The organism is Sphaerisporangium sp. NBC_01403 (assembly GCF_045040145.1).
GTDB lineage: Bacteria > Actinomycetota > Actinomycetes > Streptosporangiales > Streptosporangiaceae > Sphaerisporangium > Sphaerisporangium viridialbum.
In genome coordinates this window covers 9,947,589-10,037,836 of sequence record NZ_CP109534.1, presented here as the reverse complement: position 1 = coordinate 10,037,836, position 90,248 = coordinate 9,947,589, and the positions used below count along the sequence as shown (strand labels likewise).

Sequence of the window (90,248 nt, the reverse complement as noted above, 5' to 3'; positions counted from 1 at the left end):
GTAGATGTAGGCGCGTTCGTTATAGCGGGTGGCCACGGCTCGAAGTGCTTGGGCCGGTTGATGCTCGCGCGGACTCGATCCGTCGGCAGTCTCGACCTTGTCGTGATCGTCTTCCCATGGTTAAGTGTTTCGGGTGAGTCGCGAATCGGCTATGGGCAGGCGTCTCGAACCTGTTCCGGTGAAGACAAACCCGACCGGTGGCAGGGCGAATTACACCGTGCTGGCCGTTCTCCTGGGCGCGCTCCCGCTTTTGCTCGCCGACTGGTTCATCGTTTCGGCGATCTGGGCCCCCCAATGCGTGTCATATGAGGGAGGCAACATAACGGACTGTGGCGGCGGGCTTTCGGAGGAACAGGCCAGCGGGGTAGCGGGACTGATCGCACTGGTGATGCTCGCCATCCAGGTATGGGTGATCGTGCTGGTGAGTCGGCGCGTCCGCTCCGGCCCGCTGGGACGGCGCCGCTACGGCGGATAGTCGATGTTGGACTGTTCCGCGGCTGAATGCTAAAGATCTTGGGTGTTCTGGGATGCGCTTCGTGTGCCGGGGCCGTCGTGCGAGGACGGCGCGCCCCCGGGACCGGCCGAAGAGCCGCATGCCCGGGGAGCGCTGGCCGCCCGCAGGGCGGCGGCCCCGGGCGGCGCGCAGCGTCGCCCCTTGAACCAGTAAAGAAACTTTGAGCCGTTAGATGACTAGTGCTATGCCTTCCTCGGCCAGTTCTTCGGGGGTGAACAGGGCGTTGGGGTCGTCGGCTATTTCTGCGCCGTGGGCGATCTCGTATCGGTTGGCGGCTGCTTTGACTTCGGTGACCTCTAGCGGGTGGCCTTGGTCGTCGGTCATGGTGCGGCGGATGATCAGGATGGCTTCGGCGTAGTCCATGCCGAGTGCGGTTCGTTCGTCTTCGTAGGCGATGCGGGCGGTGGTGAGGGTGACCCATCGGAGCGGGCCTTTGTCGCGTTGAAGCTGCTCGTAGAAGAACTTGGTCCGCTTGCGGTACTGGTGGTAGCGCTTTTGGTCGTCCCAGTCGGGTACGAGGTCGGCGTTGGTGTAGCTGTTGATCTCGAAGCGGGGTGAGTAGCCCTGGCTCCATGTGGCGTGTCGGTGGATGACGGGGTGCCCGTTGCGGACGCCTAGCATGATCGCGATGTCGCGGTTGGCTGCGATCTTGTGGTCGTCGTAGGGCAGGGGGCCGCCGTCGCGTTGGGCGTCGCGGTGGAAGGTCTCCCAGCCGACTTTGCCGAATGGTCTGATCTCGGGGTGGTAGGCGGGGCATGCGAGGTCGGGCCGGTCCTGGTTGGTGATCAGGATCACTTCACGTTCGGGGGCGGGCCGGACGAATGATCCTCGGCCGCGCATGACGTAGATCAGTCCTTCGGTGACCAGGGTGTCGATGGCCTTGCGGACGGTGGGGCGGGACACCCCGTGCTTGCGGGTGAGTTCGGGTTCGCTTGGCAACGGTCCGCCGGGTGGGTATCGGCCGTCCAGGATGGCGGCGCGTAGCTCGGCGGCGATCACGCGCCACCGGACGTCCTTGTCCTCGGCCCGGTCTTCGGTCCTGTCGTCAGTCTCCATGGGAACCTCTCCCTCGCACTATCCGTCTTACTACTTGTACTACAGGTTGCATAGACTGTCGATGTTGGTCAACATGTACTACAGGTAGTGGTAACGAGTGGCGGGAGGTGGTTGGTCATGAGCAAGGGAGAACAGATCAGCGACAACGCGGAGCGACAGGGACGGCAGGGGGTACCGGAGTGGATGGCCGAACTCGTGTCGGTGGTCAACGATCCGGGGTTTGAGCGGTGGCGGTCGATGGTGGCCGCGACGGGCGGGTGCGCGAATCCGATCCATCTGGCCGGGGAGTCGATGGTGCTGGATTCGGCAACCGGTGAGGTGCTGCACACCTACGACACTGCCGATGAACCTTCGGGGTATCTGCTGGTCGCCTGCGGCAACCGGCGCTCGTCGGTCTGCCCGTCGTGTTCGGAGATCTACCGGGCCGACACCTTCCAGCTCATCCGGGCGGGCCTGTCGGGGGGTAAGGGCGTGCCCGGCAGTGTGAGCGCTCATCCTCGGGTGTTCGCCACGCTGACCGCTCCGTCGTTCGGGCCGGTGCATACCCGGCGGGAGAAGAACGGGCGGGTGCGGGCCTGCCGTCCTCGTGCCCGCGACAAGGTGTGTGAGCACGGCCGCCCGGTCGGCTGCCACGAGGCGCACGATCCGCGTGACGAGCGGCTGGGGCAACCGCTGTGCGTGGAGTGTTACGACTATGCCGGGGCGGTGCTGTGGCAATCGCATGCGGGGGTGCTGTGGCACCGGTTCACCCTGGCCATGCGGCAGGAGCTGGCGGCGCTCACGGGCATGAGCCGACGCGCGTTCAACAGTCAGGTCCGGGTGTCGTTCGCGAAGGTTGCCGAATACCAGCGGCGGGGCCTGGTGCACTTTCACGCGGTGATCCGGCTGGATGGTCCGGACGGGGCTAGCGAGCCTCCGCCGGACTGGGCTGATGTGCGGCTGCTGGTCGCGGCGATCCCGGCGGCGGCGTCTGGGGTGGAGGTGGACACCCCGGAAAGCGCCCTGGGGGTGCGGCGGCTGGGGTGGGGTGATCAGCTCGATATCCGGCCGATCATCTTGGGCACGACGTTGGAGGGGGTGAACGAGACGGCGGTGGCGGGTTACATCGCCAAGTATGCGACCAAGGGCGCGGAGGCGTCGGGGACGGTGGATTACCGGTTGTCGTGCGGGCCGTGTAAGGGGTCGGGGCGTACCGGGAGGTTGCGCGGGGTGTGCGGGCGGTGCGCTGGTACGGGGTTGAAGCCGGGGCTTCACCTGGATCTGTTACCGGTGACCGAGCATGCCCGGCGGATGATCCGAGTGTGCTGGGAGTTGGGGGCGCGGCGGGAGTTCGCCGATCTGCGGCTGCGGCCGTGGGCGCACATGCTCGGGTTCCGGGGGCATTTTTCGACCAAGAGTCGCCGTTACTCGACCACGCTGGGGGATCTTCGCGGGGCGCGGGGCGATCATCGGGCGCAAGAGGCGCGGGCTCGGCTGGGGCTGCCTGCTCCGGGGGATGACACGACGCTGGTGATGGGGCACTGGCGGTTCGCCGGGTCGGGGTACACGCCGGGTGAGGCGATCATGGCCGAGCAGATCCGGCAACGAGTGTCCACGGCGCGGGCCATCTCGGCCGAACGCGAGGCGCGGCAACAGGCGCAGATGCCCGATGGGACAGAGCAGTGAGCGCGTGTCGGCGCGTAGGCCGTGCGGTGAGGGTCGCACCAGGCAAGGCAGCGCCGAAGGCTCCGAAAAGCGGTGAGCTTTTGACTGTTGGCGCACGTCGGAGACGGACTCACCAGACCCCGGCCGGCGCGGGCCTGGGCGGGTGGGCGGGCCGAGGACAGGCCGCCCAGAGTAGCAAGATCATCACGGCGAGTGGGCAGGGGGGCGGGTGGCTGTGACAAAGATCAACTGTGCTGGGAAACCGGCTACGGCGAGTGAGCGTCCACAGTGGATGATCAACGGGGGGCCGGATGATCGAACCTGACGACGACGTACCTTTACCACTGCCCCATGTCGCGGACGTGCCGGAGCAACGGCCGTCTCCTGAGATGACCCGTGACGAGTGGATCGCCTATCACGTGGCACGTGCCCCGAAGATCACCGACAAGCAATGGGCCGACACGCTCACGATCTTGAATCCGCCTGATGGGCAGTACGGCATCTAGCCCAGACCCGCGTGTGCCCCGGTCATCAGCGCGTGACCGGGGCACACGTTTTTCCTGCTGCTAACCGAAGCTCTTCCAGACCGGCCGGACCGTGGAGTAATCGAAAACCGGTCCGCGCGTGGTCGAGGGACCAACGATGATGGCTTGCAGGTACTGGCCCAGAATGGCGCGCTTGCCTGATGTGCTGGCCTGCTCCCACTCGCGCCGGATCTGCTCTGGGGAACGCCGTAGCAAGGCGTCTCCGCTGCGGGCCTGCTGCTGCTTCTTCACGGCGGCTTTGAGTTTCTTCTCTCGGGCCTCCAGCGTGGGCACCGTTGAGAAGAACGTCTCATCGCTGACCGCGCCTGTGGCGTACTGCTGGCGCATCGTGGCCAGACGGCGGCGCACATCGGCGAGCGCCTCGGCCTCGGGGTCCTGCTCGGGCTGGCTGCCGCTGTCCTGCTGCGTGATGGCCGGCGCGTTGGCGGCGATGTGAGCGAACAACAGATCTTCGGCGAGTGCGTCCATCTTGCTGCCGTTGCGTTGTACTCGTCCACATCCGCCCAGCACCTTGGCGGGGCATCGGTAGGCCACTGCGGTCTTTTCAGAGCTGTACTTGCGAACCGTCCCGATCAGGGTCCGGTTGCACACCGATCCGTCTTCGCGGATCAAACCGCACCGCAACAGTCCCGACAGAAGATGCTTCCTGGTCCCCTTGCCGGTGAACGTCTGTCCCTCCAGGCGGCGGTTCTGCTCGGCGATGGCCTGTTCCCACTGTGCAACCGAGATGATCGGCTCCCACGGGCCGATGACGTACTCTCCGGCGGCGTTCTTCAACACCGTACCCTCGATGTCGGCGAACCGGCTCGGTCGCTGTCCTTCCTGGTTCTCCTTACGCAATGATCCGTTGTAGACCGATAGTCCGGCGTTGGATGGGGACAGGAGATGCTGTTTCACGCTGGTGATGGACCAAGTGCGGGACACAACCGGTGAGATTCCGGAAGCCTGGAAGAAATTGACCAACTGGGTCCAGGACTCACCTGCCAGGAAACGGCTTGCGGCGGCGCGGATCAACTCCGCCTCGGCCTCGATCAGGTTGCCGTCCCTGTCGTAGCCGAACGGGCGTCGATATCCCCCGAACTTACGTCCCTGGCCGTCCTGGGCCTGTTGCAACCGGGCACGCGCTACCCGGCGTGCGGTGTCCTCGCTGGACTTGTTCGCCATGGCCACCAACACCCGCGCCATGGTCCGGCCACCGGAAGTCCGTAGGTCAAGCTGACCGGTGACCGACTCCACCGGCCTTTTGAAGAACTCGACCAGATCGATCAAGTCCTCAAGGTCGCGGTTCTGCCGGGTCAACCGGTCCAGGTCGTAGAAGATGATCCCGTCGATCTTGCCGTCTTCGTAGTCGGCGAGCATCCGCCGAAACTCCGGCCGGATCACCCGCCACACGCTGCGGCCATCGGGGAGCCGAATGCGCTTCTTCTTGAACGCGCTGGTGTCGTTCTCCTCATACCACACGCTGATCTCTCCGCCCAGACGTTCCGCGAGCGCTGCAACGTCTTCTTTCTGACGGGTGATCCCTCGCTCTAAGCGGCGTATCTGCCCGGTCTTCTCGTCCAACACCTCCGGGTCTTCGGAGATACGCACATTGCCGCCGTACCGGAGTCGCTTACCGCTGGTCGCCTTCGGGGTGATGTCCATATAAATAGTGTATTTTCAGGACTCACGAGATCCCCGACCACCAGGACGACGTCATCGGCGAGGTCCTTAAGAGCCCATGAGCTGAGGGTCTCGTTCACCATGCTCCGGGTCGTGCCGACGATGGCCAGGTCGTGGGGCAGATCCCAGCAGACGGTGCGCAGACCGCCCGGCGTCTCGGGCATCGGGCCTCCTCGGGATGGACGTGGGGTACGCGGCGATGGGTGGGACACAGGGGTGGGCTGTTCGGCTTCGCGCATGAGGCCGCGCAACTCCTCGACGGTGCGGCCCTGCACGAGCAGGGGTTCAGTGGTGGTCCAGGTGGCTGCGGCGTAGAACCGTCGCGCGCCGATGCCGTACCAGATGGACCAGCCGGGTTCGATCTGATCGAGGTGCTGGGCAGTGACTCGTTTGGCCAGATCCCACCGCCGCGGCTGAACCTCGCTGACCGCAACGCCACGCCGATGCCGGCCCCTGCGCCGCGTCTCGGCCCCGCGCCCGTTCATGCCGCCTCCCGTTTCCGATACGGCTGGCGCCCGAGCGGCATCGGCGGCTGATCGGCATGCCAGCGCACTCGGATCGGCCTGAGGCTTCTACTAGGGTTGTGCATCAGATCGGACCTCTTCTGTCCGGTTTAAGGGGCTTGTCCTGGCGTCGCATGCCGTGGGCAAGCCCTGCTTTTTGGGGGGATTGCTCAAATTGGGGTAGTTCGCAGCATTTACTACGAACGTAATCAACTCAACACTCTGTGTAGTGCGATTCGGCTAGCCTCATACTGGCCTCGAAGACCGGTGTTTGCAATACCAATAAAAGCAATACCGTAAAGTCCTTTTGTGCCCCGCTCGTGAGAATCTGGAGCCACCACATGGCGTACAGCCCCACGGTCAGACGTCGTCGCCTGTCCAACGCTCTGCTCCAGTACCGGCGGGAAACCGGACTGGACTCCAAAGAAGTCGCGAAACGCCTCGGCTGGCCGGCGAGCAAGCTCACCAGGATCGAGAGAAACGAATGGAAGTTGCCGAGCGTCGGTGACGTCATGGACCTGCTCGACTGCTACGAGGTCCACGACGAGGCGCAACGACAAGCCCTCATCACGCTGGCGCGAGAGAGCCGCAAACGCGGCTGGTGGGAGGAGCAGTACAAGGACATCCTCGGCGGCGCGCTGGTAGGGCTTGAGTGGGAGGCGTCCGAGATCCAGACCTTCGAGGCACTCGTCGTCCCCGGGCTACTCCAGAGCGCCGACTACGCCGCAGCCGTCTTGAGAGGCGGCCAAGTCCTCGGAGAGGAAGACATCCAGCGCCAAGTGGCAGCACGCCTTGCGCGCCAGCGGAGCTTCGACAGGGAGGACGCGCCCAATTTCTGGGCGGTGATCGATGAGGCTGCACTGCGCAAGCAGGTAGGTGGAGTTGCCGTGATGCGCCATCAGCTACACCACTTGCGCCAGATGGCTGAGCGCCCGAATGTGGGCATACAGGTACTTCCTGACGCAGTAGGAGCGCACACGTCGATGACTGGACCGTTCACGATCCTCGACTACCAGGCCGCCGAGGATCCCAGCATCGTCTACGTGGAGGTTGGCGCGGCCGGCGACCTATTCCTGGAGAAACCGGCGGATTTGGCTCACTATCGACGCAAGTATGGCTATCTGCAAGCATCAGCGCTGAGCGCCGATGCATCACGGGCGTACCTTGAAGATCTGGTCAAACAACTTGAATAGAGGGCGAGAAACATGGACTCCAGCGATCTCACCTGGCGCAAATCCTCCCGTAGCACTGCGGAAGGCGCATGTGTTGAGGTAGCCGAGTTGTCCGGTGGAGGCAGGGCCGTACGCGACAGCAAGAACCCCACCGGCCCCATGCTGCGATGCACCGCCAGCGAATGGGATGTGTTCCTGGACGGCGCGAAGAACGGTGAGTTCGTGTAGCAGCACGCCAACGAGACGTTCCTCCGGAAGTGATCTCGTGGGTTATCTGGTTCACAGCCGGTATCGAGCTGCTCCGGGCGTAGGGAGTCACAGGCATAGGCCGGGACCGGTGACCACCGCCGCGGAGTAATCCGGCGCTAAGTCCAGCCATCGGACCGGCCACGCGGCGCATGCACCTGGCCATCTCCAGGCAGTCGAGGTCCTGGCGGATCCGCTCGACGTCAACGCTCACCCGCGACCCCGGCGGCGTCGCCGCACCAGCGCCCACTCCTCCGAGTGCGACAGGTTGGATCTCGGCGTACATCGCTCCAGCCACATCCACTGCGCAGGGGACTCTGAGCACTCCGTCGTGCAGCGCGGTCAGTTGGCCTGCTGAATCTCAGCCATACCCTCCCTGAACCGCTCGACCACAGCCGCCCTCGGGTAGGCACGCTCCAATGCGCGCTGCATCGTCTGAGCGCGGGCGACGATCGCTGCGGCGTACCGTTTCGCCGCCACGGCCGCAAGCCATGATTGACCGCCTGTTCGGGGTCTCCGAGACGGGCGTACGCGGTGGCCAGGTCCAGCAACGTGATGGCCTGCCTGGTCGGCGATTCCCCTGGGTAAACACGCTCATACACGGTCGCCGCTTGCTCGGCGTCGACCCGGGCCTGCTCGTTATTGGCCAGCCACAGATGCGACGTGCCCGACACCGCTGCGATGCGTACTGCGTCTGAGGTGAACAGGCCGCTGGCGTGCTCTGGTTGCCGATCGTCGGCGCCTTGATCGTGGGCGGCCCACGCCAGCACCACCGACAACCAGCTAGCGGTGACGTACACCTCGCGTCGCTGTCGCGGCGTCATGCGGCGCTGCGCCAGGTCGGCGACCATGCGGCGGTCCGCCGCCGCATGGTCGCCACAACTCATCAGCGGGGTAGCGGCTGTAGTCGCTGATAGCGCGCGGCCGGCCAACTCGACTCCGCCGGGCCGGTCCAGCGAACGGTGATGCACCGTGAGGCGCTGACATTCCAGTGGAGTGAGGGATCGTGTACCACGAGGCGCACCTGACCCTGCGAGAATCGCCGCGTGATCGATAAGCCGGATGCCAGGCGGCGGTGGCGCTGGGTGACCGTCCTGTTATGGCTGCTTCTCGTGCCGTTCGCGGCGTGGGCTGTGCTTCGCCTCACGGAGTGGAACCTCGGCCTGTACTGGATCCAGCTCGTGGCCTTCACCCCGTTCGTCGCTGCCGCCTCGGCCGTCGTGCCACTGGCCGCCCTGCTCCTGCGCCGGTGGCCGGTCGTGGCGGCGAGCGTGCTGGTGACGGTAGTGCTGGGCGCGTGCGTGCTGCCGAGGGCACTGGCCGAGAACAACCCGGCGGCCGCCGGGCGGGAGCTGCGGATCATGTCCACCAACATGGCCGTGGGCGCTGCCCCAGCGGAGAAGATCGTCAGCCTTGCGCGGCGGCTGAAGCCGGATGTACTCACGATTCAGGAGCTCACGCCTGATGCGGTGGAGAGCCTGAAGAAGGCCGGGCTGGACGATCTCCTCCCCCACCAGGCAGGAAAGCCCGCGAAGGGGCCATGGGGGTCGGGCATCTACGCCCGGTTCCCGCTCCGCGCCGGGTCCGTCATCGAATACGGGAACTTCCGCCAGGCCGAGGCCATCGTCAAGATGCCTGGCGGTCCGGAGGTGTACGTCGCGTCGGTGCATCCGTGCGCGCCACGCTTCGACTACAAGGTCTGGTGCTGGGCACAGGGCCTGCGCGCACTTCCCGCCGCCGAACGCCGAGGATTGGTGCGCGTCCTCGCCGGCGACTTCAACGCCACGCTGGACCACGGGCCGCTGAGGCGCCTGCTCGGTACGGGTTACCGGGACGCTGCCGACGTCACCGGCCAGGGCCTGTCACCGACCTGGCCCGCCAAGGGGTGGAAGCCCATCCCCGGGGTGACGCTCGACCACATACTGGCCGACCCGCGCATCGCGATCCGCGCGTACAGCACCCACCTGATCCCCGTGACCGACCACCGCACCATTTTCGCCCACCTGGTGCTCCCCTGAGGCGAAGCCGACCGCGCGGAACTGACGAACGCTGGCACAAGACCGTGCTCCGACCCGTGACAGCCGAACCGGACATGCCGCAGGAACGCGTCGGCCTCACCGGCGACCGCTAACGGCGGCGCCTGCCGCCTGCCGGGACTGGTGACGAGCGCCGCGGAGTATCCCAGGACGACGTCCGGCCAGCGGACTTACGTCCGAGACGACGTGATCGGCTCCTTGTTCCTCATCGGTCCATGTGCCACGGTCGATCCGGATCGTGCGCGGACCTGCCCCACGATGCCATGGCCGAGACAGCGGGCGTTGGGGGCGGGATGGGAAGAGGCCGGCCGTGGCGCCGTCAGGCCGGGCTTTACACCCTGCCGATTGTCTGCAAACTTACTTCTGCACTCAAAATTCGCGCAGTTAGCATGCAAATTTTTGCAGATGGAGTGACGTATGCTTCGCGCAGTCCGTGGATACGGTGCCCGGCGCCTGGTTGCCGCATCGGCGGCGGTGTTGTTCGCTCTGACCGCTTGTAGCGGTGGTCCGTCCTCGCCCCCCCGGGCGTCGACGCCACCGCCGGGTTTCTCGATGCGGGTAGTGGCAACCGAGCCGGCCAACCCATGGGAGGTCACCTGGGGCCCGGACGGCATGCTGTGGATCACCGAGAAGGAGGCCGGACGAGTTACCCGGATGTCGCCCAGCGACGGGACGTCGTCTACCGCGTTGCGGCTTCCAGATCTGTACGCCGACCCCGGCGCCCAGGACGGGCTGCTCGGCATGGCGCTGCATCCGAGCCTGCTCAAGCAGGACATGGATCAGTATGTGTACCTGGCCTACTCGTACAATGCCGCCGACCCGGCCGCACCGGTCGACAGGCGGATGAAGATCGTGAGGTACGAGTACGACCGCGGCACACAGAAGCTGGTCCGTCCCAACGATCTCCTCACCGGTCTGCCCGCCGGAATCGACCACGACTCCGGGCGACTCGCGTACGGCCCGGACGACAAGCTCTACTTCTCCATCGGCGACATGGGGCACAACCAGTTCGACAGCACATGCCGCAAAATCCAGTCGCAGACCCTGCCGACCGCCGCCCAGGTGCGGGCCCGAGCCTGGTCGGCTTACCAGGGCAAGGTGCTGCGGCTGAACCTGGACGGGTCGATCCCCACCGACAATCCCGTGCTGGCCGGCGTGCGTAGCCATGTCTACTCGTACGGGCACCGCAACGCTCAGGGCCTCGTCTTCGGTTCGGATGGAACGCTGTACTCCTCCGAGCAGGGACCAAAGACCGACGATGAGCTCAACGTGATCGTGGCCGGGGGCAATTACGGGTGGCCCCGAGTGGCGGGGCACAAGGATGACCGGTCCTATGTGTACGGCAACTGGTCCGCCTCGCGGCCCGTACCCTGCGGCGATCTTACGTACAGCGACTTCTCCATCCCCGAGTCCGTCCCGCTGCAGCGTGAGTCCACATTCGACGACCCGGCCCTCGTCCCTCCACGGCGGACGTTCTCGACGGTGCCGGAAGGGTACGACTTCCGCCCGCCAGCCTGCTCCGACAGCTACTTCGTCTGCTGGCCGACCGTAGCGCCGTCCAGTTTGGACTATTACCCGGCTACGGGAACCATTCCGGCTTGGGGGCCGAGCCTGCTGATGCCGTCCCTGAAGAACGGGACGGTCTACCGGCTACCGTTGAACCCCGACGGAGTCACCATCGGCGAACCGGTGGAGCTGTGGCGCACCGTCAACCGTTACAGGGACATCGCCATCGCCCCGGACAGCCGGACGTTCTACGTGGCCACGGACGCACGCGGATTCGCACGCGACGCCAACGGGTCGCCGACGGACGTACTGGCGAACCCGGCCGCCATCCTCGAGTTCCGCTACACCGGCAGCTGAGGCATCGGCGCCGGCGGCAAGGCACGCGCGCCCGGCAGTGGTGTCGTGGCGCCACGGTAACCGGGCACGCGGTGCCCGGTTACGCGCGCACGCTGCCCATCTGACAGGGCGGCAGCTGCCACTACCGAAGCGCTCCGCCACAAACGCCCATCGGCCCGTTTGTTCGAAGCGGGCGGCTATTCGAGGGCACCTCACGGCGTGGGGGGTGTTCGAGGGTCAGGGACCGATGGACGGGTGGAAGCTTCCGCTGCTTGAGGAGACAGATGCCAGCGGGCCCAGACGGTTTTGCCGGGGGTGTCGGGGAGTTGGGTGATGCCCGTTTCGTGGGCGAGGGCGTCGACGATGGTCAGGCCGCGGCCGTGGTCGGCGTCGATCCCGAGGTCCAGGTGGCGTGGCTGTTCGGGGCCGTGGTCGGTGACCCGGACGCACAGCTCCCCGGTCTCCGCCCACAGAGAGAGCCTGACCGGGGGCTTGCCGTAGCCGATGGCGTTGGCGAGCAGCTCCCCGACCACCAGGACGACGTCATCGGCGAGGTCCTGAAGAGCCCATGAGCTGAGGGTCGCGTTCACCATGCTCCGGGTCGTGCCGACGATGGCCAGGTCGTGGGGCAGATCCCAGCAGACGGTGCGCAGACCGCCCGGCGTCTCGGGCATCGGGACTCCTCGGGATGGACGTGGGGTACGCGGCGATGGGTGGGACACAGGGGTGGGCTGTTCGGCTTCGCGCATGAGGCCGCGCAACTCCTCGACGGTGCGGCCCTGCACGAGCAGGGGTTCGGGGGTGGTCCAGGTGGCTGCGGCGTAGAACCGTCGCGCGCCGATGCCGTACCAGATGGACCAGCCGGGTTCGATCTGATCGAGGTGCTGGGCAGTGACTCGTTTGGCCAGATCCCACCGCCGCGGCCGGGCCTCGGTGACAGCGACGCCATGCCGGTGCCGCCCCCTGCGCCGCGTCTCCTTATTCATGCGGTGACCGTAGAGGCCGATGAGGGCGGCGAACCCAACCAGCGGTTGGGTGCCGTGATTACGCGATGATTCGCGCCCTGACCGCCAGGTCGAGAAGTGATGCTGAAGGACGCTTCCGCTCGCTGAGCATCTCGGTGATTATCTGTCGTGCGGCCGGATCGAAGATGATCGTTTCGGCGGAGTGCGTTCCGCACTCCCGGAGCGCGGCCACCGCTGCCTCGTCGTCGCGATGGCGCAGATGCCCGCGGGCCAGGTCGAGGAGATGCTGGGCGCGTCGGTTCGAGGAGGGGATGGCGGAAATCTTGATGGCGTTCGCACGGTCGATCGCCGCGCCGGACCGTCCCGTCTCGATGTCGATGGCCACGGCGTAAATGCCTACGTTCGACTCGCCGAACATGGTCAGCGGATGGTGATGTGTAGGGCCGAGTCGGGTCGCGGCGCCGCATGCCAGATCCCAATGCCGCCACGCGTCCGCGACTCGTCTGTTCTTCGCGTGCGCGATCGAGACGAAAAGCTGGAGCGATCCCCAGGCCGACAGCGCCGCTGCGGACGTCTCATGCTTCGGCTCCAGATAGCGGATCGCGTTCACGGCGATGTCGCAGGCTTCGTCGGTCTGGCCGCGCCCGAGGGCGGCCATGGTGGATGTCCAGGAGGAGATGGCGATCAGGACTGGATTGGCGGTCTCTTCCGCAGCCACCATCGCGCGATCCGCAGCTCGTGCCGCGATCTCGGGTTCGCACACGCAGTAGAGGAAGCGCTGGGCGAGCTGGAAGACCTCAGCCAGGACTGCCCACGTCCGGGGGCGTTTCGATGGTCGCGCCGCCCTGTGCAGGAACAGCGCGTCTCGGACCAGATCGGAGGCCACGACACCCAAGGCGGTGTACGGATGAGTGGACCCGTGCCAGGTCGACCAGGCCGATGTCAGCTGGCGCCGGAGTCCGTCGATCTCATGAGAGAGGTCGTGCACTTGCCGTTCTGGGTACGTAGGAGTGGACAGCACCCGTCGGATCGCCATTACCGCCTCGTGCTGGGTACGGCCATCACTGGTCACCGCACAGGTCAGCCCATGGAGACGGTCTTCCACGATGAGCCCGAGGTCACAAACACCGAGGACTTTGGCCAGGGTGACGAGCGTGGAGAGCTTGTCCATGCGTTGCTGACCGCGTTCGACCTGGCGAAGCCACTCCTCGGTACGGCCGCAGAGCTCAGCGCAGGCGCGCAGGCCAAGACCGCGGCGCAGTCGGAGCGTGCGAACGCGCTGACCCGTACGCCGGTCGATCTCACCATCTTCCGAGTGCGCGGTTCCCATGGCACGACCTCTGACTACAGACGTAATGTTCGCTGCAGACTGCGGAGCCGCCCGCCGGTCATCGAGCTTAACCCAATGTAATCAGTCGAGTCCGGAGGGTGTAAGGAATGACAGAGCGCAAGCCGGTCCTGTACGTGATCGCCTGCGGAGGCCGGCCGGCGGGAGAGCTTCCGGCCCTGGTGGAGCATGCGCAGGGGGAAGGCTGGACGGTCTGCGTGGTCACGACTCCCTCGGGGACCAAATTTCTGGATGCTCAGAGATTGAGCACGCTTACCGGCTATCCGGTCAGAAGCGAATACAAGAGACCCGAAGATCCGGACGTCCTCCCCGCGCCCGACGCTCTCGCTGTCGTTCCCGCGACCTTCAACACGATCAACAAGTGGGCGCAGGGAATCAGCGACACTCTGGCACTCGGCCTCTTGAACGAAGCCCTCGGCCTCGGCCTGCCGATCATCGCGGTCCCGTGGCCCAACGTCGCACTCGCCCGCCATCCGGCCTTCCCAGCCAGCATCAAGCTGCTCCGGGCGTCGGGAGTCACGGTCATCCTCGATTTCGACAATCTTCCCGAACCCAACTCAGGAGCCCCTGGCGCCGCATCATTTCCCTGGGAGGATCTCCGAAAGGAGCTCCACACCGTACGATCGAGCCTTAGCGATTGATCCAACGCGCAGGGCATTCGCCGTCCGTGTTAGGAGCGTGCCCTCCGCGAAGCGATGGCCGTTACCCGCTGATCTTCTTTCCTGGGGAAACGACAGCACCCGCCCGGCCCTTCACCGGGCTGGGCGGGTGCTCTCGGATTTCATGTCAACGACGGCTGAATCTTGGCTCTGACCCACTTTCCGCAGAAAGTGGGTCAGAGCCACTTTTGCATGGCCACGGACACCAAGCGTGCCTACCCCCCGGCAGGCTTAGAGATTTCTCCGGACTTCTTCCAGCCGTGATAGGTCGTGGTGAACTCAGACTCGTAGGTGCCACGGTCACCTGCGGGTACCTTCCAGATCAGGCTGAATTTCGTCGGACGGTTGTTCGCGTCGATTGTGAGCATGTAGGTGACGTACGAGCCGCCAGGTCCCTCGTCTAAGTCTCCGCCAAGCCAAGAGCTCAGCAACATCCGCAGTCGGCCACTTGTCTCGCTCGCAGGGAGGGCACCGGAATAAGTTCGGCCTTCTCTGTGCATTTGGGTAGTGTTCACGACCACCTCGTGGATGATGGACGGCCCAGCCGTACCGGCGACCATGAGGGCATACCAACTCACGTTCGCAGGGGTCTGTTCCTCCAAGGCCATGGCGCCCGCTCGCGGTTTGTCCAGGTACAAGTCTCCGTTGCCTGCAATAACGTAGCGACCGGCGGACTCGTCGGCGGGATCGACGATCATCTCGAAGTCGTCGTAGTACCGAGAACCGCGGCTCAGGAGGCGACCACTCGCCTTTGCGGCGGCGTTGCTCTGGGTGAAGCCGCCCTCGAATGAAAATGTGGCGGCGGGCGTCACGCTGAGCGCCAGATCGAGAGCGGCGGCAAGGTCAACCGCGGTACCTGGTGCGGGGAGCCGTGCGGCGGAGCGGCTTGCGATGGCAGACGCAGTTGGTGTCGCCGGCGGAGTTGTCAAGGCATTGGACGAGGTCTGGTTGGCAGGGGTGACGATCACGGCGAGACCTGATGATTTCGGATGCTGCTGACTGCTCGAGTCCGGCAGGACATTGAGCAGAACTGCACCCGCGGCCGCGACAGCCGCTACCGCGGCGACGGCAGGAAGAAACCGCTGTAAACGTCGTCCTCGCGCCTGGGGTAGCTCCGACGGCCAGGCGGCAGCATCTTCCACGTGGAACGTCCAGGTGCGGTCCAACCGGGCTGTGACGTCAGCCGCAGGGTCCCACATCTTGGTCGCAGTCTCTCCGTGCTGGTCACGCCATGCGTTGGCGACCACCGCGAGGACCTCGTCAAGCGTGGGACGCGCATCAGGCGACTTAGCCAGGGCCCTGTCGACGGTCGGCCGGAGCTCTTCGGGCAGCCTGCCCGTGTCTACCACCTCGTTCATGACCTTGAGGGCAAGAACCTCCGGGCGACCCGTCCCGTATGGTTGTACCCCCGTCGCGGCGTACACGACGACCAGCGCCCAGCCGTACACGTCGGCGGCTGGTCCGGTCGGGCCGCCGACATACTCTTCCGGGCTCACCCATCCTGGGGACCCGATCACCAGGCCGGTCCCAGTGAGCGATGTCGCGTCGAGCGACCGGGCGATCCCGAAGTCGACCAGCCGTGGGCCTGCCGGTGACAGCATCACGTTGGAGGGCTTGAGATCCCTGTGCACCACCCCCGCAGCGTGGACGGCGACCAATGCCTCCGCAAGCCCGGCGGCCAGCCCGAACAATTCATCACCGCTCAGCGGCCCGTGAACTCGCACATGCTCGTCCAGAGTCCGCCCGGAGATGTACTCCGTCGAGAGCCACGGCTGGTCGGCTTCGGGGTCCGCCGTGAGAATCCGCACGCAGCAGGTGCCCTGGACCCGGCGCAGCATCGCGATCTCGCGCCGGAAGCGGGTCCTGAACTCCTGGTCCGCGGCGTGCATGTTGTGAATCAGCTTGACCGCGGCTCGCTGTCCAGCGGCGTCGACGCCGACGTAGACGATTCCCATGCCGCCGGCGCCAAGACGTCCAGCTAACCGGTACGGCCCTACCTTTGCTGGATCGTGCCGCTGTAGCGGGAAGACATCTCGGGAGTCGAGCACCGGTCGCGCAGAAGAAGGCTCAGTCCACCACAGCCAGTACGCTGGAGCGGCTGGCCAGTGCGGGTCGGGGCCAGCCCAGTCGGCTGGGGGCTCCCACCCCTCCGGAACGATCCACCCCGGCGGGGGGTTAAAGGACCAATGGGCGTCGGGGGGCGGGGGGATGATCAAATCTCGTCCTCATTGCGAGTAGTCGGGCCCTCCTGGACAGACAGGGTTCCAGCCTGCCGCAGGCAGGGACCAAGCGGTATCACCGTTTCGGGGAGGCAAGGTTTCGATTTTGGTTGGCGAGATGGACGCCACGACCCGAGCACCCGTGCGCGATCGAGACTCCGGAGTCGATCGGGAGCGGGATGCGTCGCGGTCTTGGGTTCAAATCTCGTCCTCCGTGCGATCGGGCAGGCCCTCCTGCTGTGCAATAGAATTCCACATGGCGACGAAGTTGGCCTTGGCTGCAGTGGCATCTTTCGAGGCGACGTTTCCGGCGTCGTAGGCAGAGTCGCCTACGGTCGGCCCGGAGCAGCGGTGGGACTTGTATCTCTTGGCCCACTTGAGGTAGGCCTCGTCGGCCCGATATGAGGCCGAGAGAGCATCGACGAGAGCCAGTTTCAATTCTTCGCCGCTGTTGAGCGCATCGACTTTGAGCTCTTTCGCATGCTTGAGTTGTTCAGCCCGTTGATCGGTGACTTGGTGCATCGAACTGATGGCCTGGCTGACCTTTGAGCATCGGAGAACTTGGCCGAGAGCGTGCCGGAGCTTCCCCCGGCTGGGTTCACTCTGGTTGAGCAGGTTATTGATATCCACGGCCTGGCCATGAGCAGCGGGGGAGCCTTGCGGTCCAGCCGAAGAAGTTTGAGAAGGAACAGGCGCACCGACTGTGGCGGCCGAAGTTGCGGCGGAAACTGGCTCTAGTTCGGCGCTACTTGCCTGATTAGCTTCACCATGCAAGCTTACGAAGACGATCGAGCCGACGAGTACCACGACAGCGACAGTCAGTGCGATAACAGGCCGTCCGAGCTTTCGGACCCAGCTGGTGCCGACCTCCGCAGCTTTCATTGCAGTCGAATTGGGCGCGCCGGAAACCGCGACAGATACTGGGGACGTCGTCTGGTCGCGTACCCACCACCGCCAGTATGGAGGGGCCTCAGGCCATTCGGGTTCCGGCCCAGCCCACGCTGCAGTCGGGATCCAGTCTTCTGGAGGTGTAGGCCAGCCGGGCGGGGCGTTGAATCGCCAATCGGTACCAGGCCGGGGAGGGATGCTCAAAGACGCTCACTTCAGGGGCACGGTGATGATCGATGGAACACTATCCACCTACGTAGGTAGCAGAGTGATTGCGGCAAGGGCCGTTACCTGCCTCTTCGAGTCGCATAGACAACCTTGGCACCTATGGGGATAATCGCACCGTATTGATCGCTTTGTTCGGATCGGCAGGGTTCATGCGCATACCCCCTCGTCCTAGTGCTGAGTGGCAGTTCAATCCTCCTCCAGGCTGGCCAGCCTCTCCGGCCGGCTGGGAGCCCACCGAAGGGTGGGGAGGTCCCGAGGAGGGTTGGCCTACCGCGCCGCCTTACTGGGACTGGTGGATCGTTCCAGAAGGTGCGGCCGAGGTCAATGCCCCCTTGCAACATGCAACTCCTCCACCAGAGGCACAGCGAAGGACGCCCTTGCTGTGGATGGCACACGTGGGTAGCCGGAAGCTGCTGCTGGCCGGATGCTTGGCTCTGATGGTGGCCTTTGCGGGGGGAGGCTTGGCCGTCCACTCCCTCACGAACTCGGGCGTAGATACTTCCGCAATAACGGACGATTCGTCCAGCAGTAGTGACAGCGGCGGCGCGAATGGCGCTGACCTCGCCTATGAGACCGAATGGTCCCAAACACAGTCACGCCAAGTCCACATCAATAGCCCGGCCTGCGCGGCAACCAGTTTCAGCGAAGCTGATTGCCTCGCCAACCCGGGCCGGTGGGTGTCCGAGCCTTACGTCACGGTGCGTCATGGTTATGTGTGCGCTCAGGACTTCGATGAAGCCACTCGATTGGCAGGTGCGAACGACGCCCGGGTCACAGGCAGGATCCTTGACCAAGTTTGTTAAGCGTCCGACCCAGTGAGCGAATCTTGAAGATGTCGCCGGGCGCAATGAACAGCCTGGTGTAGCCCAGCTCGCCGAACGACCATACGCGAGGAACGCACCCTGCAGCGGCACGCTGCCGTCCACGCTCTGCTTGATCGGGGCCTCGGGCTGCTGGAATGCGCCCGCCATCTGGGCTGCTCGCTCAACACCGTCAAACGCTACGCCCGGGTTCGCTCAGCCGAGGAACTGCAGCGTCCCCCTCAATACCGCAATACCCTGGTCGACCCCTACCGCGACCACCTACGCCGCCGCCTCACCCACAACCCCGACGTCCCCGTGACACACCTGCTGGCCGAAATCCGCCAACTGGACTACCCCGGCAGCGCCAACCTTCTGGTCCGCTACCTCATCCAGGGTCGCGCCGACCCAATGCGCACCCCGCCCTCCCCACGTCGGCTCACCTCCTGGATCATGACCCGACCCCAGAACCTGCCCGCTCACCATCGCCGTCACCTGAACGATCTGACCGGCAGTTGCCCGCAGATGACCGCCCTGGCCGGCCGCGTCCGGGAGTTTGCGACCACCCTCACCCAGCGTCGTAGTCACGATCTCGAGGCTTGGATCACCGCGGTGGGAGGCAACGACCTGCCCGCTCTGCACTCCTTCATCCACGGATCACCAAAGACCTCCCGGCCGGCGTCGCCGTGCTCACCTTGCCCTACAGCAACGGCCCTATGGAAGGGGCCAACACCATGTCGAGTAGCCGGGCGCGGCCGGCGACCTATTCTTGGAGAAACCGGCGGATTTGGCCAACTATCGACGCAAGTATGGCTATCTGCAAGCATCAGTACTGAGCGCCGACGCATCACGGGGGTATCTTGAAGATCTGATCAAACAACTTGAATAGAGGGCGAGAAACATGGACTCCAGTGATCTCACCTGGAGCAAATCCTCCCGTAGCACTGCGGAAGGCGCGTGTGTTGAGGTAGCCGAGTTGTCCGGTGGAGGCAGGGCCGTACGCGACAGCAAGAACCCCACCGGCCCCATGCTGCGATTCACCGCCCGCGAATGGGATGTGTTCCTGGACGGCGCGAAGAACGGTGCGTTCGTGTAGCAGCACGCATACGAGACCTGCCTCCGGGAATGATCACCGGGCTATCTCGTCACAGCTGGTATCGAGCTGCTCCGGGCGTCGGGAGTCACAGGCATGGGCCCGGACCGGTGACGAGCGCCGCGGAGTAGCCCGGGGCTACGTCGAGCCAGCGGACCGGCCACACAGAGCCGGGGAGGGAACGCGACAGTACGGTGCCGTGGGGTGCGTTGGCTTCTCGGTGTACCAGGACGTCTCTGAGGCCGGCGAGGCCCACGCCGACCGCCTTGACGTAGGCCTCCTTGGCGCTCCAGAGCCCGAAGTACTCGGCGCGGCGCGCCGCCGGGTCGGCGTGGCCCAGGCGGTCGACCTCCGCCGGCTGGTACATGCGCCTGGCCATCTCCAGGCAGTCGAGGTCCTGGCGGATCAACTCGACGTCGACGCCCACCCGCGACCCCGGCGGCGTCACCGCCACCAGCGCCCACTCCCCCGAGTGCGACAGGTTGAAGTCGAGCGGGGGACGGCCGTCCGGCAGCGCCAGGTACGGCCGTCCCCCGGCTTCGGTGTGAAAGGCGAGCTGTGAGGCGCGCACGCCGCACAGCCGGCCGAGGATGGCGCGGAGCGCGGCGTGCGCGATCGTGTAACGGTGCTTCTCGATGGGGCTCGCGAGCCGGGACGCCCGCTCGCGTTCGGCGTCGGAGAGCATCCTCCACCACCTGGGGTCGTCCGGCTGGTCGAGGTGGATCCGCCAGACGCGGGGCCCGGTCACGCTCACCTTCTCAGCGCCTCGGTCGAGGTTGACCCTCCGGACCCGGGGCCCGGTCACGCTCACCTTCTCAGCGCCTCGGTCGAGGTTGACCCTCCTGACCCGGGGCCCAGTCACGCTCACCTTCTCAGCGCCTCGGTCGAGGTTGGCCCTCCGGACCCGGGTCCCGGTGACGCTCACCTGCGCAGCGCCTCGGTGATGTACTTGTGGGTGAGGGCCGCCTGTTCGAACACCGCGAAGTGCCCGCCGGCGAACGGGTGCAGCGCGAACCGCCGCGAGGTGTGCTCCTCCCAGCCGTCCACGAGGCTCCGGTCGACCCTCGGGTCCTGGGCGGCCGGCATCGCCGTGATCGGGACGTCCAGCGGCGGTTCCTCCTGGTACTCGTAGGTCTCCTTGACCGTGAAGTCGGCCTGCACGGCGGGGAGGATCATGTCGAGGACCCCGGGGTCCGCCAGCAGCCATTCTGGCGTCCCGCCGAGCTTGCGCAGCATGTCCACCACCTCGGGCCGGGTCATGTCGCGCACGAACGGCCCGGCCTCCAGCGAGAGGTGCGGGGCGACCGACCCCGAGACGAACAGGTGCGCCGCCTCGGGACCGCCGCGGCGGCGGATCTCCCGCAGCAGCTCGAACCCCACCAGGGCGCCGAGGCTGTGCCCGTAGATGGCGTACCGGCGCCCCTCGGGGCCGAGCGCCAGATCCGCGAGCACGACGTCGGCGAGGTCGGCGACCAGCGGCTCCATGTGCTCGTACGGCGCCTCCCTGAGCCGGTTGTCCCTGCCGGGCGGCTGCACCGGCAGCACGGCCACCCCCGGCAGCTTGCGCTGCCACACCCGGAACGCCGAGGCCGCGCCGCCGGCGTGCGGCAGGCAGTACAGCGCGAGCGCACTGGGATCGGCCCCGGTCTGGCCCCGGAACGGCAGCCACTTGGCCATGACGTCACTGCTCGTCAGGTCGTTGACGGTCATCTCTGCCTCATCAAAGGATCTCTAGCTGGACATACGGCGGCGGTGGCTGCACGCCTGTGAGGTCGGCCTCCAGCACCACGTGGGCGCCGTCCCTGCTCGCCTCGCGGAACCCCGCGAAGGCGTAGGTGATCTGCATCATGCGGTTCCTGCCGGTCTCCACGAAGTCGGCGCGCAGGGCCACGCCCGCCTCGTCCGCGAGCCGCATGATGTGGTTGAGCAGCACCATCCCGACTCCACGCGACATCACGCGGCACGACATCAGCATCATGCACAGCCGCCAGACCTTCTCGTCCTTCTCCACCAGCGCGAGCCCGATCTTGCCGTAGCTGCCGAACCTGTCGGTGAGCGAGGCGACCAGGAGCAGGTGGTCGGGCGAGTCGCGCAGCGCGTCCAGCTCCTCGTAGGAGTAGGTGCGCCCGGTCGAGTTGAGCTGGTTGGTACGTACCGTCAGCTCCTCGGCCCGCTGGAGGTCCTCGCGACGGGCGGGCGCGATGGTGAACGCCATCCCGAGGCCCGCGAGGAACTCCTCGTTGGTGCCGACGAACTCGCCCTCCAGCTCGTCCCTGGCGATCTGCCCCTGGTACATCACGCGGCGCTGCGCGGACTCGTCGGTGACGAAGCGGGGGATGAACAGCGGCTGTGCCAGCGCCTCGTCCAGCTCTGCGACGTCGACGCGGGTCACCTCCGGCACCTCGTGCGCCACCTCGGCGAGCTCGAACTCCTGGTCGTCGACGAACGCGAACGCGTCGAGCCCGAGGTTGAGCGCCTTGGCGATGCGGCGGATGGAGTCGGACTTGGCGTTCCAGTTGATCTGCGGGAAGAGGAACAGCTCCGCGAGGCCGAGCGCCCGCAGCTTCTCGACCGCCGTGTCGTGGTCGTTCTTGCTGGCTATGGAGTGCAGCACGCCCATGGCGTCCAGCCGGCGGATGTGGGCCACGACCGAGGGCCGCACGGTGACGTCGGCGTCCTCCAGCAGCACCCCGTCCCACAGGGTGTTGTCGAGATCCCACACGATGCACTTGACGCGCCCCTGCACGGGCTTCTCAGGGAGTACGGCGACGCTCTCCTGGGCCACGCTCATCACATCATCTCCCTGTCCACCTGCCCAGCGATGGTGATCCGCTGGATCTCGTTGCTGCCTTCGATGATCTCCATGACCTTCGCGTCCCGGTAGAAGCGCGCCACGGGGTAGTCCGGGCTGCAGCCGTTGGCGCCGTGGATCTGGACCGCCTCCGAGGCGTGCCTGGCGGCGGCGGTGGACGCGAAGTACTTCGCCACCCAGGTGGCCATGAGCGTGGACGCCTCGCCGGCGTCCTTCAGCCGTCCCGCCTCGGCGCACAGCAGCCGGGCCGCCCGCGCGTCGGTGATCATGTCGGACAGCTTCGCCTGGATGAGGGGCCGGTCCCGCAGGACCGACCCGCCGACCTCGCGGCGCGCGGTGTAGGTGGCGCAGGCTTCCAGGCACGCCTGGATGATGCCGACCGAACCCGAGGCCACGCTGTAACGCCCGAGGTCCAGGGTGCCGGTCAGCACCATGCCCGCCGTGAACCCGCTCGGGCCGAGCAGCGCGTCCCCGTCGAGCCGTACGTCCTGGAACGACACCTCGGCGAGCATCGAGGCGCGGGTTCCGAGCATGTCGTCGATCGGGCGCACCTGAACGCCCGGGGCGTCCCTCGGGACCAGGAAGGCCCCGATGCTCGACGCGGTGCGGGCGAACACCAGGTACACGTCCGCCCGCTGGCCGCCAGTGATCCACTTCTTGACCCCGTTGAGCACCCAGCCGCCGCCCGCCTGTTCGGCGGTCGAGGTGATGCCCGAGGCGTCGCTGCCGGCGCCGGGCTCCGACAGGCAGAACGCCCCGAGGACGTCCCCCCGGCACAGCGCCGGCGCCCACCGCTCGCGCTGGGCCGGGGTGCCCCACCGCTGCACCGCCCACGACACCATGGTGTGCACCGTGAGCAGGCTGCGCACCGAGGAGCAGCCGCGTCCCACCTCCTCGTGGACCTCGCCGAGGGTCACCATGTCCATCCCGGCGCCGCCCGCCTCTGGGGGCAGGAACGGGGCCCACAGGCCCGCGGCGGCGATCTGGCCGAGCAGCTCCTCGGGTACGCGGCCCTTCTGGTCGTAGGCGTCCGCGTACGGAGTGATGTGGGCGTCGACGAACGCGCGTGCGGAACGACGGTCCACGACCTGGACCGTGTCCGGCGCGACCTGTGCCGGGATCGCCACCGTCACACCTGGACGGCGAGGTCCGACGACAGCCGGGCGACCAGCTCGGCCATCGAGTCCGCCGTGCGGAAGTTGTCGATGCGCAGCTCCTCGTTCGGGATGGTGACCCCGAAGGTCTTCTCGACGAACATCACCAGCTCCATCGCGAACAGCGAGTTGACGAACCCGAGCGCGAAGATGTCCTGGGACTCGGTGATCTCCGCCTGGGGGTACCGGCTACGGACGAAATCGAGGATCTGGTCCTTCGCGTTGTCAGACATTTACTGGCTCCTTTTTCGGGTGTCGGGGTGCTGCTAGAAGGTCGAGCCGACGGGCCGGCTGGCGCCGTCGTAGGTGTAGAAGCCCCGGCCGGTCTTGCGGCCGTGGAGTCCGGCGTCGGTCATCTGCTTCAGCAGCGGGCACGGCCGGTACTTGCTGTCGGAGTAGTGCTCGTACAGCACCTCCACGCTGTAGAGGATCGTGTCGACGCCGATCAGGTCGGCGGTCTCCAGCGGCCCCATGGGGTGCCCGAAGCAGCTGCGGAACACCTCGTCCACCGACGCCGCGTCGGCCACGCCCTCGTGCACGAGGAAGGCCGCCTCGTTGACGGTGAGCATCAGCACCCGGTTGGAGACGAACCCGCACGAGTCCTTGACGTCGATGGCCTTCTTGCCCATCGCGGTCAGCAGGTCCCTGGTGCGCTGGATGGTCTCCTGCGAGGTGTGGAAGCCGGGGATCAGCTCGACCGCCGGCTTGGCAGGCACGGGGTTCATGAAGTGGACGCCGATCACCTTGTCCGGCCGCCCGGTCACGGCCCCGACCTTGGTGATCGGGATCGCGGAGGTGTTGACGACGAACACGGTGTCCGGCCCGCAGACCGCGTCGAGGGTCTCGTAGACCTCCCGCTTGACGTCCCAGTTCTCCGTGACGTTCTCGATGACGACGTCGGCCTTGGCCGCCCCCTCGGCGCCGACCGCGGTGGTGATCCGGGCCAGCACCTCGTCGGGGTCGAGGGCGGGGCCGCCCATCAGCCGGCTCATGCGGCTGTTGTGGCGGATGGTCGCCAGCGCCTCCTTGAGGATCGTCTCGTCCTTGTCGACCAGGACCACCTCGTGCCCGGTCTGCGCCAGGTTCTGGGCGACCCCGACGCCCATGACACCCGCGCCCACTACGCCGATAACCGTCATGACCACTCCGTTTCTCGTCGTTACCGCCATGCCGGCATGCCATCTGCCGGCGCCCTTGCTGGTGGTGCTATCGGCCGCGCCTGCGGGCCGCCGAGGCTTCGAGGCCCGACCGGCGGAGCTGCGCGCGTACCTGGCTGCCGCCGTCGGCGTTCGCGAACGCCGGCGTCGCGCCCGAGGTCAGCGCCTCGATGGTCGCGCCGAGCGCGGCCACCGTCGGCGCCTCGTAGAGGATGTGCGGCGGGAGCTCGTCCAGCTCGAACTCGCGGCGCAGGGCGGCCACGATGGAGACGCCGAGCAGCGAGTTCCCGCCGAGCTCGAAGAAGTTGTCCAGCACCCCGACCCGGTCGAGCCTGAGCGACTCGCACCAGATCGCCGCGATCGTCTCCTCCGCCGGACCCGAGGGCTCCTGGTAGGAGGTGACCAGCTCCGGACGGGGGTGCCGCTCGCCGGCCGCGCCGCCCATGGCGGGCGAGGTCACCGCCTCCAGGTTGAAGCGCGAGCTGCCGAGCACCACCGTCGGGAAGTCCTGGGTGGACACCACGACCCTCGGCTCCCGGGAGGCCAGCGCGCGCAGCAGCGACCGCCAGCCGTCCTCGAACCCGATGCCGACGCGGGCGCGGTTCTCCCTGAAGAACTTCTGCAGCTCGTCGTCGTACCCGGCCAGGCCCGCCTCCCAGGCGTTCCAGGTCCACTCCCCCCAGTCGACCGACAGCACCCGCCTGCCCGAGTCGGCGAGCCGGTACGCGTAGCTGTCCAGGAAGGCGTTCGCGGAGCAGTAGTCCACCTGGCCCGGCCCGCCGCCGGTCGCCGAGGTGATCGAGGAGAACAGCACCAGGAAGTCCAGCTCGATCTCGTCGGGCTCCCCGATGCGCAGCGCCTCGGCGATGGCCAACGTGCCGGCGATCTTCGGTGCGAGCACCGCGTCCAGTTCCTCGGGGCGCTTGAACTGCATCAGCCCCATGGCGGGCACCCCGGCGGCGTGGAGCACGCCGTGCAGGGCGCCGAAGCGCTCCCTTGCCACCTCGACCGCGCGCCGCACGTCCTCGGGGCTGCTCACGTCGCCGGTGACGATCTCGACCTCCGCGCCGAGCGCGATGATCTCGCTGACCCTGGCCACCCGCCGCCGGGTGTCCTCGTCGAAGGCCTCCGCGCCGGGTCCCCCGGCCAGGATGCCCGCCCACGCCTCGCGCGGCGGCAGCCCGTGGCGGGCGAGCAGCACCAGCCTGGCCCGGCAGTCGCGGGCGAGGTGCTCGGCCATGCCGAGCGCGATGCCGCCGAGCCCGCCGGTGACCAGGTAGACGCCGCCTTCCCGCAGCACCCCGGTGTCGGCGGCGGGCGGCGCCATGGTCTCGTACCCGGGCACCCAGCGGCGGCCGTGCCGCAGCGCGACCGTACGGTCGGTCATCGGCCGCCGCAGCTCGGCCACCAGGCCGGCGAGCACGGGCGCGGCCGGGGCGGTCTCCAGGTCGACGAGCCGGGTGGCCACCTTCGGGTACTCCAGGGGGATCACCAGGCACGGCCCCATCAGCGTGGCGCCGTCGGGGTCGGACACGTCGTCCGGCAGCACCTGCTGGGTGCCGGAGACCGCGACGTCCAGCGACCAGTCGTCCGTGCCGGACTCGGCCGCCGCCCTGGCGAGGGCGACCAGGGTGTGCAGGCCGTACCGGACGGCGGAGTCGCCGGGCGCCTCGCCGAGCGTCCACAGGTGCACCACCCGCGAAAGGGGACGGCCGGCCGCGCGCAGGTCGCGCAGCAGGGCGAGGGTGTCCTGCACGCTGCCCGGCCTGATCGTGTGGCCGTCGCCGGTCGCGGCGTACGCCTCGCCGGGCCGTACCAGGCTGATGGACGCCCCGGTCTCCGCGACCGCCCGCCGCAGCTCGGCCACCACGTCGTCGGCCACGCCTTCTCGGGTGTAGACCAGCCACGAGGCGGGCTGCCGCCCGGCCGGTGCGGGCGCCGCGGTCTGCCGCCAGACCGGCAGGTAGAGCCACTGGTCCTCGGGCAGCTTGGGCAGGCTCGTGATCGCCTCGAACAGGTCGGCGGGGTCGGGGGCCTCGCCCGGCAGCGCGAGAGCGCCCGGCGTCCGGCTCCGGTGGCCGGCGCGGGCCGGCGGGTCGATCCAGTAGCGGTGGCGCTGGAACGGGTAGGTCGGCAGCGGCACCCGGCCGGGCAGCAGAGCCAGGTCGGCGGCCTCGGCGTCGGGGTGGCGGCCGTGGTAGGCGGTCCAGTCGAGGTCGGCGCCGACCAGCCACAGCCGGGCGAGGCAGCCGGCGAGCACCGCGTCGTCGGGGCGGCCGTCGCTCCCGCCGGGCAGCGCGTTGAGGATCAGCGGCCACCGCTGCGGCGGGCAGCCCGCGCCCCGCATCAGGGCGCCGAGCGACTGGCCCGGGCCGATCTCCACGACGGCCAGCTCCTGGTCGGCGAGCAGGGTGCCGATGCCGGCCGCGAACCGCACCGTCCCGCACATGTGGCGGGCCCAGTACGCCGGGTCGCACACCAGGTCCGCCTCCGCGAGCTCGCCGGTGAGGTTGGAGATGTACGGCAGCTCCGGGGGGTTGAGCCTTACGTTGGCCTTCACCCAGTCGGTGAGCTCACTGCTCAGGTGCTCCAGCATCCGCGAGTGGAACGCGTGCGTGGTCGTAAGGGGGCGGCACGCGATCTCGGCGCGCCGCAAGTCGGCGACCAGCAGCTCCATCGGCTCCACCGGGCCGGCGACGACCACGACCTGCGGGCCGTTGACCGCGGCGACGTCCAGGCCGCGCTCCTCCAGCCGGAACCGGCGGCGCAGCTCCTCGGCGGGCAGCGACACCGCGGCCATCGAGCCCGCCGGCACCTGGGCGATCAGTCTCGCCCTGTGCGCCACCAGCGCCATGGCGTCCGGCAGCGACAGCACTCCGGCCAGGCACGCCGCGACGTACTCCCCGAGGCTGTAGCCCAGCATGATCCGCGGGGTCACGCCCCAGGTCATCAGCGTGCGCGCCAGCGCGTACTCAAGGGCGAACAGCGCGGGCTGGACCACCTCCGTGCGCTCCAGGGCGGCGACCCGCCCGTCGGCGCCGCCGGAGCCCCCACGCCCCAGCAGGGCGGCGAGGCCGAGGCCGCCGCCGCGCTCGCCGGCGAGCAGGTCGGTCAGGTCCACATCCGGCAGCGCCTCGCGCAGCGGCGCGAGGCACTCGTCGAGGGTGGCGCGGAACACCGGCTCGCGCCGGTACAACTCGGCCACCATCCCGGGGTACTGCTCGCCGACCCCGGCGAGCAGGAACGCCACCGGGCGCCCCTGGACGGTGTCGACGCGGCTCAGCACGCCGGGCTCCGCCGACTCCCCGCTCAGCGTGGCCGCGGCCTCCTCGACGGTGGCGGTCACGGTGGCCCGCCGGTGCTCGAAGGTCTTGCGCCCGACCTGGAGCGTGTACGCCACGTCGGCCAGCCGCGTGCCGGGCTCGGCGCGCAGGTGCGCACCGAGGCGCTCGCACGCCTGGTCGGCGGCGGTGGCGTTGCGCGCGGAGATCGGCAGCACCTGGTAGCGGCGGGCGGACTCGGAGTCCGCACGCGCGGCGACGGGCCGGGCGGGCGCCTCCTCGACCACCATGTGGACGTTGGTGCCGCCCATGCCGAGCGAGTTGATCCCCGCGATCCTCGGCCGGCCCTCGCGGGTGCGCCAGGGGGAAAGCTCGGCGTTCACGTAGAAGGGGCTGTCCTCGAAGTCGATCTCGGGGTTGGGGCTGGTGTAGTGCAGGCTGGGCGGGATCACCTTGTTCGACAGCGCGAACGAGGTCTTGATGAGCCCGCTCGCCCCCGCGGCGCGGTCCAGGTGCCCGACGTTGGTCTTCACCGAGCCGATCGGGCAGTACTGCTTGTCCCGGGTCGGGCCGAACGCGCGGGTCAGCGCCGCGACCTCGATCGGGTCGCCCAGCTCGGTCGCGGTGCCATGCGCCTCGATGTAGCTGATGTCCTCGGCGGTGACCCCGGCGTCCGCCATCGCGTCGGCGATCACCCGGGCCTGGCCGACGACGCTCGGCGCGGTGTAGCCCACCTTGAGCGCGCCGTCGTTGTTCATCGCCGAGCCCCGGATCACCGCCCAGACGTGGTCGCCGTCGCGCAGCGCGTCGGAGAGCCGCTTGAGCACGACCACGGCGGCGCCGTCACCGAACATGCTGCCGCGCGCCTGCGCGTCGAAGGTGCGCACGTGGCCGTCGGGCGACTCCATGCCGCCCGGCCCGAACCGGTGCCCCACCCGGTCGGGCACCCGGATCGAGACCCCACCGGCCAGCGCCAGCTCGCACTCGCCGTTGCGCAGGCTCTGCACCGCGAGGTGCGCGGCCACCAGGGAGGTCGAGCAGAACGTCTGCACCGCCACGCTCGGCCCGTAAAGGTCGAACAGGTAGGAGACCTGGGTGGTGAGGGCGTCCTTGTCGTTGCCCATGATGATCTCGTAGTGGCTGACGCCCTCGTCCTCGTCCAGCAGGCGCTCGCCCATCTGCAGCAGGTAGGTGCTGATGTTGGTGCCGCCGAACACGCCGACCCTGCCCCGGTGCTCAGGCGCCGCGTACCCGGCCTGCTCAAGCCCCTGCCAGCACACCTCCAGGAACGCCCGCTGCTGCGGGTCGGTGAGCGCGGCCGTGCGCGGGCTCATGCCGAAGAACGCCGCGTCGAAGCCGCTGATGTCGTCGAGCACCGGCCGGGCCGGCACGTACGACGGGTCCTTGATCAGCTCCGGCTCGACCCCGGAGGCCAGCAGCTCGTCCTCGGAGAAGAAGCTGATCGACTCGACGCCCTCCCGCAGGTTGTGCCAGAACGCGCCGACGTCGTCCGCCCCGGGGAAGCGCCCCGCCATGCCGACGATCGCGATGCGCCGGTCGTCCACCGGCACCGCTCCAGGCCCTTCGGGCCGCACGGTCGCGATGGCGCGCGCCGCCGCCGTGGCCTTGGCGCGGGCCGGCGCGGGCCGGGGGGCCGCGGCGCCCTTCTCGTCGAGGATGCCCGCGAGCGTGTACACCGTCGGGGCCTCGAAGAGCATCACGGTCGGGACCGCGATGCCGAAGCGCTTCTTCACCAGGGCGAGCATCTGCAGCGCGACCAGGGAGTTGCCGCCGAGGTCGAAGAAGTTGTCCCTGGTGCCGACCGGCTCGATGCCGAGCACGTCCGACCACAGCCCGGCGAGCTCCCGCTCGGTCGCGCTCAGCGGCGGGCTGTACGGCTGGGGAAGCTCGGGCCGGGGGAACCGGGTGCCGTCGCCCGGTCCGGGTTCCGGCGCGGCCATCGCGCGGGGCAGCCGGTCGTCCAGGCCGCCCGCCGCCACCACGAGGCTCGGCCCGTACCCGGCGAGCACCTGGTCGAGGGCGTCGAGGCCCTCCTCGGTGCTCATGGCGTGGGCGGCCATCGCGGCGCCGATCCCGCCCTCGATGCGCTCCAGGGTGCAGGACCAGGTGTCCCAGCTCACGGTCACCCACCGGGTGGGCGATCGCCCGTCCTGGTACTTGATGTGGCGGCGGCGACCGATCGCGGTCAGCGCGGCGTTGGCCGCCGCGTAGCTGCCGAAGGTGATGCCGCCCAGCAGCGACGAGGTCGAGGAGAACAGCACGCAGAAGTCGGGCACCCGCTCCGGTCCGAGTTCGTGGACCACCTCGTCCAGCACCAGGGCGCCGCCCACCTTCGCGCCGAAGTGCCGCGAGACGGCCCTCGCGTCCAGCTCGTGCAGGGAGCGGAAGGTGTCGCGTCCCGTCTCTGCGGCGGCATGGATGACGCCGTCGAGCCGGACGTCGCCGGGCAGCGTCTCCGCGAGCGCCGCGCGCATCGCGTCCGCGTCGGTCACGTCGACCCTCGGGGTCAGCACCTCGGCGCCGAGCGCGCGCAGCCGCCGCACCCCCTCGTAACGCGGGTCGCCCGCCGTGTCCGGGACGCCACCGCGGCTGGTGAGGATGACCCTGGCCGCGCCCGACCGCACCAGGTGCTCGGCGACGAGCAGGCCGACGTCGCCGAGCCCGCCGGTCACCAGGTACGTCCCGCCGGACCGGATCCCCGGCCGGTCCTCCTCCTCTCGCGCCGCCGGGACGTACCCGCGCACGTGGCGCCGGCCGTCCCGGTAGGCCACCAGCACGTCGCCGGCCGGCCGCCGGAGCTCGGCGGCCAGCGCCTCCGCGGCCTCGGCGGGCGCCACCTGGGCGTCGAGGTCGACGGCGTGGCAGTCGAGGTTGAGGTACTCCTGGTTGGCGACCAGCGGCAGCGTGGCGGCGGCGGCGTGGCCGGGCGAGGGGCTCTCGCCGTCGGCCACCGCCTGGCCGCCCTGGGTGACCAGGATGACCCTCGCGCTGCCCGCGGCGTCGCTGCCCCAGGCGTCCAGCATCCGGGAGAACGGGAGCACGGCCTGGCCGGGGTCGCGGCCGGAGCCGCCCCCGTCGAGCATGCGCAGGTCCACCATCGTGACCGGCCCGCCGGCGGCGAGCCGGCTCACCAGTGCGGTGTGGTCGTCCGCGGACCCGAAGTCGAGGACATAGCCGCCCGCCACCTCGGCGAAGGCGTCGCCCGCCCGCACCGTCACCACCTCGGTGCCCGCGGAGCGCAGCGTCCGCTCCAGCGCGTCGGCGACTCCGGTGCCGTCGGCGACCAGGACGCACCGGGCGAGGGCCTGCGCCTCGGCGGGCAGCTCGGCCGGGGTCCAGTGCGGGACCATCACCTGGACATGGGCGGTGGCCCGCTCGGGCCCGGCCGCGCCGGCCGGGCCGGCGGCGAGCCCGGCCGCCTGGGCGGTGTGCCCGGCGGGCGGGTCGACCCAGTAGCGCTCCCGCTGGAACGGGTAGGCGGGCAGCCCCACCTTGGCGACGGGGCGGTCCTTCTGGTACCCCGCCCAGTCGACCGGCACGCCGGCCAGCCACAGCCGTCCGACCGCCTCGGCGAGCACGCCACCGGCGGGCCGCGGATCGGCGGCGGCGGGCAGCGCGGGCACCACGAGCGGCCAGCGGTCGCGCGGGCAGTTGCGGTGTCCGCGCACCATCGCGCCGAGCGACTGGCCCGGGCCGATCTCCAGCAGGGCCATCTCGCCCTGCTCCAGCAGCGTGCCCAGCACCGCGTCGAACCGCACGGGGGCGCACATGTGCTCCGCCCAGTACCCGGGGTCGGTCACCTGGCCGGCGGACGCCAGGGTGCCGGTGACGTTGGAGATGTACGGGATGCGCGGCGCCTCCAGCGTGATGTTCGCGGCGATCCAGCCGGTCAGCTCGGCGCGGATCGGCTCCAGCATCCGCGAGTGGAACGCGTGGCCGGTGGCCAGCGGCCGGCACGGCACCCCCTCGGTCGCAAGGAACGCCCTGGCCGCCTCCATGGCCTTCGGCTCCCCGGCGATGACCGTCAGCTCGGGACCGTTCAGCGCGGCCACGTCCAGCCCGGCCACGCCCGCTCGTACGAGGCGGTCGCGCAGGTCGTCCGCGCTCAGCGGCACCGCGCTCATCGCGCCCTCGGGCAGCCCGCCGATCAGGCGCGCGCGGTGGGCGACCAGCGCCAGCGCCGACTCGAGCGACAGCACGCCCGCGAGGCACGCCGCGACGTACTCTCCCAGGCTGTACCCGGCCACCACCGAGGGCTCGACGCCCCACGACCGTACGAGCTGCGCCAGCGCGTACTCCACGGCGAACAGCGCCGGGTGGAGCAGCTCGGTGGGCGTCGTGTCGTCGCCCGCGGGCGTGGCCTCGCGGCCGAGCAGCCGGCCGAGCCCGCCATCGGCGCCCGGGGCCTGCCTGGGCCACAGCATCTCGGCGAGCGGGTCCACCCCGCCCATCCGCCGCCGCAGCACCGAACGGCACTCGTCCAGCACCGCCTTGAACACCGGCTCGGTGCCATAGAGGTCGGCGGCCATCCCGGGGTACTGCTCTCCGGTGCCCGCGACCAGGAACCCGACCTGCCGGTCCGTACGGCTCTCCGCGCGCGACAGCACCCCGGCGTCACGCATCCCCGCGGCGGCCTCGTCCACACTTCCGGCCACCAGCATCCGGCGGTGCCCGAAGAGCCGCCGCCCGGTCTGCAGGGTGTACGCCACGTCGGACAGCCGGTGCGGGCTGGACTCGTCGGCGAGGTGACCGGCGAGCCGCTCGGTCATCGCGTCGGCCGCGGCGGCGGTCCTGGCGGACCACACCAGCAGCTCGGGACGCGGCGTCGCCTCCGGCCGGGGGACGATCGGCGCCTCCTCCAGCACCACGTGGGCGTTGGTGCCGCCGATGCCGAACGCGCTCACCCCGGCCCTGCGGGTACGTCCCGGCTCCCTGGGCCAGGTCCTGAGCTCGGTTACCACCTCCAGGCGGGCCTCCCCCGCGTGCAGCTGGGGGTTCGGCTCCGCGAGGTTGCGGGTGGGCGGGATCTCGTCGTGGCGCAGGGCGAGCGCCGCCTTGATCAGGCTGGTCACCCCCGCCGCCCGGTCGAGGTGGCCGACGTTGGTCTTGACCGAGCCGATCAGGCACGACTCGTCGCGGAACACCTGCTGCAGCGCTGCCAGCTCGGCGGCGTCGCCGAGCGCGGTGCCGGTGCCGTGCGCCTCGACGTAATCGATGTCGGCGGGCGTGAGGTCCGCGCTCGCGAGCGCCTCGGCCATCACGGCGGCCTGGCCCTGGACGCCGGGCGCGGTGAAGCCGACCTTCTTCCCCGCGTCGTTGTTCACCGCCCAGCCCCTGATGACGGCGTAGATCTGGTCGCCGTCGGCGAGCGCGTCCTCCAGCCGGCGCAGCGCGACCACGCCGACGCCGCTGCCGAGCGGGCTGCCGAGGCCGCCCGCGTCGAACGCCCGGCACTCGCCGTCCGGCGGCGCGATGCCGCCCTGCTGGTACAGGTAGCCGACCCTCTGCGGCACGCCGACCGCCACGCCGCCGGCCAGCGCGAGGTCGCACTCGAAGCCGGCCAGGCTGGTGGCGGCGGCGCACACCGCGACGAGCGAGGTCGAGCAGTAGCTCTGCACCCCGTAGCTGGGTCCCGACAGGCCGAGGGTGTGCGCTACCCGGGTGGTGAGCGAGTCCTTGTCGTTGGCGAGCCCGACCGCCAGCTCGCCCATGACGGAGCTGATCCCGCTCGGCACCAGGTTGTTCTGCAGGTAGGAGCTCCACGCGCCGCCGCCGAAGACGCCGATGGCGCCGTCGAAGCGGGTGGGGTCGCAGCCGGCGTCCTCCAGCGCCTCGTGGCTGTGCTCCAGGAAGAGCCGCTGCTGCGGGTCGAGGATCTGGGCCTCCTTGGGGCTGAACCCGAAGAAGCCCGCGTCGAACAGCTCGACGCCGTCGATGACCGCGCCGGCCTTCACGTAGCTCGGGTCCTGGAGCAGGTCCTCGGGCACCCCGGCGGCCCGCAGCTCCTCGTCGGTGAACCGGGTGATCCCCGACAGGCCGGCCCGGATGTTGGTCCACAGCTCGGCGACGCCGGATGCCCCGGGGAACCGCCCCGACATCCCGACGATCGCGATGTCGGTGCCGGAGGTCTCTCCGGCGATATCGTCAGTCACGTCTACCGTCCTCATTCCGGGTGCTGGAACGGGCACGGCGCCGCCGCTGCCCCCGAGCCGAACTGCTGGTGAGTGCTTGCCGTGCGGCGGTGTCGTCGCCCCCCGCACCGTCCACCGCCGCGGCGAACGCGGCGACGGTCGGATGCTCGAAGAGCACCGCGGGCGCGATCGGCACGCCGAGCTCCTTCTCGATGGCGAGCACCATGGCCATGCCGACCAGGGAGTTGCCCCCGAGGTCGAAGAACGGGTCGTGGATGCCTACCTGGTCGATGCCCAGGTAGGCCCCCCACACCTCGGCGATCTTGGTCTCCGGCTCGGTGCGCGGGGCCGCGTAGTCCGTGCGCAGCTGCGGCCTGGGGAACCTCTCGCCTCTGGGCACGGCCGAGGCCGCGCCGACGAGCGCGTCGATGTCGACCATGGCCGACCAGTCGCGCAGCACCTCGCGCAGCGGCTGGCGCACGGCGAGCACGCTGCCGTGCCCGCCGGCCACGATGCGGTCGAGGAGCGCGCAGCCCGCGTCGTCGGCGAAGCCGTACCGCTCGCGGTAGGAGCGCACCCGCTCGGCGAGCCCGCCCGCTCCCTTCAGCGCCTCGGCCTGCCAGTCGTCGTGCCGCCACGGTCCCCAGGCGACCGACACGACCCTGGTCGACGGCGCCGCCGCCGACAGCGCGTCGCCGTACGCGTCGAGCACGGTGTTGGCCGCGCAGTAGTCGGCCTCGCCGATGCCGCCGAAGGCCGTGACCGCCGAGGAGTACAGGACCAGCACCTCGGGCCGCTGCTCGGCGGGCGTCCGCGGCCCCACCAGCTCGGCCAGCGGTCCCATCGCGAGGACCTTCGGGGCGAGCACCGCGCCGGCCTCGGCGGGCGTCCTGCGCTGTGCCATCCCTCCTGCGGGCACGCCCGCGGCGTGGATGACCCCGTGCAGCGCGCCGAAGTGTTCGCGGCAGCGGCGCAGCGCGTCCCTGAGCTGGTCCGGCACTCCGGCGTCCGCGGTGAGCAGGAGCACCTCGGCGCCCGCCGCCTCCAGCTCGGCGACGTCGCGCAGGCTGCGTTCCGCGCGGCCGCCGGGCTCCGGCTCGGCGTCTCGCGTCAGCGGGGTACGGCCGACGAGCGCGAACCGCCGCACGCCCTCGCTCAGCAGGTGTTTGGCCAGGGCCATTCCGAGCCCCCGGGCACCGCCGGTGATCAGGTAGACGCCGTCGGCGCGCCAGGGGATCTCCGCCTGCCCTTCGGGGGCGTCTCCCCAGGTTCGCTGCCAGCGACGGCCACGGCGCCAGCCCGTCAGCGTGTCGTGCGCGGCGATCGCCTCGCCCTGCTCGGGCTCGCGGAGCAGCTCGTACGCGAGCTGGCCGGACGCGCGCTCCCTCAGCCCCTCGCCGGAGTCCTCGGGGTCGAGGTCGACGCCGCTCCAGGTCAGGCCGGTGTACTCGTGCCGCACCGCCCGGCCGAGCCCGTGCGCCACGGCCTGGTACGGGGCGAGCGCGTCGCCGCCGAGGATCTCCGAGGCGCCCTGGCTCACCGTCAGCAGCCGGACGCCCTGTCGCGCGGGCAGCTCGTCGAACGCCTGGACCGCGAGCAGCAGGCTGTCGAAGCCGTGCCGGATCGCGTCACGCAGCTCCTCGTCGCCTGCGTACCCCGGGTTCCGCGCGGTGGTGAGCAGGCTCCACAGGTGCACGACGTGCACGGGGCCGCTCGCCTGCGCGACCGTACCGAACACCTCGCCGTAGTGCGCGGGCACCGCGGGGTCGATCACGATCCGCCGGCCCTCGCGCCGCAGCCCGGTGCCGGCGACCACCTCCACCACCTCAGTGCCGCCCGCGGCGGCCAGGTCGGCGAGCGCCCCGCCGATGCCGCCGGGGTCGGTGAACACGACCAGCGGGCCGGGGAGGCGGAGCGGGGTGCCGATCGGCGGCACGCCGCGCGTGGCGTCCTGCTGCCAGACCGGGGCGAAGCAGAAGTCCGCGGGCTCCGAGTGCCCCGTCGGCCGCATCGAGGGGGCGACGTGGCCCGGGTCCAGCGGCTCAGGCCAGAACCGCGTCCGCTGGAAGGGGTAGGACGGCAGGCTGATGATCTTGCCTCCGCCGGGGCCGGTGAGCTCCCAGTCCACCCCGACGCCGAGCTCCCACAGCCGCGCGCAGGTCTCCAGCAGCTCGGTGCGGGCGTCCCCGCGCTCGCCCGCCGTCCAGCGCGCGGGCAGGGTGCCGAGCACGGCCGCGCCAGAACCGCTCGCCATGTTCTGCCGCACCAGGCCGCCGAGGGTCTGCCCCGCGCCCAGCTCGACGAACACGTCCACCTCCCTGGTCACGCAGTGCCGCACGCTGTCGGCGAAGCGCACCGGGCTGACCAGCTGGTCGGCCCAGTACGAGGCGCTCGTCGCCTGCTCGGGGGTCAGCGGCTCGCCGGTGAGGTTCGACACGATGGTGGTCTTCGGCGCGTGGCGCGGCACCGAGTCCAGCAGGGCGGCGAGCTTCTCGCGCGCCGGGCGGAGCAGGGACGAGTGGAAGGCGTGCGCGGAGCGCAGCGGGCGGCAGGCGACGCCGTCACCGGTCAGCAGGGCGCTCACCGCGTCGACCTCCGAGGGGACGCCGCTGAGCACCGTCATCGACGGGCCGTTGAGCGCCGCGATGTCGACCTCGGTGCCACTGGCCGCGAGCACGGCGCGGACCCGGTCCTCGCCGGCGGCGACCGCGACCATCTTGCCCGCGGGGGCGGCGCCGATCAGGTGGGCCCGCTCCACCACCACGTGCAGCGCGTCCTCCAGCGAGAAGACCCCGGCCAGGCAGGCGGCGACGTACTCGCCCAGGCTGTAGCCGACCAGCATGTCCGGCGCGACTCCCCAGTGCGCGAGGAGCTTCGCCAGCGCGTACTCGACCGTGAACATCAGCGGATGCGCGATCACGGCGTGGCTCAGAGGGTCGTCGGCCCGCTCCTGCCCGGCGCCGTCCCGGCCGAGCAGCGCCGCGAGGTCGCCCGTCGCCGGGCGCTGGGCCGGGACGTCCAGGTCAGGGAAGAACACCGGCCGCAGGTCCACGCCCGCCCGCTCCCCGGCCAGCTCGATGCACCGGTCGACCGCCTCGGCGTAGACCGGCTCCCTGTCGTACAGCTCCCTGCCGAGGCCCAGGTACTGGTCGCCGACGCCGGGCAGCAGGAACGCGACCCGGGGGTGTCCCTTCGTGCGGTACCCGCCGCCCTCGGCGGCCGTGCGCCGGAGCAGCCGGACGGCGTCCCCGAGGTCCGCGCAGACCAGGGCGCGCCGGTGGTCGTGCTCGGCGCGGCCGGCCCGCAGCGTGTGCGCGACGTCGGCCAGGGAGGGCTCGGGCAGCTCGGTCAGCCGGGCCGCGAGGCGTTCCGCCTGCTCGCGCAGGGCTGAGCCGCTCGACGCGGACACCGTGAGCACCCGCGCCGAGGCGATGCCCGGGCCGCCGGGAACGGCGGCCGGCTCCTCGGGGGACGGCGCGGCCTCCAGCACCAGGTGCGCGTTCGTCCCCGACCACCCGAACGAGCTGACGCCCGCCAGGCGGGGGGCGCCCTCGCCGGGCAGCCGCACCGCGCTGGTGACGGGCTGGACGCTGCCGTCCTCCGGTATCGCCGCCGCCGGCTCCGAGAGGTTCAGGTTGGGCGGGATCAGCTTGTTCTCGAGGATGAGGACCGTCTTGATCAGCCCGGCGACGCCCGCCGCGGCCTGGGTGTGACCGATGTTGGTCTTGACGGCGCCGACGCGCAGCGGGCGCTCGGGCGACCGCCTGCCGAAGACGTCGTGCAGCGCGGACAGCTCGATCGCGTCGCCCAGGTGGGTGCCGGAGCCGTGCGCCTCCACGTAGTCGATGTCGTCGGCGGTCACCCGGGCGGCGGTGAGCGCCCTGCTGATGACGTCGACCTGCGCGCCTCGGTTCGGCGCGGTGAGCCCGTTGCTGCGGCCGTCCTGGTTGACCGCCGAGCCGCGCAGCACCGCCCGGATCCGCCGGCCGTTCTTGATCGCCTTGGACAGCGGCTCCAGCACCACGACGCCGCCGCCCTCGCCGAGGACGTAGCCGTCGGCGCTCGCGTCGAAGGTCTTGCACTTCCCGTCCGCGCACAGCATCGACCCGGCGCACGCCTGGATGAAGCTGGACGGGTGGAGGGTCAGCGACGCGCCGGCCGCGATCGCGAGGTCGCACTCACCGCGCCGCAGGGCCTCCGCCGCCAGGTGGACCGCGATCAGCGAGGAGGAGCACGCCGTGTCGACCGTCAGCGTCGGGCCGCACAGGTTGAGCTGGTAGGCGATGCGCCCGGCCGCGACGCTGTACGCCGAACCCTGGCCGAGGTACGGGTCCGCGAGCGCGTCCCCGCCCTGCCGTTCGAGCTGCAGCCGGCCGTACTGGAGGCTGTCCATGAAGCCGACCATCACGCCCGTGCGGCTTCCCGCCAGCCGTGACGGGGAGGTGCCGGCGTTCTCCAGCCCCTCCCAGGCCAGCTCCATCAGGAGGCGCTGCTGCGGGTCCATCCGCAGGGCCTCCCTCGGCGAGATGCCGAAGAACTCCGCGTCCCAGCCCGCGACGTCGGGCAGGAAGGTGCCGTACCGGGTGTAGACGCCGCCGGGGGAGCGCGGGTCGGGGTGGTAGTAGTCGTCGATGTCCCACCGTGACGCCGGCACCTCGGTCACGGCGCTCCTGCCCTCGCGGAGCAGGTCCCAGAACCCTTCGACCGTGTCGCCGCCCCCGGGGTAGCGGCAGGCCATCCCGATGATGGCGATGGGCTCATGGCCCCGGTCCTCCGCCTCGGCGAGACGGCGGCGCGTCTGGGTCAGTTCGACGGTCACGCGCTTGAGGTAGTCGCGGAGTTTGTCCTCGGTCCCCATCGGTCGAGCCTTTCCAGTAAGCGTGAGTCAGCAGGTCAGAGTTCGTTGTCGATGAGCGCGAAGATCTCCTCGTCGGAGGCGGAATCGATCTTCCCCACCACGCCGCCGGCGCCGTTGGGACCGTCAGGACCGGCGGCGAACCTGACCAGGCCGCTCTGCAGGATGGCGACGAGCCTGCCCCTGACGACCTCTCCCTCCCCGTTGAGGGCGGTCAGCATGGACTCGACCCGTTCCAGGGCACCGCGCAGGGTGTCCTCGGGCGAGGGCGCGGCCGGGGCGAGCGTCTTGAACAGGTAGTCGGTCAGCGCGGTGACCGTCGGGTGGTCGAACACCAGCGTGGCGGGCAGCCGCAGCCCGGTCTCGGCGTTGAGCCGGTTGCGCAGCTCCACCGCGGTCAGCGAGTCGAAGCCCAGCTCGTTGAACGCCCGGTCCATGCCGACGTTCTTGGCGTCGCCGTGCGCCAGGACGGCGGCGACGTGCGACCGCACCAGGTCGGCCAGGTGCCCGCGCGCCTCGGCCTCGGCCATCGCCCCCAGGCGTTCGGCCAGCCCGGCCGACCCCGCGGTGCGGCCTCCGGCGCTGGTCGCCGCGCGGCGTGGCGCGCGTACCAGACCCCGGAACATGGACGGCAGCCCGACCGTCTCGGCGCGGGCGCGCAACCCGGTGACGTCCCAGCCGGAGGCGACCGTCAACGGTTCCGGGCTGGTCAGCGCCGAGTCGAACAGCTCAAGGCCCTGCTCGGCGGTCAGCGGCGCGACGCCCGAGCGGGCGAGGCGCGCCGTGTCCGCCGAGGTCAAAGCGCCGGTCATGTCGGAGTCGGTGTCCCACAGACCCCAGGCGACCGACACCGCCGGCAGGCCGAGCGCTCGCCTGTGGGCCGAAAGGACGTCCAGGAAGACGTTCGCCGCCGCGTAGTTGGCCTGGCCCGGGTTGCCCAGCACGCCGGCCAAGGACGAGAACACCACGAACGCCGCCAGCGGGAGATCCTTGGTCAGCTCGTGCAGGTGCCACGCGGCGTCCGCCTTGGGCGCGAGGACCCGGTCCAGCCGGTCCGCTGTGAGCCCCTCGACGGTCGCGTCGTCCAGCACCCCGGCCGTGTGCACCACCCCGGTCAAGCCCGGGGCCGACCCCAGCAACCCCGCCAGCGCGTCACGGTCGGAAACGTCACACGCCACCACGGTGGCCTTCGCCCCCAGACCTTCCAGCTCGGACACCAGCTCGAAGGCACCCGGCGCGTCCGGCCCACGGCGCGACACCAGCAGCAGATCCCGCACGCCATGGTGTTCCACCAGCCGCCGCGCGACCAGGCTGCCCAGCCCGCCCGTACCGCCGGTCACCAGCACCGTCCCCGAAGCCAGGTCGCAGCGGGTTCGTTCCGCGACGTCCCGCCGCGCCAGGCGGGGCACCGACACCACGCCGTCTCGGACGGCCAGTTGCGACTCGCCCGAGGCGACCGCCGCCGCGACCAGACCCCAGCCCGAGAAACCCTCCTCCACGTCCAGCAGCACGAACAACCCCGGATGCTCGGCCTGCGCCGACCGCACCAAACCCCACACCGACCCGCCCACCACCCCCGCGACCTCGACCCCCGCACCAGGACCCGCCGCACCACCCGTCACCAACACCAGACGAGAACCGGCGAACCGCTCATCGGCCACCCAACCCCGCACCAGACCCAGCACCCGGCCCGACAACTCACGCACAGCCCCAGGCACATCCCCAGAACCCGCCACACACGAGACCACCACGAAATCCGGCACCGGCTCCCCCGCCGCCACCGCCACACCCAGCGCCTCCACATCCGCGAACCCGTCCAGCCCCACCACCGGCTCCCCCAGGAACACCCACCGCGACCCGTCCAGGGGTGCGACGGCCAGGTCGATCCAGTCGACGCCATGGGGCACCGGCCCGGCAGCACCGCCTGCCGCCGGCCCCTGGGCCGCCACGGCCCGCGCCCGCAGGGAGTCCATCGAGAACACCGGCCGGCCGGAGTCGTCCACGGCCTCGACGGCCCACCCGTCGTCCCCGGCCCCGGTCAGGCGAACCCGCAGCGCCCGGGCGCCCGCCGCCGGCAACCGCACGCCCCGGAACTCGAACGGCAACCTCAGCCCGTCGACTCCATCGGCGATCAGCAACGGGTGGAACATCGCGTCCAGCAACGCCGGATGCAACCCGAACCCCGCCACCTCCACCTCGTCATCCACCGACACCTCGGCGAACAACTCACCACCACGACGCCAAACCCCCCGCACCCCCTGAAACACCGGCCCGTACTCGTATCCGAGATCGGCCAGGCGCTCGTAACCACCGTCCAGCGGCACCACCGACGCGCCCTCCGGCGGCCACACCCCCGCCCAACCGCACACCTCTGCCGCGCCACCGACGGGGTCCACGGCCACCACGGCCGACGCGTGCCGCACCCACGCGGTGCCGCCGGCGTCCTGCGAACGCGAGAACACGGCCAGGTCGCGGCGGTCCCCGGCGTCCGGCCTGCCGACGGTGATCTGGATGCCGACGGTTCCGGCCTCCGGCAGGACGAGCGGAGCTTCGAGGACGAGCTCCTCGACGAACTCGCAGCCCGCGATGGTCCCGCCTTCGAGGGCCAGCTCGGCGAACGCGGCGCCGGGAAGCAGGACGCCGCCGCTGACGGAGTGGTCGGCGAGCCAGGGCGCGTCCGCCAGGGACAGCCGCCCGGTGAGCACGAAACCGCCGTCGGCCACCGGTACGACGGCGGTGAGCAGCGGGTGCCGCGAGCCGCCGATCCCGGAGCCGGTCGCGTGACCGGCGCGCTCCGAGCCGTCGAGCCAGTACCTGCGCCGCTCGAACGCGTAGGTGGGCAGGTCCACGTGCCGGTACGGCGCGGGCGCGAGCGCGGCCGTCCAGTCGACCTCGGCGCCGAGGACGTAGGCCCTGGCCACGGCGGTGAGGAAGCGGCGCCGGTCGCCGGACCCGCGGCGCAGCGACCCGCAGACGCGGGCGCCGATCCCGGCGGCCTCGCAGATGTCCTCGACGTCGGACACCAGCACGGGGTGCGGGCTCACCTCGACGAACAGCGGGGTGCCGTACCCGGCGAACGCCCCGACGGCCTGCTCGAACCGCACCGGGTTGCGCAGGTTGTCGAACCAGTAGTCGGTGGTGAGCTCCTCAGGGTCGACGAACCTGCCGGCCAGCGAGGAGCAGAAGGCCACCTCGGTGGGCCGGGGCGCCACCTGCTCCAGCGCCGCCAGCAGCTCGTCGCGCAGCTCTTCGATGTGCGGCGTGTGCGAGGCGTAGTCCACCGCGATCCGCCGTGTGCGCACGGTGTCGCCGCACGCGGCGGCGAACTCCTCCAGCGCGTCGAGGTCACCGGCCACCACCGCGCCGGCGGGCCCGCTGTGGACCGCCACCCAGAGCCGGTTCGACCACGGCTCCAGCCGCTCCCATACCTGCACGGCCGGCAGCGAGACCGCGAGCATGCCGCCGGTACCGCCGAGCTTCACCAGCGCCCGGCTCCGCAGGGCGACGACCTTGGCCGCGTCCTCCAGGCCGAGCGCTCCGGCGACGTACGCGGCGGCGATCTCCCCCTGCGAGTGGCCCACCACCGCCGCCGGGTTCACTCCCATCGACCGCCACAGCTCCGCGAGCGCCACCATGACCGCGAACAGCACCGGCTGGATGACGTCGGAGCCGGAAAGCGCCGGCGCGCCCTGCGCGCCACGCAGCACCCCCTCGACCGACCAGCTCGTGTACGGCTCCAGCGCCAGATCGCACCGTCGCAGATGGGTGCGGAAGACCTCACTGTGGTCCAGCAGATCGACGGCCATACCGGCCCACTGCGACCCCTGCCCGGGGAACACGAACACCGGCCGGACGTCGGTGGCCGCGAGGCCGCTGACCGCCGCCGCGTGCGGCAGGCCGTCCGCCAGCGCGGCCAGGCCCGCGACCAGCTCCTCCCGGTCCTCGGCCACGACCACCGCGCGATGGGCGAACCCCGGCCGCCGCGACAGCACCCGCCCTGCCGCCACCAGATCACCCGGCTCGGCCTCCAGCGCGTACGTACGCAACCGCCCCGCCTGAGCCCGCAACGACGCCTCGGACTTTGCCGACACCACCCACACCAGCGGGCCCTCCGGCTCCACCGGAACCGGGCCGCCCCCGGGCACCCCTTCCAAGATCACATGCGCGTTCGTGCCGCTGACCCCGAAGCCGGACACCGCCACCCGCAGCGGACGGTCGCCCGGCAGCTCCACCGGCTCGGTGAGCAGCCGCACCCCGCCCGCCGACCAGTCGACGTGCGGCGTGGGCTCCTCCACATGCAGGGTGGGCGGCAGCGTGCGGTGTTCGAGCGCCTTGACCATCTTGATCACACCGGCGACGCCCGCGGCGGCCTGGGTGTGGCCGATGTTCGACTTCACCGAGCCGAGCCACAGGGGACGGTCGTCGGGGCGGTTGCGCCCGTAGGTGGCCAGCAGCGCCTGGGCCTCGATGGGGTCGCCGAGCCGGGTGCCGGTGCCGTGCGCCTCCACGGCGTCCACGTCCCGGGTGTCGAGACGCGCGTCGGCGAGCGCCTGCCGCACCACGCGCTCCTGGGCCGGGCCGTTCGGCGCGGTGAGACCGTTGCTGGCGCCGTCCTGGTTGACCGCGGAACCGCGCACCACGGCCAGGATGCGGCGGCCGTCGCGCTGGGCGTCCGACAGCCGCGCAAGGGCGAGCACGCCCACACCCTCGGCCCACGCGGCGCCGTCGGCCGTGGAGGAGAACGACTTGCACCGCCCGTCGGGGGCCAGCGCGCGCTGCCGGGAGAACTCCACGAAGGGTTCGGGGGCCGCCATAACGGTCACGCCGCCGGCCAGCGCCAGCGAGCACTCCCCGCGCCGCAGCGCCTGCACGGCCAGGTGCACGGCCACCAGGGAGGACGAGCACGCGGTGTCGACGGAGATCGACGGCCCCTCCAGCCCGAAGGTGTACGACACCCGCCCCGACAGCACGCTGGACGCGCTCAACGTGAACAGCGAGCCCTCGACGGTCTCCGGGGAGGCGCCGAGGAACCGGCTGGCGTAGTGGTCGTACATGTTGCCCATGTAGACGCCCGTGCGGGTGCCACGCAGGGTCGCCGGGTCGATGCCGGCCCGCTCGAACGCCTCCCACGTGGCCTCAAGGACGAGCCGGTGCTGCGGGTCGGTCGCCAGAGCACCACGCGGGCTCATCCCGAAGAAACCCGCGTCGAAATCCCCCGCGTCATAGATGAACCCGCCATGCCGCGTGTACGACTTCCCGAACGCTTCAGGATCGGGGTCGTACAACCCCTCCACATCCCAACCCCGATCGACCGGAAAATCCCCGATCGCATCCCCACCGGCGACCACCAGATCCCACAGATCCTCAGGACTCGCCACACCACCCGGAAAACGGCACGCCATCCCGATGATGGCGATCGGCTCATGGCGCCGGTCCTCGAACTCGGCGAGCCGTTGCCGGGTCTCGGTGAGTTCGACGGTCGCACGCTTGAGGTAGTCGCGGAGTTTGTCCTCGGTCCCCATCGGTCGAGCCTTTCCAGTAACGAGAGTCATAGGTCAGAGTTCGTTGTCGATGAGCGCGAAAATCTCCTCATCGGAAGCGGAATCGATCTTCTCCACGACCCCGTCGGCGCCGTTCGCGCCGCCGGCGCCGGCCGGGCCCGCGCCGAACCTGGTCAGGCCGCTCTGCAGGATGGCGACGAGCCTGCCCCTGACGACCTCTCCCTCCCCGTTGAGGGCGGTCAGCATGGACTCCACCCGTTCCAGGGCCACCCGCAGCGTCTCCTCCGGGGACGGCGCGGCCGGGGCGAGCGTCTTGAACAGGTAGTCGGTCAGCGCGGTGACCGTCGGGTGGTCGAACACGAGCGTGGCGGGCAGCCGCAGCCCGGTCTCGGCGTTGAGCCGGTTGCGCAGTTCCACCGCGGTCAGCGAGTCGAAGCCCAGCTCGTTGAACGCCCGGTCCATGCCGACGCTCTCGACGCTGCCGTGCGCGAGGACGGCCGCCACGTGCGAGCGGACGGTGTCCGTCAGCAGCCGCCGGGCGTCGATCTCGCTCATGCCGGCCAGGCGCTCGACCAGCCCGGCCGAGCCCGCCGCCCGGCCTCCGGCGCTGGTGGCCGCGCGGCGCGGCGCGCGTACCAGGCCTCGCAGCATGGACGGCAGCCCGCCGGTCTCGGCGCGGCCGCGCAACCCCGTGGTGTCCCACTTCGCGGCGACGACCAGTGGATCGGGCGAGGCGAAAGCCGAGTCGAACAGCTCAAGCCCCTGCTCGGCGGTCAGCGGCGCGATGCCCGACCGTGCCATCCGGGCGACGTCGGCCGAGGTCAGGGTGCCGGTCATGTCGGAGTCGGTGTCCCACAGACCCCAGGCGACCGACACAGCGGGTAATCCCAGCGCTCGCCTGTGGGCCGAAAGGACGTCCAGGAACACGTTGGCCGACGCGTAGTTCGCCTGCCCGGCATTGCCCAGCACGCCCGCCAGCGAGGAGAACACCATGAAGAACTTCAGCGGGAGCTCCCGCGTCAGCTCGTGCAGGTGCCACGCCGCGTCGGCCTTCGGGGCGAACACCGCGTCCAGCCGCTCCGCCGACAGCCCTTCGACGGTCGCGTCGTCCAGCACCCCGGCCGTGTGCACCACCCCGGTCAAGCCCGGGACCGACCCCAGCAACCCCGCCAGCGCGTCACGGTCGGAAACGTCACACGCCACCACGGCGGCCTTCGCCCCCAGACCTTCCAGCTCGGACACCAGCTCGAAGGCACCCGGCGCGTCCGGCCCACGGCGCGACACCAGCAGCAGATCCCGCACGCCATGGTGTTCCACCAGCCGCCGCGCGACCAGGCTGCCCAGGGCTCCGGTGCCGCCGGTGACCAGCACGGTCCCTGAGCCGGTCGCCAGGGGCCCGGCCGGCGCCTCGGCCGTCCGCCGCGCGAGGCGGGGTGCCAGCACCGCGCCTTCGCGCGCGGCCAGTTGCGACTCACCCGAGGCGACCGCCGCCGCGACCAGACCCCAGCCCGAGAAACCCTCCTCCACGTCCAGCAGCACGAACAACCCCGGATGCTCGGCCTGCGCCGACCGCACCAGACCCCACACCGACCCGCCCACCACCCCCGCGACCTCGACCCCCGCACCAGGACCCGCCGCACCACCCGTCACCAACACCAGACGAGAACCGGCGAACCGCTCATCGGCCACCCAACCCCGCACCAGACCCAGCACCCGGCCCGACAACTCACGCACAGCCCCAGGCACATCCCCAGAACCCGCCACACACGAGACCACCACGAAATCCGGCACCGGCTCCCCCGCCGCCACCGCCACACCCAGCGCCTCCACATCCGCGAACCCGTCCAGCCCCACCACCGGCTCCCCCAGGAACACCCACCGGGAGTCGTTGTCGGCCTGGGTGACCGTGACGTCCACCCAGTCGACGCCGTGCGGCACGGCCACCGTCTGGCCGCCGCCCGCACCCGCCAGCGATTCGAGCGCGACCGAGCGCACCCGCAGCGACTCCATCGAGAAGACCGGCCGGCCGGAGACGTCGGCGGCCTCGATGGCGCACCCGTCGGTGCCCGCGGACTCCAGCCGGACCCGCAGCACCCGGGCACCGGCCGCGGACAGCCGCACGCTGCGGAACTCGAACGGCAACCTCAGCTCGCCCGCCCCGTCGGCGATCAGCAACGGGTGGAACATCGCGTCCAGCAACGCCGGATGCAACCCGAACCCCGCCACCTCCACCTCGTCATCCACCGACACCTCGGCGAACAACTCACCACCACGACGCCAAACCCCCCGCACGCCCTGGAAGACCGGCCCGTACTCATAGCCCAGATCGGCCAACCGCTCGTATCCACCGTCCAGCGGCACCACCGACGCGCCCTCGGGCGGCCACACCCCGGCCCAGCCGTACACCCCGCCGGCCACGGCACCGCCGGAGTCCACGGCCACGGCACCGGAGACGTGGCGCGTCCACGCGGCCTCCGGGTCGTCGGCCGGGCGGGAGTGCACCCGCACCTGGCGGGCGCCGGCCTCGTCGGCCCGCTCGACGACGACCTGCAACGCCAGCGCACCCTGCTCCGGCAGCACCAGCGGAGCCTCGAACATCAGCTCCTCAAGAAGGTCGCAGCCGAGCTGGCCGGCGGCCTCCAGGACGATGTCGACGAACGCCGCGCCCGGCAGCACGGTCGCGCCGATCATCACGTGGTCGGCCAGCCACGGCGAGCCGGCGACCGACAGGCGGCCGGTGAACACCGTCGTGCCGTCGTCGGCGATGTCGACCACCGCCCCGAGCAGGGGGTGGCCGAGCCCGCGCAGACCGGCCGACGAGACGTCCCCGGCGCGTACGGGCGAGAGGAGCCAGAAGCGCTCGCGGTCGAACGCGTACGTCGGGAGGTCGACGTCCGCGCCACCGGACAGCCGGGGCCAGTCGACGGCCACGCCCGCCACGCAGGCCTGCGCGAGGCAGGTGACCAGCGCGTCCGGCTCCGGCCGCCGGCGCCTGTTGAGCGAGATGACCGAGGCGTCCGGCAGGGTGACGCACTCGTGCGCCATGCCGGACAGGACCGCGTCCGGCCCCACCTCGATGTACGTGCTCACCCCTTCGGTCTCCAGCCGGCCGATCGTCGCGTGGAACATGACGGGACGGCGGATCTGTTCCAGCCAGTACTCCGGCGCCGTCCAGGTGGCGTCGCCGGTCAGGTTGGTGGCGAACGGGATGCGCGCCTCGCCGAACCGCACGCTCTCCAGCTCGGCGGCGAACTCCGCGAGCATCGGCTCCATCAGCGGGGAGTGGAAGGCGTGGCTGACCGCGAGCCGCCGGGTCCGCCGGCCGAGCTCCCGCCACTCGTCGGCCACCGCCAGGCAGACCTCCTCCACCCCGGAGACGACCACGCTGGTGGGGCCGTTGACCGCCGCGATCCCGACGAGGTGCTCCTGACCGGCGAGGGTCGGCGCGACCTCCTCCTCTGTGGCCTCGATGGCGATCATCGCGCCCGGCTCGTCGAGCGCCTGCATCAGGCGGGCGCGTGCGGTGATCAGCCGTGCGGCGTCCGCCAGCGACCAGACTCCCGACACGTGCGCGGCGGCGAACTCGCCCACCGAGTGCCCGGCGACGTAGTCCGGCGTGACGCCGAGCGACTCCAGCAGCCGGTAGGCGGCCACCTCGAACGCGAACAGGGCCGGCTGGGTGTAGCGGGTCTCGTTCAGCGCCGCCGCATCGGGCGTGCCGGGCTCGGCCCACATCACCTCGCGCAGCGGGCGGTCGAGGTGGGCGTCGAGCGCGGCGCAGACCTCGTCCAGAGCCTCGGCGAACACCGGCGACACGGCGTACAGCTCGCGTCCCATCCCGAGCCGCTGCCCGCCCTGGCCGGTGAACAGGTACGCCAGCCGGGGCTTCTCCTGGGCGATGCCCTTGACCACCTCGGCCACCGGCTTGTCGCGCAGGTGGTCGGCGAGGGCGGCGATCAGGGCGTCGCGGTCGTGGCCGAGGACGACGGCGCGATGCTCGAACAGCGACCGTCCGGAGGCCAGGGAGTGCGCGACGTCGGCCGGGCGCAGGGTGTCGTGGGCGGTGACGAAGTCGTGCAGGCGGGCGGCCTGCCCGCGCAGCGACTGGGCGCTGTGCGCGCTGATGACCCAGGCCAGCGGGGCCGCGCCGGGGCCGGCGGTCACGCCGGGCGGGGCGGCGGGAGCGCTCGGCTGTTCCGGGGCCTCCTCCAGGACGACGTGGGCGTTCGTGCCGCCGATGCCGAACGAGGACACCCCGGACCTGCGCGGGTGGCCGTCGCGCGACCAGTCCCTGGCCTCGGTCAGGAGCCCGACCCCCGACCAGTCGATGTGCTGCCCGGTCTCGTCGACGTGCAGCGTCCGCGGCAGTACTCCGTGCCGCATCGCCATCACCATCTTGATCACACCGGCGACGCCCGCGGCGGCCTGGGTGTGGCCGATGTTCGACTTCACCGAGCCGAGCCACAGGGGACGCGCGGCCGGGCGGTTGCGCCCGTAGGTGGCCATGAGGGCCTGCGCCTCGATCGGGTCCCCCAGGCGGGTGCCGGTGCCGTGCGCCTCGACCGCGTCGACGTCCCGGGTGTCCAGGCGGGCGTCGGCGAGCGCCTGCTCCACCACGCGCTCCTGGGCCGGGCCGTTCGGCGCGGTCAGGCCGTTGCTGGCGCCGTCCTGGTTGACCGCCGACCCCCGGATCACCCCGAGGATCCGCCGTCCGTTGCGCTGGGCGTCCGAGAGCCGCTCCAGCGCGAGCACGCCCACGCCCTCGGCCCACGCGGCGCCGTCGGCCGTGGAAGAGAACGACTTGCACCGCCCGTCAGGCGCCAGCGCGCGCTGCCGGGAGAACTCCACGAACGAGTCGGGGGTGGCCATCACCGTCACGCCGCCGGCCAGCGCCAGCGAGCACTCCCCGCGCCTGAGCCCCTGCACCGCCAGGTGCATCGCCACCAGCGAGGACGAGCACGCGGTGTCGACCGCGATCGAGGGGCCTTCGAGCCCGAAGGTGTACGACACCCGCCCCGGCAGCACGCTGGCGGCGCTGGACACCATGAGGATGCCCTCGACCGCTTCGGGGACGGCGCCGTTGGTGAACCGCAGCGAGTAGTCGTTGTACATGTTGCCCAGGTAGACGCCCGTGCGGGTGCCACGCAGGGTCGCCGGGTCGATGCCGGCCCGCTCGAACGCCTCCCAGGTGGCCTCCAGCATCAGCCGGTGCTGCGGGTCGGTGGCGAGCGCGCCACGCGGGCTCATCCCGAAGAAAGCCGCGTCGAAGTCCCCCGCGTCATAGATGAACCCGCCATGCCGCGTGTACGACTTCCCCAGCGCCTCGGGATCGGGGTCGTACAACCCCTCCACATCCCAGCCCCGGTCGACCGGAAAGCCACCGATCGCATCGCCGCCATCGACCACCAGATCCCACAGATCCTCAGGACTGGCCACACCGCCCGGGTAGCGGCACGCCATGCCGATGATGGCGATCGGCTCGTGACGCCGATCCTCGACGCCGGTCAGGCGCTGCCGGGTCTCCGCGAGCTCGACGGTCACACGCTTGAGGTAGTCGCGTAGCTTTTCCTCATTGGCCATGATCGGGCCTTTCCAGGGAGGATCTCAGGGGAGACGTCATAGTTCGGTCGTCGATGAGCGCGAAGATCTCCTCATCGGAAGCGGAATCGATCTTCTCGACCACACCCTCGGCGCCGCCGGGGCCGCCCGTACCGGCGGCGAACCTGGTGATCAGACCGGCGCCGAACCTCGTGACGGCGCTCTGCGCGATGGCGACGAGCTTGCCGCGAATGGCCTCCGCGTCCTCGCTGGCGCCCGACAGCATCGACTCGACCCGTTCCACGGCCCCGCGCAAGGTGTCCTCAGGTGAGGGGGCGGCGGGCGCCAGCGTGCGGAAGAGGTAGTCGGTCAGGGCGGTGACGTTCGGGTGGTCGAACACCAGCGTCGCCGGCAGCCGCAGTCCCGTGTCGCCGTTGAGCCGGTTGCGCAGCTCCACCCCGGTCAGCGAGTCGAACCCCAGCTCGTTGAACGCCCGGTCCACCCCGACGTTCTCGACGCTGCCGTGCGCGAGGACCGCGGCCACATGCGACCGCACCAGATCGGCCAGGTGACCGCGCGCCTCGGCCTCGGCCATCGCCGCGAGGCGCTCGACCAGGCCCGCCGATCCGGCCGCGGTGGAGGCCGCTCCCGCCGCGGTGGCGGTGGCGGCGCGTCGCAGCGCGCGCACCAGGCCGCGCAGCACCGACGGCAGCTCGCCCCTCTCGGCGCGGGCGCGCAGGGCGGTGTTGTCCCACCTGGCGGCGACGACCAGCGGGCCCGGCGAGGCGAGCGCCGAGTCGAACAGCTCAAGACCCTGCTCGACGGTCAGCGGCGCGATGCCCGCGCGGGCCAGGCGGGCCGTGTCCGCGGCCGACATCTGCCCCGACATCCCGGTGCCGACGGTGTCCCACAGCCCCCACGCCACCGACACGGCGGGCAGGCCCAGCTCGCGGCGGTGCGCCGCGAGGACGTCCAGGAACACGTTGGCGGCCGCGTAGTTGCCCTGGCCGGGGTTCCCGACCACGCCGGCGACCGAGGAGAACACCACGAACCACGAGAGCGGGAGCTCCCGCGTCAGCTCGTGCAGGTACCAGGCCGCGTCCACCTTGGGGGCGAACACCGAGTCCAGCCGCTGCGCCGACAGCCCCTCCACGGTCGCGTCGTCCAGGACGCCCGCCGCGTGCACCACGCCGGTCAGCGGCACCTGCGAGGGGATCGACTCCAGCAGCGCCGCGAGCGCGTCGCGGTCCGACACGTCACAGGCCGCCACCGTGACCCGCGCTCCGAGGCCCTCAAGCCGGGACACCAGTTCGGCGGCACCGGGCGCGTCCGGCCCGCGCCGCGACACCAGCAGAAGGTTCTGGGCTCCGTGCTTCTCCACCAGCCGCTGGGCGACCAGGCTGCCCAGCCCGCCCGTGCCGCCGGTCACCAGCACGGTTCCCGACCCCACGTCCGAGGACCCGGCCGGCGTCTCGGCCGGCGTTTCGGCCGTGCGGCGTGCCAGGCGGGGGACCAGGAGCTTCCCGTCCCGCGCCACCAGTTGCGACTCGCCCGAGGCCACCGCCGAGGCCACCAGCGGCCATCCGGAGAACCCGTCGCCGGCGTCCAGCAGGACGAACCGTCCCGGATGCTCGGCCTGCGCCGACCGCACCAGCCCCCACACCGGGCCCGCGACCACGGCGGGGACCATGCCGCCCGCCGGGTCGAAGACGCCCCGGGTCACGAACACCAGGCGGCAGCCCGCGAACCGCTCGTCGCCCACCCATGCCTGCACCAGGTCGAGGGCCTGGTACATGCCGTCGCGCACCGAGTACGGCACGTCGTCCGCGTCGGCCTCCGGCAGGTAGGGGACCAGGACGATGCCCGGGACCTCGCCCGCGGTCATCTCCGCGAGCGAGGCGAGGTCGTAGTAGCGCGGCGCGCTGACCCCGGCCCTGCCCAGCTCCTCCCCGATCTCGTCGGCGAAGCCGTCGTACCCGACCACGGCCCATCGCTGGTCGGCGAGGTCGGCGCCGGACGCCGCGAGGTCCACCCAGTCGACCGTGTACGAGGCCGCGTCCGACGCGGCGCGCGAGGCCCCGCCGTCTCTCGGGACCCGGCGCAGCGTCAGCGCGTCCACGCCCGCGATCCAGTCGCCCGCGCCGTCGTGGATCGCGAGGGACACCCGGTCGTCGCCGAGGTCCGCGATCCGCACCCGCGACGCCTCTGCGCCGAGGGCCGACACCCGCACCCCGCTCCAGGAGAACGGCAACAGCAGCGAGGGCACGTCCTGCACGGCCTCGGCCGAGTCGAGCACCAGCAGGTGCAACGCCGCGTCCAGCAGCGCCGGGTGGAACGTGAACCGGCCGGCGTCCCCGCGGACGTGCTCCGGCAGGGCCACCTCGACGTACGCGCCGCCGTCCACGCGCCAGGCGGCCCGGAGCCCCCGGAACGCGGGGCCGTACTCGTAGCCGCGCTCGGCGAGCCGCTCGTACACCTCGTCCAGGTCGACCGCGACGCCCTCCGACGGCGGCCGGCCGGAGAGCCGTTCGGGGGCGGCGGTCGGTCCTGTGGAGAGCGTGCCCGTGGCGTGCCGGGTCCAGGTGGCCTCGGCGTCGCCCGCCTGGCGGGCGTACACGGTGAGGCCGCGCCGGCCGTCCGCGTCCGCGCCGCCGACCGCGAGCTGCACCTGAACCGCCCCGGTCTCGGGCAGGAGCAGCGGAGCCTCCAGCGTCAGGTCCTCTATCTCGTCGCAGCCCGCCGTGGTGGCCGCTTCGAGGGCCAGCTCGACGAAGGCGGTGCCCGGCAGCAGCACCCCGCCGTCCACGACGTGGTCGGCGAGCCACGGCATCGCGCCGCGCGACAGCCGCCCGGTGAGCAGGAACCCGTCGTCTCCGGCCAGCGGCACTACCGCGCCGAGGAGCGGGTGCCGGGAGGCGTCCATGCCCCGCGCGGCGACGTCCACGGTGGCGGCGGCGCCGTCGATCCAGTACCTGCGGTGCTCGAAGGGGTAGGTGGGCAGGTCGACGTGGCGGTGGGGCCCCTGGCCGAGCGCCCGCGCCCAGTCCACCTCGGCGCCGAGCACGTACGCCTGGCCGGCCGCCACCAGGAACCGGCGCCGGTCGCCGTCGTCCCGGCGGAGCGTCCCTGTGGCGCCGCCGGGTATGCCCGCCGCCTCCAGGGTGTCCTGGATGTGGCCGGTCAGCACGGGATGCGGGCTGGTCTCGATGAACAGCGGGGTCCCGTGCCCGGCGAAGGCCCGGATGCCCTCCTCGAACCGCACCGGGTTGCGCAGGCTGGTGTACCAGTACGCGGCGTTCAGCTCGGCGTGGCCGATGAACGCGCCCGCCAGCGAGGAGCAGAAGGCGACGTCGGTGGGCCGTGGCGAGACGTCGTCCAGCGTGGCGAGCAGCTCCTCGCGGAGCGCTTCGATGTGCGGCGTGTGGGCCGCGTAGTCGATCGCCACCCTGCGGATCCGCACTTTCTCGCCGCAGGCGGCGGCGAACTCCTCCAGCGCGTCGAGGTCGCCGGCCACGACCGTGCTGGCCGGGCCGCTGTGCACGGCCACCCACAGCCGGTCGGTCCACGGCGAAAGCAGCTCCCGCGCCCGCGCGGCCGGCAGCGACACGGCGACCATGCCGCCGCTGTCGCCGAGCTTCATCAGCGCCTGGCTGCGCAGGGCGACGACCTTGGCGGCGTCCTCAAGGCCGAGCGCTCCCGCGACGCAGGCGGCGGTGATCTCTCCCTGGGAGTGACCGATCACGGCGGAGGGCTCGACCCCGAGCGACCGCCACAGCTCCGCGAGCGACGCCATGACCGCGAACAGCACCGGCTGGATGACGTCGGAGCCCGCAAGCGCCGGCGCGCCCTCCCTGCCGCGCAGCACCGCCTCCACCGACCAGCCGGTGTACGGCTCCAGCGCCGCCTCGCACCGCCGAAGGTGGGTACGGAAGACCTCGCTCTCGTCCAGCAGGCCGACCGCCATCCCGGCCCACTGCGACCCCTGCCCGGGGAACACGAAGACCGGACGCACGTCCGAGCCCGCCACCCCGCTCGCCAAGGTCGCGTGCGGCGTGCCGCCGGCCAGCGCCGCCAGGCCCGCGACCAGTTCCTCCCTGCCGTCCGCGACCACCACCGCGCGGTGGGCGAACCCCGGCCGCCGCGACAGCACCCGCCCGGCCGCCACCAGATCACCCGGCTCGGCCTCCAGCGCGTACGTACGCAACCGCCCCGCCTGAGCCCGCAACGACGCCTCGGACTTCGCCGACACCACCCACACCAGCGGGCCCTCCGGCTCCTCGGGAACCGGGCCGGCCTGCGGGGGTCCCTCCAGGATCACGTGCGCGTTCGTGCCGCTGATGCCGAAGCCCGAGACGGCCGCCCGCAGCGGACGGTCGCCCGGCAGCTCCACCGGCTCGGTGAGCAGCCGCACCGAGCCGCCGCTCCAGTCGACGTGCGGCGTGGGCTCCTCCACATGCAGGGTGGAGGGCAGGGTCCGGTGTTCGAGCGCCTTGATCATCTTGATCACGCCGCCGACGCCGGCCGCGGCCTGGGTGTGGCCGATGTTCGACTTGAGCGAGCCGAGCCAGACCGGCCGGTCCGCGTCCCGGTTCGCGCCGTACGCGGCGATGATCGACTCGGCCTCGATGGGGTCCCCGAGCCTGGTGCCGGTGCCGTGCGCCTCGACCACGTCGACGTCGCCCGCGGAGAGTCCCGCGTCGGCGAGCGCCTGGCCGATGACCTCCCGCTGGGCCTGGCCGTTCGGGGCGGTCAGGCCGTTGCTGGCGCCGTCCTGGTTGACCGCGCCGCCCTTGATCACGGCGAGTACGGGGTGTCCGCGGCGACGGGCGTCGGACCAGCGCTCCAGCAGGAGCATCCCCGCGCCCTCGCCCCAGCCCGTGCCGTCCGCCGAGGCGGAGAACGCCTTGCAGCGGCCGTCGGGGGCGAGCCCGCCCTGGCGGCTGAACTCCACGAACATCCCGGGGCTGGACATGACCGTCGCGCCGCCGGCCAGCGCCAGCGAGCACTCCCCGCGCCGCAGCGCCTGCACCGCGAGGACGATCGCCACCAGCGAGGACGAGCACGCGGTGTCCACGGTGATCGCGGGCCCCCGCAGGCCCAGGGCGTACGCGATGCGCCCGGAGGCGACGCTGAGCGCGGTGCCGGTGAGCAGGTGACCGTCGGCGGCGCCGGTGGACTGGTGCAGCCGGGGGCCGTAGTCGGAGGCCATGGCGCCCACGAACACTCCGGTGGCGGACTCCCGCAGCTCGGCGGGGTCGAGGCCGGCCCGCTCGACGGTCTCCCAGCAGATCTCCATCAGCAGCCGCTGCTGGGGGTCCATGGCGGCCGCCTCGCGGGGGCTGATGCCGAAGAACCCGGCGTCGAACTGGTCGGCGTCGTGCAGGAAGCCGCCGTGCCTGGTGTCGCTGGTGCCCGACCGGCCGGGCCCGTGGGCGAACAGCGCGTCGAGGTCCCAGCCCCGGTTCGGGGGGAACTCCGTGATCGCGTCGGTGCCGGTGCGGACCAGCCGCCACAGGTCGTCCGGCGACTCGACGTCTCCGGGATAGCGGCAGCCCATGGCCACCACCACGATGGGGTCGGTCTCGTCGCGCGTGCGCGCCTCGGCCGCCGCTTCGGACGGCCCGTCGTGGAGCAGCCCGTACAGGTGGTCGATGAGCCGGTCGGGGGTCGGCTGGTCGTACAACAGGCCGGTCGGCAGCCGCAGCCCGGTGGCCGACCTGAGCCGGCCGCGGAGGTCCTCCAGGGTCGCCGACTCGAAGCCGAGGTCCTTGAAGGTCCTGGCCGGCTCCAGGGCCCGGGTGTCCTGGTGCCCGAGCAGCCCGGCGGCGGTGGTCAGCACCAGCTCGCGCACCGCGCGCCGCGAGAGGCCGTCCGGGGTCCACGGGCCGGTGGGCGTCGCCGGCGCGGACGGCTCGCGCCCGGCCTCGACGGCCGGGCGATCGGGCCACGGGGATTCGCCGGGCGTCGCGGGACGCTGGGCGTCGCCCGGCGTCCCGGGCCAGTACCGCTCGCGCTCGAAGGCGTAGGTGGGCAGGTCGACGAGCCGGGCGCCCGGCTCGGAATCGCCCAGAGTGGCCCAGTCGACGTCGGCTCCGCGCGTGTACGCCTCGGCAAGCGCCCGCCGGAACCGGCCGGGCCCGCCGTCGCCCCGGCGCAGCGTGCCGACCACGGCCGCGTCCCGCTCGGCCTCCTCGATCGTCTCCTCGATGCCGGCCGTGAGCACCGGGTGCGGGCTGCACTCGACGAACAGGCCGCAGTGCTCGTCGAGCGCCCGCCGGGTGGCCTGGGCGAACAGCACGGGGTGGCGCAGGCTGCGGTACCAGTAGTCCGCGTCCAGCCCGGCGGTGTCCATCGGCTCGCCGGTCAGCGTGGAGACGAACAGCGTGCCGGTGCTCACCGGGCGGACGGGCGCCAGCGCGCTGAGCACCTCGTCGCGGATCCCCTCGACCTCGGCGGAGTGGGACGCGTAGTCGACCGGGAGGAGCTTGGTGCGGTACCCGTCGGCCGAGAGCCGCCGCTCCAGGTCGGAGAGCGCCTCCCGCGTCCCGGAGACGACCACGGAGCGAGGCCCGTTGTACGCGGCCACTGCCACGTGCGGCGCCAGCGGTCGTACGGCCGAGGTGACGACGTCGAGCGGGGCGGCGACCGACATCATGCCGCCCCTGCCGGTGATGCCGGCGATCGCGCGGCTGCGCAGCGCCACGACCCTGGCGGCGTCCTGGAGAGACAGCGCTCCGGCGACGGTCGCCGCCGCGATCTCCCCCTGGGAGTGCCCGACGACCACGTGGGGCTCGACGCCGGCGGCCCGCCACAGCCCGGCGAGCGACACCATGACCGCCCACAGCGCCGGCTGGACCACGTCGACCCGGTCGAGGCCGGGCGCGCCGGGCGTCTCCCGCAGGACGTCGAGCAGGGAGTGGCCGGTGAACGGTGCGAGGGCCTCCGCGCACTCGGCGAGCCGCTCGGCGAACGCGGGCGAGCCGGCCAGGAGGTCACGTGCCATGGCGGGCCACTGCGATCCCTGTCCGGGGAAGACGAACGCGCGGCGGCCGGCGGTCACCGACCCGGTGACCACGGACTCGCCGGGGAGCCCGGCGGCGAGCGCCTCCAGGCCGGCGAGCCGGGCGGCGCGGTCGGCGCCGAGCACGACCGCCCGGTGCTCGAACCGGGTGCGGCTGCGGACCAGGGCCAGCGCCACGTCTGCGGTCCCGGCCGAGGGGTCCTCGCCGACCCGGGCGTGCAGCCGCCGCGCCTGGCCCCGCAACGCGGCGGCGGAACGCGCGGACAGCACCCACGGCACGTCCGACCCCGCGAACGCGACGGGTGCGACGGGGTCACCGGAGGCGGCGGCGGAGCCGCCTGAGCGCGCGACCGGTTCGCCGGAGGCGGCGGGTTCGCCGGGGGGCGGTTCGGAGAGGATCAGGTGGCAGTTGGTGCCGCCCATCCCGAAGGAGCTGACGCCCGCGACCAGGGGACGCCCGGCGGCGGGCCAGGGGCGGGCGGACCGTACGACCTGGAGGCGCAGCTCGTCCAGCGGGATGTCGGGGTTGGGAGTCTCGAAGTTCAGGCTCGGCGGCAGCTCGCGGTGGCGAAGGCTCAGCGCCACCTTGAGGAACCCCGCGATGCCCGCGGCGCCTTCGAGGTGGCCGATGTTGGTCTTCACGGAGCCGACCAGAAGCGGGTCGGCGCACGGCCGCCCGTCCCCGTCGGCGGCGCCGAGCGCGCCCGCCTCGACGGGGTCGCCGACCTTCGTGCCGGTGCCGTGCAGCTCCACGTACTGGACGTCGGCGGGCCCGACCCCGGCGCGGGCGCGGGCCAGCGTGATGACCTCCCGCTGGGCACGCCCACTCGGCACCGTCAGCCCGTCGCCGCCGCCGTCGTTGTTGACGGCGCCGCCGAGGATCACGCAGTGGACCGCGTCCCCGTCGGCGAGCGCCGCGGAAAGGGGCTTGAGCACGACGAGCGCGCCGCCCTCGCCGCGCACGTACCCGTTGGCGCGGCTGTCGAAGACGTAGCAGCGGCCGTCCGGCGACAGCGCCCCGAAGCTGCCGATGGCGGCGGTGGTCTCCGCCAGCAGGTTGAGGTTCACGCCGCCCGCGAGCGCGAGCCGGGTCTCGCCGCGGCGCAGGCTCTCGCAGGCCATCTGCACGGCCACCAGCGACGACGACTGGCCGGTGTCGAGGGTCAGGCTCGGGCCGTTCAGCCCGAGGAAGTACGAGACCCGGTTGGCGATCATGGCCCGGTTGGCGCCGGTGTAGGTGTGCCGGCCCACGCCGCCCGCGCCGATACGGTCCTGCAGCGCGGCGTAGTCGTTGGAGATCGCCCCGAGGAAGATACCCGCGGCCGTGCCGCGCAGCGCGGCCGGGAGGATCCGCGCGTTCTCCAGCGCCTCCCACGACAGCTCGAGCGTCAGCCGCTGCTGGGGGTCCATGGCCGCGGCCTCGTTCGGGGAGATCCCGAAGAACCCGGCGTCGAAGCGGTCCACGTCCGGGATGAAGCCGCCCCGGGCGTACTCGACGGCCGTGGTGTGCGGCCACCGGCCTTCCGGCACCGCCGTCACCGCGTCCACGCCGTCGCGCAGCAGCCGCCAGAACCGCTCGGGGTCGTCCGCCCCGGGCAGCCGGCACGACATGCCCACGACGGCGACCGGCTCCTCCGCCGGGAAATCAGGACGGGCGTCCCGCCGGCCGGACTCGTCGGCCGTCGCGCCGGTCAGCTGAATCGACTCACCAACCATCAACGTGCCACCTCAAGCCTCGGGCATCACCAACATGACACCGCCGGTTTCGATAAAGACACCGCGCAGGAATGATGGACAGTAGTGTGGAATTGCGGCTATTGAATAGTTACTGCGACCTTAATGGCACCCCTCCGGCCTGGGCCACGGTCGCATGTTGGCACATTGTTGCCAGTAGCAAGTTGCCATCGCCTTCGACCGCTATTCGCACTTGACGTGGGCGTTCACGGTGAAGATGCTGGGGTTTCAGGGGGACCGCGGGGTTCCGGTACGGGTGGCCGCCACGGCCATTCCCGCCACACGGCACCGGCCGGCAATCCGTGCGTTCACCCGAAGGAACGGCCCTCGCCTCCCAATTCACCGACCTCGGATGAACGCCCCACAGGCGATCGGATATTCGTACTGCGGCCGGCGCGATCCGTAATGGACGGCAGAGCTGCCTCTTCAGGAGAGGGGCCCTCGAATGAGCGTTCTCCAGCGTCCCCGGCGATCCGGAATGCGCGCGCACGGGCCATTGCTCGCCGCGGTGGCGGTGTCCGGCGTGGCCGGCGTCGTCGCGCTCGCCGGGCTGCTCGTGGACGACCGGGTGCTCACCGGCGAGCCGATCTGGCTGAAGCCGTTCAAGTTCTCGGTCTCCGTCGCGCTGTACGCGGCGACGCTCGCCTGGATGCTGTCGCACCTGCGGCGAGGCCGCCGGTGGGGCCGGTGGCTGGGCACCGTGATCGCGGCCATGGTCGCCGGGGAGCTGGTGCTGATCACCGTGCAGGCGTTCCACGGCCGGATGAGCCACTTCAACGTCCAGACCCCGCTGGACCGCCTCGTGTGGAACGGCATGACCGCGATGGTGGTGACCCTGTGGGTCGCCAACCTGGTCATCGCCGTCCTGCTGGTCACGCAGCGGTTCGAGGACCTCGCGATGGCGTCGGCGATCCGGCTCGGCACGGTCGTGTCGCTGGCCGGCATGGCGCTCGGCTTCTCCATGACGACGTCCACCCCTGCGCTGGACTCCATGCGGAGAGGCGTGGGCGACGGCATCACCGGCGCCCACAGCGTGGGAGTGCCCGACGGGGGGCCCGGCCTGCCCGTCGTCGGCTGGAGCACGTCCGGGGGCGACCTGCGGGTGGCCCACTTCCTCGGGATCCACGCCCTCCAGGCGATCCCGCTGCTCGCCGTGGCGCTCGGCGCACTGGCGCTCCGGACGGCCTGGCTGCGCCCCGAGCGGGTGCGCGTACGGCTGGTCCGCATAGCCGCGGGCACGTACGCGGGAGTCGCCGCCGTGGCCGCCTGGCAGGCGCTTCGGGGACAGCCCCTGACCCGCCCCGACGCGGCGACCCTCGTCACGTTCGTGACGCTTCTGGAAATGACGGCCGCCGCCGCCGCGGTGGTGCTGTGGATGGGGCGGCGAGACGCGGCGGGTGCCCCGACGAGTGCTCCGGAGGAGACGATATGTCCGTCGACGCCCCCCTCAGTTACGGCCAGCTCTTCAGCTGGCGAGAGATAGAGAGGTACCCGCAGGACTGGATGCGCGACGCCAACCTCCCGACGGCGTGGGACCTGCGGGGCCTCCCGCTGGACCGGGTGCTGACGGCGCTGCGGCTGCTGGTCGACCGGCACGAACCGCTGCAGACGACCTACCACGTCCAGGACGGGCAGCCGGTGCAGCGCGTCCACCCGGCCGTCACGTTGCCGATCGAGCGTGTCGACCGCGTGGTCGCCAGCCGCGAGGTCCCGGAACAGGCCAAGGACGAGCTGGCCGCCATCGGGTTCCCGATGACCGGCGCCCTGGGCTGGCGGGGGGTGCTGGTCACCACCGACGGCGCCCCGGTGTTCCTCGCGCTGTCGTTCTCCCACCTCATCCTCGACGTGTGGTCGATCCACCACCTGCAGGACCAGTTCCGGGCCCTGGTGGCCGACCCGCGTGCCACCGCGCGCATGGGGCCCGCGCCCCGCGAGCTCGCGCGGCGGCAGCGGAGCGGCGGGGTGTGGCGCGAGCGGCAGGAGAGCTCCGAGCGGTACTGGCGGCGCGTGCTCGCCGACGGGCTGATGGACGGGCTCCCGACGTTGCCCGCGGGCGTGAAGCGCAACCGCCTGGAGGCGACGCTGCACTCGCGCCGGCTCGGCGGCCTCGCCTCCGAGGCCGCCAGGCGGCTCGGGGTCACCGCGCCGTCGGTGGTGACGGCCCTGATCGCCGCGGGCCTCGCGCGGTACACCGGCACGGACCGGGTCACGCTCAGCCTGATGGCCTCGAACCGGTTCGCGCCGGAACACCAGGACATCGTCAGCACGATGAACCAGCTGATCCCGGTCGTCGCCACCGTGGACCACGCGTCCTCGCTCGCCGAGCACATCAAGCGCCTGCACTGGGCGGGCGCCCGGTCGTACCGCTACTCCTGCTACGACTTCGACCGCGTGGCCGCGATCGCCGCCGAGGTCGGGGCGCGGGAGGGCAACGGCCCGTCCCACGACTGCTGGGTCAACCACCTGTTCCGGTGCTGGATCAACTACGTGCAGCTCGACCGCCATCCCTCGGACCCGGCCGACCAGGCTCCGGCCGAGCTGCTGTGGACGCCCCTGGCGCAGCAGTACGGGCAGCCCTTCCGCGTGCGGGTGTCGGTCCAGGGCGGCCGCACCAGCGTCCTGCTGCTGGCGGACCCCACCGTCATCCCGGCCGAGGGGATGATCGACATCCTGCGCGGCCTGGCGTTCGGCGCGCAGCTCGCGGCGACCAACCCCGAGAGCAGCCTGAAGGATCTCTGGAGCATCCGCGGCGAGGACCTCCCGCCGTCACTGTTCCCCCAGGAGATCGCCACACCGCCGAGCTAGCGGACCCCGGAAAGGGCCCGTTCCGGGCCCTTTCCGGTCAGACGAGGACCTCGGCTGGGGTGGGGTGGCTCAGGAACGCGGTGGGGCTCGCGGTGAGGCCGTACGCGCCGGCCTGGAACAGCACGATGAGGTCCCCCACCTCGGGCATCGGCAGCGCCACGTCGTCGCCGAGCAGGTCGAGCGGGGTGCACAGGCAGCCGACCACGGTCACGGTCTCCTCGGCGGGGTCGTCCATGCGGTTCCCCACCGCGATCGGGTAGTTGCGCCGGATGACCTGGCCGAAGTTGCCGGACGCCGCGAGCTGGTGGTGCAGCCCCCCGTCCACGACGACGAAGGTCTTGCCGCGCGACACCTTGCGGTCGACGACGCGGGTGACGTAGACGCCGGCCTCGCCCACCAGGTAGCGCCCCAGCTCGACGACGATCCTCGCCTCGGGCAGGCGGGGGCGGATCACCCGGTCGACCAGCTCGGCGAGGTTCTCCCCGATCGGTTCGAGGGCGAGCGGCCTGTCCCTGTGGGAGTACGGGATGCCGAAGCCGCCGCCGAGGTTGACGTACCGCACCGGGCCGGGCGCGGCCCACGCGAACCCGAGTACGAGCTCGGCGGTCCTGCGCTGCGCCTCGCAGAGGCTGTCGGCGTGCAGGTTCTGCGAGCCGGCGAACACGTGGAACCCCTGGAAGTCGAACTCCGCGCCCGCCAGGCTCGCGAGCACCTCGGGCACCCGCTCGGAGTCGACGCCGAACTGCTGCGGCCCTCCCCCGAGCCGCATCCCGGAGCCGCGTACCGTGAAGTCGGGGTTGACCCGCAGCGCGACCCGGGCCGGGACGCCGAGGGCCCTGCTCGTCGCCCGCACCCGGGCGATCTCCAGCTCGGACTCCAGCTCGACGGTGACGCCCGCCGCGACCGCCTGGGTCAGCTCCTCGACGGTCTTGCCGGGTCCGGCGAAGCTGACCCGGCCGGGGGGCACGGGGGTGTCGAGCGCGTGCCGCATCTCCAGCGCGGACGCCACGTCGAAGCCGTCGACCAGGCCGCTCATGTGCTGGAGCAGGGCAGGCATCGGGTTGGCCTTCACCGCGTAGCTCAGCTCGATCTCGCCGGGCAGCGCGGCGCGCACGGCGGCGACCCGCCGGCCGATCAGCTCCCGGTCGTAGGCGAAGAACGGCGTGCCGCCCACCCTGGCCGCCAGCCTCTCGACGGGGATGCCGCCCACGGTCAGCGAGCCGTCGTGCCTTCCGGACCATCCGGACGAGCGGCCGGGCATCACGGCACCATCCGGCGCAGCTCGCCGCGGTCGAACTTGCCGTTGCCCGACCTCGGCAGCTGAGAGAACACCGCCACGCGCCGGGGGACCATGTATCTCGGCAGGTCGCGTTCCAGCGCCTTCATCAGCGTGCCGGTGTCGCAGGCCTCCCCCGTCGGTCCCGTGACCGCGAGCACCACGTGCTGCCCGAGTTCCTCGTCGGGGACGCCGAAGGCCACCGCCTCCGACACCAGGCCGGTGGCGTACGCCGCCTCCTCGACCTCCGTGGGGCTCAGCCGGTACCCCGACGTCTTGATCATGTCGTCGGTGCGCCCGACGAAGTACAGGAAGCCGTCCTCGTCGCGGTAGGCGACGTCGCCCGACCACACCGCGATCTCGGCGCGCGAGGCGCCGCCCCCCGGCGGGTACGGACGGAACCGCTCGGCGGTGCGCTCGGGGTCGTTCCAGTAGCCGAGCGACACGAGCGCGCCGCGATGCACGATCTCGCCCTCCTCGCCGGGGTCGCAGACCGAGCCGTCCGGCCGCACCACCAGGACCTCCGCGTTGGGGATCGCCTTCCCGATCGAGTCGGGCCGGCGCCCGGCCTCGGCCGGGTCGAGGTAGGTGGAGCGGAACGCCTCGGTCAGCCCGTACATCAGGTACGGCTTCGCCTCGGGGAAGGTGTCGCGCAGCCAGGCCAGGGTGGCCCCGGGCATGCGCCCGCCGGTGTTGGCGAAGTACCGCAGGCGCCCGGTGGCCTCCTGCGGCCACTTCCTGGTCGCGAGCTGGAGCCACAGAGGCGGCACGCAGGTCAGGCCCGTGACGCCGTGCCGGGCGCACAGGCGCACGACCTCCGCGGGCGTCAGGTAGTTGACCAGCACGACGTGCGCGCCGGCGACGAAGGACGTCGTGAGCTGGCTGAACCCGGCGTCGAAGCTCAGCGGGAGTACGGCGAGCACCACGTCGTCGCGCGTGTGCCGAAGGTAGGCGGCGACGCTCTCCGCGCCGGCCAGCACGTTGCGGTGCGACAGCACGACGCCCTTCGGCGAGCCGGTGCTGCCGGAGGTGTAGAGGATGGCCGCGACGTCGGCGTCGATCACCCCGTCGCCGTCCCCGTGCGCCGGCTCCCCGGCCGCGCAGAGCCGTTCCCACGTGGTGGCTCCGGGCCCCGGATCATCCCCGTCGCCGATGAGCACCAGGTGCGGCGGCGACTCGCCCGCCTCGATCCGGGCCCCCAGCGTGCGGTGACGCTCCCAGGTGGTGACCACCACGCGGGCGTCGCAGTCGGCGACGACGTACGCGACCTGCCTCGGCCTGAACAGCGGGTTGACCGGGACGAGGACCCCGCCCGCCGAGGACACGGCGAGCATCGCGACCACCGTCTCCACGCGCTTTTCGAGGTACACGACGACCCGCTCGCCGCGGCGAAGCCCGAGGCGCCGGAGGCCGGCAGCGGCCAGGCCGACGCGACGGGCCAGCTCGCCGTAGGTGAGGGTCTCGTCCTTGAAGGTCAGCGCCGGGCGATCGGCGTCGCCGCAGCACAGCAGATCATCGACCCGGGTCAGCATCCGCGATCCTCACGCCTGCTTCTCATTTCGACGCCACCAGCACGGAGAGCGCCCGCCAGAGCGAGCCGACGGTCGCGAACGTCTCCTCGTCGAGGATGTCGTCGGGAAGCTCGATGTCGTAGCCGTCCTCCAGGGCGACCAGCAGCTGCACGACGCCCATCGAGTCCAGTCCGAGGCCCGCGAGGTCGTCGAACGGCGAGAGGTCCCCCGAATCCGCATAAGGCAAATGCGGCCGCAGGATATTCTGGAACTCGTGAGGTATTTCTATTTCAACCATGGTCATCGTGCCACCTCACAGTGAGGGCCGAGCGCATCAGGCGACCTGGACAAATGTCGCCCCCGCCCACCCTCACCGAATGCGCGGGCCCGGTCAAGCCCGCCGTGCATTCTGAAAGGACCGGCCCGGTGGCAGGTTGTCACGTTCCTGAAGATGCCACCGCGCCGTCGTTGTAACGCCCTTCAGAAACGCCAATTCTCAATCGCATTCAACTATCCTGAGAAGCGCTGTCGATCCGACGACCGGTGAGTCGCACCGCCGGCGAACGGCGCAATCGTGCGGAGTGGGTGTCGCGACCGACTGTTGGAGGCTGAGTTGTCCGCTGCCAAGAACGCCAATCTCTGCTGGGGCCAGCGTTACATGTGGCTGAGGTACCACCAGCTGCCGCCGCGGGAGCGACACGAGACGCACATCGTCCTGCACCTGGAGATGCCGTACGACGTCACCGTGGCGAACTGCAGGGCGGCGGTCAACTACCTGACACGCCGGCACGAGGCACTGCGCACCACATATCACCTCGACGGCGGCGACCCGCAACAGCGCGTGCATTCTCCGGCCGCTCTTCCGGTCATTCACGTGACCACGGAAAAGGATGGCACGGCCGCGCCGGGCGAGGTCGTGGAAAAGCTCACCACCACCGAATTCGACCTTTCCACGGAATGGCCCATCCGCGCGTGCGTCATCACCACGGCGGGCGTTCCACGGCAACTCGTCCTCGTGCTCAACCATCTGGCGGTCGACGTCTGGACCGTCCGGCAGATCAAGCGCGAGCTCAAGGTCCAGTGCGCCGGGTTCAGCTCCCGGCGGCCCGCCTCCCTGGAGCCGGTGCGCCACCAGCCGATGGATCTCACCCGGTACGAGTCCTCGCGCGCGGCCGCCGCCATGGCGGAAGGCGCCATGGCGTTCTGGAGAGAGGAGATCTCGAAGCTGCCGGCCGACACGTTCGGCGCCAGGCGCGTGCCCGACGCCGAGCCCACGGCGCGCGGCGCCACGCTCACCTCGCCGTCGATGCTGGACGCCAGCCGCCGCATCGGCGCCCGGCACCAGGTCTGGCCGTCGCTGGTCCACGTGACCGCGTACAACATGCTGATGGCCGCCTACACCGGCAGCGGCACGGCCGGCCACCTCTCGTTCACCAGCAACCGCGAGTCCAGCACGTACTCCGACGTGATGACCTGCATGTTCTCGCCCCTGCTGCTGCGGGTCGACTGTCACGACGACCCCACCTTCTCGCAGCTGCTGCGGCGCGTCGCGCAGCGCTTCGAGCGGGCGCAGGCCCACTCGTACGTCCCCTATGACGAGGTGGTCGAGCTGGTGTCCCGCGAGAGCACGCGGCGCGGGCGGGCCGTGCGCATCGGGTCGGAGCTGAACTTCATCAAGCAGGCGTCCCGCGACTCCAAGGCAAGGCGCACCAAGTTCACCTGGACCCCGGCCCCCACGGGCTGGGCGCTCCACGGCGGGGACACCTACTTCCGCATCGACGAGTGGCGCGACGCCGTCGTCGTCACGCTGAACGCCGTCTCCTCGGTGATGGACGCCGAGGCGATGGAGCGGTTCCTGCGGGGCTACGAGGCCGTGTTCCAGGCGCACGACGACCCGTCGGCCGACCTGCGGATCAGCGGGGTCGCCCGGCTGGCCGGCTTCGCGCCGCCGTCGCCGCCCGCCGGGGGACGGACGGCGGGCGCCGGGGACGACCTGGTCGACCTCGAAAGGATCGAGGCCGTGCTCGCCCTCCATCCCGCCGTCCGCCTCGCCGAGGTGTCCTCGGACGGGACGGGGCGGCTGGTGGCGCACGTCGTCGCCGACCAGCCGGTCACCCCCGCGCGGCTCCGCGCGCACTTCCTCGGCCATCTCTACGACCACCACCCGGTGCGCTGCCCGGACTGGTTCCTGATCCAGGCCCCCGAAGGCGTCGCGGCGGGCTCCCCGGAGGCGGAAGGAGACGGGCGCGGCGCCGAGCCCGCCTCCCCCATGGGCGAGGCCGAGCAGACCCTCGCGGCCGTCGTCCGCGAGGTGAACGGTCTCGACGACCTCGACCTGTGCGACAGCTACACCGGCGCCGGGGGAAGGGCCCTGCGGATCCCGCGGGTGCTGGCCGTCCTCGCGGACCACGGGTGGGTGGGGATCTCCGTCCACGAGCTCACCAGTGCCCGGCCGCTGCGCGCGCTGGCCGGCCGGCTGACCCCGGTCGCCGCGACCGGGCCCGAACTCCCACCCCGGAACCTCGCCGAGGTCCCGCCGGGCGCCGGCGCCGAGCGTACGCCCTCCGGACCCGCCCCGGCCCGCTACCGGAGCGGTCGTGTCACGCGCCTGCCGGAACAGGCGCACCGGGTGGCCCCCGCCCTCGCCGAGGAGACCGTGCGGTGAGGACCCGGACCATCTACCCGTACCCAGAACTTGAGCAAGACGGAGTGGTTTCAGATGAGTGACGCTCTCGCAGGCAGTGCCGCCAAGGTCGTGAAGACCCACCAGCTCGTCGGGTCGGAGCAGGAGCTCCGCCAGGTGATCGACCGTGAGCTGTCGGCCGCCGACCTGGACAAGCTGGTGGTCATGGGCGGCCACTTCATGCTCTTCGAGGACGAGACCACCGGCCGGCTCGTGCCCGGGGTCATCGAGGAGCAGAAGTCCGACACGATGCGGCGCAGGATCTCCGGCCGCGTGGGGATCTTCCCCGGATACAGCTGGACGCTGTCGGTCGACCTGCTCACGTCCTACGCGGAGACGTGCGACGACGTGCGCCTGCTCCTGCTGATCAACGACTGGCAGTACGTGCCGACGGCGGGCCGTCCGGCGAGCGAGCTGCGGGCCGAGTTCTTCGAGGAGTTCACCCGGCTGCCCGCCGAGTACGAGAAGGTCCTGCGCAACTCCGGCCTCTCGCCTGAGTGCGTCCTGCCGAGCCGCAAGCACGCGCTGTCGTTCCCCGAGACGTGGCTGAAGTACCGCTTCCAGAAGGCCGCCGACAAGTTCGTCAAGCAGGGGCTGCTGGAGAAGCGCGTCCTCGACTCGGCCAGGAACGACACCGACAAGAAGGACACCGAGGTCGCCTTCCTCGACGCGGAGGGCAACTACCGCACGCTGATCAGCTGCGGCATCACCGGATGCGCGGGCGAGATCACCGAGATGATCTCGGAGGTCCACCGCGCCGGCTACCGGACCCTCGTGATCTTCGCGCCGGGCGAGTGCCTCGCGCCCGTACAGACCGGGGTGGACATCGCGCTGAACCTCTACCGGCTGCCGGGCATGGTCGTGGTCATCGCCGACCCGGGCGGGAGCGGCGAGATGTCGACCGACGAGATCTACTCGAAGCTGGTCACGGTCAGCACCTTCCGCAGCTGACGCGCGCGGCAGCGCAGGCGAAACACCGACGGTGACGGACGGGAACATGAAGGTCATCTATCTGGACAACTGCGCCACGACTCGCGTGGACGACGAAGTGTTCGACGCGATGCTGCCCTACCTGCGGGACGACTTCGGCAACCCGTCGTCGCCGCACGTGCTCGGCAAGCGGGCGCGCCGCGCCGTGGACTCCGCCACCGACTCGGTGGCGGCGCTGCTCGGCGCCTCGCCCGAGAGCATCGTCTTCACCTCCGGCGCGACCGAGAGCAACAACATCGCGCTGCTGGGCATGTTCGGGCACGCCGACCGCGCGCCGGTCAACGCGCTCTTCTGCCCGACCGACCACAAGTCGTCGCTGGCGATCGGCCGGGCGCTGGGCAACCGGGGCATCGACATCCGCACGATGGACGTGCGCCCGGACGGGCTGGTCGATCTCGCGGGGTTCGCCGAGCGCCTCGACGTCCACTCGCGCGTGGCGACGGTCGCCTGGGTCAACAGTGAGATAGGCACGATCCAGCCGGTCGCGGAGCTGGCCGCGCTCAGCCACGCCGCCGGGTGCCTGCTGCACGTGGACGGCGCCCAGGCCGCGGGCCGCGTCCCGATCAGCGTGGCGGGCGCGGCGATGGACACCCTCTCGATCTCGGCCCACAAGATTCACGGGCCGAAGGGCATCGGCGCCCTGTACGTGAAGCCGGAGATCCGCCGGCGCCTGCACCCGACCACCTACGGCGGCGGCCAGTACGAACTGCGCAGCGGGACGATACCCACCCACCTGGTGGTGGGCCTGGGGAAGGCCTGCGAGCTGGCGCTGCGCCGGCTCGACGCCGACTGGGAGCGCGCCACGCGGCTGCGCGCCACGGCGCTGGAACTGCTCACCGCCCGGCTTCCGGGGGTGCGGGTCAACGGGTGTCCCCACGCGGGGGTGCCCCACATCCTGAACCTCGTCCTGCCGGGAGTGCGCGGCGAGAGCCTCGTGGCGAGCCTGCACTCGGTGGCGCTGTCCACCGGGTCGGCGTGCAACTCGGCGTCCCAGGAGCCCTCGCCCGTGCTGACGGCGATCGGTGTCTCCCCCGAGGACGCGAACAGCTCCATCCGCGTCTGCCTGGACCCTGGCATGGACGAGGAGGAGCTGGTGCGCGGCATCGAGCTCGTCTGCGAGCGGGCCGAGAGCCTGGCCGATGTGGTCGTGGCGATGCAGGGCGCGCGATGACCCTGGCCGCCGGTGGCATCGCGGCGCGCCCCCCGCGGGCAGGACGCGGCGCGCGCGATGACACCCGGCGGCGCCGGACGGACGCGGGCGCCATCACGTGAGGTTCGCGGAGAACCTGCGAGCCGCCTGGACCCCCGCCTGGAACCGGCTCGTCGCGTCGAGGTCGCGCATCAGCGTGGCGATGTGACGCCGGCAGCTGCGGACCGACATGCCGAGCTTGCGGGCGACGATCTCGTCGGTGTACCCCTTGGCCATCAGCCCGGCGATGGCCTGGAGGAGGTCGTCGGCCACGTTGGCGTAGCCGGACTCGACGCCCTCAAGGGGTGTCGCCCCGTCCCACAGGTGGTCGAACAGGTCCAGGAAGAACTGCGCGACCCCGTGGTTGTGCACCCGCGCGACGTTGGTCTCCCCGTCCGACAGCCCGAACAGGACGACCAGCGACCGGTCGAAGACGACGGCGGACCTCGGGATGTGGCTGGTGGTGCACACCGCGGCGCCCGCGTCCGTCAGCTTCTTGATCTTCATCCGGGTGGAGAGGTCCGCGCGGTCCCTGTGCTGGCAGATGATGCGCACGGTGATGCCCCGCCCGAGCAGCGGCAGGTAGGCCAGCGAGAGCTCCTCGGCGTCGCTCTTGCTCGACTGCAGGATGAGCACCTCGTCGCGGCAGGCGTCGCCCGCCATCTTGAGGAAGCCCCTGACCTCCATGGTCCCCACGAGGTACTCGATGGAGGTGGACCCCGAGCTCTGGCCGCCCGTACCGGCGTCGTCCTGCCGGAAGACGTCGATGCGCTCGCGGATCTGGTCGATCAGCTCGCGGCGCTGGTACATCTCGCGCTCGACGGAGGAGACCAGCGAAGCGGTCGCGACCTCGGGATCGACCGGCACGTACCGCCGGCCCACGGCGTTGTCCTCCGTCCTGAGCAGGCGGCTGGCGACGAGGTGGTCCACCGCCTCCCGCATCTCGTGGATCCCGATGCCGAGATCCGCCGCCGCCACCTCAAGGGCCTCGATCGAGCCCTTGCGCGCGGCATAGCGGTACACGTCCCTGACATGGTCGGCGCCGACCGGTGCCGCGCCGGCGAATAATGTGGCCATCGTCTTCATGAACTCCCCCTCATTGTCTTGTCACCTTCATCGAGACCCGCCCTTCCTGGAACGGCCGGTGAGCAACATACGGATGGCGGATCAGGTCAGCGTCCGGGTTCGGCGGCCGAACAGCACCAGCGAGAGGCCGAGCAGGAGGGCCGCCATCCCCGCCAGCACGGCGACCTGGAGGAGCACCGAGCCGATGCCCGTGCCGGGCTTCGACAGGGTGAGCAGCGCGTCCATGCCCCAGGCGTGCGGGAAGAAGTGGCCGATCGTGTTGAGGGGCTCCCCCGCGGCCTCCTTGGGCCACAGGCACCCGCCCAGCATGCCGAGCACGATGCCGAGGGGCGGGCCGATGGCGGGCGCCTGCTGCGACGACTTCACCAGGCTGCCGACCAGGATCGCGGCGCCGGTCGCCACCAGCGCGAACACCCCGACGACGGCGGCGACGCCCAGGGGGTCCCCCCAGGAGACGCCGAACACGGCGCTGCTGACCACCATGATGAGGACGGCCTGAGCGACGGCCACGATGAACCTGCTCAGCGCCTCCCCGAACAGCACCGACCGTCTCCGCACCGGAGCGGTGAGCGAGCGCTGGATCATCCCGAGCCTGAGGCTCTCCGCGAGGGCGGCGGCGACGGCCATGGAGTTGATGAAGGTGAACAGGAGCAGGTTGGCCGGGGCCGTGTAGGCGAACCCCCGGGGATGGGCGCTCGTCGTGCCGGAGGACACCACGGCGACGCGGCCGGACTCGGCCTGCGCCTTGCGGACGTACTCCTCGGCCTGCTGCGGGGACGCGCCGGCCGTCCTGGCCGCCCGGGTGGCCTCCAGCACGGCGGCCACCTTCCCGACCGCGACGTCGACGGCGCTGCGCGCCGCCATGCCGCTGCCGTTCGCCTGGGTCATGACCAGCTCGAACTTGGTGGATCCCGGCGGGATCACCAGGCCCGCCGCCAGGGAGCCCTCGCGGACGCCCACCCGCAGGTCGTCCTTGGTGTCCACCCGTGTGATCGCGAGGTCGGGGTGCTTGCGCAGCTCGTCCAGGACGGCCCCGGTGACCGGGTCGGTGCCCTGGGCGACCACGCCGACGGGCAGCCGGGAGGCTCCCGTGGCGCCGCCGCCGAGCGCCATCCCGACGAAGACGATGGTGACGAAGGGCATGACCACCATGAAGAACAGGCCGACCCTGTCCCTGGAGTGACGGCGCAGGTTGGCGGCCACCAGCGCCAGCACAGGACGGGGCCGGAGCCGGTCCGCGATCGGGCGTGACGTCATACGAGCAGCCCCTTCCTGAACCCGAGGGCCGCCAGGCCGCTCGCCACCAGCGCGATGGCACAGAGGACGGCGATCGGCACCGCCACCGTGACCACGCCGCCGCCGGAGCCCGCGAGCCCGGTCAGCGCCGTCGAGGTCCAGCCGTTCGGCGTGAGCAGGGCGATCTTCTGCAGCACGTCGGGGAGGTTGTACATCGGCACGAGGCTGCCGCCGAAGAACGCCGCCACGAACGAGATGACCATGATCACCCCGTCGGCCTGGGCGTCGGTCTTGGCCCTGCTCGCCACCAGCATGGTGATCGCCGTGGCGGCGAGGACGTGCGCGACCAGCAGCGTGAAGACCGCCAGCGGGTCGCCCCAGGTCGAGCCGAAGATGAGCACGGAGGAGGCCCAGGTGACGCAGACGCTGACCACCGCCAGCGCGAACCCGACGGCCGCCTTGCCGACGATCGGCACCCACGGCCGTATCGGCGCGGCCAGCATCCGGTTGAGGGTGCCCTGCTTCCTCTCGGTGAGCAGGCTCCTGAACGACGCGCCCACCACGAAGAAGGCGAACAGCGCCGCCATGCCGGAGCCGTAGTACACCGACAGGTCGACCTTGCCGCCGGCCATGGGGTCGTTGGTCAGGGTCAGCGCGGGGCCCGCCGCGCCGTTGCGCTCGACGAACTCCTTGAGCCGGTCCGCGGGCACCCCGGCCTGCTGCGAGGCGCGCACCGCGAGCGTGCGGGCGTCCACCAGCGCGGAGATGTGGTCGACGATGGCGTTGGCCACCACGCCGGCCAGCGGGGCCTCGGCGGAGGTGAGCACGTTGACCTTGCCGCCGTCACCGGCCCCGACGCTGCTGCTGAACCCCTGGGGGAACACGATCGCCGACCCGATGTCCCCGGCGTCGAGCGACTTCTGCGCCTCCTGTGCGCTCGGCAGGTCGCGGAGCGTCAGCGTGCCCTGGAGCTCCTTGGTGGACATCACCTCCTTGCGCACGCTCGCGGGGAACTCCCCGCCGTCCAGGTCGACGAAGCCCACCGTGGCCCGCAGCGGCGGGTCGTCCCCGCCGAGGGCCAGGCCGAACAGGGTCGCCAGGGCCACGGGGACGACCAGCGCGATCACCAGGGCCGTGCCGTCGCGCAGCCGGGCGCGCAGCTCCATGGCGCTTACCGTAAGAAGCGATCTCAACATGGTCAGTCCCGCAGGGTGCTGCCGGTGAGGTGCATGAAGGTGGCCTCCAGGTCGGGTTCGATGACCTCGGCGGCGGTCACGGTGGCGATGCCGTCGACGGCGGTGATGATCGCGGGCAGCAGGTACCGGCCGCCCTCGGCGATGAGCCGCACCGAGCCGGTGCCGGTCCTGACCGCCTCGTTGACGCCCTCCACCGTGCGCAGCTTCGCGAACGCGACGTCGACGTCACCGTCGAGCATCAGCTCGATCTTGTCCGCGCTGCCGACCATGGAGACGAGCTCGTGGCGGGTGCCGTCGGCCACGATCCTGCCGTGGTCGATGATCGCGACCCGGTCGCAGACCCGCTCCACCTCCTCCATGTAGTGCGAGGTGTACAGCAGGGCCATGCCGTCGGCGACGAGCCGTTCGACCCCGTCGAGGATGGCCTTGCGGCTCTGCGGGTCGACGCCGACGGTCGGCTCGTCCAGGATCAGCACTTCGGGCTCGTGCAGGAGCGCGGCGCCGATGTTGATCCGCCGCTTCATGCCGCCCGAGTAGGTGTCCAGCTTGCCGTCGGCCCTGTCGGACAGCCCGACCAGTTCGAGCACCTCGTCGATGCGCTTCGCCAGCGCGCGGCGCGGCAGGCCGAAGAGCCTGCCGAAGAAGCGCAGGTTCTCCCGGCCGGTCAGCTCGGGGTAGAGCGCGATCTCCTGCGGCACGTAGCCGATCTTCGACTTGGCCTTCATCGGGTCGGCGGCGAGGTCGATGCCGCCCACCAGCACGGTGCCCGTGTCAGGCCGCAGCAGCCCCACCAGCATGGAGATGGTCGTGGTCTTGCCCGCGCCGTTGGGGCCGAGCAGCCCGTAGGCCTGGCCGGGCGCGACGGAGAAGCCGACGTCCTGGACGGCCACGACGTCGCCGTACCTCTTGCTCAGGCCGGAGCAGGACATGGCGGACACAGGACCCGTCATCGCCGCCACCCCTCCGCGTCCTCGGGGACGCCCTTGTCCGCCTGGTTGCCGGCGAAGGTCTGCCGTCCGAGGTCGGCGTCGATCTGGAAGTCGAGGGGGCTGTTGCCGGTGACCTGGTTCCACAGGATGTGGTTGTCCAGGGCGTCGTCGCCTCCCCAGTCCTTGGACGAGCCGAGCACGAACGCGCCGCCCATGACCGACTCACCGCTCGGGTGGTTGTCGTGGATCAGGTTGTCCACGACGCTGACGCGGTGGGTCCCGATCAGCGCGAGTCCCACCCCGGAGATCGGCGGGCCCGCCGCGCCCAGCCCGTCGGGCTCGGCGCCGGCGGCCAGCCCGTTGCCGCGCATCTCGTTGCCCGATACCAGGCAGTCGCGCACGCCGCCGTCCGGCTCGCCCTCGTAGGTCTGGTTGAGCAGCATCATGCCGATCGCGTTGCCGTGGCTGACGTTGCGCACCACGCGCGCCCCCGAGGAGTTGTCGACGAAGACGCCGAAGGCGTTGGCGAAGGTCTCGTTGCCGGCGATCAGCGCCTTGGCCTCGGGGCAGAAGCTCAGGGCGATGCCGCCGTACTGGCTGCCCGACGCGCGGCAGCCCACCACCTCGCAGCCGCCGGACTCGCGGACGTAGATGCCCCAGACCGCGTTGTCCCTGGCCTCGACGTCCTTCACCGCCAGCCCGTTCACCGAGTGGGCGTAGACGCCCGCGCCGGAGAACCCGCTCACCGTGAGCCCGTCGATGGTGATGTCGCCGATGCCCTCGCCGTGCACGCTGACGCCGCTGACGACGTCCTCGGAGGCGTCGTGTAGCCGGGGGACGTCCGCCGGCGGTGAGTCGCCGGGGACCAGCAGGGTGCGCCCCTGGCCCATGCCGCTCAGCGTCACACCGCTGTGCCTGATCCACACGCTCTGCGCGTACGTGCCCTCGGCGAGCTGGATGCGCGCCCCTGGCCCCGCCTCGTCGAGCGCGCGCTGGATGGACTCGCCGGGCTGGACCGACCGCACAAGGGACATCACTGGTCCCCCTTCCTGTCGACGAAGACGATCGCCAATGAGACGAGCAGCCCGGCGCCGTGCCCCCACCGGGCCGCGCCGGCCACCCCGCCGTCCATCGGGCCCGCCGGGCCCTCGTGCCGCGCCAGCCGTACGAGGGCGGCGCGGCGGCAGGCGCCGCGTACGGCGTAGGTCGCGCCGCCGGTCAGCGTGAGGCCGGTCGACGCGGTGAGCTCCTCGGCCGCCTCGTCGAGCAACCGGCCGGTCCACCCGGCGGGCCGCTCGGCCTGCGCCTCGAAGTCGTGCCAGCTGAACCCGGGCGGGCGGCCTCCGACCGCCTTGATGAAGCTCTCCTTCACGGGGAACGCCGCCTCGCCCGCGCCGAGCTCGCGCTCGGCGGGCGTGGTGATGTGGCGGCTGAACACCGCCCCGCCGCGCTCGGCCGCCCGGGCGAGCCGACCGGCCTCCACGATGTCCACACCGATCAGCACCGGCGAGGTCATGCCGGGACCTGGGCGCAGCGGGTGATGAAGGGCTCCAGGTGGGCGGTGTACTCCTCGGCACGCTCGATCATCGGGATGTGCCCGCTGTCCTCGACGACCACCACCTCGGCCTCGGGGTACTCCGCGAGCACCGTCAGCCACGAGTCGACCGGGGTCATCCGGTCGTGCCGGCCCCAGATGTACTTCGACGGGGTCGCCACCTTGTCCAGCGCCGGCTTGACCTGGTACTTGCGGGTGGCCTTGAGGCTGCGGGCCATGCTGACCATGGCGGAGGGCTGGAGGAGCATGGTCCCGACCTCCTCCATCTGCGCGTCGGTGAAGAAGCGCTCCTTGCTGTGGAACAGGGCGGCCATCATGCGGTCGCCGAACTCCTCGCCGACGGGCCGCACGCTCCCCCTGCGGTCGAAGCTCAGCCCCACGTCGGGGTCGGCGGTGAGGCCGGGGGCGCCGCTCACGACGATGCCCCGCACCCGCTCCGGGTGACGGCCGGCCAGGTCGATCGCCACCAGGCCGCCGAGCGAGTTCGCGCAGACGATGACGTCACCGATCCCCGCGGCGTCGCAGGATTCCAGCAGCGCGTCGCCGAGGCGTTCGATGGATCCGGCGACCTGACGGTCGAGCGCGCAGATCGCCTCGTTGGTGCGCAGGACCCCCCAGCCGGCCGCCGAGAGGTGCCGGAAGGGGTGGTCCCAGATCCAGCCACCGGCGAACAGCGCGGACATGAACACCACGGCCGGCCGGGTGCCGTCGCCGAGCCTGTGCTCGGTGGTGAAATCGGACATGGCTGCTCCAGTCACAGTAGGGAGACGTCTTCGGGAACCCACCCGCAGCCGCAGGCCGCGCCCTCGCCGACCTTCACGACCCCGCCGCAGTCGGGACAGCGGGCGTAGTCGCGTACGGCGGAGGGAAGCCAGACGCTGGTGAACGCCCGGGTGCACAGCCCGCTCTTGAAGAAGCGGCGCATCGCCCGCTGGTGCGGCCTCGCGTGCACCGCGCGGACCGACTCCGGACGGTCGAACGCGCTCAGGGTGAACTTGCGGTCCCCGATGTCGAAGGTGGCGACGCCGAGGAAGCCCTTGGAGGCGCTCAGGGATTTGACGATCTCCACGCTCAGCAGGTCCACATCGGCGGCCTCCGCGTCGTCGCGCACCTCCAGCCAGGTCAGCGTCAGGGCCCCGGGGCGCTCCGTACGCCCTGCGGTGGCCCGCGCGCTGGTGCCGAACTCCCGCACCTCGTCGGCCTCGGGCACGAACCGCGCCGAGTAGCCGAGCGCCTCGGCGACCGCGAGCCGGTCGAAGCACCGCCGCACGTGCACGCCGTCCTCGCCGAGGGTCACCAGGTCGGTGCCGGTGACGCTGACGGCCCCGCCGACCGCCGGCATGCCCAGGTAGGGGGCGCGGTGGTCGGCCTGGAGCGTCCACCAGAGGGTGGCCGCCCCGTCGTCGCCCGTCACCCGGTCGACCAGGAAGCGGAGCTGCTTGAAGCGGGCCAGCACCCCGGCGGCGTGCGCCTCCAGCGCGTCCCCGCTCAGCGCGCCGCCGGAGTCCGGGTCGCTGTAGGAGGCGGCCGACGCGGCCACGGCCGCGGCGTCACCGGCCTGCCAGGCCGAAAGGTGCGCTTCCGCGATCTTCCGCACGTCCATGTCATCCCCCGCCGATCTCGTCTTCGGGGAGCCGCCGCGAGGCGACCGCCACCGCGAGCACCCGGCCCGAGGTGTGGCTGAGCGAGAGCCGTATCTGACTGCCGGGGTCCGCCGCCTTCGCCAGCGCCCCGCCGAGCCGTACGGCGGGCGGGTGCCCGGTGTGGCAGGCGGCGGTCCTCTCGCAGTTGGCGGTGGGCCGGGGCAGCACCTCGGCCTGGCCGAGGTGCTCGGCCGTCGCGGGGACGCCGAGCAGCCGCAGTACCGCGTACTTGCCGGCCAGGCGGCCCGCCCAGTGCTGGAGCGAGCGGCCCGACCCCGACCTGAGCCGCTCGGCCGGGGTGTAGACCTCCTCCAGCCGCATGTCGCCCACCAGCTCCTGCGGCCGGGAGAGCCCGGCGAAGCCGACCATCGCGCTGCCCCACCGGTTCATGCCGCCCGCTCCCTCGGCAGGCGCCTGAGCGTGGCCGGGTCGGCCATGCTCAGGCAACGGGCTCCGGCGCGGCGGGACAGCCCGGCGAGCACCTTGCTGTCCCCCACCTCGACGCCGGGGGCGATCTCGTCCACGGCGGCCACGGTGGCGGTCCACAGCACCCGCCCGGTGAGCTGGGCGACCAGGGCGTCCCTGATCACGTCCAGGTCGGTGGTGGGCTCGCCGGTGACGTTGGGGACCACGGGGACGCGCGGCGGGCTCATCGGCGCTGCGCGCACCGCCTCGGCCCAGCCGGGTACGGCCGAGGCCATCAGCGGCGAGTGGAAGGCGTTGCCGACCTGGAGCGGCACGATCTTGCGGGCCGTGGAGGCGATCGACGCCAGCCGTTCGAGCGCGGGAAGGGCGCCGGACACGACCACGTGGCCCGGCGCGTTCTCCAGCCCGACCACCAGCGGCTCCTCATCGGTGCCCGCCTCGGCGGCCAGCGCCTCCACCTCCTCGACCGGCAGGCCCATCACCGCGCGCATCCCGCCGATGACGCCGACCCCGGCCATCAGCCGGGACCGCAGCTCCACCAGCCGGACGGTGTCGGCCAGGCCGAGCACACCGGCAGCGTGCAGGGCGCTCAGCTCGCCGACGCTGTGCCCGGCGACCACGCTCGGCTCGAACCCCTCCTCGGACAGCACGGCGAGCGCGGCCAGGTTGCACGCGGTCACCGCCACCTGCGCGTGCTCGGTCGCCACCAGCCGCTCCAGCGGCCCCCTGGCGCAGACCGGGGAGATCGGCCGCGACAGCAGCCCGTCGACCTCGTCGAGCCGGTCGCGCGCCGCCGGCCTGCGGCGCAGCCACGCGCCCATCCCGACGCGCACCGTGCCCTGTCCGGGGAACAGATAGCCAAGCATTTACGCCCACCCCTTCCGCCTACAGCCGTCGCCGAGGGCGCCTTTCCTCAGTGGCGGCCCGCTCGGTGCCGAGGAAGCCGAGAAGCAGCTTGTTGACCTGGTCGGGGGCGTCGAGCGGGATCCAGTGACCGGCGTCCTCGACGCGCTCGTACCGCCACGGCCCCTTGACGTACTTGCCGGACGCCGACATGCCCTCTTCGAGCAGCGCCTTGTCCCCGGAGGACCAGATGCCGAGGGTGGGCGACAGCACGGGCGGGAAGGGCCTCGCGGGCCGCAGCTCGGCCTCGGGCGACCGGTTGGCCCGGTACCAGTTCAGCCCGGCGGTGAGGGCGCCAGGCCTGGCGAGGTCGCGCAGGTAACGGTCGTAGTCGCCGTCCCTGCCCATGATCTCCTTGAACAGCCGCCACCCGTTGCGGCGCAGCAGCTCCTCGCTGACCCCGGGGAACTGGTAGAAGAGCATGTACCAGGAGGCGGCCCGCTGCTCGATCGACGGGGTGGCGAAGACGCCCGGGTGCCCCACCGACAGCACTGCGAGGTGGTCGACCCTGCGGGGCATCAGGAAGGCGTACATCCACGCGATGGCCGCCCCCCAGTCGTGACCGACGATGTGCGGCTTGCGGATGCCGAGCTTGAGGGTCAGCGCGACGACGTCGTTGAGGATGGTCTGCATCCCGTAGGCCTCGATCTCCTGCGGTTTGCTGGAGTCGCCGAAGCCCCGGAGGTCGGGTGCGATGACCCGGAAGCCCCCCTCGACCAGTGCGGGGATCTGGTTCCTCCACAGGTACGAGGAGTCGGGGAAACCGTGGAGCAGGATGACGGGGTCGCCCTCGCCCTCATCGATGTAGGCGATGTCGACGTCGTTGACCCGCGCCGTCTTCTTCTCGTTCATGCCGTCTCCCTGAACAGCCGCTCAGCGAAGAACTCGCTGAAGCCAAACTCGGGTACGTCCTCGGGGGCGACCATGTTGAGCAGCCCGGTCACCTGCGCGGCGAAGTTCTTCGCCATGAGCCGGCGGACCCGCCGCCGCCGCTCGACGGCGGCCTCGCCGAACTCCACGTGCAGTCTGCTGATGATGGACGCCCCGAAGTCCAGGCGCTCCAGGCGGAACGCCCGCTCCTCCAGATAGGGGTCGAACGCCTTCGGCGACCAGTCGTCGCCGGCGAGGAGGATGTCGCAGACGGTCCGCGAGTCGCGCATCGCGCACGACAGCCCGGTGCCGAGCACCGTGTCGGCGTTGCCCGCCTCGTCGCCGATCAGGACCACGCCCTCTCGCAGCGGGGGCCCTTCCGGGACGCTGGACACCGACGGCCACACCGAGAGCGGCCCCGCGGGGATGGCCTCGGTGACCGCCTTGCCCCGGTCGGGCAGGCATTCGAGCTCGAAGGCGGCGAGGAACCGCTCGACGCCGCCGGGGCCGCGATAACGGTGCTTGTTCACCGTGGGGAAGTTCAGGTAGAGGCGCGCCCGGCCGTACCCCTGGGGGAAGACCATGAACATGACGTCGCCCGAGGTGCCCATGGCCTGCACGTCGGCGGGCCAGCCGTCCATGCCCTCGACCATCATCCCGCCGCCCCAGTGGTGCATGGAGTTGCGCATCGTGACGCCGATCTGCCGGCCGACGGTGCAGCCGCGCCCGGTGGCGCCGAGCACCATCCTGGCTCTGATCTCGTGGTCGCCCTCGGGGGTCTGGTAGGTCACCACCGGCTCGGCGCCCGCGGTGACGCCGATGCGGGCCGCGTCCATGACCAGCCGGGCCCCGCTCTCCACGGCCTGCGCCGCCATCAGCTCGCAGACGGCGTGGTGCGGGAACGCCAGCGGCCCGCCGATGCCGGGGATGAAGCGGGTCATGTCCACCGCTTCGACCTCTTCACCGGAGACGGCCTCGTCCCAGGTCATCCACTCGCGGATCTCCCAGCCGCCGCCGGCCGAGAAGCAGTCGTAGACCCCGAGCCGCTGGGCCTCGCGGATGCCCCAGGGGGCGAGCCACTCACCGCGTACCAGGTCCTTGTAGGTCTCCTGCTTCTCGAGCAGCACGACCGACAGCCCTCCGGCGGCCAGCCTGCAGGCCGCCGACGCGCCCGAGATGCCACCTCCGACGATGACGACGTCGGCGTAGTCGACGGTCATGCCTCCCACCTCTCCCAGTACGTGCGTTCCTTGGCGCTGTATCGATCGGCGGGGCGGAACTCCGTGCCCACCGTGTAGGCGACCGGGATCATGCACACCTGCGTGACCCCGGTCGGGATTCCGAGCAGCTCGCCCACCTGCCGCTCGTGGGGTACGTGCATGCAGGTGATCGTGCTGCCGAGACCACGGCTGCGCAGCGCGAGCTGGAACGACCAGACGGCCGGGAAGATCGAGCCGTAGAAGATGCTCGCCCGCATCCAGCCGTGCTGCACCAGGTGCCCGGGGTCGTCGGCGTCCTTGCCCGACATCCGGTCGTCCCACGCGGCGTTGATGGCCGCGACGTCCGGCGGCCTGCCGAGGACGCACGGGATGACCAGGACGGGCACCCGCGCGATCGTCTCGACGAGCGCCTCGGCGGACTCGTAGTTCCTGCGCGCCTGGCTGTTGTTCCTGCGCCTTCCGGCGTTGGTCCACATGTCGTTCCTGTGGAACTGCCAGGACGTCAGGGTCAGCTCGGCGATCTTCTCCTTGACGGCGGCGTCGCTGATGACCAGCCAGCGCCAGTTCTGGTGGTTGTTGGCCGTCGGGGCCTGGACGGCGACCTCCAGCGCCTCCTCCACGACCTCGCGGGGCACCGGCCGGTCGAGGTCGAGCCGGCGCCGGACGGAGCGGGTGGTGGTCAGCAGCCGGTCGGTCTCCGTGACGTCGAAGGGGGCGCCGGTCATGGGGCCCCCAGCAGCACGGCGCCGCGTACGGACCGCGGTGCGGCGGTGAGCACCAGTGCCTGGCCGACGGGGCCGGGCAGGTTGGGCTTGGTGACGTAGGAGTCGAGGTCGCCCACGTGGGGGGACGCCAGCCCGGTGAGGGCGGGGGCGATCCCGTCGCGGATGGCCAGTGCCGCCAGGGCGATGTTCATCGCCCCCGTCGCGGCCTGGCAGTCGCCGGTGTGCCCGGCGGAGGTGGTGAGGACGGCCTCCGGCGCGGCTTCCAGCACCGCGGCGGCCTCCTCGGCGTCGTGCGGGCCCCCCGTGCCCGCGCCGACCACCAGGTCGGGACGGGCGCTCGGGATGCGGGTGAGACCCCGGGCGATGGGCTCCCGCGCGTCCTCCCCGCCGGCGCCCGCGTGGCTGGTGCCGAGGACGCGGGCGTACGGCCGCCCGCCGCGCCCGGCGCAGTGCTCGGCCGACTCCACCACGAAGGCGACGGAGGCGGATCCGGGAACCGGGCCCGAGCCCCCGCTGTCGTACGGGGAGACCGTGGCGTCCTTCGGTACGGCCGCGACCGTCTCGTCCGCCGCGACCACGAGCACCACGTCCGCCTTGCCCGCTCTGATCATTTCGAGCGCGCAGTCCAGGGCGATCGAGGCCGAGGCCCCGCCGTTGCAGATGGTGGTGGTCGGGCCGCGCAGGCCGAGGGTCTGGCACACGGCGCCGCCCGTGGCGTTCAGCACCACGTTGGAGAAGCTCAGCACGGCCGGCTTGTTGGGGTCGGCCGCGATGCTCTCGTCGAAGCCGCCGGTGCTCTCGGCGGACCCGGCGCCGGTCGCGAACACCAGCCCGACGTTGTCCAGGTCCTTCCTCGGCAGCTTGAGCTCCGCGTCCTCCCAGGCGAGCCGGGAGGCGGCGATCGCCATGCGGGACAGGTTGTTCATGTGCCGCCACAGCGAGCGTGGCGCGAACGTCCTGCCGTCCAGGGAGGGAGCCCGGCCGAGGGCCTGGCGGCCCGCGACGACCGCCTCGGACACTTCGGCCACGCCGACGCCGAGGCCGCTGACGGGTCCGAGACCCGTGATCACGGCCTCCCGCGACGGCAGCTCGTCGTGGTCGCGTTCGCCGCGCGGCGTCGTGAGCACGAGCGCGACGTTGTTGCCGCCGAACGCGTAGTTGTTGGACACGACGGTGTCGATGGGCATCCGCCTGGCCACGTTGGGCACGAAGTCCAGGTCGCCGGGCACGGCGTCCTCGCCGAAGCCGATGGTGGGCGGCGCGGTGCCGTGCCGCAGCGCCAGCACGCTGGCGACCGCCTCCACCGCGCCCGCGGCGCCGAGCGTGTGCCCGACGAACGACTTGATGCTGCTGGTGGGCACCTGGCCCGCCCGCTCGCCGAAGACCACTCGCATGACCTTGGCTTCCATCGAGTCGTTGGCCGGGGTTCCGGTGCCGTGACCGCTGACGTAGTGGACGTCGTCCTGGGTCAGCCCGGCGTCGGCGAGCGCGCGCCGCATGGCGCTCGCCCCGCCCCGGCCGGTGGGGTCCGGCGCGGTCGCGTGGTAGGCGTCGGCCGACAGCCCGTACCCGGCGACCTCGGCCAGGGGCGTGGCTCCCCTGGCGAGCGCCCGGTCCAGCGGCTCAAGCAGCAGGAACGCCGCCCCCTCGCCGAGGTTGAGCCCGTCGGAGTGGCTGTACGGGCGGCAGGGGCCGGTGCTGAGGGCCTTCAGCCCGGCGAATCCGGCGTAGGTTCCGAAGAGCAGGGGGTCCACCCCGCCCGCGAGGACCACGTCGGCCTCGCCGGTGAGGATCTTGTCCTTGGCGAGGCCGACGGCGTTGCCGCCGGCCGCGCACGCGGTCGACACCAGGATGCGCGGCCCGCGCATGCCCAGCCGCCCGGCGACCACGTCCTCGGTGCGGTGCATGGGCTGGTAGCGCCCCGCCGCGTCGGGAGTCGCCTGGCACTTGCCGAGAATGATCCCGAACCGGTCGGGATCGAGGTCGTCGCGGGTCAGCCCCGCCTGCTCGACCGCCTGGCGTGCCGCGATGAGGGCAAGCTGGGCGGTGCGGTCCAGGGCGGCGTCGGAGTCCGGCAGTTGCCCGGTGATCCACTCGTCGGGAACCTGGCCCGCGTGCCGTGCCTCGAACACCGCGAAGGTCTCGTCCTCGACCGGAGTGAGGCCACCCTGGCCGGACGTGAGCCGCTGCCAGAACTCCGCGGGATCGCGGCCGATGGCACAGATGACTCCCAGGCCGGTGACGACGACGGGGCGCAGCGCCATGCTTGTCTCCTCATCAGACGATCAGAGCGGATCAGATGATCGGGATGCTCCAGCTCTTGGGAACGATGTAGGGGCTGGTCAGCGTGGTCACCTCGGAGTCCTCCACGGTGAACTCCAGTCCCGCGGCGGCGAGGTCGGCGTCGACCCGCGCGAGGCCGAGGGTCGTGCCGAGGCCGACGCTGTGCACCGCGTGCACCACCTCGCCCACGTCCTGGCCGCCCGCCAGCACCCGGGCGCCCGGCGAGGGGACCGACGCGCCGCCGCTGAAGCCGACCGTGCGGCGTCCCTGGCCGGACTCCAGCGCATTGAGCACCGCGTCCTTGCCGATGAACTCGTCCTTGGTGACGTCGACGAGCCAGTTGGCGCCGATCTCGATCACCGTGGTGCCCTCGGTGGCCTCGTGGCGCGGAATCGGCTGGCGGACCTCCAGCATCGCCAGCTCCAGGGCCTCCTGCCCCGCCGCCCCCGCGTGCTCGACCGCCTGCCGCCACAGCTCGGGGGCCGCCTCCCGGGGGACGATCATCTGGTACCCGTACTCGCCGGTGAAGCCGGTCCGGGCGAAGATGATCTCGGTGTCGCCCCAGGTCGTGTCCACGACCGACTCGAACGGCAGCGAGGCCAGCTCGCCGTCGATCAGCCGGCCGACCACGCCCCAGGCGTAGGGGCCCTCCAGGCCGAGGACCGTCAGCTCCCCGGAGCGGTCGGTGATCTCGACGCCCTCGTCGTTGTTCTCCCTCAGGTGCGCGAGCAGGCGCGTGCCGGCGCCGCAGGAGCTCTCCAGCAGCATGCCGTTCTCCCGGCCGAAGGCCAGGACCTGGTCGACGACCTGCCCCGACTCGTCGAGGATGAGGCTCATCATGCAGCGCTCGGAGGTGAGGTACTCGACGTCGCGGGCGATCACCCGCTGCGCGAAGCCGACGGCGCCGTCACCGGTGACCTCGATGAGGCTGTGGCCACTCAGGTCGAGGACGGCGGCGCGCTCCCTCAGCACCTTGTACTCGTCGGAGACCGCGGAGAAGCGCAGCGGGACGGAAGCGTCGCCCACCTGACCGTAAACGGTGTCCTCCGGATGCAGGTTCGCGAGGACGGTAGCCATGGTTCACACCTTTCGTACGGAGACGTTGCCGGCGGGGTCGGCGATCGTGAGGTTTCCTTCGGCGGCGACGTGGCCGTCCACCCGCGCCGACACCCGGTACTCGGCGAAGCCTCCGCCGCCTCCGGTGCGCTCGGCGGACAGGACCAGCTGGTCGCCCGGGACGACGGGGCGGCGGAACCGCATCGACCTGACCCCGGCCAGGTAGCTGATCCTGCTCGCGCCCGCGAGGGCGAAGACCACCCCGGCGAGCTGGGCCATCGCCTCGACGATGACCACGCCGGGCAGCACGGCCTCGCTCGGGAAATGGCCCTGGAACCACAGCTCGGTGCCGGCGACGTTCTTGGTCGCCGTTCCCTTGACGCCCGGCTCCACCTTGCCCACGCGGTCGAGCAGGAGCATGGGCCACCGGTGCGGGAGCACCTCGCGGATCTGGTCGTTCGTCAGGCCCGAGATGACGGGCGCCGCCGCGTCGGCCGCGGGGCCGGTCTCGACCTCGGCCGCCACGTCGAGCGTCATGCCGTGGCCCGTAGTGCGGGGTTGACCTCGTCCGCGAGCCGGGACACCGAGCCGAAGACGGCCATCTCGCTGTCGTACAGCGCCACGCCGAACTCGGCCTCGATGGCGACGTAGAGCTCCAGGACATCGAGGCTGTCCAGTTCGAGGCCGCGCCCGAAGAGCGGCTGGTCATCGGTGATCCACTCGGGCTGGATCTCCAGGTCGAGCCGGGACACGATCATCTTCTTGATCTGGGTGCAGGTCTGCTGACGCTCGGCGGCCTTCGCACGGAGCTCATCGATGGTCATCTATCCTCCTTGGGCATCGGGGCAGGCTTGTGGTTCTGGTCGGGCTCGGGTGCCGGCCGGCGGCCGGGAGGGGGCTCAGGCAAGGCCGCCGCCGTGGGCGACCACCACCGCGCCGGATATGTACGACGCCTTGTCCGAGGCGAGGAAGCTGACGATCGACGCGATCTCCTCGGGCCGCCCGATGCGGCCCAGCCGGATGCGCGACTCGTACTGCTTCCTGATCTCGGTGGGCACCTTGCGTGTCATGTCGGTGGAGACGAAGCCGGGGGCCACGACGTTGGCGCGCACCCCGTGCGGGGCGGCCTCGTTCGACAGGGCCTTCGTGAAGGCGATGATCGCGCCCTTCGAGGCCACGTAGTTCGTCTGGCCGGGGAAGCCGCCGTCGAGCCCGCTGCTGGAGGAGATCGTCACGATCGACCCGCTGCGCTGGTGCTGCATGAGCCGCAGGCCCTCGCGGCAGCTCAGGAACGTGCCGGTGACGTTGGTGTCCATCGGGCCGCGGAACTGGTCGAGGTTCATGGCGATGAGGTAGCGGTCGAGGGTGACGCCGGCGTTGGTCACCAGCACGTCCAGCCGGCCGTGGTCGGCGCGCACCCCGCGGAACATCCGCCGCACGGCGTCCTCGTCGGTGACGTCCGCCTGTACGGCCGTCGCGCCGCCGCCCTCGCTCTCGATCTGGGCCACGACGTCCTTGGCGTCCTGCTCGGAGCGGCCGTAGTTGACTATGACGTGGGCGCCCTCCCTGGCCAGGTCGAGCGCGACGGCCCGGCCGATGCCGCGCGACCCGCCCGTCACCAGGGCCACGGAGCCTTCGGCAAAGAGCATCATCGCCTCCAGGAGGTTTGACGACAAATCAAACAATTGCGATCTGCACGAAAAGCTACTAGGGCGAGATATCACGGCTGCATCACCGAGTTATCCCTGCATTGACTGAGATAACGGCATATACGACCCTGACACCATGGATACGCTCGATGTCGAAGTTCTGATCGTCGGCGGCGGCCCGGTCGGCCTGTCCGCGTCCATTGAGCTCTCTCGGCACGGAATATCCTCACTCCTCGTCGAGAAGCACCCGGGAACGTCGATTTTCCCGAAGGCGCGCCTCATTTCCACCAGGACCATGGAGCTCTTTCGCGCCTGGGGAATTCAGGAGGAGGTCGAGCGCACCGGCATGCCCCGCGAGGGCGTCCTCGCCGTGGGCGTCGGCACGTCCCTGGCGGCCCGCGACTTCCTCAGGGCGGCCGCGGCGATCCAGGAGGACGCCCCGCAGAGCCCGACCTACACCTGCCTGTGCTCCCAGGACCTGCTCGAAGTGATCCTGCGCAGGCACGCCGAGGAGCGGCCGGTGGCGCAGGTGCGGTTCGCGACCGCCATGACCGAGACGCGTACCACCCCGGGCGGCGTGGAGACGGTCGTCGAGTCGGGCCAGGGCCGCACGCTCGTACGCTCGCGGTACCTCGTGGCCGCGGACGGCAGCCGCAGCACCATCAGGGAGGGGCTCGGCATCGGGGTCGAGGGGCCTCCCCCGATGGGCCACATGATCAGCGTCATGTTCGACGCCGACCTCGGCGGCCTGCCCGGCGACCGGCGCGCCGCGCTGTCCTTCCTGCGCAGCGACCCGCCGTGCGCGGTCGAGGCGGTGGACAACCGGCGGCGGTGGATGCTCCAGACCGGGTACGACCCGGCCGAGGGCGGCAGCGCCCAGGACTTCACCGAGGACGTGTGCCTGGCTGCCGTCCGCTCGGCCGTCGGCATCCCCGACCTGCCCGTCCGCATCCTGGGCGTCATGCCGTGGCTGCAGCAGGCCGTGGTCGCGACCGGGTTCCGCGACGGCCCGGTCTTCCTGGCCGGGGACGCCGCGCACGTGGCGACCCCGCAGGGCGGGTTCGGCATGAACTGCGGCATCCAGGACGCGCACAACCTCGCCTGGAAGCTGGCCGCCGTGCTGCGCGGGATCGCAGGGGAGGAGCTGCTGGCCACCTACGAGGCCGAGCGCCGCCCGATCGCGAGCCGCACGGTCGAGGAGAGCCTGGTCAACGCCCTCATCACGTTCCGCATGATGCAGGGAAAGCTGTCCATGCGGGAGTCGATCGAGCAGCAGGCCGGCCGCCGCAGCTCCGAAGGGCTGATCCTGGGCTTCCACTACCGGTCGGACGCCGTGGTCCCCGACGGCACGCCGGAGCCCGCGCCCGAAGACCCGTACCGTACCTACGTCCCGACGGCCAGGCCCGGTCACCGCGCCCCCCACGTCTGGCTGTCGAGGCAGGGCGGCCGGGTGTCGACGCTCGACCTGCTCGGCCCGTCCTTCACGCTCATGACCCCGGCGGGCGGCGGGTGGCTCCAGCCCGCCAAGGAGGCGGCGCACCGGCTCGGCGCGGCGCTCACCACGGTCGAGATCTCCCCCGACGGCTCCGCCCCGCTCACCTCTCCCACCTGGGCGGACGAGTACGGCGTGGGCGCGAACGGCGCCGTACTCGTCCGCCCCGACGGTCACGTCGGCTGGCGGTCGCCCGGCGGGGAGGCGTCGCAGGACGCGCTGGCCGGGGCGCTGGCCGCGATCCTCGCCAGGTCGTGACGGGGCCCCGCCCGCGAGCACATCCTGGCCGCGCCCAGGCGCAGGGACAGGGGGTTCCCCGACGAGGTGGCGACGAGGTCGGTCACCGTCTGCGCCCCGAGCGGAGCGTACGACGCCCCGACGAGCATGTCCGCCAGCTCCCTGGCCACCTCCGCCGCCAGCGGCCGTACGAACTCGCGGTGCGCCCCCTGCCTGGCCACGAGCTCGTCGAGGGGATCGGTGCTGGTGACGATCACCCGGCAGTTCGCGCCGCCGGGCAGCAGGGGCCGTACCTGCTCGCTGTCCCTGGCGTTGTCCAGCACGACGAGCAGCCGCCTGCGCGCCGTCCAGCTGCGGTAGAGGGCCAGCTTCTCGGCGTGGTCAAGGGGGATGTCCTGGGCGGGCACGCCGAGGGCCCGCAGGAACCGGTCGACGACCGCGTCCGGCTCGGGTGCCGTTCCCTCGCCGTTTCCCCCCATGTCGGCGAAGAGCTGGCCGTCGGGGAACCAGTCGATCCGGTTGTGCGCCCACCGCAGCACCAGCGCGGTCTTCCCGACGCCGGCCGGGCCGCTCACGACCATCGTGCCCGGCACCGCCACCCCGGGGTCCGGCCGCATCGCCACGTCCAGCGCCACGGTCTCCTCGTTCCTGCCCACGAACGGCAGGACCTGCGGAGGTAGCTGGGACGGTACGACCAGGCCGGCGCCCGGCCGGTGGACGGGAGGCCGCATGAGCGCGGACTCGTCCCTGAGGATCTGGTCGTGGAGCCGCCGCAGCGCCGGGCCGGGTTCGAGGCCGATCTGCTCCAGCAGGTACCTGCGCGTCTCCTGGTACGTGCGCAACGCCTCGGCCCGGCGTCCCGCCCGGTACTGCGCCAGCATGAGCTGGGCGCGCACCCGCTCGCGGAACGGGCACTCCGCCACCAGGGCAAGCAGCTCGGGGATCACCTCGTGATGGCGCCCGAGCTCGATCTCCAGCTCCAGGCAGGCCTCCATGGCCTCCAGCCGCGACTCCTCCATGCGGGCCACGTCGTAGCGCAGGCCCCGGAGGTCCTCGAAGGGGTTCCCCCGCCACAGCCCGAGCGCCTCCCGCAGGAGCTGGACGGTGTCCTGCCTGTCCCTCCCCGCCTCCTCGCCGCGTGCCCGCGCCACCAGCGCCCTGAACCGCAGCCAGTCGATGGTGTCCGCGCCCGCCCGCAGGAGGTAGCCGGGACTGGACGTCTCGATCGCGCCCGCGCCGAGCGTCCGGCGCAGCCTCGACACGCAGATGGCGATCTGCCGCCACGCGCTCCTCGGCGCGGAACCGGCCCACACCGTCTCGATGAGCCGGTCGACGCTGACGACCCGGTTGGCGTTCAGCACCAGGCTCGCCAGGATCGCCAGCTCCCGGTTCGCGCAGATCTGCAGCTCAGCACCGTCCTTGAACACCCTGAGCGGTCCAAGGACGCGGAACTCGAGCGTCCCGCCCATCAGCCGGTCCGCGTCAGGTACTGCTCGATCTCGTCCGCGGCGCGGACGGCCCCGCCCGCCGCCCGGACGTCCCGCCGCATCGCGTCCGTGGCGCGCCGCACGTCCTCGTCCGCCGCGACGCCGAGCACGGCCTCGCGCAGCCGCTCCGCCGTGACCTCCCCGGGAGGCAGGACCCGGCCGAGGCTCAGCTCCTCGATGCGCCTGCCTGTGGGCCAGTCGAGGTCGGAGGTCGGGACGACCACCATGGGGCAGCCCGAGTGCAGGGCCTCCATGACCGTGCCCATGCCGCCGTGCGTGACCGCCACGGACGCGTGGCGCAGCACGGTCAGGTGCGGCACCCACCGGTGCACCTCGATGTTGGGGGGCAGCGGGCCGAGCTCGGCGGGGTCCAGTCCCTCCGCCACCGTCATGACCACGTGCCATGGCAGGTCGCCGAAGGCCTCGACGCAGGTGCGGAAGAACTCGGGGTGCTGGTTGAACACCGCCCCGAACGAGACCAGCGCGATCGGAAGCCCGCCCGCCGGGGGCTCCCACTCGCCGAGGAAGCTCCGTTCTCCCAGGCAGGGCCCGACGAAGGCGAACCGCTCGTCGAAGGTGTCGCCCGCGAACTGGAACGCCCGGGGGATGGTGACCAGGCTGAAGTCCTGAACCTCCCACCACAGTTCCGCGGCCGGCACGTCGACCCCGTGGGAGCCGGCCATCGCGCCGATCCTGATGAGCATGTCGTCCACCCAGCGGGACAGCGTGGGGCCCTCGCCCGGGCCGTCCCCGCCGTGGTTGTAGATGGCGTTGAGGTAGGAGAAGTGCGGGTTCGACGCGAAGAAGGGGATGAGCTGCGCCGCCGGGCGCCCCCACTTCCTGGCGAGGACGCGCCCCGCGTAGAGGATGGAGGTGTCGTACACGATCATGTCCGGCCGGCCGGGCATCCGCTCGTCGAGGGCCTCCAGCATGGACTGGCTCTCGTCCAGCAGAAGGGACAGCAGATACAGCGGGTCGTTAGCCAGATCCAGGAAGTTCGCCTTGCGGTATTTCGAGTCGTAACACAGAACGGTGGCACCGGTCTTTTCCACGATGGCCGCCATACTCTGCGCGGTCAGGTAGGTGACCCGGTTTCCTCTGCGAACCAATTCGGCGACCACGGCCAGATTCGGTAATACATGACCATGATCGGGATGACACATGAAAAGATAGTGT

55 protein-coding genes are annotated in these 90,248 nt (G+C 71.3%); 15 read left to right on the top strand and 40 right to left on the bottom strand.

From position 1 onward, the window contains the following. Positions 1 to 178 precede the first annotated feature (178 nt). On the top strand, positions 179 to 475 hold the full coding sequence (locus tag OG589_RS45065; protein WP_405145085.1) for a hypothetical protein: 297 nt from the start codon (positions 179 to 181) through the stop codon (positions 473 to 475). 207 nt (positions 476 to 682) lie between these two features. On the opposite strand, the gene OG589_RS45060 is transcribed toward OG589_RS45065, so the two are convergent. Beyond that, the gene (locus OG589_RS45060; RefSeq protein ID WP_405145084.1) at positions 683 to 1,570 is read right to left on the bottom strand and encodes a GntR family transcriptional regulator; all 888 of its coding nucleotides are present in this window, start codon (positions 1,568 to 1,570) and stop codon (positions 683 to 685) included. 117 nt (positions 1,571 to 1,687) lie between these two features. Between OG589_RS45060 and OG589_RS45055 the strand changes: the two genes are divergently transcribed. Beyond that, positions 1,688 to 3,235, top strand: coding sequence for a replication initiator (locus tag OG589_RS45055; protein ID WP_405145083.1), 1,548 nt, complete (start codon positions 1,688 to 1,690; stop codon positions 3,233 to 3,235). Between the two features lie 290 nt (positions 3,236 to 3,525). Beyond that, positions 3,526 to 3,720, top strand: a complete 195-nt coding sequence (locus tag OG589_RS45050) for a hypothetical protein (RefSeq protein ID WP_405145082.1) — start codon at positions 3,526 to 3,528, stop codon at positions 3,718 to 3,720. 60 nt (positions 3,721 to 3,780) lie between these two features. Here the strand turns inward: OG589_RS45050 and OG589_RS45045 are convergent, their stop codons facing one another. Then, the gene (locus OG589_RS45045; RefSeq protein WP_405145081.1) at positions 3,781 to 5,403 is read right to left on the bottom strand and encodes a recombinase family protein; all 1,623 of its coding nucleotides are present in this window, start codon (positions 5,401 to 5,403) and stop codon (positions 3,781 to 3,783) included. Between the two features lie 862 nt (positions 5,404 to 6,265). Between OG589_RS45045 and OG589_RS45040 the strand changes: the two genes are divergently transcribed. From OG589_RS45040 to OG589_RS45025, 4 genes are all read left to right on the top strand, one after another. Further along, entirely contained in the window at positions 6,266 to 7,117 is an 852-nt protein-coding gene (locus OG589_RS45040) for a helix-turn-helix domain-containing protein (protein WP_405145080.1), read from the top strand. A gap of 12 nt (positions 7,118 to 7,129) precedes the next feature. Beyond that, positions 7,130 to 7,324 (top strand): DUF397 domain-containing protein, encoded by a 195-nt coding sequence (locus OG589_RS45035; RefSeq protein ID WP_405145079.1) that lies wholly within the window; start codon positions 7,130 to 7,132, stop codon positions 7,322 to 7,324. A gap of 1,064 nt (positions 7,325 to 8,388) precedes the next feature. Then, entirely contained in the window at positions 8,389 to 9,360 is a 972-nt protein-coding gene (locus OG589_RS45030; protein ID WP_405145078.1) for an endonuclease/exonuclease/phosphatase family protein, read from the top strand. Positions 9,361 to 9,930: 570 nt separating this feature from the next. Further along, on the top strand, positions 9,931 to 11,241 hold the full coding sequence (locus OG589_RS45025) for a glucose/sorbosone family PQQ-dependent dehydrogenase (protein WP_405145077.1): 1,311 nt from the start codon (positions 9,931 to 9,933) through the stop codon (positions 11,239 to 11,241). Positions 11,242 to 11,432: 191 nt separating this feature from the next. On the opposite strand, the gene OG589_RS45020 is transcribed toward OG589_RS45025, so the two are convergent. Then, complete coding sequence (locus tag OG589_RS45020; protein WP_405145076.1) at positions 11,433 to 12,206, bottom strand: ATP-binding protein; 774 nt, start codon at positions 12,204 to 12,206, stop codon at positions 11,433 to 11,435. Between the two features lie 58 nt (positions 12,207 to 12,264). Beyond that, positions 12,265 to 13,515: a helix-turn-helix domain-containing protein gene (locus tag OG589_RS45015; protein WP_405145075.1), complete on the bottom strand. Its 1,251-nt coding sequence runs from the start codon at positions 13,513 to 13,515 to the stop codon at positions 12,265 to 12,267. A gap of 107 nt (positions 13,516 to 13,622) precedes the next feature. On the opposite strand from OG589_RS45015, the gene OG589_RS45010 reads away from it, so the two are divergent. Next, the gene (locus OG589_RS45010; RefSeq protein WP_405145074.1) at positions 13,623 to 14,174 is read left to right on the top strand and encodes a flavoprotein; all 552 of its coding nucleotides are present in this window, start codon (positions 13,623 to 13,625) and stop codon (positions 14,172 to 14,174) included. Positions 14,175 to 14,407: 233 nt separating this feature from the next. Here the strand turns inward: OG589_RS45010 and OG589_RS45005 are convergent, their stop codons facing one another. Beyond that, a complete protein-coding gene (locus OG589_RS45005) occupies positions 14,408 to 16,240 on the bottom strand; it encodes a serine/threonine-protein kinase (RefSeq protein ID WP_405145073.1) in 1,833 nt (610 codons plus the stop codon). A 369-nt stretch (positions 16,241 to 16,609) separates the two neighbouring features. Beyond that, a complete protein-coding gene (locus tag OG589_RS45000; RefSeq protein WP_405145072.1) occupies positions 16,610 to 17,218 on the bottom strand; it encodes a hypothetical protein in 609 nt (202 codons plus the stop codon). Between the two features lie 2,010 nt (positions 17,219 to 19,228). Between OG589_RS45000 and OG589_RS44995 the strand changes: the two genes are divergently transcribed. Beyond that, on the top strand, positions 19,229 to 19,423 hold the full coding sequence (locus OG589_RS44995) for a DUF397 domain-containing protein (protein WP_405145071.1): 195 nt from the start codon (positions 19,229 to 19,231) through the stop codon (positions 19,421 to 19,423). 85 nt (positions 19,424 to 19,508) lie between these two features. Here OG589_RS44995 and OG589_RS44990 read toward each other — a convergent pair whose 3' ends face one another. The 11 genes from OG589_RS44990 to OG589_RS44940 form a co-directional block, all read right to left on the bottom strand. Beyond that, the gene (locus OG589_RS44990) at positions 19,509 to 20,282 is read right to left on the bottom strand and encodes a 4'-phosphopantetheinyl transferase family protein (protein ID WP_405145070.1); all 774 of its coding nucleotides are present in this window, start codon (positions 20,280 to 20,282) and stop codon (positions 19,509 to 19,511) included. A 59-nt stretch (positions 20,283 to 20,341) separates the two neighbouring features. Beyond that, positions 20,342 to 21,130 carry a thioesterase II family protein gene (locus OG589_RS44985; protein ID WP_405145069.1) on the bottom strand — a complete coding sequence of 263 codons (789 nt, stop codon included), beginning with the start codon at positions 21,128 to 21,130 and terminating at the stop codon, positions 20,342 to 20,344. 10 nt (positions 21,131 to 21,140) lie between these two features. Further along, the gene (locus OG589_RS44980) at positions 21,141 to 22,211 is read right to left on the bottom strand and encodes an HAD-IIIC family phosphatase (protein WP_405145068.1); all 1,071 of its coding nucleotides are present in this window, start codon (positions 22,209 to 22,211) and stop codon (positions 21,141 to 21,143) included. Beyond that, positions 22,211 to 23,359 (bottom strand): acyl-CoA dehydrogenase family protein, encoded by a 1,149-nt coding sequence (locus OG589_RS44975; RefSeq protein WP_405145067.1) that lies wholly within the window; start codon positions 23,357 to 23,359, stop codon positions 22,211 to 22,213. The genes OG589_RS44980 and OG589_RS44975 overlap by 1 nt, the downstream gene beginning before the upstream one ends. A gap of 2 nt (positions 23,360 to 23,361) precedes the next feature. Next, on the bottom strand, positions 23,362 to 23,619 hold the full coding sequence (locus OG589_RS44970; protein ID WP_405145066.1) for an acyl carrier protein: 258 nt from the start codon (positions 23,617 to 23,619) through the stop codon (positions 23,362 to 23,364). A 33-nt stretch (positions 23,620 to 23,652) separates the two neighbouring features. Further along, positions 23,653 to 24,525, bottom strand: coding sequence for a 3-hydroxyacyl-CoA dehydrogenase family protein (locus tag OG589_RS44965; RefSeq protein WP_405145065.1), 873 nt, complete (start codon positions 24,523 to 24,525; stop codon positions 23,653 to 23,655). Between the two features lie 67 nt (positions 24,526 to 24,592). Continuing rightward, positions 24,593 to 33,997, bottom strand: coding sequence for an SDR family NAD(P)-dependent oxidoreductase (locus tag OG589_RS44960; RefSeq protein ID WP_405145064.1), 9,405 nt, complete (start codon positions 33,995 to 33,997; stop codon positions 24,593 to 24,595). Continuing rightward, a complete protein-coding gene (locus OG589_RS44955) occupies positions 33,990 to 38,834 on the bottom strand; it encodes an SDR family NAD(P)-dependent oxidoreductase (protein WP_405145063.1) in 4,845 nt (1,614 codons plus the stop codon). The genes OG589_RS44960 and OG589_RS44955 overlap by 8 nt, the downstream gene beginning before the upstream one ends. 35 nt (positions 38,835 to 38,869) lie before the next feature. Then, positions 38,870 to 44,353 (bottom strand): SDR family NAD(P)-dependent oxidoreductase, encoded by a 5,484-nt coding sequence (locus OG589_RS44950; RefSeq protein ID WP_405145062.1) that lies wholly within the window; start codon positions 44,351 to 44,353, stop codon positions 38,870 to 38,872. 33 nt (positions 44,354 to 44,386) lie between these two features. Next, positions 44,387 to 49,912: an SDR family NAD(P)-dependent oxidoreductase gene (locus OG589_RS44945; RefSeq protein ID WP_405145061.1), complete on the bottom strand. Its 5,526-nt coding sequence runs from the start codon at positions 49,910 to 49,912 to the stop codon at positions 44,387 to 44,389. After that, on the bottom strand, positions 49,902 to 58,607 hold the full coding sequence (locus OG589_RS44940) for an SDR family NAD(P)-dependent oxidoreductase (protein ID WP_405145060.1): 8,706 nt from the start codon (positions 58,605 to 58,607) through the stop codon (positions 49,902 to 49,904). Before OG589_RS44940 ends, OG589_RS44945 begins: the two co-directional genes overlap by 11 nt. 463 nt (positions 58,608 to 59,070) lie before the next feature. Here OG589_RS44940 and OG589_RS44935 point away from each other — a divergent pair, with 463 nt between their 5' ends. Both OG589_RS44935 and OG589_RS44930 read left to right on the top strand, forming a co-directional pair. Beyond that, on the top strand, positions 59,071 to 60,108 hold the full coding sequence (locus tag OG589_RS44935; protein WP_405145059.1) for a hypothetical protein: 1,038 nt from the start codon (positions 59,071 to 59,073) through the stop codon (positions 60,106 to 60,108). Further along, positions 60,054 to 61,430, top strand: coding sequence for a condensation domain-containing protein (locus tag OG589_RS44930; RefSeq protein WP_405145058.1), 1,377 nt, complete (start codon positions 60,054 to 60,056; stop codon positions 61,428 to 61,430). Before OG589_RS44935 ends, OG589_RS44930 begins: the two co-directional genes overlap by 55 nt. A 37-nt stretch (positions 61,431 to 61,467) precedes the next feature. On the opposite strand, the gene OG589_RS44925 is transcribed toward OG589_RS44930, so the two are convergent. The 3 genes from OG589_RS44925 to OG589_RS44915 are packed head-to-tail and all read right to left on the bottom strand — an operon-like array spanning position 61,468 to position 64,464. Further along, positions 61,468 to 62,691, bottom strand: a complete 1,224-nt coding sequence (locus OG589_RS44925; RefSeq protein WP_405145057.1) for a pyridoxal-dependent decarboxylase, exosortase A system-associated — start codon at positions 62,689 to 62,691, stop codon at positions 61,468 to 61,470. Beyond that, a complete protein-coding gene (locus OG589_RS44920) occupies positions 62,691 to 64,238 on the bottom strand; it encodes an acyl-CoA ligase (AMP-forming), exosortase A system-associated (RefSeq protein ID WP_405145056.1) in 1,548 nt (515 codons plus the stop codon). Before OG589_RS44920 ends, OG589_RS44925 begins: the two co-directional genes overlap by 1 nt. Before the next feature lie 22 nt (positions 64,239 to 64,260). Then, positions 64,261 to 64,464 carry a phosphopantetheine-binding protein gene (locus tag OG589_RS44915; RefSeq protein ID WP_405145055.1) on the bottom strand — a complete coding sequence of 68 codons (204 nt, stop codon included), beginning with the start codon at positions 64,462 to 64,464 and terminating at the stop codon, positions 64,261 to 64,263. A 366-nt stretch (positions 64,465 to 64,830) separates the two neighbouring features. On the opposite strand from OG589_RS44915, the gene OG589_RS44910 reads away from it, so the two are divergent. From OG589_RS44910 to OG589_RS44900, 3 genes are read left to right on the top strand one after another with little or no spacing between them, the layout of a single operon-like run. Continuing rightward, on the top strand, positions 64,831 to 66,882 hold the full coding sequence (locus tag OG589_RS44910) for a condensation domain-containing protein (protein WP_405145054.1): 2,052 nt from the start codon (positions 64,831 to 64,833) through the stop codon (positions 66,880 to 66,882). Between the two features lie 54 nt (positions 66,883 to 66,936). Beyond that, positions 66,937 to 67,851, top strand: coding sequence for a hypothetical protein (locus tag OG589_RS44905; RefSeq protein ID WP_405145053.1), 915 nt, complete (start codon positions 66,937 to 66,939; stop codon positions 67,849 to 67,851). 46 nt (positions 67,852 to 67,897) lie between these two features. Beyond that, positions 67,898 to 69,061: a cysteine desulfurase family protein gene (locus OG589_RS44900; RefSeq protein WP_405145052.1), complete on the top strand. Its 1,164-nt coding sequence runs from the start codon at positions 67,898 to 67,900 to the stop codon at positions 69,059 to 69,061. A gap of 93 nt (positions 69,062 to 69,154) precedes the next feature. Here OG589_RS44900 and OG589_RS44895 read toward each other — a convergent pair whose 3' ends face one another. From OG589_RS44895 to OG589_RS44810, 18 genes are all read right to left on the bottom strand, one after another. Then, a complete protein-coding gene (locus tag OG589_RS44895; protein WP_405145051.1) occupies positions 69,155 to 70,165 on the bottom strand; it encodes a hypothetical protein in 1,011 nt (336 codons plus the stop codon). A gap of 81 nt (positions 70,166 to 70,246) precedes the next feature. Further along, the gene (locus OG589_RS44890; protein ID WP_405145050.1) at positions 70,247 to 71,422 is read right to left on the bottom strand and encodes an ABC transporter permease; all 1,176 of its coding nucleotides are present in this window, start codon (positions 71,420 to 71,422) and stop codon (positions 70,247 to 70,249) included. Then, positions 71,419 to 72,567: an ABC transporter permease gene (locus OG589_RS44885; RefSeq protein ID WP_405145049.1), complete on the bottom strand. Its 1,149-nt coding sequence runs from the start codon at positions 72,565 to 72,567 to the stop codon at positions 71,419 to 71,421. Before OG589_RS44885 ends, OG589_RS44890 begins: the two co-directional genes overlap by 4 nt. Before the next feature lie 32 nt (positions 72,568 to 72,599). Then, positions 72,600 to 73,547 (bottom strand): ABC transporter ATP-binding protein, encoded by a 948-nt coding sequence (locus tag OG589_RS44880; protein WP_405145048.1) that lies wholly within the window; start codon positions 73,545 to 73,547, stop codon positions 72,600 to 72,602. Continuing rightward, the gene (locus tag OG589_RS44875) at positions 73,544 to 74,560 is read right to left on the bottom strand and encodes a nitrous oxide reductase family maturation protein NosD (RefSeq protein ID WP_405145047.1); all 1,017 of its coding nucleotides are present in this window, start codon (positions 74,558 to 74,560) and stop codon (positions 73,544 to 73,546) included. The genes OG589_RS44880 and OG589_RS44875 overlap by 4 nt, the downstream gene beginning before the upstream one ends. Further along, entirely contained in the window at positions 74,560 to 75,042 is a 483-nt protein-coding gene (locus tag OG589_RS44870; RefSeq protein WP_405145046.1) for a hypothetical protein, read from the bottom strand. The genes OG589_RS44875 and OG589_RS44870 overlap by 1 nt, the downstream gene beginning before the upstream one ends. Next, positions 75,039 to 75,824, bottom strand: coding sequence for an alpha/beta fold hydrolase (locus OG589_RS44865; protein WP_405145045.1), 786 nt, complete (start codon positions 75,822 to 75,824; stop codon positions 75,039 to 75,041). The genes OG589_RS44870 and OG589_RS44865 overlap by 4 nt, the downstream gene beginning before the upstream one ends. Positions 75,825 to 75,835: 11 nt before the next feature. Continuing rightward, on the bottom strand, positions 75,836 to 76,684 hold the full coding sequence (locus OG589_RS44860; protein ID WP_405145044.1) for an ester cyclase: 849 nt from the start codon (positions 76,682 to 76,684) through the stop codon (positions 75,836 to 75,838). 1 nt (position 76,685) lies between these two features. Beyond that, positions 76,686 to 77,114: a phosphopantetheinyl transferase gene (locus OG589_RS44855; RefSeq protein ID WP_405145043.1), complete on the bottom strand. Its 429-nt coding sequence runs from the start codon at positions 77,112 to 77,114 to the stop codon at positions 76,686 to 76,688. Next, positions 77,111 to 78,016, bottom strand: coding sequence for an ACP S-malonyltransferase (locus OG589_RS44850; protein ID WP_405145042.1), 906 nt, complete (start codon positions 78,014 to 78,016; stop codon positions 77,111 to 77,113). The genes OG589_RS44855 and OG589_RS44850 overlap by 4 nt, the downstream gene beginning before the upstream one ends. A gap of 19 nt (positions 78,017 to 78,035) precedes the next feature. After that, positions 78,036 to 78,905 carry an alpha/beta fold hydrolase gene (locus OG589_RS44845; RefSeq protein ID WP_405145041.1) on the bottom strand — a complete coding sequence of 290 codons (870 nt, stop codon included), beginning with the start codon at positions 78,903 to 78,905 and terminating at the stop codon, positions 78,036 to 78,038. Beyond that, on the bottom strand, positions 78,902 to 80,143 hold the full coding sequence (locus tag OG589_RS44840) for an FAD-dependent oxidoreductase (RefSeq protein ID WP_405145040.1): 1,242 nt from the start codon (positions 80,141 to 80,143) through the stop codon (positions 78,902 to 78,904). The genes OG589_RS44845 and OG589_RS44840 overlap by 4 nt, the downstream gene beginning before the upstream one ends. Further along, positions 80,140 to 80,868, bottom strand: a complete 729-nt coding sequence (locus OG589_RS44835; RefSeq protein WP_405145039.1) for a nitroreductase family protein — start codon at positions 80,866 to 80,868, stop codon at positions 80,140 to 80,142. Before OG589_RS44835 ends, OG589_RS44840 begins: the two co-directional genes overlap by 4 nt. Then, positions 80,865 to 83,132 carry a beta-ketoacyl synthase N-terminal-like domain-containing protein gene (locus OG589_RS44830; protein ID WP_405145038.1) on the bottom strand — a complete coding sequence of 756 codons (2,268 nt, stop codon included), beginning with the start codon at positions 83,130 to 83,132 and terminating at the stop codon, positions 80,865 to 80,867. The genes OG589_RS44835 and OG589_RS44830 overlap by 4 nt, the downstream gene beginning before the upstream one ends. A gap of 31 nt (positions 83,133 to 83,163) precedes the next feature. After that, the gene (locus OG589_RS44825; protein ID WP_405145037.1) at positions 83,164 to 84,228 is read right to left on the bottom strand and encodes an aminomethyltransferase family protein; all 1,065 of its coding nucleotides are present in this window, start codon (positions 84,226 to 84,228) and stop codon (positions 83,164 to 83,166) included. 3 nt (positions 84,229 to 84,231) lie between these two features. Beyond that, positions 84,232 to 84,744 (bottom strand): 3-hydroxyacyl-ACP dehydratase FabZ, encoded by a 513-nt coding sequence (gene fabZ, locus OG589_RS44820; protein ID WP_405145036.1) that lies wholly within the window; start codon positions 84,742 to 84,744, stop codon positions 84,232 to 84,234. Beyond that, entirely contained in the window at positions 84,741 to 85,031 is a 291-nt protein-coding gene (locus OG589_RS44815) for an acyl carrier protein (RefSeq protein ID WP_405145035.1), read from the bottom strand. The genes fabZ and OG589_RS44815 overlap by 4 nt, the downstream gene beginning before the upstream one ends. A 75-nt stretch (positions 85,032 to 85,106) precedes the next feature. Next, positions 85,107 to 85,859, bottom strand: a complete 753-nt coding sequence (locus OG589_RS44810) for a 3-oxoacyl-ACP reductase family protein (protein WP_405145034.1) — start codon at positions 85,857 to 85,859, stop codon at positions 85,107 to 85,109. Positions 85,860 to 85,992: 133 nt separating this feature from the next. Here OG589_RS44810 and OG589_RS44805 point away from each other — a divergent pair, with 133 nt between their 5' ends. Then, a complete protein-coding gene (locus tag OG589_RS44805) occupies positions 85,993 to 87,606 on the top strand; it encodes an FAD-dependent monooxygenase (protein WP_405145033.1) in 1,614 nt (537 codons plus the stop codon). Here OG589_RS44805 and OG589_RS44800 read toward each other — a convergent pair. After that, positions 87,522 to 89,054 (bottom strand): BTAD domain-containing putative transcriptional regulator, encoded by a 1,533-nt coding sequence (locus OG589_RS44800; RefSeq protein ID WP_405145032.1) that lies wholly within the window; start codon positions 89,052 to 89,054, stop codon positions 87,522 to 87,524. The genes OG589_RS44805 and OG589_RS44800 overlap by 85 nt on opposite strands. After that, complete coding sequence (locus OG589_RS44795) at positions 89,054 to 90,235, bottom strand: macrolide family glycosyltransferase (protein ID WP_405145031.1); 1,182 nt, start codon at positions 90,233 to 90,235, stop codon at positions 89,054 to 89,056. Before OG589_RS44795 ends, OG589_RS44800 begins: the two co-directional genes overlap by 1 nt. Positions 90,236 to 90,248: the final 13 nt, after the last annotated feature.

Excerpts from the sequence above, each read along its gene's own strand:
- OG589_RS44930 (WP_405145058.1), top strand. The coding sequence starts at position 60,054 with ATGTCCGTCGACGCCCCCCTCAGTTACGGCCAGCTCTTCAGCTGGCGA.
- OG589_RS45010 (WP_405145074.1), top strand. The coding sequence starts at position 13,623 with ATGACAGAGCGCAAGCCGGTCCTGTACGTGATCGCCTGCGGAGGCCGG.
- OG589_RS44935 (WP_405145059.1), top strand. The coding sequence starts at position 59,071 with ATGAGCGTTCTCCAGCGTCCCCGGCGATCCGGAATGCGCGCGCACGGG.
- OG589_RS45035 (WP_405145079.1), top strand. The coding sequence starts at position 7,130 with ATGGACTCCAGCGATCTCACCTGGCGCAAATCCTCCCGTAGCACTGCG.
- OG589_RS44825 (WP_405145037.1), bottom strand. The coding sequence starts at position 84,228 with ATGGCTACCGTCCTCGCGAACCTGCATCCGGAGGACACCGTTTACGGT.
- OG589_RS44795 (WP_405145031.1), bottom strand. The coding sequence starts at position 90,235 with ATGTGTCATCCCGATCATGGTCATGTATTACCGAATCTGGCCGTGGTC.
- OG589_RS44800 (WP_405145032.1), bottom strand. The coding sequence starts at position 89,054 with ATGGGCGGGACGCTCGAGTTCCGCGTCCTTGGACCGCTCAGGGTGTTC.
- OG589_RS45050 (WP_405145082.1), top strand. The coding sequence starts at position 3,526 with ATGATCGAACCTGACGACGACGTACCTTTACCACTGCCCCATGTCGCG.
- OG589_RS44900 (WP_405145052.1), top strand. The coding sequence starts at position 67,898 with ATGAAGGTCATCTATCTGGACAACTGCGCCACGACTCGCGTGGACGAC.
- OG589_RS44845 (WP_405145041.1), bottom strand. The coding sequence starts at position 78,905 with ATGAACGAGAAGAAGACGGCGCGGGTCAACGACGTCGACATCGCCTAC.
- OG589_RS44850 (WP_405145042.1), bottom strand. The coding sequence starts at position 78,016 with ATGCTTGGCTATCTGTTCCCCGGACAGGGCACGGTGCGCGTCGGGATG.
- OG589_RS44940 (WP_405145060.1), bottom strand. The coding sequence starts at position 58,607 with ATGGTTGGTGAGTCGATTCAGCTGACCGGCGCGACGGCCGACGAGTCC.
- OG589_RS44905 (WP_405145053.1), top strand. The coding sequence starts at position 66,937 with ATGAGTGACGCTCTCGCAGGCAGTGCCGCCAAGGTCGTGAAGACCCAC.
- OG589_RS45055 (WP_405145083.1), top strand. The coding sequence starts at position 1,688 with ATGAGCAAGGGAGAACAGATCAGCGACAACGCGGAGCGACAGGGACGG.
- OG589_RS44985 (WP_405145069.1), bottom strand. The coding sequence starts at position 21,130 with ATGACCGTCAACGACCTGACGAGCAGTGACGTCATGGCCAAGTGGCTG.
- OG589_RS44955 (WP_405145063.1), bottom strand. The coding sequence starts at position 38,834 with ATGGGGACCGAGGACAAACTCCGCGACTACCTCAAGCGCGTGACCGTC.
- OG589_RS44890 (WP_405145050.1), bottom strand. The coding sequence starts at position 71,422 with ATGACGTCACGCCCGATCGCGGACCGGCTCCGGCCCCGTCCTGTGCTG.
- OG589_RS44925 (WP_405145057.1), bottom strand. The coding sequence starts at position 62,691 with ATGCCCGGCCGCTCGTCCGGATGGTCCGGAAGGCACGACGGCTCGCTG.
- OG589_RS44865 (WP_405145045.1), bottom strand. The coding sequence starts at position 75,824 with ATGTCCGATTTCACCACCGAGCACAGGCTCGGCGACGGCACCCGGCCG.
- OG589_RS44860 (WP_405145044.1), bottom strand. The coding sequence starts at position 76,684 with ATGGACGTGCGGAAGATCGCGGAAGCGCACCTTTCGGCCTGGCAGGCC.
- OG589_RS44895 (WP_405145051.1), bottom strand. The coding sequence starts at position 70,165 with ATGAAGACGATGGCCACATTATTCGCCGGCGCGGCACCGGTCGGCGCC.
- OG589_RS44805 (WP_405145033.1), top strand. The coding sequence starts at position 85,993 with ATGGATACGCTCGATGTCGAAGTTCTGATCGTCGGCGGCGGCCCGGTC.
- OG589_RS45060 (WP_405145084.1), bottom strand. The coding sequence starts at position 1,570 with ATGGAGACTGACGACAGGACCGAAGACCGGGCCGAGGACAAGGACGTC.
- OG589_RS44815 (WP_405145035.1), bottom strand. The coding sequence starts at position 85,031 with ATGACCATCGATGAGCTCCGTGCGAAGGCCGCCGAGCGTCAGCAGACC.
- OG589_RS44995 (WP_405145071.1), top strand. The coding sequence starts at position 19,229 with ATGGACTCCAGTGATCTCACCTGGAGCAAATCCTCCCGTAGCACTGCG.
- OG589_RS45045 (WP_405145081.1), bottom strand. The coding sequence starts at position 5,403 with ATGGACATCACCCCGAAGGCGACCAGCGGTAAGCGACTCCGGTACGGC.
- OG589_RS44875 (WP_405145047.1), bottom strand. The coding sequence starts at position 74,560 with ATGTCCCTTGTGCGGTCGGTCCAGCCCGGCGAGTCCATCCAGCGCGCG.
- OG589_RS44835 (WP_405145039.1), bottom strand. The coding sequence starts at position 80,868 with ATGACCGGCGCCCCCTTCGACGTCACGGAGACCGACCGGCTGCTGACC.
- OG589_RS45020 (WP_405145076.1), bottom strand. The coding sequence starts at position 12,206 with ATGAATAAGGAGACGCGGCGCAGGGGGCGGCACCGGCATGGCGTCGCT.
- OG589_RS44885 (WP_405145049.1), bottom strand. The coding sequence starts at position 72,567 with ATGGAGCTGCGCGCCCGGCTGCGCGACGGCACGGCCCTGGTGATCGCG.
- OG589_RS44980 (WP_405145068.1), bottom strand. The coding sequence starts at position 22,211 with ATGAGCGTGGCCCAGGAGAGCGTCGCCGTACTCCCTGAGAAGCCCGTG.
- OG589_RS44870 (WP_405145046.1), bottom strand. The coding sequence starts at position 75,042 with ATGACCTCGCCGGTGCTGATCGGTGTGGACATCGTGGAGGCCGGTCGG.
- OG589_RS44965 (WP_405145065.1), bottom strand. The coding sequence starts at position 24,525 with ATGACGGTTATCGGCGTAGTGGGCGCGGGTGTCATGGGCGTCGGGGTC.
- OG589_RS44840 (WP_405145040.1), bottom strand. The coding sequence starts at position 80,143 with ATGACCGTCGACTACGCCGACGTCGTCATCGTCGGAGGTGGCATCTCG.
- OG589_RS45040 (WP_405145080.1), top strand. The coding sequence starts at position 6,266 with ATGGCGTACAGCCCCACGGTCAGACGTCGTCGCCTGTCCAACGCTCTG.
- OG589_RS44830 (WP_405145038.1), bottom strand. The coding sequence starts at position 83,132 with ATGGCGCTGCGCCCCGTCGTCGTCACCGGCCTGGGAGTCATCTGTGCC.
- OG589_RS44855 (WP_405145043.1), bottom strand. The coding sequence starts at position 77,114 with ATGAACCGGTGGGGCAGCGCGATGGTCGGCTTCGCCGGGCTCTCCCGG.
- OG589_RS44920 (WP_405145056.1), bottom strand. The coding sequence starts at position 64,238 with ATGCTGACCCGGGTCGATGATCTGCTGTGCTGCGGCGACGCCGATCGC.
- OG589_RS45025 (WP_405145077.1), top strand. The coding sequence starts at position 9,931 with ATGCGGGTAGTGGCAACCGAGCCGGCCAACCCATGGGAGGTCACCTGG.
- OG589_RS44880 (WP_405145048.1), bottom strand. The coding sequence starts at position 73,547 with ATGACGGGTCCTGTGTCCGCCATGTCCTGCTCCGGCCTGAGCAAGAGG.
- OG589_RS44810 (WP_405145034.1), bottom strand. The coding sequence starts at position 85,859 with ATGATGCTCTTTGCCGAAGGCTCCGTGGCCCTGGTGACGGGCGGGTCG.
- OG589_RS44945 (WP_405145061.1), bottom strand. The coding sequence starts at position 49,912 with ATGGCCAATGAGGAAAAGCTACGCGACTACCTCAAGCGTGTGACCGTC.
- OG589_RS44970 (WP_405145066.1), bottom strand. The coding sequence starts at position 23,619 with ATGTCTGACAACGCGAAGGACCAGATCCTCGATTTCGTCCGTAGCCGG.
- OG589_RS44950 (WP_405145062.1), bottom strand. The coding sequence starts at position 44,353 with ATGGGGACCGAGGACAAACTCCGCGACTACCTCAAGCGTGCGACCGTC.
- OG589_RS45015 (WP_405145075.1), bottom strand. The coding sequence starts at position 13,515 with ATGGGAACCGCGCACTCGGAAGATGGTGAGATCGACCGGCGTACGGGT.
- fabZ (WP_405145036.1), bottom strand. The coding sequence starts at position 84,744 with ATGACGCTCGACGTGGCGGCCGAGGTCGAGACCGGCCCCGCGGCCGAC.